This window comes from Nocardia niwae NBRC 108934 = DSM 45340 (genome assembly GCF_001613465.1).
Taxonomy (GTDB): Bacteria; Actinomycetota; Actinomycetes; order Mycobacteriales; family Mycobacteriaceae; genus Nocardia; species Nocardia niwae.
Genome location: NZ_BDCK01000018.1, coordinates 168,424 through 255,507 on the forward strand (window position 1 = coordinate 168,424; position 87,084 = coordinate 255,507).

An 87,084-nucleotide genomic window follows, 5' to 3' on the forward strand; every position below is an offset into this window, starting at 1 on the left:
GGTCCGGTTCGGTGTCGAGCATCAGCACCGACACGATCGTCGAGCGCAGGACCGGGTCGCGCTCCATGTTCCAGGAGAACAGGTCCGACTGCGACATGTGGGATTCGCGGGCGTCCATCACCTGCTGCCCCCGTCCACTCCGGACGACGTGCCCTGGCCCGCGCCGACTCGGTTGTGCGAATCAGCTGATGTGTGGTGCGCCCTCGACCGGCGCGCGGACCGGACGACATTCATACCGTTCAGTCTTCTTCAGTGGCGTCCGGCGGTGACCGATGACGAAGACCCTTGTTCGAAGGCCCTTCGTCCTCTCTTGTCCGGGACGCAGCCGGAATGCTTTCTGAGCGGCGGGCACGCGGTGATCGACGGTCCGTACCGGAGGAGTCGGGGACATTCGGCCCCGAACTTCGTGCCGATGTCCTCCTCCAGCGCCGCCCGGGACAACCACACGCTGATAGTGCCCGCCGACGAGCAGCGAGTGAACGGAGCAGCCGTGCTGATAAACGAGGACATCCGAATAGCGGACCGGATCACCCGCCTGGTCAATCGCCGGCCAGTTGTCGGCGCGGCGGTGGCGGTCGTGCGCGCGGGCCGGATGGAATTCGCTGGGCATGGCCTGGCCGATCTGGACGCACAGCGACCGGTCACCGAGGACACGGTCTTCCGGGTGGCGTCCATTACCAAAACCTTCACCGCGATCGCGGTGATGCAGCTGTGGGAGCGCGGCTTGATCGATCTGGACGCGCCGGCGAGCGCGTACCTGCGTTCCTATCGCCTGGTTCCCGACGATGCGCGATTCGGACCGGTGACGGTGCGCCACTTGCTGACCCATACCTCCGGGGTAGGCGAGACAGCGCACCCTCGCCGGGTGCTGAAGCCCGATTTCGGGGAAAGCGTCGCGCCGGGTGAGCCCGTGCCGACATTGGCCGACTACTACCGACGTGGATTGCGCGTCCAGGCGGATCCGGGCACGAGATGGACCTACACCAACCATGGTTTCGCCACGCTCGGGCAGATCGTCGCCGACGTCACCGGCCTCGCCTTCGCCGACTATACGCGCGAGCGGCTCTTCCGGCCGCTGGGGATGTTCGATACCGGCCTTACCGCGCGCATGTTCACGCCGGCGCGCAGGGCGGTCGGATACACACTCCGCGCGCACGGGCCGGAGGAGGTCGCGCATCGCGAGATGATCACCGAGGCGGCGGCCTCGGTCTACTCCACAGCTCGGGACATGAGCAGGTACGTCACCGCGCTGCTGAACGGCGGCGGGAACGAGTACGGGTCTGTGGTCGAATCCTCGACGCTGGCGATGATGTTCGCGCCGCATTACCAACCCGATCCTCGTGTCCCGGGAATGGGTCTGGGATTCTTCCGCGGCCGGGCCGGGAATCATTCCGTGATCGAGCACCAAGGCATCCTGCCCGGGTTCAACTCGCAGATGTGGCTGGCCCCCGACGACGGGCTCGGGCTCATGGTCTGCGTCACCGGCGGGCATCGCGCGACGCTCTGGCTTCCGGCCGAGACCTCGGCGCTGCTGCACGAGCTACTCGGTGCCGCACAGCCGGTGATCCGCGACGACGTCGCGCACCATCCGGAGATCTGGTCGGAGATCTGTGGGTTCTATCCGCTACCGGGAGCAGTCACCGATGTCCGGGCCCGATCGATGGTGGGCGCCGGCGCCGAGGTTCGGATCAGCGGCGGCCGGCCGGTATTGCGGGTGCTCACTCCGATTCCCGCGCTGCTGCGCGGGCTGCCCCTGCATCCTGATGATCCGGACGACCCTTTCGGTTTCCGCATCGACATGACCCGCTGGGGCATCGGCACCGGCAGGATTCTGTTCAGTCGCGACCCCGTCGACGAGACGATGCGAATGCACTTCGATCTGCATCCGCTCACGCTGCGGAAATCGAGAAATTCGTTGACACCTCGTATGAGAAGGATGCTCTTATGAGCGAACCAGCGATCTCGATCGTCGGCCTGAGGAAGTCCTTCGGCCCGGCGCGAGCGCTCGACGGTTTGGACTTGACCGTGCGAACCGGCGAGGTCCACGGGTTCCTGGGTCCGAACGGCTCGGGCAAGACGACGACGATCCGCGTTCTGCTGGGCCTGTTCCGGTCCGACGCGGGGACGGTACGCATGCTCGGCGGCGATCCGTGGTCGGACGCGGTCGCCCTGCACGCTCGATTGGCATACGTGCCGGGTGAGGTCACCCTGTGGCCCGGGATCACCGGGGGTGAGGTCATCGACCTGATGGGGCGGCTGCGCGGTGGGATCGACCGGCGCCGCCGCGCCGAGCTGCTGGAGCGATTCGATCTCGACCCGCGTCAGAAGGCGCGCGCGTACTCCAAGGGCAACCGCCAGAAAGTAGCGCTCGTGGCGGCGTTGGCCTCGAACGCCGAACTGCTGTTGCTCGACGAGCCGACTGTCGGCCTCGATCCGCTGAAGGAGGCCGAATTCCAACGGTGCATTGCGGAATCGAAACACGAGGGCCGGACCGTGCTGCTGTCCAGTCATATCCTTGCCGAGGTCGAGGCGCTGTGCGATCGGGTGAGCATCATCCGGCACGGCCGCACGGTGGAAAGCGGCAGCCTGTCGCAGCTGCGGCATCTGACCCGCACCACGATCGCCGTCGAAACCATCCGGACCCCGACGGAACTGGATGCGATGGCGGGTGTGCACGACCTCGCGCGTAACGGCACCCGGGCCAGGTTCGACGTGGACACCGCGCACTTGGAGGACGTGATGCGCGTACTGGCCGATCTCGGTGTGCGCAGCCTCACCAGCACACCGCCCACGCTCGAGGACATCTTCCTGCGCCACTACGGCAGCGTTTCGGCGCCCGCGGGAAAGGCACCACGATGAGCGCCCCCGCGCGGGCTCGGCCGCGGCTGCGGGAGAACCTTTCCGGAGCCGGGACGCTGCTGCGCTTCTCGCTCCTGCGCGAGCGGTTCGCCGTGCCGTGCTGGCTGCTCGGCTCCGGCGCGCTGTTGGCCTTCCAATCCCTCGGCAGTCAGCGCTTCTACGACTCCCCGCAGAAGCTCGCGCAGATCCGCGAGACGATGAGTGCCAGCGCGGCCACCGTCGCCATGGGCGGTCCGACCCAATTGCTGACCAGCATCGGTGGCGAGATCGTCTTCGAGATCTTCGCCTACCTCGCGGTGGTCGTCGCGTTGATGAACATGTTCCTGGTCGGCCGGCATACCCGCTCGGACGAGGAGACCGGCCGGGCCGAATTGCTGCGCTCGGCACGGGTGGGCCGTCGGGCGCCCGCCGTCGCCGCTCTCGCGCTGGCAGGTCTGGCCGATGTCGCCGTAGCACTGGTTGTTTTCGCCGCCGCCGTCGCAACCGGTCTCCCCGCGAGTGGATCTCTCCTGCTGGGAGTCGCGATCGGGGGCGTGGGCATCACGTTCGCCGCCGTCACGGCGGTCGCGGCGCAGGTGTTCGAGAATCCGCACAGCGTGTACGGGGCGGTCGGACTTGCCCTGGCGGCCGCTTACGTGGCACGCGCGATCGGTGATGTGGGTACCGGAGCCGCCTCGTGGACATCGCCTATCGGATGGGGTCAGCGCAGCTATCCGTACGCGGGCGACCGCTGGTGGACAGTACTGCTGTTCGCCGGCGCGGCACTGGCGCTGACCGCCGTGGCGTTCGCTCTGCTGGACCGGCGCGACTTCGGTGCCGGGCTTCTGCCGTACGGAACCGGACGCGCGACGGCGACTCGGTGGCTGGGATCGCCGCTGGGCCTGGCCTGGCGGTTGCAGCGTGGTTCCCTGGCCGGTTGGACTGTAGGGGTTTTCGCGCTCGGGGCAGCGTACGGCTCGTTCGCCGAGAGTATCGAGGACTACCTCGCAGACAATCCCGAGATCGCCGCCTATCTTCCCGGCGGCGCCGCCGACGCGGTGAACTCGTATCTGTCGCTCACTGTTTCGATCGTCGCGTTGCTCACTGCGGCTTTCGGCGTCGCGAGTCCGCTGCGCGCCCGCGGCGAGGAGACCGCGGGCCGGGTGGAGCCGCTACTGGCCGCACCCGTCAGCCGGAATCACTGGCTGGCGAGTCACCTCAGTGTCGCACTGGCCGGCGGTGCTGTGGTGCTGGCCGTCGGCGGATTCGGTCTCGGGCTGACCTATGGCTTGACGATCGGCGACGCCGTCCAGCCGCTGCGAATGACCGGCGCGGCGCTGGTGTATCTCCCGGCCGTCTGGTCGGTGACGGCGGTCGCGGCACTCGCCTTCGGCTGGGTGCCGAGGGCGGCTGCCGCCGTGGCATGGGCCGTCTTCGCCTACTGCGCCGTGGCCTTGCTTTTCGCGGATGCCTTCGATTGGCCCGATTGGTTCGACGCCGCGTCTCCGTTCACGCACACTCCGGACGTGCCGCTGCGGACCGTCACCGCGGCACCGATACTCGCGATAGTGTCGAGCGCCCTGGTCTGCCTGGCGCTCGGTTTCGCCGGTTTCCGCCGCCGCGACGCCGGCTACTGAGCGAGGTGTCGTCCACCCGCACGTCGGGTCAGCGGAACCAGATGCGGCGAGGGCCTCGTACTGGATCCCGCTGGAGGGTGTCGTCGTGACCGCGGCACCACTGGTCCGGCGGGGTGGCGGCGCGGACCGCGTCGAGGTGCGCACCGCAGCCGGCCCAGGTGGTCTTGCCGCAGACGCGGCAGGTGACGGGGGAGCACATCAGGGCTGTTCCTCGATGCCGACGAAGGTGGGCGGGCCTTGGTAGGGGCGCTGCAGCGCGGCGAATCCCGGAGTGGTGGCCGCGGTGACGATGGCATCCAGCAGTGCGGGGGCATGTCGAGCAGGGGGAGGCTCGGTCAAGACGGGGCCACCGAAGGCGTGGCCATCGATGCTGATGATCGGGCTGCCGCCACTCCCGCCGAGCGCGGTCTGGCTGGCGTGATGGGCGCGGGCGACTGCGGCGTCGTAGCGAGCGTCATCGAGCGATTCGAGCAGCGGGTGATCGAGTCCGGTCGCGTCCAGAGCTGCGGTTATCGCGTCGTCGACGGGCTGTGCGCGCACATGCAATCGCAGGCCCAGCGCCAGGTAGAGCGGTGCGAAGGTGGCCTGGCCGTCATGCTCGACCGCGGCGGCGAACACACGGCCGATCCGGAGTGATCGGGTCATCATCGGCGCGTGGTGGGCATCGACGTCGCGACCCCCGTTGAGTACCGCCAGACTCATCTGGCGCAAGGTCACCACGTGGTCGGTGCCGGCGCTGTCGAGCAGCCACTGCGCGGCCACCCAGGCGAATGGGCACACCGGATCCACATACAGGTCGATATCGGCCATGGAAATCCTCCTGTCGTCGGCATACGGAGACATATGGGCCGGGGTATAGTCGGAACCAGTATACCCCCAGGGGTATATCGGCTTAAGTAGGCAGACTATACCCGTAGGGGTATTATGGGTAGCTGACGGAGCAGGAAGGCGCAATCATGGTCGGCGACGAAACCGCCCTCACCGAAACGCTCAACAGACTGCGGCGCGCGCATGGTCAGCTCGCCGGCGTTATCGCCATGATCGAGCAGGGCCGGGACTGCAAAGATGTGGTCACCCAGCTCGCCGCGGTTTCCCGCGCACTCGACCGCGCCGGGTTCAAGATCGTCGCGACCGGACTGCGCGAATGCCTCACCGGCCAAGCCGTCGACGGACGGAATCCGATGACCGTCGAGGAGTTGGAGAAGTTGTTCTTAGCTCTCGCCTGACCAGCAACCGCCCGCTACGGAAGGACCGCACCATGGATCTGGGACTGTCCACCACTGTGCACACCAGTTTCGACGACGCCGTCGCCCGGACCCGGACCGCCCTGAGCGAGCAGGGGTTCGGCGTCCTCACCGAGATCGACCTCCGAGCCACCCTGAAAGCCAAACTCGACAAGAACATGGAGGATTACCTGATCCTCGGGGCCTGCAATCCGTCCTTGGCCCACGAGGCGGTCGGCATCGACCGGCAGATCGGGCTCCTGCTGCCCTGCAACGTCGCGGTGCGCCGGAACCCCGACTCGGACGCCGAGGTCATCGTGGAAGCGATGAATCCGCAACTGTTGGTCGAGGTCACGAATGAACCGGCTCTGCAATCCGTAGCCAGGAGAGCGGCCGTCAAGCTACAGGCTGCCATCGACTCCTTGAGCACCCTGCGCAGCAGCCGATGACGTGCCCCGCGCGGGCGTCTCCGGTTGCGTGGGCGCTTCCGATGTTTCGGATGGCCGGTGCCGGCGTCCGAGCCGCTCGGCTCGCTGTGCGATACCGCGCAGCATCTTCCGTTCCATCACCAGGCTGCCCGGTTCCATCACGAGCACGGTGAACAGCCGCGCGAACGCGGACGCCCCCGTCAGCGCGATGCGGTTGCGGCTCACGAGCCGGGTCGCCGCACCACCCATCGGATAGAGGCCGAAGGCCCACACCCAGCGGCCGTCCTCGGACGCGAAGACGATATGGTGCTCGCTTTCGAGAATCGCGACACGCATACGCGGACCGGACTTGCCGAGCGGAAAGCTGTCCCCGACCGCGAGGTTCTGGAACTGCGGCAGGATTTCCTCGGCGCTGTGCATATCGAGGCCGAGCAGATTCTCGATCCAATCGTAGGTATACGCGCCGCCGCGGCCGGGTCCCAGCTGAACCAGCCACGGCCAGATCGCGTCGGCGCCCGCGCAGATCGTGATCGCCCGAGTCGAGACGATATCGGCGTCTATCAACAAATCGTCGCCCGGCATCACCCGCGCGATCTCTTCCCCGCAGGCTCCCCAGGTCAACCACTTGGCCCGCAACCGATTTCCGGTCAGCCGTCCGATAGCCGATTCAACGGTCGCGGTGAGCATCGTCGTGTCCATGACGTCCGGCTTCTCCTTCGATGCGCCGCGTGAGCACGCGGCAGTGTGACGCCCGCCCGAGGCATCCGGCTCCGGTGCCGGCTGAGCGGTCTGTGGGATCGACTCAGGGCACATCGCCTGTTCGATCGTCTGGAATGATCCGGTTGGAGGGAGCGCGGCGGTCAGCTTCACGACCTGGCGATGATCACGGGCACCGTGGCCCCGTGCAGCACCGCCTGACTCACCGAACCGAGGGTCATTCCGGCGAAACCGCCGCGCCCATGACTGCCCACGACGATGAGCCGCGCGTTCTCGCCGACCTCGAGCAGTCGCTTGGCCGGGCGGTCTTCCACCACGATGCACCGCACCGGCACTTCCGGATACCGCTCCCTGTACCCGGCAAGGCTCCGGGCGAGCAATTCCGCACCCTCCTGCTGCATTTCGGCGCGCGAGTCGTAGCGCAAGAACTCCGACCAGGTGTGCACCGCGACCAGTTCGGCACCCCGGTATGCGGCTTCGTCGAAGGCGATCTCGGTGGCGCGGACACTCTGCGGCGAGCCGTCCACTCCCACGACGACGGGGCCGTCCGCGCGCTCGGCATCGACGGGAACCACGGCGACCGGGCACGCGGCGTGCCGGGCCAGTGCCGTGCTCACCGAACCCAGGATGGTGCGGCTGAAGGCGCCCAGACCGTGGGTGCCGACCACGAGCAGTCGCGCGCCCTTGGAGCGGTCGCGTAAGACCGGGATCGGAGGCGCTTCGGCCGATTCGGTGGCGATCTCGAGTGCGCCGATCGGTGCGGACGCGGTCGCGGCGGCTTCTCGCGCGGCCTCGAGTGCCGCGGTTGCCCGACTGCGGTAGATGTCGTAGTCGATTTGCTCCAGTGCGACGCCCGGCCCGAAATCGGTCGGCGCCGGAATCGAGTCGACGATGTGCAGCGGTGCGTGACGATGGGCTGCGGCGGCCGCTGCGAAGCGCACGGCCGCGAGCGCGGACTCCGACCCGTCGACACCGACGAGGACGGGCGGATTGATGTCGGAAGGCATGGCTTCGCTTCCTCTATGCCTCGTGGACGACCATGACCGGGCAATGGGCGTGCTGGACAAGGAAATTGCCGACAGAACCGAGCAGCAGGCCGCGGAACCCGCCGCGGCCCCGGCTGCCGACCACGAGGAGTTGCGCGGATTTCGACCATGCGGTGAGCAGGGTGCGTGGCCTGGCGACGGCGACCTTGCGAGTGACCTCGACCTCGGGATACTTCTCCTGCCAACCGGCGAGTTGCTCGGCGAGCACGAGTTGGGCGGCGGTTTCGAGTTCCCGGACCGGAAGGAGTTCGGAGGCACCGGGATGGAAGTCGAAGTCGCCGGCGACATGGACTGCAACGAGCGAAGCCCCGCGAATTTCGGCTTCGGCGAACGCCGCGCCGACCGCGGCTTCCGCTTCAGAGCTGCCGTCCACGCCGACGACGACGGGTCCGTCGCCGCGGGTGCGTTGCTCACTGCCGGTGTCGTGCACGACCACGATGTGGCCGTGGCCGTGGGCGGTCACCGCGAGCAGTGTCGAGCCGATATGCGCGAGCTCGCCGCCCTGTCCAGCGCCCAGCACCACGAGGTGGGCGGCGGCGGAGCGTTCGATCAGCAGGGTGGCCGGGTGGGCGGGCGACAATTCGGTGTCGACTCGCAGTCCCGGATCGACGCGGCGGGCCAACCGTGCGGCGCAGGCCAATCGGGCTGCGCCTTGCTCTCGTGCGCGCTGGGCGACCGCGGGCACCACCAGGTCGTACATGCCGAAAACAGCCTGGGTCGCTGCCAGATCCAGGCCGTGCACGATCAGTAGCCTGCGTCTGCGCCGGGCGGCCGTCTCGGCAGCCCACTGCGCAGCCAGATCGGAGTTTTCGGAACCGTCGATACCGACGACCACGGCAGCGGACGCCAGCTGGTGCGGGTTGTCCGGGAGTGAGGCGGACATAGGGAGTGTCCCTTCGGAGGGCGATGCTTGTGTACTCGAAGAGTAGGGATCGGCGAGGTCGCATAACGCCTGGCGTTGGTCCCGAATACCGAGGTCCTTCGGCAGCATGGCCGGGTGGCTCCCGCGGACCCGAATGCGCCGGAACCTCCGGGTTCGTGGCACACCCTTGGGCGGCAGCGGTAGACGCGGGCAACGAGATCCACGTCCGCCGTCAGGCGTGGTGCATGATGCGGTCGAGTTCGGTATAGGCGATCCGGCGCGCCCACACTCGGGCACGGTCCAATTCGCCCGGCGCGAGTGGGCCGGTCGTGTCGGCGACCAGGAAGTCCACCGGCTGATCGGCGAGGGAATAGCCCAATCGACACAGTCGTTTCCCGATGCCGCGCGCGGCCGAGCCGGCCAACCAGGGTGGTTTGGCGACCTTGGTGCCGAACGCCAACGCGCGTCGCCCCGCAGGCACCGGCAACGTGGCCGCGAGCCATTCCCTTACCCCGATGCCGGTCGCGATCGGAATATCGGTCAGCTTGGCGGCGTCGCGGCGCGTCTGCGGGCGGCTGAGCCCGAACGCGTGGGTGGGGCCGCCGACCACGAGCAGGTTCAGCGTCGGCCCGCACACTTCCGCGGCCGCGGACACATGCACGACTTCCACCTCGGCGTGTTCGCCCAGTCCCTGCGCGATGGCGTCGGCCACCGCCGCAGTGTTGCCGAACATCGATTCGTAGATTATCCGCGCGCGCATGACGAGTCGCTCCTCTGCGCTGTACTTGGGCTACTCCGACGCTAGGACGGACGGGAGCGGACGGAACAGAGTCGAACCGACCAACGCCACGGGACCTTCGCCCTGTGCTGGAGGTGCCGCTCCTCGTGGCCCGAGGGGCGTTCGCCATGTGGTCTTTTGGCCCACCTTTCGAGGACGATCAGCCGCATCCGCGGGTGCGGCCCCGCTCATACCGTTGGGGGCGGCGCTCGGTCGGGCGCCCACAATCACACAGGCTCGGGAGGTCCCCATGACGGAGCAGCGATTCGACGACCCGCATCATCTCGCGACGGCGAAGGTCGTCGTCGGCGTGGACGGTTCGGAGGGGTCGTGGACCGCGCTGCGGTGGGCCGCGCAGTTCGCGGCCGGGCGCGGACGGGAACTCGAGATCCTGCACGGTATGGATCTGGTGGGTACCAGTTGGGTGCTGGGTGACTACGAGGTCCTCGTTCCCTCGGTCCTCGATGCGGCGCGCGAACAGGGCGAAGACATGGTCGCCCGGGCAGAACGCCTGGCCCGCTCGATGGCGCCCGGGTTGCGTATCTCGGCTCGCGTGTCCACCGACACCGGTCGGGAACTGCTGCTCGAACACAGCGCCGAGGCGTATGCGGTCGTGCTCGGTGCGACCGGTGCAGCCGGAACATTCACCCATCTGGGCTCCACGCTGCTGGCCGTGACCGCCCACGCGCGTGGCACCGTGATCGTCGTGCGCACCGATCCCGACGCCGGCCCCACGGTGCACGCCTCGGGCCCGGTGGTCGTCGGCGTCGACGGCAGCCCGGTCGGTGAAGCGGCCATCGCCGCGGCGTTCACCGAAGCCGCCGAGCGCGGGGCCGAACTCGTGGCCGTGCATGTCTGGAGCGACTGGGACCTCGGCCGGTTCGCCGGGCACACCAGCTTGGGTGAACTCGACCTGGACAATCTGGAACAGGCGATTCTCGCCGAGCGTCTCGCGGGTTGGCAGGAGAAGTTCCCGGAAGTCCGGGTCGCCCGGAAGGTCGAGGTGTCCGCGCCCGCACCGCATCTGCTGGACTGGTCGAAGGTGGCGCAGCTGCTCGTCGTGGGCAGCCGCGGGCGCGGTGGGTTCGCGGGGATGCTGCTCGGTTCGACAGCCAACACCCTGGTGCAGCACGCGGCGTGCCCGGTGATGGTGGTCCACCCGCGCGACGACCTCCGCAGTTAGCGGAGCACAGACCGGCACTGGCAACCGCTCACGCCCGGCGGTCTCACGACGGACGCCGGTCGGCGATTCCGGTCACGGCAGCGGCGCTGTCCAGTGCAGCACGGTGCCACCTGCGGGCCGGTTGACGATGCTGAAGCGGCCACCGGCGTGCTCGGCCCGTGCGGCCAGGTTCGCCAGCCCACTGCGTCGGGCGATGTCCTCCGGAACGCCCGCGCCGTCGTCGGTCACCTCGATCGTGACATCGTCGTCGACTCGAAGTTCCACCACCACCGTGCTCGCGGCCGCATGCCGGACCACATTGCTCACCGCTTCCCGCAGCACCGCCTCGACGTCGTCGGACAGCGGTGGCGCGAGGACGGTGACCGGTCCGGCGAGCCGGACGCTGGTCCGCAGGCCGGTGTCGGCGGTCATATCCACCACGATGCCGTGCAGATGTTTCCGATACTTCGACGAGTCGGCTGTCGTGTTGCTCTGCAGGTCGAAGATCGAGTGGCGAATGTCCTGAACGATGCTCTGCACGTCGTCGATGGTGTCCATCAGCCGAGATTTGATCTCGGGCGCCCGCGCCCGTTGCGCCGTGCCCTGCAGCGCGAGGCCCACCGCGAACAGCCGCTGGATCACGTGGTCGTGCAGGCCGCGGGCGATGCGGTCGCGGTCGGAGAGCACGTCGAGTTCGCGCATCCGGCGCTGGGTGTCGGCCAATTGCAGGGCCAGGGCAGCCTGATCGGCGAAAGCCGCCATCATGGCCTGGGTGGCGGTATCGAGCGGGGGCGCTCCCGCCCTCCGCAGCGATGCGAGAACGCCGACGACCGAGCCGCGCGCCCGCAGGGGAAGGATCACGGTAGGGCCTGTCTCGGGCGCCGTTTCGGCAAGAGCATCGGCGAGCCGCTCCTCGACCACGACCGGTCGTCCGGTCCGGAATGCTCTGCCCGCGTGCGATCGGTCCACCCGCACAGGTCGCCCGTTCATCGCTTCGGAACCCGGGCCTGCGGCCGCGACGATCACGAGTTCGGTCACTTCGTCGTGGGGGATATCGGGGTCCTCGGGCAGCGCGAGGAAGGTGATCGCCGAGGCGGTCAGCGTGAGGGCGCGTTCGGCGACGAGCTGCAGGACCTCCTCGGGTTCGCCGCCGGCCAATAGTTCGGTGGCTACGTCGCGAATGGCTTCGAGCCATTGTTGCCGGATCCTGGATTGTTCGTACAGGCGGGCGTTTTCGATGGCGATGCCCGCAGCGGCGGCCAAGGCCTGGACGACGACCTCGTCGTCTTCGGTGAACTCCTGACCGTCTGCCTTCTCGGTCAGGTAGAGGTTGCCGAATACTTCGTCGCGCACTTTGACCGGAACACCGAGGAAGGTGTGCATGGGCGGGTGGTGTGCGGGAAACCCGACCGAGGCGGGGTGGTCGGCGATTCTGCTCAATCGCAGGGGTTTGGGTTCCTCGATGAGCAGACCCAGTACGCCGTGCCCGCGCGGGAGGTCGCCGATCATGACGCGGGTGCGGTCATCGATACCCTCGTAGACGAATTCGGCTAGGTGGTTGCTGTGCTCGTCGGTCTCGCGGACACCGAGTGCGCCGTAACCCGCGTCGACGAGTTCGATGGCGGTGTGCACGATGGTGCGCAGCGTGTGGTCGAGGTCGAGGCCCGCGGTGATCACGAGCATGGCTTCGATGAGCCGGTCCATGCGGTCGCGGACGTCGACGATCTGCGCAATCCGGTCCTGGACCTCGATGAGCAGCTCACGTAATCGCAACTGGGACAAGGTCTCCGTGACCGAGGTCCGGCCGTTCCATCCGGACGTGTACCGCGGGCCCTCCATGGACCGCATTCTGTCACGATCGAGCCTTCGGCCCCCGTGTGGTCGATCGCCGAGGCCGAGCGGTCCTATCGAGACGGGAGTTCCCGCCGTTTCAGCTCGGTGGCGAGTACCGCCGCTTGGGTGCGGCGTTCGACACCGAGCTTGGTCAGCAGTCGCGACACGTAGTTCTTGACCGTCTTCTCCGCGAGGAACATTCGGCCGGCGATCTGCCGATTGGTCAGGCCTTCGCCGAGCAGCGCGAGCAGAGTGCGTTCCTGGTCGGTGAGAGCCGCGAGCGGACCGGTCTTGGCCTCCGCTTCCGACCGGAGCTTGGCCATGAGCGCGGCGGCCGCTCGGTTGTCCAGCAGCGAGTTGCCTGCGCCGACCACGCGGATGGCGTGGACGAGTTCCAGACTCTTGATGTCTTTGACCACGTAACCGCTGGCTCCGGCGAGGATGGCGTCGAGCATGGCCTGCTCGTCGGTGAAGGACGTGAGGATCAAACAGCGCAGGTGTGGATCGGCCGAGAGCAATTCGCGGCACAGCTCGATGCCGTTGCCGTCGGGCAGCCGCATGTCCAGCACGGCGACATCGGGGCGGAGCGCGGGTATGCGGGCCAGTGCTTGGGAGTAGCTGCCCGCTTCCCCGACGACATCCAGGTCCGGCTCGAGGTCGACGAGGTCGGCCACGCCGCGGCGGACGATCTCGTGGTCGTCCACCAGGAACACCTTGACCATGGAAAACCCCTTTCGCGCTGTCACTTCAGACTACGGAGCCTGCGGTCGGCTCGGCTCGGAGTTGGACCTCGGATCGGTGACCGAGGTCCCTTGACGGCAACCCTCGCTCAGCCGCCCGGCCCACACTTCCGCCCACTCGGTGAGCGGCTGGAGATGATCGATGAGCTGCCGTCCCGATTCGGTCAGTGTGTATCCGGTCGCGGCTCGTTCGACGATGTGCGTCGCGCCGAGTTCGTGGAGCCGGCGGGTCAGCAGACTGGAGGACATGTCGTCGCAGTGGTTGCGCAGTTCACGGAAGGTGAGGGGGCGTTGAGCCCGGTGGAGTTCCCAGAGGACGCGCAGCGCCCAGCGTCGCCCGACGAGATCCAGCAAAGCCATGATCGGGCGTCCGGAGGCCGATCCCCGGACCGGCTTGCCCGGTTCTGGAACGGACTTCACGAGTCCCTCACCCGGCCGGTGCGGGCAGTGGTGACTGCTCGAGCAACCGGCCCATCGCACCGATCGCTGTTCGGAGCGCGGCAAACGGCCGCAGAAACAAGGTGATGCGCAGCAGCTGTCCCGCCTCGTTGCGCTCCTCGTGCAGCACTCCCTCCAGTTGCCGGCCCGCGACCAGGGCGGTGAAGCGATACACCGTGCCGCGCTCGCCGCTGTACGGCTGTGCCTGATCCACCTCTCCGAGGACCTGGGATATCAGCTCGAACATGTGCAACACGTTCGCGCGACCGTGGTAGTCGGCGACCGGGCTCGAAAACGTCGCGTCCTCGGCCACCATCGCCGCCAGCGACGCCGTATCACCCGCTCGCCACGCCGAGAGTATCTGCGATTGCTTCATGCCTCTAAAATAGAGGCACAAGGGGCTGGCCGCCACCGGAATCGAAGGACTCTCGCCGCTGTGCCGTCGCCTACGGGCCGCGCTCCTCATCCCATCCGCGAACCGACGCGGCGGTGACCATGCGAGCTGCGGATATGGGTGTAGAAGTGGGTGACTCTACGCATGCCGGAGCCGGACGGGTCTGTGATGCTCGAGCCATCGGTTGCGAGTGGGAGATCGAGGTCGACTGCCGGTCGTCCAGCTGCGGTCACCGCGTGCCGCCGAGGATCCGATCAGGCATGAGCTAGGCGTATGGCAAGGGTGATCGAAGATGGTTGATGTGCGTCGAATCGAAGTGGACGGGCTGCGCGTGTCGTGGTCGTTGTCTTCGAACCACTTGATCTCGATCGTCGCGGTGCACAGCGCGGCTGAGGCCGCGCCGGTCATATCGTTCGGTCCCGACGCCTATCCGGATCTCGCCCAGGCGCGAGAACTTCTCCCGGGGCTCGCGAAGCTCTGGGACGCCGTGCGGCACGAATTCTGGAGTGAGCTCATTCCGATGCGTCGCGCATACTGACGACGGCGGACCGCCCTTCGCCGGGCAGCCTCGACGTCGCCCGGCCACCGGTAACGGCACCGCGCCCGGCACATCTATCGGAACTGGTCTCGCGGGTCCTTTCCGCGCGGCTAGATTTATCTCATGCCGCGGCGGAAGCCCGCTCGGGTGATCGGCAACCTGCCCTTCCCGATCACCAGCTTTGTCGGACGGCAACGGGAGATCCGTGGCGTCCGGGAACTGCTCGCGACCGCCCGGCTGGTGACGCTCACCGGAGTGGGCGGGGTCGGGAAGACGCGGCTGGCCACCGAGGTCGCGGCCGCGTCCGGCCAGTTGTTCCCGGACGGGACGTGGCTGGTGGATCTGGCCGCCGTGAGCGACGCCGATCTACTGGGGCGCGCGGTGCTGACCAGTCTCGGCGTCGTCGACTTGTCCAACCGCGGCGTCGACGAGCAACTCCTCGACCATCTCGCCGACCTGCGCGCTTTGCTCGTCCTGGACAACTGCGAACACCTCGTGGAAGCGTGTGGCGACTTGTGCGACCGGCTGCTCAGGTCCTGCGCCGAACTGCGGATATTGACCACCAGCCGGGAGGCGCTCGGCATCGTCGGCGAGCATGTCTACCCGGTCCTGCCGTTGTCGATGCCCGTGCCGGACACGCCCGTCACCCCGACGGCGCTGACGGCGTTCGAAGCGCCGACCCTGCTGCTGGAACGCGCACGAGCAGTGCGTCCGGGACTCACCGAAGCCGAATGCGACACCGACGCCGTAATCCGGGTCTGTGACCGGCTGGACGGGATACCGCTCGCCATCGAACTGGCCGCGTCCCGGCTACGGTCGCTGTCGCTGCGGGGACTGCTGGCCCGACTCGAGGACCGCTTCGCGCTGCTGGCGGTGGACACCCGCGCCACGGCGCCGAGACAGCGGACACTGCGAGCGTTGATCGACTGGAGTTATGGGCTGTGCCGGCCCGCGGAACGATTGCTGTGGGCGCGACTGTCGGTCTTCGCCGGGGGGTTCGGTCTGGCCGCCGCCGAGGGCGCCTGTAGCGGCCCCGACCTGCCGCGCGATCAGATCCTGGATCTGATCGACCAATTGGTCGCGCAATCGATCGTGGTCCTCGTCCCGACCGACGACCTGCCGCGGTATCGGATGCTGGAGGTGATCCGGGAGTACGGATGGCACCGGTTGACCGAACTGGGGGAGACCGACGTCTTGCGCAAACGGCACTGCGACTACTACCTCGCTCTCGCCGAGCGCAGCGCCGAAGCGTGGGACGGACCCGGACAGGCGGCCGGTCTGGCCGAGCTGCGCGCCGAGCACGCGAATCTGCAAGCGGCACTCGAGTGGGCGACCAGGGAGCCGACCGCCACCCACGAGGCTCTGGCTCTGGTGACCGCATTGCGCTACCACTGGTGCGCGGACGGATTCCTCGGCGAGGGACGCCGGTGGATGGATCGAGCGCTACACGGCGCGGACCAGAACAACACCGAACGAATACCGGCGCTGTGGGCCGTGGCATGGGTGATGCTGCTGCAAGGCAGCCCTGACGACGCCGACCAGGCACTCGATGAGTGCGTCGCCCGCGCCGCCGCGGTCGGCGACCAGGGGGCCATCGCCTGGGCCACCAGCCTCCGTGGCTCGTCAGCGCTGTTCCGCGGCAACCTCGCGGAGGCCATCACGATGTTCGAACGCGTCGTCGCCGATTTTCCCGAGGAAGAGAATGCCGTCCGACTGACTCTGTTCCAGCTCGCCATGGCGCAAGTGCACGCCGGTGACGACAGGGCATCGAAGACGGCCCGGCGGGGGATCGAGCTCGCCGACAAGCGCGGCGAGCAATGGAGCAAGTCCTGCGCCCTGTGGGCCCTGGCCTTCGACCAGTACACCCACGGCGAGCACGGCAAGGCGGCGGCCACGACCTGCGCCGCACTGGAGATCCAGCGCCGGTTCAACGATCGCGTGGCCACGGCTCTGATGATCGAGCTGATGGCCTGGATCGCCGCCGCGCGCGGCGATCACCGGCGTGCGGCGCGGCTGCTGGGCGCGATCGGAGCGGAATGGCGGCGCATCGGCAGCTCGATCACGGCGTTCGGACCGTATATCGCGCAGTGGCACGACGCTTGCGAGCGCACTACTGCGGCGAGCCTGCCCGAAGCGGCGCTGCGCGCGGAACGCGCCCGCGGCGAAGGGCTCGATCACGATCAGGCGATCGCCTACGCACTCGACCGCCGCGAGTGCGCCGTCGCAGCCGCGGAACGGGACGACAACGTGGTGCTCACCGCACGCGAGCGCCAGGTGGCCGAACTCGTCGCGCAGGGCCTCAGCAATCGCCAGATCGCCGAACGGCTCGTGGTATCGCCGCGTACCGTCGACCGGCATCTCGAGAACATCCTCGGCAAACTCGGCTTCGCGTCGCGGGCTCAGGTCGCCGCGTGGACGGCGCGAGAACACCGAGCACGCTGAGTTACGCGTATAGCTACCAATGTTCGATCGGGCCGGTCGCCGTTTCGGGAACCAGCCACGGCCAGGCCGGGGCGGGCAGGTCGGTGGCACCGCAACTTCGCGCCCGCGAATGTCCGGCTCGGCGAGCGCAGCTCGCTTCTCGTCACGCTCAGGAACTGACGCATGGCCTTGCCTCTACTTGTGTCGCACCCTCAGGGGCATCCGCCCCGATTCGTGAGGTGTCCAGACCCGTCGAACCGAGAAAGTGCGCCGCCTTCTCCGGCTTTAGCGTTGGCGGAACTTGTGAGTCGGTTGGGATCAGTGCCGGTAGACGAACGTGACAGTTGAAGGAAAGCAAGCGATGAAACGAAGTGCCGACGTCGGTGCTGTATGTGCGGCTTCAGCCGTTACCGATTCGGGCAACGCACGCGCGAGAATCGAAACGGCCTGCCGCTCGATGGCATACGTGCTCGTCGTGCTGGCGACGGTATCCGCCCTGGCCGCAGGGGTGGTCGCGGCGTCGCCCAGCGCGACTGCCGACGCGGCGTCGATTACCGGGTCCTGGGCGGAGGACGATCGGACCGTCCAGGTGCGGGTGCATTCCGCGGCGATGGGGCAGGACATCATGGTGAAGGTGTTGCGCCCGGCCGACCGCTCGGTGCCACGGCCGACGCTGTATCTGCTGAACGGCGGCGGCGGCGGGCAGGACAGCGCGACCTGGCAGAAGAACACCGATGTGCTGCGTTTCCTCGCCGACAAGGACGTGAATGTCGTGCAGCCGGTGGGCGGGCGCTGGAGTTACTACACCGATTGGCGCGCACCCGATCCCAAACTCGGTGTGTACAAGTGGAAGACGTTTCTCACCGAGGAACTGCCGCCGCTGATCGATGCGGAGTTCGGTACCACGGGCGTGAACGCCATCGCGGGCCTGTCCACCTCGGGTACTTCGGTGCTGCAGTTGCCGATCGCCGAACCCGGCTTGTATCAGGCGGTCGCGGCCTACAGCGGTTGCGCGCAGGTCAGCGATCCGATCGGGCGCGAGTTCGTGAAACTCGCCGTGGAGAGCTGGGGCGGCGGTGACACCGAGAACATGTACGGCCCACCCGAGGATCCGATGTGGGCCGCCAACGACCCCTACCTGCACGCCGACCAGTTACGCGGCATACGCCTGTTCCTGTCCACCGGAACAGGCGTACCGGGCATGTATGACACTTACAACGGCGAGTATGCCCAGCCCGGACCGCGTGGCTATCTGAACCAGCTGGTGTTGGGCGGGTTGATCGAGGCCGCGGTGAACTGGTGCACGCACAACATGCGGGACCGCTTGAACGCGCTCGGGATCCCGGCCACCTACGACTTCCAGCCCACCGGCACTCATTCCTGGGGCTATTGGCAGGAGGCGCTGAAGGATTCGTGGCCGGTGCTGGCCGACGGGCTGGGCCTGCCACACTGAATCGCGGGGCGGTCGGATAGGCCGGTTGCCGGCGCCATCACACGCGAAGCCCTTCTCGAAGAAAACGTGCGTGTTCGATAGCGACCTCATCACTGCCTCGCGACACGGTGGCGTGCCGAAGTCCGGCAGATCGAGGAACAACCCGGGGCCGACTCGGCGGATACTGGCCTGTATGACCGACGCCCTGGTCGAGCCCCGCTCCCTTCCGGCCGAGCTGCGTCCGTACCTGGACGGTCTCGTGCGCCGCGCCCGCGCGGTCTGCGGACCTCACCTGGTCAGTGTCTTCGCCGTGGGGTCGATCGCGCTCGGGGACTATAGGCACGGGCGAAGCGACGTCGACGTGGCGATTGTCGCCGACCCGCTGCTTCCCGCGCAGGCGCTGCGTGAACTGGCCGAGTCGCTCGCGCACCCCGCGCTGCCCTGCCCCGCGGCCGGGCTGGAACTGGTGGTCTATGGTGCGGATTTCATCGCCGGACCCTCCGGCGCGGCCGGTTACGTGATGGACCTCAACACCGGTCCGATGTTGCCGAATCGGGTCAGCTTCGATCCGTCGGAATCACCGGCTTTCTGGTACGTCATCGATCGTTCCATCGCGCACCAGGCCGGGCGTCTCCTGTACGGAACGCCCGTGCGGCAAGTCATCGCAGCACCGTCGCCGCGCGACTTGTACGCCGCGATACTGGCTTCGGTCCGCGAACACGCCGGGGGAGAAGGGCATCTCGGGGACAACCGAGTACTGAACGGCTGCCGGACGGTCACGTTCTGCCAGACCGGCCGCTGGTCGGCCAAACGCTCGGCAGCACAACTGATCGCGACGCAGGAGCCAGATTTCCGCCCCCTCATAGAAACGGCGCTGCGCAGCTTCCAGCGCCCCCGCTCGGCGTCACTTCCCCTGCCCAGCGAGGACGTTCGAGCCTTCCTGGCCTGGGTGGGGGAGCGAGTCGTCGATGCGGCGAACCAGTCGGCGGCCGGTCACCGAGCGGACATGGAATCCTGCTGACGAAGAGGGCGGTCTCCGCGGCGCTTCGCGTGGGAGGCGCGGAGGCTCGAGTCCGATGGGAACGCGACTGGGAACATGTCGATACTTGGATATGCGCATTCAAACATAAATCTACCCGAGTCGGGTGCCAGTCCGTGGGGCCGGACGGCGCTACTCCCGCTCTCCCGCGCTGTGGTGCACGCGCACCGGCACGTCGTCGGCCCACGGTTGGCGGGTGACCATGTCGGCGACGTGTACTTCTCCTCGTTCGAACTCGCCGGTGGCCGCGTCGACGAGGCGGTATTGCTGGGTCTGGCGGTGGATCGGCTGGGCGTCGAGGAGGACGACGCGTACTTCGCCGGGTTCGAAGTGGCAGCGTCGGTGCATGGCCGCGATGAGTTGTTCGTTGTGCAGGTGGCCGTCGCCGAAGTTCCAGCCGAGGGCGGTGCTGCAGATACGCTCGCCGTCGGTGAGGGTGTACTCGTCTTCGCGGCCGGGCGGCATGGCGCGGTGGACGAGCGTGAACAGTGCGCGGCCGTGGGTGTTCATGGCCCGGAAGGCGTATCCGAGATACAGCGGGATCTGCGCGCGATCCTTGCCGTAGAACCGCTCCAGCTGAGCCTGCGGCATGCTCGCTACGGCGACGATGTGCTTGCCGATCTTCTCCGCGGCCGAGGGTTTGACACACCACATCGTGGTGTCCCAGTTCCCCGCGTAGTAGCGCATCCCGGGCAGGAAGGAAATTTTGCGGGGGAACAGGTTTCCCGCGATCACGACGCCCGCGATCACGAAGAACAGCGCCGCCACCGGTAGCGGGTTTCCCACGCTGCCCAGACCGAGGTCGGCATGGGCGACGAACAGCGTGGCGATTCCGAAGATCATGAAGACGTTCCACTCCAACGGCACGCCCATGGGAATGGCGGTCAGGATCGCGAGATGGAAGCACACCATCACGAGTGCCGCGATCGCCGTCGGCCACCCGCCGTAGGAGAAGAACAGCACGAGCGGAACGCACAGCTCGATGGCGGTGCCGCCGTGGGCGAAGACGCGCGACAACCGCCCCGGCCGCAGATCGTCGGGAAAGCGTTCGAAGAACGCGCGCTTGAGTGGTTTCGGCCGGAACACCGGACTGTTGGACATCATCGTGGAGACCACGAAAGGGAAGTGCTTGTTGAGTTTCGAGGTAGCCGCGCCCATCCAGATGACGACGAAGACGATCTTCGCGGCGACCACGGAATCGGCTCCCGGGAGCAGGAACGCGACTGTGAGCGTGGCATAGACCTCGCCCCGGGCGGCGAGGAAGATGACTTTGTCGCGAAGACCGAGGACCGTCAGCAGGCCGAGAATCGTGGCGATCTGCCAGTGCGGCAACAATCCCACGCTGGTGTCCAGTTCGGAGATGGGACCGGTGCCGTCGGACAGCAAGGCGACCGTCGTCATCGCCAGCAGTGCCGCGTACAGGGCGACGTCCACCGGCGTGCGGTTGTCGCCCTCGGTGAACGGTATCCGGCCGGGCCATGGCGGCAGCCGAATGGTGTTGGGGCGCAACCAATACAGGATCGAGCCGAACGGCGGGAAGTACCGATTGTTCAGCGGTCCGAACCCGCAGCCCAGCCCCACCACTTCGAACAGCAGCGTGTACAGCACGATCTTCTGGAAGACGATCGGCTCCGACCACCAGACTCCGACGTCGGTGAATCCGTCGATGCCCGCGGTGGTCAGCACGACGAGCCAGCCGCCGAGCGCATAGAGGCAGATCTTGCCGACGTAGAACAGGTGCAGCGCCACGGGCGTCCCGAAGCCCACCTCGGCCCAGTGCCTGGCCATGGGGCGGATGCGTTCGCCACGCGTGCCTTTGCTCCATTCGGCCATGTCGACCACCGGTAGGTCGGGCTCGAGAAACCCCATCAAGCACGCTCCGATCGAGAACGCCAGGGGCGCGGTCCGAGCCCGAGGTTCCCGATACGGTGACAGGTACGACAGTCGCTGTCAACGACTTACCAGGCGCACGTGCTCGGTGGCGGTCGGGCAAGATCGAAGCCATGGACCCCGCCCCGAGAGTGCCGCTGCCCACGAGCATCGAGGAGTTCCGCGTGCTCGCGCACTCTCGCCTGTGCGGATTTCCTCGCGTCGCAGTGGCCGACGCGCCCGGCATGCGCCGCGCGGCGGTCGTGCTGTGCGTGGTGGAGGAGCCCGAGGGGCCGCTGTCGGTGATCGTCATCAAGCGGGCCTACCGGGGCCGCAACGCCGGACAGTGGGGCCTGCCCGGCGGACGCCTGGACGAAGGCGAGACCGCCGAGCAAGCCGCGTTGCGCGAGCTGCACGAAGAACTGGGCCTGCACGCGCGGCCCGAAGATCTGCTCGGCGCGCTCGACGACTTTCCGGCCGCGTCCGGTTTCGCGATCACGCCTCTGGTCCTGGCGCTGACCGACGCCACGCGGCTGCGGCCGAACCCGGACGAGGTCTATTCCGTCCATTTCGTCGATCTCGCCCGGCTCGCCGCCGAGGACACGCCTCGTTGGGTCCGGCCCGAGGACGCGGTGCGGCAAGCGGAGTTGCGCGACGATGCGGCCCCGGCCGATGCGGCCGGCCTGTTGCAGATGCGGCTGGGCCCGAAGATGACCATTCACGCACCGACCGGTGCGCTGCTGTGGCAATTCCGCGAAGTCGTCCTGCTCGGCACGAGTCCCTCGGCTGCCCGCGTCGCGCACTTCACTCAACCCGACTGGACCCATCACTAGGTCGCCCGCGGGGGGCGGCAAGGTCTCCCACCTTTGCGCGGGCGCGGTCCCAGGCGAGCCATCTCGCGCGTCACCGCACCCGGGCTGCTACCTTGAACGTCGTTCAAGTTCGATGCGGAGGGTTGTCGTGGAAGGTGTCGAGAACTCTCGGGAGCCGAGGGTCGGGATTTCGGCGCGGGACATGGCGCAGATCGCGGTCTTCGCCGCGCTGATCGCGGCGCTGGGTCTGCCCGGCGCCATCACGGTCGGGTTCAGCGGGGTGCCGATCACGGTGCAGACCCTCGGCGTGATCCTGGCCGGTGCCGTGCTCGGAGCACGCAAGGGGACGGCCGCGGTCCTGGTCTTCCTGGCACTGACGATGATCGGCCTGCCGCTGCTGTCCGGCGGCCGCACCGGCCTGACGGCGCTGGCGGGTCCGAGCGCTGGATATCTGCTGGGCTGGATCCCCGCGGCGCTGTTCATCGGCCTGTGCACCGCCCGCATCCTGCCGAAATACCCGATCGCGCTGGGCCTGCTGATCAACACCGTCGGAGGACTGGTGATCATCTATCTCTTCGGCACCGTGGGCCTGCTGCTGCGCACCGATCTCGGCCTCGGGGCCGCGGTCAGCACGAACTGGGCGTTCATTCCCGGCGACCTGCTCAAAGTCGTCGTCGCGAGCGTGGTGGCCAAGGGAGTGCACCGCGCGTATCCCGGTCTGGTCCGTGCCTAGTCCCGAACTCGGCGGCGCGGGCGACGCGCCTGCCATCGACATCGGCGGCCGCCGCTACACCTACCGCGACCTCGACCGCGCGATCGAGCAGTGGATCGACCACGATCCCGGCGCGGCGGTCTACGACGCGTCGGACCTCCCGGTTCCGGAGGCGCTGATCTGTGTCTGCGCCGCCGCACGGCGCGGCATCCCGGTCCGCGTCGAGAACCCCGCTGCCCGGCCGCAGCGTACGGGCATTCCGCCCGAGGCGTTTCTGCTGGTGGCGACCTCAGGCTCCACCGGCCGTCCCCGGCCGCTCGCGCGGACGGCCGCCTCCTGGTACGACAGCTTTCCCGCGTTCACCGCGATCAGCGGTGTCGCACCGGCCGACCGCGTGCTGATCACCGGTCCACTGCACGCGACCATGCACCTGTTCGGCGCGCTGCACGCGCTGTGGCGCGGCGCGTGCGTCACCGACGACCCGGCGCACGCCACCGTCGTGCACGCGGTTCCCGCGATACTGCGGGAGGTGGTGCGGACCTGTCCGCGCCTGCGCACCGCGATCGTCGCGGGTATCGCACTCGACGACGGTGCGCTGGCGGCGGCCGCGGACATCGACGTCGTCGAGTACTACGGCTCCTCGGAGGTATCGCTGGTGGCGGCGCGGCGCGTGCCCGAGCCGATGCGGCTGCTCGACGGCGTCGAGGCCGAAGTCCGGGACGGACTGCTCTACGTCCGATCGCCCTACCGTGTGCTGGGCGCGCCCGACTGGTTCGGCGTCGGCGACCTCGCGGAACTGGGCGACGACCGTGAACTTACCGTCCTCGGCAGGGGTGACTGCGCGATCAACGTCGGCGGCACCGTGGTGGTCGCCGAGGAAGTGGAACGTGTGCTGGAATCGCTCGACGGCATCGCCGCGGTGGCCGTGATCGGCTCGCCGCATGCGGTGTTCGGCGAAACGGTCACGGCCGCTGTGCAATTGGAGCACGGCGCCGGACTCGACGAGATTCGGTCGCGAGCCCGTCGCATGCTCGCCAAGGAGGCTGTGCCGCGCCGCTGGGTGCCACTGCCCGCCCTGCCGCGGACCGCGGCCGGAAAGGTGGCCAGGGGCAGGCTGAAAGACTTGCTGACATGAGCCCGGTCCCTGTTCTGGTAGCGCCGCGCCGCACGCCGATCGGTAACGCGGGACACGGATTCGCGGATCTGACCACCACCGACTTGGCCGCTCCCGTGCTGCGCGCGGTGCTGTCCTCGCTGCGCGGCGCGGGCATCGACGCCGAGGTGGACGACGTGGTGCTCGGCAACTGCCTGGGACCGGGCGGCGATCCCGCCCGGGTCGCCGCGTTGCGGGCGGGACTGGGTGTGCACGTTCCGGGGGTCACCGTGGATCGGCAGTGCGGGTCGGGCCTCGACGCGGTGATGCAGGCGGCGTTGCGCGTGCGCAGCGGCGCGGACGACCTCGTCCTCGCCGGAGGGGTCGAGTCGGCGAGCACCGCCCCATGGCGCTTCTGGCCGCCGGTGGGGGATGCCGGGCCGGTGCGCTACACCCGAGCTCCCTTCGCGCCACCGGGGTTTCCCGATCCGGATATGGGCGCGGCCGCCGACGATCTCGCGCGAGCGCGCGGTATCGCCCGGGAGCGGCAGGACGCCTACGCGGCCCGCTCGCACACCCTCGCCGCGGCCGCCGACTTCTCCGCGGAGATCGTGCCGATCGGCGACGTGCACCGGGACGAGCGCATCCGGGCGGGCATGACCGCGGCCCGGCTCGCACGCCTGCGCCCCAGCTTCGGCGCCGACGGCACGGCCACCGCGGGCAATTCCTGCGGTATCTCCGATGGAGCCGCGGCCATGGCGGTCACCACGGAGGCGATGGCCGCCGGTCTGCCCGCGTTGCGTATCCTCGGCTGCGCGGTCGCCGGATCCGACCCGGCGTACCCCGGCCTGGGGCCCGTACCCGCGATCCGTAAAGTGCTGCGCCGAACCGGCTTCGGCGTGTCGGACCTCGGCGTCGTCGAGATCACCGAGGCGTTCGCTTCGGTGGTGCTGGCGGTGGCGGACGAGCTGGGCCTCGACGAGTCGTCGATCTGCCCGCAGGGCGGCGCCATCGCGATGGGGCACCCCTGGGGCGCGTCCGGAGCCATCCTGCTGGTGCGGCTGGCGAGCCAGATGCTGCGCGCGGACGGCCCGGCGCTCGGTCTCGCGGCCTGCGCCATCGGCGGCGGCCAGGGGATCGCCGTGCTCGTGGAGCGTGTGTCGTGAGTGCGCGGGCGAGCCGTGGACACAGCGCGCCGTCGCGCACGGCCCGACCATCGTCAGCGGGGCGCCGTCGTGAGTGAGATCGTCTTCGACTCGGTGAGCCACCGTTTCGGCGAACGAAAAGTGTTGCGCGACATCAGCCTGCGGATCACCGAACGCCGCGTCGGCATCATCGGCTCCAACGGTTCCGGCAAATCGACGTTGGCGCGCATGATCAACGGCTTGCTGACGCCGAGTTCCGGTACGGTCACCGTCGACGGCGTGGACGCCGCCCGCAAGGGCGCGCAGGTACGGCGGAAGGTGGGGTTCGTCTTCACCGATCCCGATACGCAGATCGTGATGCCGACGGTTGCCGAGGATCTCGCGTTCTCGCTGCGGCGCAGCGGGTTGCGCAAGCCGGAGATCGCGGCGCGCGTGGAGGAGATCCTGGAACGATTCGGGCTCGCGGGCCACGCCGAACACCCTTCGCATCTGCTGTCCGGTGGTCAGAAACAGTTGCTCGCCCTCGGCGCGGTCCTGATCCGGCGGCCGGAGGTGATCGTCGCCGACGAGCCGACCACGCTGCTGGACCTGCGCAACGCCAAGGTCGTCGCGAGTGCGCTGGATGCCGTGGACCAGCAGGTGATCGTCGTGACGCATCAGCTGTCTCTGCTGGAGAGCTTCGAGCGCGTCATCGTGATCGACGACGGAGCGGTGGCGTTCGACGGAACGCCCGGCGATGCCGTCGCGGCCTACCGGGCGGCGGTCGAGTGATCGGCCTGTACCGACCCGGCGATTCCCCGCTGCACCGGCTACCGGCCGGGGTGAAACTGGTGCTGCTGCTGGCGTCGATCGTGGCCTGCTCTGTGTTCGTTCGGACTCCGCCGCAGGTGCTGGCCGCCGCCGGGCTGGTGGCGGGACTGTTCGCGGTGGCCGGGATTCCGTGGCGAGTCGCGCTGGCCCAGCTGCGCCCGCTGTTGTGGATGCTGCTGCTCATCGCCGTGTTCCAAGTGCTGATCACTTCGCCCGCACGGGCCGCGGTGGTGTGCGGGGTGCTGGTGCTCTCGGTCGCGCTCGCGGCGCTGTTCACCCTCACCACGCGGGTGACCGACATGCTGGACGCCGTGACCCGGTGGCTGGGGCCGCTGCGCCGGGTGGGTGTCGATCCCGAGCGAGCCGGATTACTACTGGCACTGGCCATCCGGTGTGTGCCGTTGCTGGCCGGGATCGTGCACGACGTCGCCGAGGCGCGGCGCGCTCGTGGTCTGCAGTGGTCGATGACGGCGCTGGTCACGCCGGTGCTGGTGCGGGCGCTGCGGACGGCCGACGCCATGGGTGACGCCCTCGCCGCGCGAGGAGTGGACGATGCCTGACCTGCTCGCCGCGCGGATCGCGCGGCAGGCCGCGGCGCATCCGGCGGCGACCGCCGTGATCGCGAGAGGCGAGCGGGTCGACTACGAGCGGTTCTGGTCGAAGGTCGTTCGCGTCGCCGCTGGGCTCGACGGCATGCGGCGGGTGGCCGTGCTGCCCACCTCCGATGTCGAATCGCTGGTCGCGGTGGCGGCGGCGATGCACGCCGGGGTGAGTGTCGTGCTGCTGCATCGTCATCTCTTGCCCGCGCAGTTGCGCCGGGTGCTGGCGCTCACCGAGCCGGGAGCCGTCGTGGCCGCGCCGCCCCAGCATCGGCGGTTGCGGCGCCTGGGGTTCGACGGAACCGTGCGGACGGTTGCCACACTGGAATCCGCGGGCTCGGTGGGGCCGGTGGACCCGAGCGCCGAACTCCTGGTCGGGATCACCTCCGGCACCACCGGCGAGCCGAAACTCTTCGTGCGCGACCACCGGTCGTGGGCCACCACGCTGGATCGCTCCGACCGCACCTTCGACATCGGCGCGGGCGACCGGGTGTCGGTACCGGGCGTACTGGACCACACGCATTTCTTGTACGGCGGGTTGCACGCCCTGACCCGGGGCGCGACGGTGGATCTGCGCCCGGTGGCCGATGCGCTGAACGATGGTGCGACGCAGCTGTATTCGGTGCCGACGATCGCGTGGGACGTGGTGCGGGCCGGGATCGGTCCGGTCGGCGGCGTCCGGGAAGTGCTGTCCTCGGCTGCCCGGTGGCCTCGCACGGGACGGCAAGCGTTGCAGGAGGCACTGCCGAATGCCTCGCTCGTGCACTTCTACGGTGCGTCCGAATTGAGCTTCGTGTCCTTCGACCGGGGGCTGGGCAGCACCGACGAGAAGTCGGCGGGCGAACTCTTCGACGGTGTCGAGGCCCGCGTTCGCGACGGCCTCGTCTACGTGCGCAGTGACATGCTGTTCGACGGCTACCTCACCGCCGACGGCGTGGCCGGCGGTCCGGTCGACGGCTGGATGACCGTCGGCGACCGGGGCGAGGTGACCGGTAGGCGCCTTCGCTTGTTCGGCCGGGAGAGCGACATGCTGATCCGGGCGGGTCTCAATGTGGAACCCGCCGCGGTCGAAGCGGCGCTCACGGCGATTCCGGGTGTTGCCGAGGCCGCGTGCATCGGCGTGCCGGACGCACGGATGGGGGAGGCGCCCGCGGCGGCGATCGTGGTGGACCCGGCAGCACCGGGCCCGGAGGAGATCTGGCGGCGGCTGCGCGCGAGTCTGCCGAGCCCGAGTATGCCGGTGCAGGTTCTGATCGTGGACAGCCTGCCGCGCACACCGCGTGGCAAGCTCGATCGCTCAGCGCTGGCCGCGACGCTGGCCGCGCATCGCTGGCGCGGCTGACCGCTGACGACCGAAGGCCAGTGGTCGCCGCACCTTTGTCAGCGGTATCGACGGCCGCCCGGTGAAGTCATCGCGGCGTGTGTCGGCCGACTCGGCGCTCCGGCACAGCGCAGGACGCCGTGGTGCCCGCCCGCATGACTGTGGCCCCCGTCGCAGCCGGAGCCGACAGGGACTCCGGCTGGGCGTCACCTGCTTCGCGCTGGGCCGATGCGGCTGCACTCGCCGCTGCCGGCGCCACCGACGACGAGCCGAACCACGTGGTGTAGAACATGATCGCCAGCGCGCCGAGCGCGCCGAGGATCACGATGCCGAACGCGAGCGGGTGCGCGGCCATCTGCAGGGCGAAGAAGCGAATGGCCAGCAGGACCCCGGCGCAGACGGCTACACCCGTCGCCACGAGGCGGATGCGCTGGCGATCCCAGCCCCGGTCCGGATCGCGCAGCGCGGATTCGACGGTCAGGCACAACGCCGCGCCCACGACCAGGTCGACGCCGTAGTGGGCGCCGAGTCCGAGCGTCGCGAGCAGCGTGCACACCAGCCAGAACGCGCCGCCCCAGCGCAGCCACAGCGGGCCGCGCCGAGAGTGGATGAACAGCGACAGCGCCCAGGCGGTGTGCAGGGAAGGCATGCAGTTGCGCGGGGTGATGCCGTCGAAGCGCAGCGCTTCGATCGAGGAGGGCAGCGCCGGAACGGTATTCGGCCAGACATCGGCGATCTCGAAGCCCAGCCCTTGCGGTCCGTACGCGAGCACCGGCCCCACCACCGGGAAGGCCACGTACCAGATCGGCCCCACCACGCCGAGGGTGAGGAACGTCCGTACCAGGTAGTGCCGTGGCCACGCGCCGGTCGTCACGCCGCGCAACTGCCAGGCCGCGACCAGGACGGCCGCCAGCGGAAGCTCGAAGTAGACCCAGCGCACCACGCCCGTGGCCACCGGTCCCGCCGCGTCCAGCGCGTGCCCGACCAGCCAGGACGGGTTGCCGAGGACGCGATCGGCGACTTGGACGTACGGGTCGAGCACCATCGGGCAGGCCCACGCGGTGATATCCAGCCAGATCTCGCTGATCTTCGTCGCGCAGATCAGCAGGGCGCCGAAAGCGATGGTGCGCAACGCCGTGCGGCGGCGCTGTTCGTCCCATCGCACGACCGCGAGCACCGCCAGTGCGGTGAGCACGATGGTCGGACCGTTGCCGACGGTGAACGGCCGTCCCTCGACTGTCCTGATCACCACGAACACCAGGTCGATGGCGATCGCCGCGGCGACGGCGCCGACGCGGGCGCGCGTCGTGATCCCTACCAGGGCCAGTAGGAATCCCGCCCACGGTGTGGTCGCCGACTTCGGCGTTCCGGCGTAGTCCCGCAACAGGCTGGTCAACGGGCCCAGCGCGCCGATGTGCGCGGCCATGAGTTCGCCGCCGGCCAGCGCGAGCACGATGCCCGCGATGCCGCACCATACGGTCACCGGCCGGAACCGACGCTCCCGAAGCTCTCCGATACCCACTCGCTCGCCCGGTGGGGTCAAGCTTCCTCGCACGTCGTTCACAAGCACCGAGACATCGTAAACAGGACATTAACGGCGCATGTACGGGGCGATGTGCGCGCGCTTTCGTCGACGCGTCGATGCGGCCGAGGACTGTTCTCCGGTAACGGTCCGTTACCGGAGAGCGGCGTCGTCGAGGGGAGCGTGCCGTCGCCACGGACGGATCCGCTCCAGTTGCGCGGCGACCGCGAGCAGCGTGGTCTCGCCGCCGGGCGCCGCGCCGAGCTGTACGCCTAGGGGCAGGCCGGTGTCGGAATGCCCGGCGGGAACGGAGATCGCCGGATAGCGGACGGTGTTGAACGGCGGGGTGAACGGGATGAAGCGCGGCACGTCGAGCAAGGTTCGCAGAAACCCTTGCCCGGCGAACGCTCCGACCGGCACCGGCGGTGCCGCCAGGGTGGGCGTGAGCAGCAGATCGTGCTCGGTGAACCAGGCGGCGAAGCGCTCGGCCTGCCGTGCGGGCGGAGCGTCGGGTACCCGGCGAATCCCGGTGATCACCCGTCCGGCCCTGGCCACCTTGCGGGTCAGCGGTTCCAGCAGCTCCGTGCTCAGGTTCGTGGTGTCCTCGGCGACGCCGGCGAAGTAGCGCGCCAGAAAGCCGAGCGCGTCCTGGGGCCGCCACGGCGGCGGCGTCTCGGTGACGGTATGGCCCGCTTCGCGCAGCGCTTCGGCCGCGGCCAGCATCGCCGCGCGCACCTGAGGGTCGACGGACGCACCGAGCACCGGTGGCCGGGCGGTCATGCCGATCCGCAGCGGCCGCTCGGGCGGGGCCGCTGCGCGGTAGCGGTCGTCGGCCGCGAGCACGGCGAGGAGCAGGGCGGCGTCGGACACCGTGGTCGCCAGGGGGCCGAAGGTCGAGATGCCCAGCCAGTTCGAGCCGAGTTCGGCCGGGCGCGGGAGCACACCGTCACCCGGTTTCAGGCCGACGAGACCGCAGCAGGACGACGGGATGCGGATCGACCCTCCACCGTCGGAACCGATTGCCAGCGCGGCCATTCCGGAGGCCACCGCCGCGGCGCCGCCGCCGGTGGATCCGCCGGGAGTGTGCGCGAGCTGCCACGGATTGCGGGTGACGCCGTGCGCGGCGCTCTCGGTGACCGGCCACTGACACAGCTCCGGCACATTCGTCTTGCCGATCAGCAGCGCGCCCGCGGCGCGCAACCGGCCGACGAGCTCGCTGTCGGAGTCGGCGGCGGTCTGCCGCGCCGCGCGCGATCCGTTGCCGGTCACGCACCCGGCGAGGTCGAGATTGTCCTTCACCGCCACCGGAACTCCGGCGAGCGGGAGGTCGCGGAGATCGCCGCGGCTGGCCAGCGCGCGGGCTTCGTGGCGGACCTGCTCGTGACGCACGATGCGGAAGGCGTTGATCCGCGGGTCGAGTGCCGCGATGCGGGCCAGGTGTTCGTCGGCCACCTCGAGCGGGGATACCGTCCGGCTCTGGACTCCCGCCGCGATCTCGGCCGCCGACGCGCCCGCCCATGTCATCGCTGTCTCCTCGGGTACCTCTGGTCGCGACGACCGGCACTGGACCGCTACCGGACTTCGAGACTCGCCGCTCACGGTAATCGTCGGCGCGGGAGGCCACAATGACCAGCTCCGCCGTTCCCGCGCATGGGAACGAGCGGCACGCGGTCGCGCCGCCAACGGGCGCGGTATCGTCCAGGGCGGGTGAGGAATTCGCGACCGTGTCGGCGCGCGCTCAGGTCGTGCGATACGTGCGGGCCACCAGTGCCGAGCGCAGGTACCACAGGCCCGACGGCTGGGACGGGTCGAATCCGGTGAGCTGCCCGATCCGCTTGAGCCGGTAGTCCACGGTGTTGGTGTGCACATGCAGCACGCGTGCGGTGCGCTGCCGGTTGAGATTGTTGGCGATGTGCCGCTGCAGTGTCTCCAGCAGTTCGGGGTGCGCGTCCAGTGGGTCCAGCAGCGAGCCGAGGTACTCGCGGCCGGGCCCGGGTCTGGTGAGCTGGTATTCCAGCGCCAGCTCGTCGAAGCGGTAGAGCCCCGCCACGGCCTGCAATCGCTGCACCATGTCGAGCAGTTCGTGGGCCTGGTCGGCGGCGGTGGGGATCTTCTCGGGAGTCGCCTCGACCATGGTCGCGGTGACGCCCACCTGCGCGGCGTGCGACAGCTGGGTGACCAGTACGTCCAGCTGCTCGCTGTCCAGGTGACCGGACGGGATGAGTACCGTGCCGCCGTCCACGCTCAGCAACGACAGCGCGGCCTCGCCGCAGCGCGTGGCGAGTTCGGCCTGGACCCGCCGTAGTTTCCTGCGGGCGACCACCTTGCCGTCCACCATCGGGTTGTGTTCGTCGCGGTGCGGCGGAATCGCCACGGCCAGAACGGCATACGAAGAGGCGATGGCGATGCCGCATTCGCGGGCCATGGTGGAGGTGCTGTGCCCGCCCAGCAGTGCGGAGGTCAGCGTGTGCACGGCGGTGTGGTGCTCGCTGACCACCGCGCGCAGCTCCCGGACGTAGGCCATGGAGACCGCCGAGTTGATCATGTCGAGCATCTCGACGACCATCTTGGCGCCGTCGACGAGGTCGTCGTAGTCCTTCATCGTCGCGCCGGAGACCACCAGCTCCAGGCCCATCTTGAAGCCTTCGTGGATCGAGTGGTGGATGGTGTCGATCGGCACTCCCTCCCGCGCCCATCCCGCGGCGGCGTCGCCGAGCCGCTGGAGTTTCTCCGGGAGATCCTTGCCGTCGAGCATGCTCACCGCCAGCTCGAGGCAGACCCGGGTGATGGTGGTGACGTCGCCGGCGATCGCGTCACCGGGTAGGGTGCCGCACGGGATGACGTTTTCGACGAAGTGCCCGACCATCTGACGCGATAGCCCGCGAACATCCTTCAGCGGTGACGACATCGGCTTTCCCGACAGGGTCAGGCTCGGCCGGGCCGAACTGTCGACGGACATTGGCGACTCCCTTCCGCCCACGATTGCTGTGCAGCGCATTCACACTAATCTCTCGATCTCGTTCGCGGACCGGATCGACGGGTTCTGTGAGAGCGGGTGAGGCCGGTCGAAGCGCGCTTGTGAGCGCTCACAGCAGCTGGACATATGACCGGTTTCGGCGACGGTCGACACGCGCCGATGGCCGGCTCACCGGGCGGGCGTCCCGGATCCGGCGCCCGCGCCGGTTCCGTCGTTGCCGCGAGGCGCGGCCGACATGCCGGTAGGATCACCCGCGCCGGCCATGGCCATGTAACCAGGGTCTTGTCCGGCACGTGTCGTGTCCCGGATGGTGTGCAGTGCCCGTCCGCCGCGCACGCCACGGCGGAAGGGCAGTGATGGCGCGACGATAGGGGCAGGCGATGGCACCGGCTCTGAGATGTCTTGTCTGGGAACTGGACAACACCTTGTGGGACGGCGCCGTGTGCGACGCGACCGTCGGCGCCGTGCGCCCGGCCGCGCTGCGTACCCTGCGCGTGCTCAGCGAGCGAGGGATCTGGCATGCCGTGGCGAGCCGCGGCGAACGCGAGTGGACGCTGGACAAGTTGTACCGGCACGGCGTCTACGAGATGTTCTCGGCCGTCGAGATCGGTTGGGGACCCAAGTCTTCGGCTATCGTGCGGATCGCGCGCACGCTCGGACTCGGCCTCGACGCCATCGGCTTCATCGACCATGAGCCGGTGGAGCGCGCCGAGGTGGCCCGCGCGCTGCCCACCGTGCGCTGTTACGCCGCACGCAATGCCGACGTCCTGCCGGTGCTGCCCGATTTCCGTCCCGTGTTGCGCACCGGGCCGGCTCCCACACCGCCGCTCGGGTTCGCCCGCGTGCCCGCGCGCTGATCTGCCGGACGAGCGCGTAACGCGCGTCGTGCCGGCGGAATCCGGCGGCCGAACCGGCTTCGCGGCCCAGGCTTCCCAGCGCCGCGAGTAGTCCGCCGCAGCCGTATCGTCTTGGTGGACAATACGGTGTCGGTGAAATCGGGCGGCGATAGGTTGTCACCATGCAGTGCTACGGCGTGACCGCCAACGATGCGGCTTCGTGGACCGCGATCGCCAACAGCTTCGTTCCGATGGACTACCGCTACGGCGATCCCGAACGGTGGTACTCGGGTCTCACGGTGCAGGAATCGGCGTCCTACCGGTTGTTGCGCTGGGAGCAGCGCGGGACGAGTACCTCCTACCGCACCCGGACGAATATCCGCCATGGTCCGTGCGACGACTTCTACTGGGTGGTCGTCCCCGAGCGGGGCGTGTACTCGGTGCGTTATCGCGGCGTGGATACGCGCGCGCAAGCCCATCAGGCGGCGGTGACCGCCCTGGATGACTTGTGCCAGATCCACATCCCGCTGTTGTCGGCCTACGCGATGCAGCTGCCCCGGGCCGAACTCGACCATCGCGCGGGCCCGCTCGCCGCGCGCGGCATGACGATCGACCTGAACTCCGGACTCGGCCGGATCGCCCAGGCCATGATCCGCAGCACGCACGCCGAGCAGGCGAATCTGTCGGATCGGGAGTTCAACGCGGTTTGTGACCGGATCTCGGAATTGCTGAGCTTGATCTCGCTCGGCGAGACCGATCCGCAACGCCCCGACCACGCCCACGTCGTCGCGCAGATCCGGCAGTACGTGCGGGCCAACGTCGGCCGGGGCGACGTTCGGCTGCCCGCGGTGGCGCACGCGCTGGGCTGGTCGCCCCGGCAGTTGCGCGCGGTATTGCAGCAGGCCGGCACCACCTACCGCGATGTGCGCCGGGAGGAGGCGCTGCGCGCCGCGCGCGATCTGCTCGACGACCCCGCGCGGGAGGACGATCTCATCCGTGAGCTGGCGGTCCGGGCCGGATTCACCCCGGCGTGGTTCTCCGCGGCGTTCAAGGCGCGCTTCGGCGAGACGCCGCGGGAATTCCGGCGGCGCCGATCGGCCGAACGCGCCGCCCCGGGCGAGGTGCGGGAGCAGGTGGCGTCGCCCTGACGAATCGGGGCGAAATCAGTTGGACAGCAAGCTGATCGAGAGATCGGTCAGCCGGTGCGGGTCGGCGATCACCCGATATCCCGTCACCCGGTCGTCGCGCACAGTGACGGTCAGCGCCAGCAGCAATCTGCCGTGCGGGGCGACCACGATGCCCGGGTGACCGTCCACCAGCGCGAGCGCCGCCACCTGTGCCCGCCGGCGCAGCAGCACGGTTTCCGCGGCCACCGAGCCCGCGCCGCGCACGGTCGTGGCCATCCCGGCGGGAAGGGCGGCGGCGTCGGCCGTGCGGACCACGCCGGGCGCGAGGACCGCCAGCAACCCATCGAGGTCGCCGCTGCGCGCCGCGCCGAGGAAGGCATCGACGACATGCCGCTGCACGGTGAGTGCCGGGGCGGCCGCGGCATCGACGTCCCGCACCCGTTGGCGGGCGCGGCTGGCCAGCTTCTTGGTCGTCGGCGTCGTGCGGCCGACGATCGGCCCGATCTCGTCGAACGGCACCGCGAACAGGTCGTGCAGGACGAACGCCACCCGCTCGTCGGGACCGAGCCGGTCCAGCACCACCAGTAGCGCCCGGCCGACCGACTCGATCAGGACCGCCTCGTGTTCCGGTTCGTTCTCCTCGGCGCCGTCGTCGAGCCGGTGCGGGTGGCCGAGCGGTTCCTCGCGCCGCGCCGCTCTGCCGCGCAACATGTCCAGGCAGATGCGGGACACGACGGTGGTGAGCCAGCCCCGGAGGTTGCGCACGTCCTCGACATCGTGGCGGGCCAGTCGCAGCCAGGTCTCCTGCACCGCGTCGTCGGCCTCGCTCGGTGAGCCGAGCATGCGGTAGGCGACCGCGTGCAGGTGCCCGCGCTGGGACTCGAATTCCCGGGCCAAGCCGTCTTCGGTGGGCATCGGTCACCTTTCCGCTCCGGGGTCCGTCACCGAGATGACGGATTCGACAGCTCACAGGTGACCGGCGTCCGCAGCGGGGCGCGGCACCTCACGAAAGGGTATTGCCATGGACATCGCCTATCTCGTCGCCACAGTGCTGGCAGCCGCCGCCGCTTTGCTCGCGGCGGGCATCGATGTGGTCCGCGCCGAATGGGTGCGGGAGAACATGCGCGCCTACGGGGTTCCGGTGTCATGGTTGACGCCGCTGGCCGTCGTCAAGGCGCTCGGCGGGGCCGGACTGCTCGCCGGTCTGGCGTTTCCGCCGATCGGCGTCGCCGCGGCGGCGGGGTTGGTGCTCTACTTCCTCGGCGCGGTGGTGACCGTCATCCGGGCGCGGTACTACGCGCATATCGGCTATCCGCTGCCGTATCTCGCGTTGGCAGCGGCCTCGCTGGGACTGTTCGTCGCATCGTAGGCACGCATGGATGCCGCGATGATGCGTTGGGAGGACCGGTTGCCATGCCGGAGCGTTCTCCGGTGCGTCGCACGCCGCACAGGAGGGACGGACCGTCCTTATCCGGCCAGGATGAACTTGGCCGCCTGCTCGCCGATGAACACCGCCGGTGCGTGCGTGTGCCCGCGGATGATGAGCGGCATCACCGAGGCGTCGGCCACCCGAAGCCCCTGTACGCCACGCACTTCCAGCCGGGGTGTGACGACGCTGGCGGGGTCGGTGCCCATGCGGCAGGTGCCGACCGGGTGGTAGAGCGTGTGCGCGTAGGAGTTGAGCGTCAGCTCGAGCACGGCTTCCGATTCCGCGGGCGCCTGCGGCGGATAGATCAGCGGCCCGAGCACCGCCTTCATCGAGGGCTCCGCGGCGATGGCGGCGCACACGCGCAGCCCGGCCATGATGGCGGCGCGGTCGGCGCCCGCGCTGTCGGACAGGTAGCGCGGATCGATGACGGGTTTGGCGGACGGATCCGGGCCGGACAGCGTGATCCGTCCCCGGCTCTGCGGGCGCAGCAGCACCGTCGCCAGGATCACGCCGTGCTCGGTCGGGTCCTGAAGTCCTTCGTAGTAGAACGGCGCGGGCGCGAAGACCAGCTCCAGGTCGGGGAATTCCAAATCCGCCCTGCTGCGGATGAACCCGTACGCTTCGCCGACGTTCGAGGTGAGCATGCCGCGATGACGGATCAGGTAGGCCAGCAGCTGACGCGGCTTCTCGGCGCCGAACAGCGAATCGCCGGCGACGCCGTAGCCGAGCCCGGCGACCAGGTGGTCCTGCAGATTCCCGCCCACCTCCGGCGCGTGATGGCGCACCTCGATGCCGTGGCCGGCCAGTTCGTCCCGGTCGCCGATGCCGGAGAGCATCAGCAGTTGCGGGCTGTTGATCGCGCCGCCGCACAGCACGACCTCGCGCCGCGCGGTCACCGTGTGCGTGACACCGCCCCGGCGATACTCCACGCCGACGGCGCGCGTGCCGTCGAACAGCACCCGGGTGGCCAGCGCCTCGCTGCGCACCGTGAGGTTCGGACGGCGCAGCGCGGGCCGCAGGTAGGCGTCGGCGGTGCTCCAGCGGCGGCCTCCACGCTGGGTGACCATGGTCTCGCTGAACCCGTCCGGCTGCGGACGGTTCGGTGGCTCGACCCGGTAGCCCGCCTCCTGGACCGCGGCCAGGTAGGCGGCGGTGAGGCCGCGCGGGCTGCGCTGGCGGGAGACGTGCAGCGGACCCTCGGTGCCCTCGTCGGGATACTGGGCGTTCTCCACGCGTTCGATGCGCCGGAACTGCTCGACGGCCGCGGCGAAGCCCCACTCCGCACCCGCCAGCAGCGCCCACTCGTCGTAGTCCGCGCGGAAGCCGCGCACCCACATCATGGCGTTCATCGAGGACGAGCCGCCGAACATCTTGCCGCGCGGCCAGTAGATCTCGCGGTTCTTCAGTTCCGGCTGCGGCTGCGTGAGGTAGTCCCAATCCACCTCGGAGCGGAACAGTTTCGCGAATCCGGCGGGAATGTGCGCGAACTTGTTCTTGTCCGGCGGGCCCGCTTCCAGCAGCGCCACCGTGGTGCCCGGATCGGCGCTGAGCCGATTGGCCACCACCGCGCCCGCCGATCCCGAGCCGACGACGACGTAGTCCGCGGAAAGCTCCCCAGGTTGCACGTTTCCCACTCCGATCTGCACCGACTACGGCAAAGATACGAGCAAGCATGCGCCGTGCGGCCCGGTTTCGGGTAACCGGCCCGAAGTCGTCCGGCGATGTCCGCGCTAGCGCAGGATCAGCAGCGCCGAGGCCTCGATGCGGTCGGCGATCTCGGAGTAGGACCCGTAGCCCATGCCCGCGCGCACCAGCGCGCCCGCGTAGAGCAATTCCAGCGATTCGACGACGTCCGGGTCGGGCTCCGGGCCGAGGGCGCGGATGATGCGCTTGCGGATCTCGGCGCCGATGCGTCCGCGCAGATGCTCCACATCGGGGTCGCGGCCGAGCAATGCGCTGGTGACCGCGCCGGAGAGCTCCTGCTCGTCGGCCACCAGCATCGCGATGTTCCGCAGTTCGGCGACCACCCGCACGGTCGGGTCCCGGTCCTCGCTGACCGGCGACGGCGAGGCGACCAGCCGCCGCCAGAAGATCTCCGCGACCAGGTGCTCCTTCGACGAGAAGTAGGTGTAGGCCGTGGCCGTCCCGACCCCCGCCGCGGCGGCGACCATCCGGATGGTCATCCCCGCGAACCCTTCGCGCGCAAGCACTTCCACCGCCGCGCGGGTCAGCTTGTCGACGGTGTCGGCTTGCTTGCCGGAGAGCCTGCGGCGGGTCGCCTCGAGAATGACGGAATCGGGTTCGGACATGTGTCTGGATCCTACTAGGCGGACTGGAACGGTTCAGTTCCCGGCCGCCGCGATACCGGCCCTGCGCCCGTAGAAGCTGCCGTCGCCCAGCGACGCGCCGCTGACGTACCCGCCCGCGCACAGGCCGGAGGTGCACCGGCCCGCCGCGAACAGTCCCGGGATCGGCTCGCCGGAGACGTGCAGCACCCGCGAGTCGAGGTCGGTACGCAGTCCGCCCAGCGTGAAACCGGCCGTGAAGCCGCGCATGTCGAACGCGGCCACCGGTCCGCGCAGCGGGCGCACCCATTCCGGCTTCTTGCCCAGCAACGGGTCCTCGCGGCTGGCGGCGTGCAGGTTGTAGCACTCCACTGTGGCCTGCAGCGCCTGGCCGGGCAGACCCATCTCGGCTTCCAGTTCGGCGATGGTCTCCGCCACCCAGGTGGGCGGCTGGCGGAAGAACGGCGTCGAGGTCTCGGTCGTCAGCGCCTCCTCGTAGGACCCCTCGTCGATCACCAGGTACGCCTGATTGTCCTGCTGGATCAGCGTGGCCTGGCCGATCCGGCCGGGGTAGGTGTCTTCGGTGATGTAGCGCTGCCCGCGCCCGTTGACCAGGATGCCGCGCGCCATCAACTGCGGGTCCCCGAAGAACGCGACCTCGGTAGCGTCCATGTGCGCCAGTTCCGCGCCGAGCGCCTGCGCCAGCCGGATACCGATGCCGTCGTGTTCCTCGATCGCCGCGGCGGGCCTGCCGATCAGCCGCGGCGCGTATCCCTCGATCATCTCCTTGTGATAGGCGAAGCTGCCGGTGGCCAGCACGACGCCGCGCTCGGCGCGGATGGCGACCGGCTTGCCGTAGCGGCGGGCGAGGACGCCGACCACCCGATCGTCGTCGTCGACGATCAGTCGCGCGATCCGGATGTCGTACTCCGTGCGCACACCCAGCGCTTGCGCGGTGTCGGCCAGCGGCTTCATCAGCATGTAGCCGCCGCCCTTCTCGCCGGTGCGCTTGTCGGCCATCTGCGGAACATGGCCGCGCGGAGCGGGTGTCGCGATCGTGTTGAAGGGCGCGGCGTTCTCGCCGCCGGAGTACATCAGCCCTTCGTCGTGCGGCGGCTCCCACCCCGGCTCGCCCCAGAACGCCTCGCGGAAGGGCACGCCACAGGACACCAGCCAGTGGAAGTGCTCGACGCTGCCGCGGCAGTAGTCGGCGATCTTCGCCTTGTCCACGCCGGGACCGAGTGCCGCGAGCAGGAAGGTCTCCATGTTCTCCGGGGTGTCCTCGAAGCCGAGGGCCTGTTGCAGCGGAGTGCCGCCGCCCAGATAGATGAAGCCGCCCGCCAAGGCTGCGGCGCCGCCCCAGCCGCCGGTGCGCTCCAGGACCAGCACGTCCGCTCCGGCGCGGGCGGCCTCGATCGCGGCGCAGACCCCGGCGATGCCGTATCCGGCGACGACGACGTCGGCTCGGTGGTCCCAGGTCTCGACCAGGCACGCGCGCAGGGGACGAATGGTGGTGGCGTCGGACATGGTCAACGAATCCTTCACTGCTCGGCGGACGCGGATTTCGCGCGGGCGGCCTTCTTCTGCTGTGCCACAATCGTGCCCACCAGGAGGTCGAGTTTGGTGCCGTTCGGCCAACCCACGTAGTGGCACAGGAACACCGCGATCTCGTGCAGCTGGTCTTCGGTGAGTTCGCCGTTGCGCAGCGCGGCCCCGATCTGGATGCCCGCGGTGTCGATCGCGCCCTGTGCGGCCAGCGCGCCGAGCAACAGCAGCCTGCGATCGCGGACGGTGAGTCCGGGTCGCGACCAGATGTCGGCGAACAGGTGGTCGGCGGTGACGGCGAAGTGGGCGCCGGGGTACTCCTGGAATTCCGTGCCGTAGACCTCGGCCATCCTGGCCAGACCGCGTTGCCGCACAGTGTCGCCGGATCCGTTGTCGCTCATGACGATTGCCTTTCCGATGCGAAGGTGCCCGTTCCGACGCCGAGGCCGGGGCCGAGCCGGTCGAGGGCGAGAGCGGCCAGCGGCAGCGCGGTGCCGAGCCGCTCGCCCAGTTCCAGGGCGAGACCGAGATCCTTTTCCCCGAGGTCGCGCACGTGCCGCAGGATCGGCAACCAGAAGTCGCCGTCCTCGACAGGGGCGCTGGTGTCGCGCAGCATGATGGCGCCGGGACCACCGGTGACCGCGTCGGAGTGGCGCACCACCTTGCCGAGCGCGGCGAGGTCGAGACCGGCCGCCTCGGCCAGCCGTTGCGCCTCGGTGGCCGCGGTGAAGGAGACGAAGTGCAGCAGGTTGCGCGCCAATTTCATGCGCGTGCCCGCGCCGACCGGCCCGGCGTGCACGATGAGATCGGCGAAGCAGCCGAACGGTTCGCGCACCTGCTCGAACGCCGCAGCGCTGCCGCCGACCATGACCGCGAGTGCGCCGCGGGTCGCGCCGGATGCGCCGCCGCTGATCGGCGCGTCCACCAGTTCGACGCCGCGGTCGCCGCAGACCGCCGCGAGTTCTTCGGCGGTGCGATCGCTGATCGTTGAGTGCACGGCGATCACGGTGCCCGGCGCGGCGGTCCGCAGCACACCCTCCGGGCCCGTGATCACGTCGCGGACCTGGGCGTCGTTCACCACGGTGATCGAGATGATCGTGGCCTGCGCGGCCAGTTCGGCGGCGGAGGCGACCGCGTCGGCCCCGGCCGCGAGGAACGGCTCCACCGCTTCGGGCCGCATGTCGCACACCGCGAGCCCGCCCGGCCATGCCAGCAGGCGCTCGGCCATCGGCGCGCCCATGTTGCCCAAGCCGAGGAATCCGATGCGGGCGCTCATGACCGCACGATCTGTCCGCCGTCGACGTTGAAGATCTGCCCGGTGACCCAGCTCGCCTCGTCCGACAGCAGGTAGAGGCAGGCGCCGACCAGGTCCTGCGGGGTGCCCATCCGCTTGAGCGGCAGGCGCTTGACGATGTCGTCGACGATCACGTCGGGGGTGACGGCCTTGGTGGCGTCGGTGTCGATCGGACCCGGCGCGATGGCGTTGACGCGGATGTTCGATCCGCCGAGTTCGAAGGCCAGTTGCTGGGTCAGCCCGTTGACGCCGACTTTCGCCAGGCCGTAGAAGCTGGAATACAGCCATGCGGCGGTGGAGGACTGGTTGACGATCGACCCGCTGCCCCGCTTGGACATGTGCGGCCAGACGGCGCGGGTCATGATCAGCGCGCCGTCCATGTTCACACTCATGAACTTCTTGTAGTAGTCCCACGGCACGGTCAGCAGCAGGTTCAGCTTCATCTCGCCGTAGATGGCGGCGTTGTTCACCAGGTGGTCGATGCCGCCGAACTCGGTGACGGCGAGATCGGCCAGGGCGGTGGCGGATTCGGGATCGGACACGTCGACCTGGCCGAACACCGCCGTGCCGCCGTCGGCGACGATCTTCTCGACCACCGCCGCGCCGCCTTCGGCGTTCTTGTCGGCGACCACGACGTTCGCGCCTTCGGTGGCCAGTGCCTGCGCGTAGGCCGCGCCGATGCCCTGGGCGGCGCCGGTGACGATGGCGGATCTTCCCGTGAAACGGGCCATGGAGTTCAGCTCCTCTGTGTTGTCCCGCGGCGGTCAGGCCGCGGTGGCGATGACTTTGGTCTCGAGGTATTCCTCGAAACCGGCGATGCCCATCTCACGGCCGAGGCCGGACTGCTTGTAGCCGCCGAACGGGACGTCGGCGGAGTACCAAACACCGCCGTTGACGCTCAGCGTCCCGGTGCGCACACCTTCGGTGACGCGCCGGATGCGTTCGGGATCGGTGCCCCATACCGAGCCGGACAGGCCGTAGGGTGAGTCGTTGGCGATGCGGACGGCGTCCTCGTCGCCGTCGTGCGGAATGATCACCAGCACCGGCCCGAAGATCTCCTCCCTGGCGACGGTCGAGCTGTTGGGGATGTCCGCGATGAGCGTCGGTTCGACGAAGAATCCGCGCTCGCGCCGAGGCCGCCCGCCGCCGGTCACGATGCGCCCGCCCTCGGCCCGTGCGATGTCGATGTAGCGTTCGACCCGGGCGCGCTGACGTTCGGAGATCAGCGGCCCGCACACCGTGCGCGGGTCGGCCGGGTCACCCGGTCGGATCCCGCCGAGCGTGGCCGCGGCCGCCTGGACCGCTTGGTCGTAGGCGGCGCGGGGCACCAGCAGCCGGGTGGACAGCGCGCACCCCTGCCCGGCGTGCACGCATACCGAGAACGCCGCCACCGAGCAGGCCGCCGCGATGTCCGCATCGTCGAGCACGATGAACGCCGACTTGCCGCCCAGTTCCAGGAAAGCCCTCTTCAGCGTGGCGGCTGCGCCGGTCATGACGGCGCGGCCGGTGGCCGTGGACCCGGTGAAACTGATCATGTCGACGCGTGGGTCCGCGGTGAGCCGGGCGCCGAGCGCGTGGTCGGCGGAGGTCACGATGTTCACCACGCCCGCCGGGATATCGGTCTCCTCGGCGATGATGGCGCCGACCGCCGCCGCGCACCAGGGCGTGTCGGGGGCGGGTTTGAGCACGAGGGTGTTTCCCGCGGCCAGCGCGGGTCCCAGCTTGGCGAAGTTGATCTGGTGCGGGAAATTCCACGGCGTGATCGCCCCGACCACGCCGATCGGCTCCCGGCGCAGAACCCGGCGGGTCTTGATGCCCATCGGCTCGGCCACGCCCAGATCCGTTTCCCAGGCGTAGGTTCCGGCGAGTCCGGCCGCGTAAGCGAGATCGGCGACCGGGCCTTCCAGCTGCGGGCCGCCGGTGAGCATCCGCGGGGCGCCGGCCTCGGCGATCGTGATCTCGCGCAGGTCTTCGACGTGGGCTTGCAGCGCGGTGCGCAATTGCTCGAGACAGCGGGCGCGGAAGGCGTGGTCGCGCGACCAGTCCGTCTCGTCGAACGCGGTGCGCGCGGCGTCGACGGCCGCGTCGAGATCGGCCGCGTTCGCGTCCGCGGCGAGGCCGAGGACCTCCTCGGTCGCGGGGTTCACCGTCGCGAAGACACCGTCGGCGCCCTCGACCAGCTTGCCGGCGATCAGCAGGCGGGAACCGTCGGCGGGCAGGAGGCTGCTCATGGATTACTCCGATACTGTCTGGACACGTGTACGGAATATAGTCCGGGCCATTGATCTGTGGCAATAACAGGTTCTAACTCTGCCATTCTTCCCGACGTCGGCGCCCGGTGTGGCGTGACCGGTGCCAACACGCCCGATATGGCGGCGCGGAAGTGGATCGGCCCGGCTTATTGCCGGGGACAACCGAACAATGGTAGTGTCCAGACACATGTCCAGCTATCTGTCTTCGCTTGGATGGCGCCGCCGTGGCGCCCGGCGGAACTCGTTCTCGGTTTCGCGTGGTTTTCTCTGCCTGTCCAGCGCTGTGGAGACCCGATAATGCCCAGATTCGCACCCCATCCGGAGCGCAGGCCCGCGCTCGTCTCCGGCGCCTCCTCGGGGATCGGCGCGGCCACCGCCGTGGCCTTGGCCGAACTCGGTCACCCGGTCGCGCTCGGCGCGCGCCGCGTAGAGCAGTGCGCCGCACTGGCGGACAAGATCCGAGCCGACGGCGGCGAGGCGTTCGCCCACCGTCTCGACGTCACCGAGCCGGACTCGGTCGACGACTTCGTGCGCGCGGCCGAGGAAGCGCTCGGCCCCACCGAGATCCTGGTCTCCAGCGCGGGTGACATCGAGTTCGGTCAGGCGCACGCGATGGATCCGGAACGGTTCGTGCGCCAGGTTCAGGTCCATCTCGTCGGCGCGCAGCGGCTCGCGCACCGAGTGCTGCCCGGCATGCTGCGCAGGCAACGCGGCGACATCGTGCTGATCAGCTCCGACTGCGCGCCCGACCCGCGGCCGCGCACCGGCGCCTACAGTGCTGCCAAAGCGGGGCTGGAAGCGATGGCCGCGCAGATGCGCATGGAACTCGAGGGCAGCGGCGTCCGCTTGTCGCTGGTCCGCCCCGGCCCGACCCTGACCGGTATGGGCATGGACTCCACGCCCGAGGTCGTCGGCCCGGTTCTGGAGGACTGGAAAGCCTGGGGATTCGCCAGGCACCCGTACATGCTGCGGGCGAGCGACCTGGCCGCGGCGGTGGTGGCGGTGGTGGCCACGCCGCGGGGTTCGCACCTGGTGCTGGTCGAGGTGCAACCCGAGGCGCCGATCCGCCCCCTCGCGGACGACGTGGAATCGAACGAACAGTAAGGAGCGACGATGCGAGTGCTGGCCGATCTGGATCTGTGCCAAGGGCATGCCGTGTGCCAGGACGAGGCGCCCGAGGCGTTCCGCGTCGCCAAGCGCGGCAAAGTGGAGATACTCGACGCCGTCGCGGATCCCGATGCGCAGGCCGACGTCCAGCGCGCTGTCCGCTACTGCCCGACCCAGGCGTTGTCCATCGCCGCCGACGCGTAAGCGGAAATCGCCCGTGCGGTTGGGTAGGCAGGGCGAGCCGCGGCGAATACGATGAATCCAAAACCGGAACGTGTTCTAATTCAGTCGCACGGTACGGCCCGGCACCTGCGGGGATGCCCGACGTCATGGAGAAGATCCGATGAGCACAGCACATACCGAGAAGGCGGAGGGCACGCTGCCCGCCAGGATCACCGGAGAGCTGATCACCCGGCTGACCGGCTCGGTCGCCGCCGACGGTAGCGCGGCGCCGTTCGAGATGATCGAGGTCTACACCGGCGCGCCGGTCGGTGCGCTTCCGCAATCGACCCCCCAGGACGTGCTGACCGCGTGCGCCACCGCCCGGGCGGCGCAGACGGAGTGGGCCGCGCTGCCGCTGCGCCAGCGGATGCGGGTGTTCGAGCGGCTGCACGAGCTGATCCTCGGCGAAGTGGAGACCATCGCCGACCTCATCCAGATCGGGTGCGGCAAGACCCGCCGGATGGCCGTCGAGGAATCCTGCGACGTGCCCATGGTGATCAGCCACTATCTCAAGACCGCGCGCCGGGTGCTGCGCCCGAAGCGGCGGGGCGGGCCGATGCCGTTGCTGACCACGTCGATCGAACAGCACCGCCCCAAAGGGCTCGTGGCCGTGATCGCCCCGTGGAACTTCCCCTTCGCCATCGCCCTGTCCGACGCCATGCCCGCGCTGATGGCAGGCAACGGCGTGGTGCTCAAGCCCGACAACAAGACCGCGCTGTGCGTGCTGTTCGGCGTCGAGTTGCTGCACCGGGCCGGGCTGCCCCGCGGTCTGGTCCAGGTGGTGTGCGGTGAGGGACCCGATATCGGGCCCGCCCTGATCGACAACGTCGATTTCGTCATGTTCACCGGCTCGACCGCCACCGGCCGCATCGTCGGCGAGCAGGCCGGTCGCAACCTCATCGGGTGCAGCCTGGAACTGGGCGGCAAGAATCCGATGATCGTGCTCGCCGACGCGAACCTGGACGAGGTGGTCCCCGGCGCGGTGTTCGCGACGTTCGCCAACTCGGGGCAGGCGTGCATGCACATCGAACGGATCTACGTGCACCGTTCCCTGCACGACGAATTCCTGCGCCGATTGGTCGCCGCGGCCGCGGAGCTGAACGGGAAGATCGGCGGCTCCTACGACTACACACCCGAATTCGGGTCCCTCGTCTCTGCGCAGCAGCTGGAACGGGTCGCCGCGCATGTCGAGGACGCGCGGTCCAAGGGAGCCACCGTGCACGTGGGCGGGCAGGCGCGCCCGGATGTCGGTCCGGCGTTCTACGAGGCCACCGTGCTCACCGGCGTGACCCCCGAGATGACCCACGCGACGCTGGAGACCTTCGGTCCGGTCGTCACCGTGTACCCGTTCGACGACGAGCACGAGGCGGTGCGCCTGGCCAACGCCACCGACTACGGCTTGAACGCCAGCGTGTGGACTCGCGACCTGGCGCACGGCGAACGCGTCGCCGCCCAGCTGCAGGCGGGCAACATCAACATCAACGACGGTTTCGTCGCGACCTACGCCGCCAAGGGCACGCCCTCCGGTGGCGTGAAGCAGTCCGGCGTCGGCACTCGGCACGGCGACCAGGGCCTGCTGAAGTACACCGACACGGTGAACGTCGGCGTGCTCAAGAAGCAGGTACTCGCCGCACGCGCGGGCCAGCCCTACGACAAGCAGCTGAAGATGACCTTGACGTCGCTGCGGATGATGCGCCGAACCAGGTTGCGCTGAGCGTCGCTCTGCCGTAGGCCGACGACGGTCACGGACCCGCCGATCCGGTAGCGTGGCCGCCGGGGTGGATTCACGGAATCGAGAACGGATACCAATGAGCCTTCGAGAAGTTCCGCTACGCACGCTGTCCGGCGAGCCGACGACCTTGGCCGACTTGGTCGGCGACCGCGCCGTCCTGCTGGTCAACGTGGCCTCGAAATGCGGACTGACCCCGCAGTACTCCGGCTTGGTCGAACTGCACAAGTCCTTCGGTCCGCGCGGTTTCAGCGTGGTCGGCGTGCCGTGCAACCAGTTCATGGGCCAGGAACCGGGCACCGCGGAGGAAATCCAGCAATTCTGTTCCACCACCTACGGCGTCGATTTCCCCTTGCTGGAGAAGACCGACGTCAACGGCGACCAGCGCCACGCCCTCTACCAGCACCTGGTGGACACTCCCGACGCCGAAGGTGACACCGGCGACATCCAATGGAACTTCGAGAAGTTTCTCATCGACCGCGACGGCAAGGTAGCGGGCCGCTTCCGCCCGCGCACCACACCTCAAGCCCCGGAACTCGTCGCCGCCATCGAATCCGTGCTCTGAATAGTCACGACAATGCCGGAGCCGTCGTCCATCCGGGACGGCGGCTCCCGTCGTTGCGCCGCCTCCGCTAGTGGCACATCGCTGCGGCGAATCGCGAGTAGGCCTCTCGATGGTGTGCCACTCGACGATTCGGGGTCAGGCCCGGCGGGTGAGGGGCTCGCGTAGGCCGAGGTGGGCGCGCAGGGTGTCGCCGATGTATTCGGTGCGGTAGACGCCACGCTCCTGGAGTTCGGGAACGAGCCGGTCCACGATTTCGTCCAGACCGGTCGGGACCAGGTAGGGGGAGATGTTGAAACCGTCGCTCGCGCCGTGGCGGACCCAGCGGGCCAGTTCGTCGGCGACCTGGGCGGGGGTGCCGGCGAAGCCGGAGCGTTCGGTGGAGGCGATCACTACCTCCCGCAGGGACAGATTCTCGGCCTCGGCCCTGGACCGCCATTCGCGGGCGATGGCTGCCGGGTCTTGGCCGGAACGGGGTGCGCCTCGGGTTTCCGAGATCGGGCGGGGCCGGGGGTCGTCCGCGGGCAGGGGGCCGTCCGGGTCGAGATCGGACAGATCGCGGCCCCAGATCTGGCCGGCCAGCGACAGGGCGGTCTGGCCGGTGTACTGGCCGTTCTTCACCCAGCGCACCTTCTCCTCGACCTCGGATTCCTTCTCCGCGAGGATGATCTGCGTGCCCGGCAGGATCCGGATGTCGTCCTCAGGGCGGCCCGCCGCGCGCAGGCGTGCGCGGATGTCGCCGGCGAAGGCGAGCGCGTCGTCGAAATGCGTTCCGTGCCTGGAGAAAATGACATCGGCGTGCGCCGCGGCGAAATCGCGACCTGCCGGTGAATCGCCCGCCTGGAAGATCACCGGATGTCCTTGGGCGCTGCGCGGCAGCGTGGGAGCGACCGTGACGTCGAAGTGCGGCCCGGTGCGCACGACCGGGTGGATCGCTTCGGCGCCGGCCCACGCCGGGCTCCGCTGCGACGTCGCGATGGCGCCGTCGTCCCAGCCGTCCCAGATCGCCCGCGCCGTCGCGACGAACTCCGCGGCCCGCTCGTAGCGCAGCGCGTGATCGAGGAATCCGCCGCGCCGGAAGTTCGCGCCGGTCCAGGCGTTGTCGGTGGTGACCGCGTTCCAGCCCGCGCGACCGCCGGACAGCAGGTCCAGGCTGGCGAGCTTGCGCGCCAGGTCGGCGGGCTCGTTGTAAGTGGTGTTCTGGGTTGCGACCAGGCCGATATGCCGGGTGACGCCCGCGAGGGCGGCCAGCTGCGTGATCGCGTCGGGGCGGCCCGCGATGTCCAGTTCCAGGATCGAGCCGTCCTGCTCGCGCAGCCGCAGGCCCTCGCCGAGGAAGAACGCGTCGAACAGCCCGCGCTCGGCGGTCTGCGCCACCCGGCGAAAGGTCTCGAAGTCGATCTGCGAGCCGCTGGAGGGGTCGGACCAGATCGTGGTGTGGTTGACGCCCTGGAAGAAGACGCCGAAGTGGACCTGAGCGTCTGGACGCGGGAACTCGGTCACGGAAACGAACTCCTGACGATCAGCGCGTGGTCGCGTAGCGGTTGGCGGGACGGGGCAGACCGAGGTTGGCGCGCAGTATCGAACCGGGAACGGGACGGTGCGCTACTCCGGTGCGAAACAAGGCGGGCAAAACCTCTCGGGCGAGCACGGGAAGGTCCTCGTCGATCACCGCGAGGTGCAGCCGCACCCCGTCGAGGTGGGCGCTGAGTTCGCTCAGCAGAGCGGTCAAGTCCCGCGCCGTACCGGAGAACGCGAGTCGCCCGGGGGAAGCGGCGGTTCCGCCGAATCGCTGTGCGGCAGGAACACCGGCGACGTCCAAGGTGACCTCGATCTCGGCGAAGGCCAGCGCAGCGCCGGACGAGCGCGCCGCCGTCCCGGCCGCCGCCACCGCCGCGACGGAGTCTGCGGCGACGAACCGGACGTCGACCTCCCCCTCCGTGCCGAACACCACCGGTTGGCCCTGGGGCGGGCGCGGCACGATGGCCGGCCCCTTCACCGAGAAGGTCTCGCCCTCGAAGTCGATGTAGTGCAGCTTGGTCCGGTCCAGGAAGCGGCCGCTGGTGTACTCACGGATGACCGCGTCGTCCTCCCAGGAATCCCAGAGGCGCCGGGCCACCTCGATCGAATCCCGGTGCTCGCGAGCCAGTTCGGCAGTGTCAGCGATCGGCGCACGCCCCCAGGTGGCGGCGGCGAGCGGGTCCTCGACGCGCTCGGCGATCCAGCCGGCGCGTCCGCGTGAGGCGTAGTCCAGCGACGCCACCTGCGAGGCCGTGTGGAACGGTTCGGCGTAGGTGGTGGCGACGGTGGGAACCAGCCCGATCGTGCTGGTCGTGGCCGCCACGAACGACGCCCGGGTCACCGCGTCGATGCGGCCGGGTATCTCGTGTCCCGGCAGGATCGAGTCGGCGAAGGTGGCCAGGGTGAATCCGGCGTTCTCGGCGGCGGCCACCCGCCTGCGCACGGTGTCGCCGGTGAGCAGGCGGTCCGGTGCGTGCGCCGCCCGCCGCCACGCCTCGGGGCCGAACCCCTCCCCGTCGAGCTCTACGCCGAGCGCGAAAACGCCCATCCCGCACCTTCTTTCCTCCACGAACCACGACGCGACGAACAGTGGCCCGAGCCGGGCACGATCCGGCTCGGGCCACCGGCGGCGCACCCTGTGCGAGCATGCGCGGCGGGGCGGCGATGCGCGATGGTTTGCGTCGCGATGATTCGAAGGTGGTCGAACGGCCCGGGCCTACCGCGCGGCGCGGGCCGCGAATGCCGCCGCCAGCAGGACCGTGACGCCCTCGGCGATCGCCGTGCCGCCGAGAGCGTGCGCGGCGCTGGTCACCGTGCTGCCCGCCAGGCCGAGGAACAGCGACCCGAAGGTGGCGATCCCGACGACGATGCCGAGTTGCACGTTGGTCACCAGGATGCCGCTGGCGTCGGCCGCCAGGGTCATCGGGACCTTCGCCAGCGTGCGGGTCATCAGCGGACTGAAGGCGATGCCGTTGCCCGCGCCGCACAGGCCGAGCAATGTCAGGGCGAGCGGTCCGAGCTCGGCGCCGTCGCGCAGCAGTGCGCCGAGGGCGACCATGCTCGCCGCGCCGAGCACCAGCCCGAGCGGGATCATCGCCGCGTGGAACCGAGCCGGGACGCGCTCCCAGTTCAGGCTGGCGACGGCGAAGGTCACCCCGAGCGGGACGAACAGCAGGCCCGCGTGCAAAGCGCTGTACCCGAGCGTGCTCTGCAGGTGGATCGCCATGACGAACATCCAGCCGCCGAAGGTGGCCATGATCACGAACAGCGCGACCGCGGCGGGGACCAGGCCGGGCGCGGTGAGCACCGGCCGGGCGAAGAGGGGTTCGCCGCCCCGGGAGGCGACGATCCGTTCGATCGCCACGAACGATGCGAAGCCGAGTACACCGGCCGCCAACGCGATCCACGACCACAACGGCCAATCCAGCTCCCGCCCCAGCACCAGCGGCAGCACCAGCAGCAACACCGATGCGGTGAGGGTGGCCAAGCCGGGCAGGTCGAGCTTGCGCTCGAGCCGCTGGGCCGAGGACGGAAGAATGCGCGGCGCCGCGACGAGCAGTGCGAGCCCGATCGGCACGTTCACCAGGAACACGCCGCGCCAGCCGCTGGCGAACAGGTCGGCGTTGACGATCAGCCCGCCCAGCACCTGGCCGGCGACCATGCCGCCGGAGATGATGGCCGAGTAGATGCTCAACGCTCGCGCGCGGGCGTGACCGGTGAAGGTGCGCTGGATGAGCGTCATGATCTGCGGCACCATCGCCGCCGCGCCGACGCCCTGGGCGAACCGGAAGACGATCAGCGCGGTCTCGTTCCAGGCCAGACCGCAGGCCAGCGAGGCCACGGTGAACAGCGCCAGCCCGGCGATGAACGCCCGGCGCTGGGTGAACCGGTCACCGAGCCGTGCGCCGGTGACCAGCAGGACGGCGTACGCGATGACGTACCCGGCGACGATCAGCTGCAGCGCCGCGCCACTGGTGTGCAGCGAGCTCCGGATCGAGGGAATCGCGACGTTGACGATGGAGGAGTCGAGCACCGCCATGAACTGGCCGGTGAGGATGACGGTGAGGACGGCGAGCGAACGCCGCGCTCCCAGCGCGGCGGCCGGAGCGGCTGCGGGCGTCGTTGCCGCTGCCGGACCCGGCGATATGGTCTGTGTCATGCACCGAGAATGCGTTGCGCCGGGCACCGGTAACAGGAGCCCGATGACACTGGTACCGGCAGCACCAGGCTGAGTGTGCGCCACAACGGATCTCCGGGCACTTTTGGGACATTTCCGGCACTGTGTCCAGTGTCACAGACGCCCACGACGGCTATCGCCTGACCAAAATCCTTAGGCGGGCTAACGTGTTCAGGGGAGGCGCGTTCCCGGACCGAAGGAGGTCGTCGTGGCATCTGAGGCACGCAGGGAGCGGCTCATGCGCCGCGTCACCCGGCTGTACGCCGAGTACGACGACATCCGCAACGCCACACCGCGTGCGGAGGTCACCGAGAAGGTTCGCGAACCCGGCGCGGGGCTCGCGCGGATCGTCGAGACGGTCATGACCGGCTACGCCGACCGGCCCGCCCTCGGTCAGCGCGCGACGGAACTGCGGACCGGCGAGACCGGCCGCACGACGCTGTCGCTGCTGCCCGAGTTCGACACCATCACCTACGGCGAGCTGTGGGAGCGCGTGCGCGCGGTGGCCGCCGCATGGCACGGTGACGCGCTCGATCCGCTCGAGGCCGGTGACTTCGTGGCCATCCTCGGCTTCACCAGCAGCGACTACACCACGCTCGATCTGGCGTGCATCCACCTGGGCCTGGTCGCGGTTCCGCTGCAATCCAGCGCGCCCGTCGCTCAGCTGACCGCGATCGTGGGGGAGACCGCCCCCCGCGTGCTCGCCGCGACACCGGCATTGCTCGACGCCGCCGTGACCTGTGCCCTGGCGGAGTCCGGAACGCGGCGGCTGGTCGTCTTCGACTACCACCCTGGAGACGACGACCAGCGCGCGGCGTTCGACGCGGCCCGCGCACGGCTGGCCGATGCCGGTAGCTCGGTGCTCCTCGAGACCTTCGGCGAGGTGCTCGCCCGCGGCAGATCGCTGCCGCAGGCGCCGCTGTTCACCGCCGAACCGGGCGAGGACCCGCTGGCGCTGCTGATCTACACCTCGGGAAGCACCGGAACGCCCAAGGGGGCGATGTACAGCCAGCGGCTGGTCGCCCGCGGGTGGGTGAATCGTCCCGACGTCGCCGCGATCAACCTCAACTACATGCCGATGAGCCACGTCGCCGGTCGCGGATCGCTGACCGGCGTGCTGGCGCGCGGCGGCACCGCGTACTTCGCGGCCGAGAGCGATATGTCGACCCTCTTCGACGACATCGCGCTCGCGCGGCCGACCGAGGTGTTCTTCGTTCCGCGCGTGTGCGACATGATCTTCCAGCGTTTCCGGAGCGAGGTGGATCGGCGCGACGCGCCGGGCGTCGACCGGGCCGCGCTGGACGCGGAGGTGAAGACCGAACTGCGCGAAGACTTCCTGGGTGGGCGCATCGTCGTGGCGATCTGCGGAAGCGCTCCGGTGTCGGCGGAGATGAAATCGTTCATCGAGTCGGTGCTCGATCTGGAACTGCACGACGGCTACGGGTCCACCGAGGCGGGCGGCGTCGTCGTCATCGATGGACTGGTGCAGCGTCCCCCGGTGCTCGAGTACAAGCTCGCCGACGTCCCCGAGCTGGGTTACTTCCGCACCGACAAACCTCATCCGCGCGGCGAGCTGCTGCTGAAGAGCACCACCCTGATCTCGGGCTACTACAAGCGGCCCGACATCACGGCCGAGATCTTCGACGCCGAAGGCTTCTACAAGACGGGCGATATCGTCGCCGAGCTCGCCCCCGATCACCTGGTCTACGTCGATCGCCGCAACAACGTGCTGAAACTGTCCCAGGGCGAATTCGTCGCCATTTCGCATCTGGAGGCGGTCTACGCGACAAGCCCGCTGATCCGGCAGATCTTCGTGTACGGCAGCAGCGAGCGCGCCTACCTCCTCGCCGTGATCGTGCCCACCGAGGACGTGCTCGGCTGGGGTGACACCGAGAAGATGAAGACCGCGTTGAGCGAATCGCTGCGCCGGCTCGCCAAGGACGCCGAACTGCAGCCCTACGAGATCCCCCGGGACTTCCTGATCGAACCCGAGCCGTTCAGCACCGTCGACGGATTGCTCTCGGGCATCGGTAAGTTGTTGCGGCCCAAGCTGAAAGAGCGTTACGAGCCGCGATTGCAGGAACTGTACGCCGAGCTGGCGGCCGGGCAGGCGAACGAACTGCTCGACCTGCGCCGTACCGCGCTGGAACTGCCCGTGCTGGAGACGGTGAGCCGCGCGGCGAAGGCCGTCCTCGGCTGCGCGGACGCCGACCTGCGCCCGGACGCGCACTTCACCGATCTCGGCGGCGACTCGCTCTCGGCGCTGTCGCTGTCGAACCTGCTGCAGGAGATCTTCGCGGTCGAGGTGCCGGTGTCGGTGGTGATCAGCCCCGCCAACGGCCTGCGTGAGGTGGCGGACTACGTCGCGGCCGAGCGCGCTTCGGGCGGGCGGGGCGTCACCTACACCGCGGTGCACGGGGACGGTGCGCAGGTCCGCGCCGCCGATTTGACGCTCCACAAATTCCTCGACGCCCGCACGATCGCCGAGGCGCCTACCCTGCCGCGCCCGTCCGCGACCGCGCGCACCGTGCTGCTCACCGGTGCGAACGGCTACCTCGGGCGCTTCCTGTGCCTGGAGTGGTTGCGGCGGATGCACGACGGCGGAGGCACGTTGGTCTGCCTGGTCCGCGGTTCGGACGCGGCCGCGGCGCGCAAGCGCCTCGACAGCGCATTCGACTCCGGAGATCCCGCGCTGATCAGCGATTTCCAGACTTTGGCCGCCGAGCATCTCGAGGTGATCCCCGGTGACATCGGGGAGCCGAACCTCGGCCTGGACGATCGGATGTGGCAGCGGCTGGCCGAACGCGTCGATGTGATCGTGCATCCCGCCGCGCTGGTCAACCATGTGCTGCCCTACCGGCACCTGTTCGGGCCCAACGTGGTCGGCACCGCGGAGCTGATCCGGCTCGCCCTCACCACGCGGCTCAAGCCGTTCACGTATCTGTCCACGGTCGCCGTGGCCGCGCAGATCGATCCGGCCGTCTTCGCCGAGGACGGCGACATCCGCCGGATCAGCCCGGTGCGGGCGGTGGACGACAGTTACGCCAATGGCTACGGCAACAGCAAGTGGGCGGGCGAAGTGCTACTGCGCGAGGCCAACGACCTGTGCGGGCTGCCGGTCGCGGTGTTCCGGTCGGACATGATCCTCGCCGACCGGCGCTACGCGGGTCAGCTCAACGTGCCGGACATCTTCACCCGGCTGCTGCTGAGCCTGATCGTCACGGGTATCGCACCGTTCTCCTTCTACCGCACCGACGCGGGCGGCAACCGCTCGCGCGCCCACTACGACGGTCTGCCCGTCGACTTCACCGCGGAGGCGATCACCGCACTGGGCGCCTCGGCAACCGCCGGTTTCGAGAGTTTCGATGTGCTCAACCCGCACGACGACGGCCGCTCGCTCGACGAGTTCGTCGACTGGCTGATCGAGGCGGGCCATCGCATCGAGCGTATCCCCGACTACGACGAATGGGTCACCCGATTCGAGACCGCCCTGCGGGCGCTTCCCGAACGGCAACGCCACGCGTCGGTGCTGCCCTTGCTGCACGCCTATCGGCGACCGGCCCCGGCCGTTCGCGGCTCGGCCCTGCCCGCGGAGAAATTCCGCTCCGCCGTGCGAGCCGCGAAAATCGGCGCCGATCACGATATTCCGCAGATCTCCCGGGAACTCATCGAGAAATACGCCACGGATCTGACGGTGCGCGGCCTGGTGTAGCAGCTAGGACGGCCGTGGCACGGCATCCAGCAGGGCATTGCCGATCCGTTCGGCTTGGACCAGGATGTTCGTCTGCGCGGAGATGTAGTCGCCGATCCCTTGCTCCTGGGCTGCCTGCAGATACGGCGGCAGCGGCTGCTGGATCTCGGTGCGGATGACATTGTCCAGCAGCGCCGCCATCTCGCCCCCCAGCGGATTCCCGGTCGCGGCCTGATTGTCGAGTTCGAGCCGGCCACCGTCGGTGCTGTAGTCGTAGAGCTCGAATTCCTGCTGGCGCGCCGAATCGATCTGGATTCGGCCGTGCACCCAATGGGAGTACGAGGCGAACTTCGCGTCGGCGGTGCGCACCATGGCGACATGACCGGGCGCGTCCTGGTTGAACAGGATCGCGGCTTCTTCGATCGAAGCCTCGTCGGTCGTGTGGGCGACCCACGGCCTGCCCGCGGCTGCCGGATTGCGGCACAGCGCGGCGATGTCCAGCCGTCCGCTCAGATGTTCGTACCGTCCGTCGCTGCGCCATCCGTCGCCGCCGGTGCCGATGGTGAGCAGCAGGGGAGTGAAGTCGACGCTGGAGGTGAGCTGGTCTCTGGTGCTGGTCCCGTCCACCGGGCTCAGGTAACCGCGCGGGTCGTGGACGTAGAGCGGGACGCGCAGCGCCTCGTCGTAGGCGGCGCCGCCTTTACCGTGCAGGCCGTGCGAACCGGCGTAGTCGCCGTGGTCGGAGGTGAAGACGACGACGGTGTTGGCGGCGACCTCGGGACGGGATTGCAAGGTGTCGAGCACCCGGCCGATCTGGATGTCGACCTGTTGCTGCGCCCACAGATACAGGTTGCGCATCTCGATCCAAGCCTGCATGGCCTCCGGTGTGCCGTAGGGCGCCGCGCCGAACGCGACCGCCGACACCTCCACCAGCGCCATCTGCAGCCGGGGCTTGCGTGAGAGTTGTTCGAGGGACTCGAAATTGGGCGGCAGCTCGTTCATCCACCGCGGGATGTCGGCGTTGAACTGGTCGCGGCGGGTCCAGCGCGGCCACCACTGGATGTCGTGCGGGTTGACCAGCGACACCGTCGTACACCATGGCGCGTTGCCCGAATCGTTGTGGAACCAATCGGCGAACTGGTCGACGATCTTCGGATCCGCTTGCAGCCCTTGCCCCGGCGCACCGTTCGGGGAGGGGTAGGTGCCACCGTGGAAACCGTAGGCTTCCAGAGCCCCGGGTGTGCGATCGGAATAGCTACCGAGATGCCACTTGCCCCAGTACGTGGTGCCGTAGCCGTGGTCGCGCAGCATGGAACCCCACGTGGGAAACAGCGGAGACAACGTCGACTCCGACACGACCATGACCCCGGTCTGCTGCGCGTAGAGACCGGTCAGCAGGCAGCCGCGGGCGGGCGTGCAATCGTTGGCCGCGGTGTAGTGGTTCTCGAACGACACACTGCCCCGGCGAATCCGGGCGATGTTCGGCAGAACGCCGTCCAGCGTCTGCTGATCGGGGAACCAGACCGGTGTCCGCATCTCATCCACGATGATCACCAGGATGTTCGGCTTGTCCGGATCGGTGTCCGCTCGCGCCCTGCCCGGAGCGGCTCCGGTGGACACGGCGGCCGCGGCCGTCGCCGAGGTGGCCGCACTGGTCAGAAATCCCCTGCGAGTGAACGAGCTCGGCAATGTTCCTCCACGAATGAGTGATGTTCGTCGGGCGAATGGAACGCGGAGAATCTCGGTGCTGTCACCGTAGCGCCGCCGGGAGCGCGGTAGCCGCACTGCGGTGCGGACACGCCGCCACGTCGTCGCCGTGCAGAGCCGACCGGCCGTGCTCGCCTGGGCATGCTCGTCGCGGTGGTGTCCCCGCGGGGACAGGGGATGGCCGGAGTCGGTTTACGGCAGGCCGACCAGGTCGGCCATGACGTTCATATGGTGGCCGAAGTAGTCGGCGCGGGCATCGACGAGGCCGTGCAGGCGGCCGAAGACCTCGAAGTTGATCAGGCCGAACAGTTGAGTCCAGCCGACGAAGACGCGGTCGAGCACGTCTTCGGGCAGGTCGGAGGACTGCTGCTCGATGAGCCGGCGCAGATCGGCCTGGACGGGCGCCGGGAGCGGGGCCGAAAGCGGCAGCGGTTCCAGGTCTTTCACGCCTGCCTGTGCGATCGCGGCGAGGCGGAGGACCACGGCCGCTGCGGGGGCGACGGTGTCCTCCGGCGCGGCGTAGCCGGGCACCGGACTGCCGTAGAGCAAACCGTATTCGGCCGGATGCGACAGCGCCCAGTCCCGTACCGACGAGCACACCGCCATCCACCGGCCGCGCAGATCGGTGGCGGGTGGCTGCGCGTCGGCGGCTTCGGCGTCGGCGGCGAGCGCCTGATACGCCTCCAGGATCAAGGCGGTCAGCAGGTCGTCCCGGCTCGGGAAGTACCGGTAGAGCGCGGACGCGGCGATGCCCATATCGCGGGCGACCCCGCGCAGGGACAGGTTCGCGCCGTCCACCGTCAGCCGTTCGCGGGCGGCGGCCTTGATCTCCTCGATCATCTCGGCGCGGACACGGGCGCGCAATGACTGGGCGGACATTCCACTGAGTGTAGGAAACCAGGAGCGAATGCAAGAACGTAAGTTCGATATGTGAACACTGTTCTTGACTAGGAACACTGTTCTGACCTATGGTTCGATAGCCAATGAGAGAGCGGTGTTCTCTAGGGAGCATCCGAGAGAATGGACTCGCCATGGTTCGACACGTCGTCATCGGAGCCGGTCCGGTAGGCGCGACCACCGCCCGGTTGCTCGCAGCCCGTGGCGCCGAGGTGCGCGTCATCACCCGGCGCGGCTCCGGCCCGGATCACCCGCTGATCGAGCGTGTCTCCGCCGACGCCACCGATTCCGAAACCTTGATCCGGCAGTGCGCCGGCGCGGAGGTGGTCTTCCAGTGTGCTCAGCCGCCGTATCACCGCTGGGCGACGGACTTCCCGCCGCTGGCCGCCGCCGCTCTGCTGGCCGCCGAGGCGACCGGCGCCGCGCTGCTCAGCGTCGGAAACCTGTACGGCTACGGGCTGGTCGACGGCCCGATCGGTGAGCAGCATCCGCTGCGTCCCAACAGCGTGAAAGGGCGGGTGCGTGCGCGACTGTGGAACGAGGCGCTGGCCGCGCACGAGGCGGGCCGCGTCCGCACCGCCGAAGTACGCGGATCGGATTACCTCGGCGCTGGCGCGAAATCGGCGTTCACCATTGCGGCGCTGCCCGCCGTGCTCACGGGCCGCCGCGTGCTGTTCCCCGCCGATCCGGACGCCCCGCACAGCTGGACCGACGTCACCGACACCGCCCGCACCCTCGTTGCGGTCGCCGCCGACGAAAACGCTTGGGGCCGAGCATGGCACACGCCGACCGCGCCGCCGGTGTCCGTTCGCGACCTGGCCGCCCTCGCGGCGACGGTCGCGGACGCGCCGCCCGCGCGGGTGAGCCGGATGCCCGCCGCGGTGCTGTGGGCCGCGGGCCTCGTCGATCCCGGCGCCCGCGAGATGCGCGAAATGCGGTATCAGTTCGATCGTCCGTTCGTCCTCGACTCCGCCGCCGCGACCGCGGCTTTCGGCCTCGAGCCGACACCCACCGCGGAGTCCCTGCGCGCCACGATCGCCGCGCTGCGTTCGGAAGCAGGTGCGTCCATCGGCTGACTCCGGGAGGACCGGTCGGCAGTGCGCACGTGGCGGCTGAGGTCTCGTGAATGCATCGGCCGTCCCTCCCGTCTGGAAGGGGGTGTGGCCGGGTGGACTCGGTACCGCGCAGGAAGAGAACGAACGCCGGTCACTGCTCCATGTGCTGTACTGGCGGGGTGATCGAATCCGGTGAGGTGGCCGAGGCGGTCGACGCTGTGGTCGAACAGTCATTACTCGGAGGCCCACGGCGGTATACCCGCGCCCAGGTGGCCGAGCTTTCCGGAGTGTCCGTCGAACGCGCGAGCAAGCTGTGGGTGGCCCTGGGCTTCGCGGCTACGGCGAGCGACGACGAGGTGGCGTTCACCGACGCCGACATCGCCGCGGTGCGCAATTTCACCACGATGGACCCGGTCGCGGGGGCGAGCGAGCAGAGCCAGATCGCGGCCGCCCGCACTGTCGGTCAGGCGATGGCGCGGCTGGCCGAGTGGCAGGCGGATCTGATCGCCCGTGAGATCGGCAGCCGCGTCGCCGCCGAGGGCGGGCAGTCGATGTCCGAACCGAATCGAGATGCCACCGCCCGGTCCGTCGCGGTCCTCACCGACTTGCAAGAGTATGCCTGGCGGCGACATCTGGCGGCGGCGCTGAGCCGCTCACTCGAATCCGATGGCGCGACACGGCATTTGCTCGTCGGCTTCGCCGACATGGTCGGCTACACCCGCCTCTCCCGTCACCTCGACCTCGACGAGCTGACCGATCTGCTGGAGGCATTCGAGACCACCACCACCGAGGTGATCACCGCTCACGGGGGCTGGGTGATCAAGAACGTCGGCGACGAGGTGATGTTCGCCGCCGAGAACGCGCGCGACGGCGCACGAATCGCCACGGCCATGAACGCGGCGATCGCCCGGGCGGCGCAGACGATCCCGGAGATGCCCCAGATCCGGGTGGGTCTGGCATACGGGCCGGTCCTGACCCGCTTCGGCGACCTCTACGGCACGGTGGTCAACGTCGCCGCCCGGCTGACGGGCGTGGCCCGGCCGGGAACCGTCCTCCTCGACGACGGCGCCGCCGCGGCCCTGGATGACGACGACGATTTCCTCCTCCGTCATCTGCGCAGTGTGCGGGTCAAGGGGTTCCCACGGTTGCGGTCTCACGTGTTGCGCGAGCGGAAGCGCAGGCAAGGCTGACCGGTTCCGGTCGGTGTCCACGGCGCAGAGAACAAAGAGCGCGGGGTCGAAGATCACCGACCTGGGCACCGAGCATTCGGTGCCGACCACAAAGAAATGAACGCCGACGGCCGTCCGGGGTTTCTCGCCGGATGGACCAGGTGATATCTCGCGCGGCGCCTGTGAGTACTGCCCCATCGGTTGCCCGGGTGAGGCGGTGCGGAGGGCTATCCGATGGTCGCGCCGGCCCGAGTCGTGGAAGCGACTGCCGGCGCGCCGGCTCCTGGTGCAGAGGGAATCCGCGCGCGGAGCGCGAATACTATTTCCTTTGCAGATAAACGTATCGTTAGGTCCATCCGCCGTGGCTACTCCGACACGGCGAATGAACAAGTTATCCCGGCAAATTCGCTGCAATAGCGAGCAATCGCTACGGAGCAGCGGCGCAGAAGAAATCCGTTCCCGAGGGTGGGGGGCGGACGAAGCGCTGATCTCCCGAGGCTGGATCAGGCGGCGGGCTGGGGCTGGTTCAGGTCCCGGACGCCGGTGATCGCATCGATGATGTTGACGATGGCGGAGGTGCCTCCGTCGAGGGCCGAGCTGCCGGAGTCGAGCATGGCGGAGCCGGAGGACGAGCCGGCCGAACCTGTCGAGGAGCCGCCGTCGGCCGAACCCGAGGCCGAACCCGAGGCCAGGCCCGCGGAGCCGGTGGCGGGGGAGTGGGCGGCGGAGGCCACCGCGACCGGGCCGAAGAACAGGGCGGCGGCGGAGATGGTGCCTGCGGCGGCAAGGGCCTTGCGAGAGAACATATGCGGGGATTCCTTTCACGGATGGATAACGACGCCATCGTGGCGGCACCAGCAACGTTAGGAAAAAGAAATCAGCAAATCCACTTCTCTTCTTGTGTGAATTATCACCGTTAATAATGAGCTAACAAAATATTGTCGGCAAGTAACGCAATTTGATCTTCACTCGGTCCGCGAATCCGTGCGATCGCCCTCGGATCGGGCCGGGCGGCCCGGTGGGAGACGCTTTCGCCCACTACACGGACGGGCGAAGACATCTGTGATCAGGGCTCGATGAACCGCCGGTCAGTCGGCCGGCACGGCGTCCGGCGCAGTCGTGGGGGATCGCAGCGCTGCCACTTCGGCGCGTAACGCTTTGATCTCCGCGACCAGTTCGGTGATCTCCCGATCAGTACTCTCCACATTCGCCTCGACGCTCTCGAGCTGATCCATCACCCAGCTGGTGGTGGTGCCGATCGCGAAACTGATCAGGCCGATGCCCAAGGTCATCAGGATCAACGAGATCAAACGGCCTTCGGTCGTCACCGGGTACACATCGCCGTAGCCGACGGTGGTCACCGACACCATCGACCACCACAGCGCGTCACCGAAATTGTGGATCTTGCTGTCGGTCGCCCCGTACTCGGCGTCGAAGAACGCCAGGCTGCACAGCACAAGCAGGAGCAGTGAACTCGTCCCGACGAACACCGCGAGCCGCGCTCGGGTCGTCGTATTCCGGTTCAAGGTGCCGATCACGAGCATGGCCGCCCGCACCAGCCGCAGGGGGCGAAGCGGCGGCAACACCACGATCAACAGGTCGACCGGGTGGGTACGCAGGAACAGCAACCGGTTCCCCGACAGCCACAACCGCACCGCGAAATCCAGCGCGAACGCCGCCCAGATCACCACGTCGATCCGAGTGAGCCAGGCGTCGAGACGAGGCGAGGCCCCGGTATCGAGGACCTGCCAGGCGTAGACGCCGAGGAACGTGACGGCCAGCACCATCAAGGGGATGCCGGTAGTCCGCTCCCAGGACTGCCTGCGGGTGATCTCGGAATGTGTCCCGGCCATCGAACCACCTGTGTCGCTCGGCTGCGGCGTCGGCGACACCGCAGGTCCGGCCGCTGAGCCTCCCGAAAGAGACCGGCCGTTCTCCGGCCGATTCTCACACGGAACCCAGGCCACCGGGTCGACCCCGGCCCGCTTCCCGCAGACCTTGCCGCCGAACTCCTCGGGGAGCGCTTCGCCGAGATTCGGCACCGCGGCCTTCGCCGCTGATCGGACAACCAACCGCAGCCCGGCTCCTTGTCCGGCGAGGAGGTTGCTCGCTGATCGAACTCTCCCACGCCGCCCGACCCGGATTCCTCGAGCCGCCGGTTGTGCACCGCCGGCCGCGCGAGGAGATCCGCTGTTCAGCTCAGCCGGCCGTCCAGAGCCGCAGTTTCTCGGGATTCCGGATCGCCCAGATGCGAGTGATCCGGCCGTCGGCGATGTCGAAGGCGTAGACCGAGACGATGGTGTCGTCGAGACGCGCGACCAGGCCGGGCTGGCCGTTCACCGTGCGTTCCAGCAGGGTTATCGCGGGGCCGTGGGCGGCGATCTCCATCCACGCGCGGGCGATCTGCTCGCCGCCGTCGATCGGGTCGAGGAAGGCCAGTGCCAGGCCGCCGCCGTCGGCCGTCGCAGTCGCCCGTGGATCGAGCAGGCCGATCAGCGCCTCGATGTCCTTCGTCTCCCAGGCCCGTTTGAAGTCCCGGACCACCTCGGCGCGCTGGGCTGCCGACGGGCCCTGTGAAGTGTGGATGCGGCGGCGGGCGGAGGAGGCGAGCTGACGGCAGGCCGCGGGGGTACGCCCGACGACCTCGGCGACCTCGGCGAAGGAGTACCGGAACACGTCGTGCAGGACGAAGGCCACCCGCTCGGCGGGCGTCATGGAATCCAGCACGACGAGAAAGGCCATGCTGATCGACTCGTCGAGCGTGACCCGGTCGGCGGGATCGACGGGGCTGGGACCGTCGAGCCATTGGGACCGGCCGGGTACCGGCTCGGGAATCCATTCCCCCACATATTGTTCCCGTCGGGCGCGCGCCGAGCCGAGCAGATCGAGGCAGATCCGGCTCGCGACCGTCGTCAACCACGCGCCGGGCGCCGCCACCTCCCGCCGCTGCCGCTCGGACAGCGAGTACCAGCGCGCGTAGGTCTCCTGCACCACATCCTCGGCTTCGGCCAGGGAGCCGAGCAGCCGGTAGGCGAGATTGATCAGCTGACGCCGCTCACTGATCACCGCGGGCAGGTGCGGGTCGGTCATGCTCGGCTCCTTCGGTCTGGGGACGCTCACCGGAATCGACGAATCAGCGACGCGATTTGTGAGGCGGCCTGACATTCCGGACGGCTGTGTCGTCGGTAGGTCGTGACACCGTCAGCAAAGCAGGAGTTCGGAAAATGATCAGAATCGGCATCATCCTCGGCAGCACCCGGCCCAACCGCAAAGGCTCGCAGGTCGCACAGTGGGTTCTGGACACGGCATCGCGACGCGGCGACGCCGAGTTCGAACTGGTCGATCTGCGTGACCACCCACTGCCGCATCTGGACGAGCCCGCGCCGCCGATGTTCGGTCCGTCGATCCACGACCACACCCACGCCTGGGCCGAGCGGATCGCCCCTTTCGACGGCTTCGTACTGGTCACCCCGGAATACAACGGCGGCGCCCCCGGAGTGCTGAAGAACGCCATCGACCACTTGTTCGCGGAATGGACCGACAAGGCGGTCGGATTCGTCTCCTACGGCGTGCACGGCGGCGCCCGCGCGGTAGTGCAGCTGCGGACGGTCTGCGGCACCCTGGGCATGGCCGACGTGGGCTATCAGGTCGCGATCTCGGTGCTCACCGATTTCGAGAATCACACGACCTTCGCGCCGCGCGACCACCACGTCGACGCCTTGACCAAGACGCTGGATCAGCTCCTCGCTTGGAGCGCTGCGCTCGCGCCGCTGCGGGCCGGCGCCGAAACCGCTCTCGTCGAACCCTGAGGAGGCGACCATGACCGAACCGGACGACTTCGAGTCACCCGCCGACCGCATCGAGGCGGAGGAAGCCGAGCTCCGCAGGCACATCGACAAGGTGGTCGAAGCACTGCGAGCGAAGGATCTCGAGAGCCTGAGGCAGTTCTACACTGCCGACGTCGTGTCCTTCGATGTCGAGCCGCCGCTCCAGCATGCCGGGATAGCGGCGAAACTGGAGAACTGGGCGAGAGTGTTCGTGTTCTTCGAGAGTCTGACCTATGAGGTTCGCGACCTGACCTTCACCGTGGGCGATGAGGTGGCATTCGGGCATGCCTTCGCTCGTCTGAGCGGCACGCTGCGGAACGGGGCGGCGACGAACGGGATGTGGGTCCGGGTCACCTACGGCATGCGGAAGATCGACGGCATCTGGTTGATCGCCCACGACCAGGTCTCGGTGCCGCTCGACATCCCGAGCGGCAAGGGCGTGGTCGATCTCGAGCCCTGACGGGTCGCGGTACCGCTGCCGAGAGCAGCAAAAGCGGCTTGTCCATCGCCGTCCACCGAGGTACAGCGTCATGTCCGCGGGGTGTTCCGAGCGGCCACGGCCATCCGGCACACCCTGGCGGATCGACGGTCGGCCACGCTCGACGCCGACGTCCCGCCGTTTACGCACTCGCCCAGCTGGGTGCCGCGGCGGGCATCCGAAAAAATAGGTATGTCGTAGGTAATTCGACCGTCGCCGTAACGCGCCGACCGGACCACCCTGGAGGAAACCCACCGGCACCCGTTTGCGGAGGATCGCAATGTACGCACACGACACGAAGGACGCCGCGACTGCCGTCGACGACGGCATCGCCGAGCGCGCGAATGACATGTTGATGATCCGTCGCTGCGCGAGATGCGACAAGCTGCTCGCACCGATCACGGCAGGGTGTTCGTCGTGCGGATCGGATGATCTCGTACGCGTACCGTCGTCCGGCGGCGGTTCCATCGTGTCGTGGCGGGTAGTGGATCGGGCCCCGTCGGACCGGCCCGGCGAACTGGTGCCGTTGACGATCGCCATCGTCGAACTCGACGAGGGCCCGTGGGTATACACCTGCATCGAAGGGGACATCCCTGCGATCCAGGGAGAAACTGTGCGCGTCCACTTCCAGCCGCATCCCCGGGAAGCCAGGTTCCCGGTGTTCACCGTCTGCGCCGATCCACGCGAGACCGAACATCGGTGTTCGTCTTCTCGATGAGGGACGGACGTCGGCGCGGATTCCGACGGCAGGCCCCGCCGGTCGTTCACAGCGGATTGCGGAATATCCGGAACGTTGCCTATGCGGTCAACGGTGAGTTGATCGCGCCGGGCCTGCCCGAGGAAGTCCCGGCCCGGCTGCTCGGTTCCCTGGCCGACTACGCTCGCACTCCCGGTCCCACCACCGACACCGTTGCAGAGACCTGCTCGGCCGCCCCGCCCTCGGCTTCGCCACCTGAGCCGCCGACCACGCCACCGCCTTCTCCCGCTGAAAGGCGGACCATACCGATCGGCACCCTGGATGGCCTGCGGCCGATCCGCTCCATAAGTGTGTCCTAATCGGCGGATCGAACCGCACGACGCCGCGTTTGCGAGCCGGTGACACTGTCGTCCGGAGCCGATCAGCCGCCCGATCTCTACTCCGTGCTGTCGAGTGAACCGAGCGATGTCCTCGGCAACGCGCTCTGGTGCTTCGAAGGGGAACGCGTGACCGAGCCCGGGATAGATCAGCAATTGCGAACCGTTGATGTAGCGATGTAGCACGATGGAGTTGGCAGCGGGTTGGCTCGGGCACGCCTTCACCGAATTACGGATTACGGGGCGTGTCACGCCGCCGCTGCTGAAGCGCATCGCACCGCGACGATCTGGTGGGGCAGATCCGCCGGAAGATCGAATTCATCTGCTGGAGCAGGGAACGCCGACATCCGAAAACCTTCCGGCAGAAGATCTTTCCAATGTGGGCCGTGGTCGCCCGCCGACGGCATCGCCCCGCTACGCGACTCGCTGGTGCTCACCGCGATGACCGGGCGGCGCGGCATCGACCCACTGTTGGACGAGCCGACGATCACCAACCTCTACCTCGACGACAATCCGGCGACGTGGCTGCGCCCGGGGGTCCCGCGCGACAGCTATCTCGGGGAATACCTGATGCGCGCCAAGGGGATGATTCGTTCGGCCGGACCGGTCGCGCCGGTCGGCTAGTCCGCAGCGGGTTCCGCGGGCGGCACCCGACGGTGCAGGGTCAGCAGAAGATGATCGAAGCGGGTGCGTTGCTGGACCAGCGCGCCGTTCATCGTGACGATGTCGGCGACGAGCTGCTCGGCCAGCGCGCGGATCTTGATGTTGGTTTCCTGCGAGCGCCAGCGCAGCACCCGGAATGCCTGGTCGGCGGTGACGCCGTAGACGAACATCACGACGCCCTTGGCCTGTTCGATCACCGCGCGGGCATCGATCACGTCGGGGAGCAGGTCGTCGAGGGCTTCCTGCCGGTTGTCCTCGAGTGTCGCGGTGACATCGATGAGGTAACCGGAAGAGCCCACCACCGTGCCCTCTTCGTCGAACAGCTGGTCGCCGAGCACGATCACGTCGTGCGTCTCACCCTCGGTGTCGATGATCCGGTGGCGGGTGCAGAACGGCGTAGCGGTCTCGACGGCGTGGGCGAGTGCCTCGGCGACTCGGCTGCGGTCGTCGGGGTGCAGATGCTTCTGCAAGAGTTCGGTGGACGGGTCGACCTCGCCCGGTGCGTACCCGTAGATCGCGGCGGCGTCGTCGGACCATTCCCACCGCTGGTCGGCGAAGCGAAAGCGAAAGCTGCCGATATCGGGGCAACCGCCGAGCATCTCGCGTGCAGTCTCCTGCTCGCGTTGTCCCATTTCAGTCACCGGTCCAGTATGGCGCGGACGCAAGCGCAGGTCAGGAGGAGGATGGCGTTGTGTGGCCCGCACCTCGCCTGCCGGTCACGCTGCGCATGGCCGAGCCTGCGGAAAAGTGAAACAGAAATATTCGCGAACCCGAGGTCAGCGGGTGTGGGCGACAGGACTCGATGGCCGAAGCCGACCGGCCGGGTTCTGGACGACGGAGGCGACACACGATGGCGAAGATCCTTTTCGTGATGACCGGAGCCGATCACTGGACTCTGGCCGACGGCACCGAACACCCCACCGGATTCTGGGCCGAGGAGTTCGTGGTGCCCTTCGAGAAACTGAAGGGCGCGGGCCACGAGATCGTGGTGGCCACGCCTGGCGGCGTCGTGCCGAGCGTGGACGAGAGCAGCCTCGCACCCGACGTCAACGGCGGTCAGGAGACCGCCGACCATCGGGCTCAGGTGATCGGCACGAGCGCCGAGCTGAACAACCCGGTCGAGCTGGCGAAGGTCGACGTCGCCGACTACGCGGCGGTGTTCTATCCGGGCGGGCACGGGCCGATGGAAGACCTCGCGGTCGACGCCGATTCCGGTCGGCTGCTCGCCACCGTCTCGGCCTCGGGCAAGCCGTTGGCTGTGGTGTGCCATGCGCCCGCGGCTCTGCTCGCCGCACGCGGCGGCGACGGGACGAACATTTTCGCGGGCTATGCCATGACCGGGTTCACCAACGCCGAAGAGACGCAGGCGGGCTTCGCGGACAAGGCGAAATGGCTGTTGCAGGATCGGCTCGTCGAGATAGGGGCGGATTTCCGCGAGGCCGAACCCTGGACCTCGAACGTGGTGGTGGACCGCACCCTGATCACCGGCCAGAACCCGGCGTCCTCCGCCGCGGTGGCCGATGAGTTGCTGAAGATCCTCGCTTGACCCGGGGCCGCCCCTGCGGCGACGGGCCGACCGCGACGGCCGGGTGCCACGCCGCTCCTCAGGGGCGGGGGTAGGCCGGTGGCAGGCGGTCGCCGCGGTCGGACAGCAGAGCGCGCAACACGTCAGGGCGATCGGTGATGAGGCCGTCTACGCCCATATCGAGCAGCGCGTTCATGGTGGGCCGGTCATCGACGGTCCATGGCACCACCCGCATGCCGCGACGGTGCGCGGCGCGAACGAGTTCTTTCGTGGTGAAGGGCTCATAGCCCGGATCGGTGACGGCGGCGTTCTGCGGCGAGCCGTGTACCGGCGAGACCGCCGCCGCGCCGATGGAGGCCGCGGCCGCGACGAATTTCTCCTGCGCAGATCCCGGGAAGTCGTCGATGTCCAGTCCGCCCAACCACGGCGAACCGCCTGCTTCTCCGGCTCGCAACTTCGGCTGACCATCGGTCAAGGCGACGATCGGAAGGTCGGGCGCCACCGCACGCAGCCGCCTCAGTGCGCCGAAATCGAAACTCTGGATGGTGACCTGCGCCGCGATGTCCGCGCGGCGGATCTCCGCCACCACGAGGTCGGCGAACTGCTCACGCGACGCGGTCTGGTCCGGGGCGTCGGCCTCGACCTTGATCTCGATGTTCAGCATCACCTGATCGGCGTGATACGCGCGCACCAAGTCGAAAACCTCCGACAGCAGCGGCATTCGCGCACCCGGGGCTCTGCGCTGTCCGGGCTGCGCGGTGGACGGCACCGAACCGCAATCGATCGTCCGCACTCGAGCCAGCGTCAGCTCGCGAATGAACGTATTCCCCGGCACATAGGGGAACTTCGGGTCGCCGGGGGCGGCGGGCGCGGTGTCCACGCACTTCGCCGGACTCGGATCGCGGTCGTGGGTGACCACCACGTACCCGTCCGCGGTGATCTGCACGTCGAGCTCCAGCGTGCTCACCCCCAGTTCCAGCGCGTTCGCGAAGGCGGGCAGCGTGTTCTCCGCCACCAGCCCCAACCCGCCGCGATGGGCTTGGATATCGAACGCGGCGGGACCATCGGCCGCCACCGGCGGCGCGCCGGCTGTCAGAACACCGGCTGCCAGCATCCCCGCCACCGCGCTCGCCGCGCACATTCGCCGCATCGTGTCATCCTGCCGCCGGGTGGTCACGCTCGGGTGAAGAAGTGGTGAACGGCGATCCGCCGCGCCCGCGCCTTCCGACGCCATCGGCACGCGACCGTGCGTGCCGCACTCAGTGGCCGACCGCGAGCGAGACGGCGAGAACGAGACCGGTCGCGGCCTCGGCCAGGCGCTCGCGGGGGACCTCGAGCCGTCCGTCCACCCAGTCGAGGTAGAGGGCCACCAGCGCGCCGCTGAGCGCGGTACCGGCGAGCGTGATCGAGGATTCGTCGGCCGGTAGCAGGGCGGTGGTCTCGGGGCCGAGCGCCACGGCGAGGGTCCGCGTCATCGCCGAGGCGCGACGGAGGCTGTGCCTGCGGAGAGTGTCGTCGGCGAGCGGCTCGCGCAACAGGACTCGGGCGCGGCGCGGATCGGCCTCGAAGTAGCTCGCGCAGGCTTCCAGGGCGGTGCGCACGGCCGTAGGGAGATCGGCGCCGCCGGGGAGTTCGTCGAGCCGTTCGCGGAGCCCGTCCTCGACCCGGTCGTAGACGGCGGTGAGCAGTTCCTCCCGGCTGTCGAAGCTCTCGTAGAAATAGCGGGGGCTCAGGTTGGCCAGACGGGTCACCGCCCGCATGGTGACCGCGGCCGATCCTGCGGTGCCGAGGAGGTCGAAAGCCACGTCGAGCAACTGCTCACGGCGGTCGCCGGACCGATCCTGCAGCGTCTGGCCACGCCACAGCTTGGGGGTACTCACCGGTCCATCCTCGCATCGGGGCGTTGTTCCGGGGCGGGGAACGCCACCCGGCGGCCGACGTCGCCGGGTCAGGTCATCCGGCCGACCAGCCGGCGTCGACGGGCACGATGGCGCCGTTGACGAACGAGGCGGCGTCGGAGGCGAGGAACACCGCGACCGCGGCCATTTGTTCGGGTGTGGCGAGGCGTTGCTGGTTGAGTTCGATGATCGGTCGCAACCGGGCGACGCCTGCGGGATCGAAGTCGGGGGCGATGCCGGTCATGGTGGGCCCGGGCAGGATGGCGTTGCAGCGGATGCCGTCGCCCGCATGCGCCCACGCGACGTTGCGGGTGATGCCGATGACGCCGTGTTTGGAAGCGGTGTAGGCGATTCCGGCCGCACCGCCGCGTATTCCGGCTTCGGACGCGGTGTTGACGATCGCGCCCTTCCCGCGTTCGAGCATGTGGGGCAGTACCGCTTTGGTGAGCAGGAAGGTACCGGTGAGGTTGATATCGATGACCCGGTTCCACTGCTCGACGGAGGTGTCGGCGGGCAGCGCCATGCTGTCCATGATCCCGGCGTTGTTGCACAGCACGTCGATGCGGCCGTAGGCGTGGAGGGTGAGTTCGACGAGCCGGTCCACGGCCTCGGCGTCGGAGATGTCGGCCGCGACAGCCAGGGCGTGCTCGCCGATCTCGGTGGCGATCCGATGCGCTCGGTCGGCGTCGATGTCGGCGACCACGACTCGATGTCCGGCCCGCGCGAAGCCCTCGGCCATGGCGCGGCCGATGCCCGAGCCCGCGCCGGTGACGACGGCGACCGGCTGCTCGCTGGTGTCGGTCATGGACGATCCTTTCGGTCGGTGGAGGTGGGCGGCCGCGGCGGCGCCGGTCGGTGTTCGTCGAGCAGCAATGTGGCGAGTTCCTCGAGCAATGCCGCGGCACGCCGCGCGGAAGTGACGTCGCCGATGGCATCGGCGAGGGTGTCGTCGATGGGGCGCTGGCGACGGTCGATATCGCGGGTGAGCTGCTCAGCCGGATGGACCAATGTGCGGCGACGATCGGCGGGATCGGTGTCGGCGACGAGCAGGCCCCGCTCGACGAGCCCGGCCACGATCGTGGAGACGTGACTCTGGACGAACCCCGTGCGCTCACACAGTTGGCGGATGGAGCAACCCGGATACTCGACGACCTCCCCGAGGATCGCCATCTCGCCCGGGGACGGAAGGCGGTCGCCGGGAGCGATGTTCGCCTGACGAGCCAGCTCGGTCAGTCGCCGAGCCAGGCGATAGAGCTGCCTGCCGTTCACGTGCCCCACCCTACCGAAATAATCTGTAACAGATACATCTGATGCAGATGAATTGATGGGGGATGCTTCCCGTGCGGAGACGCTGGGCGCATCCGGCTCCGCTCGCGGGTCATTCGAATGCCCTCCCGGGATTGCGATATGTGACTGCCTGTTATTGCCACTTGTATGATCCGCGACGAGTGGCCCCCCGCTTGTCCGCTAGGCTCAGCGATCCTTGAGTCGCGATGTTCGATTCAAGTCAAAATACTTGGTTGCGACATGGTTTCAAGACGAACGGGCAGCGGCATCGGGAGTCTGTCCAGCGGACCGGAAGCGGTGGTACCAGGAGGCTACGGTCTGCTATGTTAATAATGATTCTGCACTATGGAACTATCGCGGTACCTGTGGTCAGTGTCCGGGCTCAATGAGGAGTGGCGCAGATATGGACGAACTCAGCCTGCGTGGGGCATGGAAGAAGATGGCCGCCGCTTGCCTGGCCGCAGCGGTGACCACCAGTCTCCACCTCGGTGTCGAATCCGTTGCCGAAGCCGCACCGGCGCATTGCCCGGAGTTGTATGCGGTAGCGATTCCCGGAACGTGGGAGACCTCCAGCACCGGTGCGGGCAAAGGAATGCTCGCGGTCGCCCTGAACGATCTGCCCGGTGATGTCGAGGTGGACTATGTCGCTTACGCCGCGACGGCCTTCCCCTGGGAAAGCGAAGTGTACGGCCGCTCCAAACAGGAGGCGATCGACAAAGCGCGTGTCTCGGTCTCGGCCATGGCGCAAGCATGTGCGGCCACCCGGATCGCGGTGCTCGGCTACAGCCAAGGCGCGGACGCGGCAGGTGATCTCGCGGCCGAAATCGGCACCGGGCGCGGCGTGGTGCCGCCGCATCGGGTGGTCCTGGTGGGGCTGATCTCCGATCCGCGTCGCGCACCGAGCGACACGCTGATCGGCCCGCCCGTTCCCGGCGCAGGCGCGGCCGGGCCCCGGATCGGCGGTTTCGGGTGGCTCGCCTCGCGGACCTTCACCTTCTGCGTCGCGGGTGACCTGTATTGCGCGATGCCGGATAGTGACTTCGCCGGACGCATCGCGGGCTTTTTCGTCCAGCTGTCGAACCCGAATCCTGCGCAGCTCGGCAGCTACCAGCAGCAGGCGGCCGAGATCATCGGCGACGCCCTGGCGGCGGGAGGCTTCGATCTCTTGTCCGATCAGCTCAACGTCTCCGCGTATGAACAACGGAAGCGGCAGATCGACGACTTCCTGAGCTCCGGAATCCACCAGAGCTACCCCACCTACGCCATCGGCCCCGGCGCCGTGACGCCCTTGACCTGGCTGCGGCAACGCCTCATCGAGGTAACCGGTCCCTGACCGGCCCCGGCGACGAGGCGCTGTGTTCGCCGCCGGATCTCCGTCCGGACATCAGATGTCGGCCTGCTCCAGGGTCCGGCGCACCAGCTTGCCGGTGGCGTTGCGCGGCAGTTCGTCGAGGAACACCACGTCACGGGGCACCTTGTGGCGGGCCAGGTTCGCTTTGACGTAGTCCTTGATCTCCTGTGCGTCGCGCTCGGCGCCCGGCGCGAGAACGACGAAGGCGCGCAACCGCTTGCCGAAGTCGTGGTCCTCCACGCCGACGACGGCGGCCTCGAGCACGTCGGGACGGTCGACCAGGAGGTTCTCCACCTCGAGCGGATAGACGTTCTCGCCGCCGGAGACGATCATGTCGTCGTCGCGGCCGTCGATGAACAACCGTCCGTCGGCGTCGAAATGGCCGACGTCGCCGCTGGACAGCAGTCCGTCGACCGTTTCCTTGTTCCGGCCGTCGGTGTAGCCGGAGAAGCTGAGTCCGCTGGAGACGAAGATCGTGCCGACCCGGCCGGGTGTGGTGATCTTCTTGCGTTGCGCGTCGTAGATCGCGACGCGGCATCCGACCGGCGGTTTGCCGACGGTGCCCGGCGCCACTCGCATGTCGTGCGGGGTGGCCACGGCGGCGACCGCGACTTCCGTCGAGGCGTAGAGGTTGTACAGCACCTCACCGAAGGTGTCGCCAGTGCGTCTGCTCAGGTCGGGCGAGACGGGCGCTCCCGCGGTGAATATCACGCGCAGTGACCTGGTGTCGTACTGCTCGAGCACGCTGGGGCCGAGGTCGAGGATGCGCTGCAGCATGGTCGGTACCACGACCAGGGTGGCGGCGCGGTGCTGCGCGACGTTGGCGAGGGTGCGCCGCGGATCGAATCTCCGCTGCTGGAAGACGATCTTGTTGCCCAGTGCCCAGCCGAGAGTGAACTGCGACAGCCCGGTGCCGTGGAAGATGGGCGCCGCCATCACGACCGTGTCGTTGCGCGGCAACGGCACCCGATGCAGAAACTGCGCCGATTGCAGGGGCGAGACCTTGTCCCGGGGAGCGCCTTTCGGGGTGCCGGTGGTTCCGCTGGTCAGGATGACGACGCCGCCGGGACGCTCGGGAGCCGGCAGTGCCGCGGTCGAGTTCGCGGCGATGAGCAGGTCGATCGTCGGTGTGTCCGCCCCGACGGCGTCGGTGTCGTCGACCCAGGTCAGCACGCGCGGAACGGTTTCGGGAACCGCGCCGAGCAACGCGAGGAATTCGCTGTCGAGCAGGATCGCTGCGACGTTCTCCCGCTCGGCGACCTCGGCGAGCTGCGGTTTGGCGAACCCGGTGTTCATCAGCACCACACGGGCGCCCAGCTTCCCTGCCGCCAGGAGCGTCAGCACCATTCCGCGATGGTCCCTGCACAGCGCGGCGAGCACGGTGCCGGGGCCGATGCCTGCGGCGGTGAGCCCGCGGCCGAGCGCGTTCGACTGCTTGTCGAGTTGATCGAAGGTGAGGGTGCCGCGTTCGTCGACGATCGCCGGCGCCGACCCGTGGCGTCGGGTGGCATGCGCCAGCACGGTGACGAACGGGCCGAACACCGACGCGTCGCGCATCACCCTGATCGTCTCGGTGGGCCGCGCCGGATCGAACATGCCCCGTTTGGCCAGAACCGCCGCCGCCGACGCCAGGTCGGCCAGCGACCGGACGGCGGCGAGCGGCGACCGCAACGTCATCGTCATCGAACACCTCCAGGTGAGGCGGTCGGCGAGCGAAACCCGGACGATGCCTCCGATGCGAATCGGAATTCATGTTCACATAAGTGACAGTGAGAGGTCCGTGAGCTTGCCGACCGTGTCGGTTGTTGAGAGAATATGGTGTCACTTATATCAATATCTCGCTGGAGTTCGGCATGTCTCGTCCTGAACCGTCCGCACCGCTGCGGACCGCTCCCGATCCGGATCTCGGACGCCGGCGCCGCTACATGGCGGGGCCCGCGGCGCTGCTGGGTGGCCCGGCCAACGTGATCATGCAGCTGAGCCTGCCCGGGGTCGGCCGCGGTGTGGTCGAGAGCACGGTCGACAGCGGCCGCTACACGTTGCATCCGCGCAAGCGCGGTCGCACGACCTTGACCTATCTGGCGGTGGCGATGCTTGGCACCGAGGAAGACCGCGCGGCCTATCGCGCGGCCGTCAATACATCGCACCGGCATGTGCGATCCGGTCCCGACAGTCCGGTGAAGTACAACGCCTTCGATCCGGAACTCCAATTGTGGGTCGCCGCATGCCTGTACCGCGGCACCGTCGATTCCCTGCGCTTCCTGTACGGTCCGATGGACGAGGATCTGGCCGACGAGGTGTATCGCGAGTCGAGCCGATTCGGGACGACGCTGCAGATGCGCCCGGAACTGTGGCCAGCCGACCGCGCGGCATTCGCCGAGTACTGGGACTCGAAGCTGCCGGATCTCACGCTGGACGACGAGGTGCGGGCCTATCTGCTCGATGAAGTCGTCGATCTCGGACCTTACCGGCGCATCGAGCGGCTGGCGTTCGGCCGGGCGAATCGGTTCTTCACCACGGGCTTTCTCCCGCAACGGTTCCGCGACCAACTGGGACTGGAGTGGAGCCCGCGCCGGCAGCGCGTCTTCGAGCTGACGATGCGCACGATCGGACTGGCTCTGCGGGTGTTTCCCGAACGGTGGCGGCTGTACCCGTTCGAAACCTACCTGCACGACATGCGCAAGCGGCGCGCACTCGGGAAGCCGCTGGTGTGACGGCCGACGCCGATCGGGGGAACGTGCTGTGCGTGCGCCCGCGCCCTTGCTGCGGAAGTACCTCGGCGATCGGCGATTCGCGTTGGCGCTTCCCAGGGCGGTGGCGCTGCAGATCCTGCATCCAGCGGTCGCGACGGCGCTCACCGAGCACGTGACCTACCGGCTGTGGCTGCACAAGCGCTCGAAGGGCCCGGTGGACGACCGACGCCCGACACGAGGCCGCTCAGGGCTCACCTTCAGCCGCGGATCAGGTCGGCTGCCTTCTCGCCGATCAGCACGCTCGGGGCGTGGGTGTGTCCGCGGATAATGCTGGGCATCACCGATGCGTCCGCGATCCGCAGCCCTTCGACACCTCGAACCAGCAAAGCCGGTGTCACGACGCTGGTTGCGTCGCTGCCCATCCGGCAGGTGCCCACCGGGTGATACAGGGTGTGTGAACAGGTGGTGAGCGCCTTCTCGAGCGTGTCGGGGCCGGTATCCGGCGCGCCAACGGGACGAGCGACTCTGCCGAGCAGCTTTTTCAACGCGGGTGCTTCGGCGATCTCCGCGCACATGCGAAGGCCTGCCAGGATGGCCGCGCGGTCGACGCCGTCGCTGTCGGACAGGTAGCGGGGATCGATGACCGGCTTCGCCAGTGGGTCGGCCGAGCGCAACGAGATGCGGCCTCTGCTCTCCGGCTTGAGCAGGATAGAGCCCATTACCACCGCGTGGCCGTACGGTTCTCCGATGCCCTCGTCGAAAAACGGTGCGGGTCCGAAGATCAGCTCTAGGTCGGGCAGATCCAGTTCCGGGCGGCTACGCACGAATCCGTAGGCCTCACCGACATTGGAGGTCAGCATGCCGCGGTGTCTGGCAAGGTAATTGATGAGCTCCAGCGGCTTTTCCGCGGCGAACAAGCTGTCGCCTTCGACGTCGAAGCCGAGCATCGCGACCAGATGGTCCATCAGGTTCTGCCCGACCTCCGGTGCGTGGTACACCGTGGCGATGCCGTGCTCCGCGAGATGTTCACGATCGCCGATGCCGGAGAGCATCAGTAGTTGTGGGCTGTTGATCGCACCGCCGCACAGCACCACTTCCCGGCGGGCATACACGACCTCGCGCTTGCCGTTGGACTCGAATTCGACGGCCACAGCACGAGTTCCATCGAAAATAATGCATGTCGCGACGGCCTCGGTGCGCAATGTCAGGTTCTTTCTGCCGAGCGCGGGTCGGAGGTAGGCGTCGGCCGTGCTCCAGCGTGCCCCACCCTTCTGTGTCACGACGGTCTCGGAGAAACCATTCGGCTCGGGCAGGTTCGGGCGCTCCACGGTGTGCCCGGACTCGACCGCGGCCGCCAGCCAGGCCGCCGTGAACGCGCGCGGGCTGCGCTGCCGCGACACATGCAGCGGACCGGCGACGCCCTCATCGGGTTCGCGTGCCCCCTCGACTGCTTCGATCTTGCGGAAGTACCGCACGACCTCGGTGAAGGACCAGTCGCTTCCGGCTCGCTCGGCCCAATCGTCGTAGTCCGCGGCGAATCCGCGCACCCACATCATCGCGTTGAGCGACGAGGATCCGCCAAGAGTTTTACCTCTGGGCCAGTAGATTTCACGTCCGCCCAGATTGGGCTGTGGTTCGGTGCGGTAATCCCAGTCCACGGCGCTGCGGAACAGCTTCGAGAATGCGGCGGGGATATGGATGAATTTGTCTTTGTCCCGGGGACCAGCCTCCAGCACGACGACGCTGGCCGCGGGGTCGGTACTGAGTCGGTTGGCGACGACCGCGCCCGCCGATCCGGTACCGATGACGACGTAATCGGCGTGGGTATCCACGTGTGCTCCTGCTCGGTCAGCCGCGCAACGCGGATGCGAAGATTGCGGGCAGTTTTCCCCAACCGGGTGCTCCGGCGAACGCGGCGAGTCGCCGTCCGGTCGTAGCCGCGGTCGTATTGTTCACAAACCATGGCGGCTTCGGCGTGAGCGACCACTCGCCATGCAGCACCGAGCGTGGCGCGGGACGGAACGGGCCGCGCACAACCGTGCGTTCGGGCCGGTCGATCAGGAATGCGTTGTGCACCACGCCGATTCCGCTCTGCACGTCGTCGATCGTGTGGCCGGGATATGCACCCCAGGTGGCCGCGGCGGTGAGGAACCCGGCGCCGGTCCACGCATTGATCGCGATCGTGCCGTAGTGCAGCTGCTCGATCAGGTCGTCGAATGCCGCTCCCATCGCGCGGATGGTCGCCGGGTGCGCGATGACATTGACCCCGAGCGTGCCGACGAACTCGTCGTTCGCCACTGCCGCCGCTGCCCGCGTGAAATCCCGTCCGAGACCTGACAATTCGACCACTCCGAGTACCGGCGCGAAGTATTCGGTCTGCAGCAGTGTCTCGGTTCGGTCGCCGCGCAGGCCCGGCATCAGAACTCGGCCGCCGAAGTGCTCGGCGCTCGGATAGGTCGATTCGGCTGCCGCGACCCGATCGTCGCTGCCCGGGTAATACGCGACCCGACTCGGTGCGGCCTGGTAGGCGGCGCGCAGCTCGCGCAGGAAGTCGTCCTTCTGATCCCAGTCGGCGGAAATCACGACGGCCTGCGCCGCGACACAGTTGTATCCGCCGTTGTGCAGGCGCTGGGTGACAATGTGGTCGGCCTGGAACCGCAGATCGGCCTTGCTCCACCGACCCGGCAGCACGATGGTCGGGGAGACGCCGCCGAGTTCGCTGGTGATCGGCTTGTCGAGTCGAGGCCGACCGGCGGCCTTGCGTGTCGCGGCATCTTCGCCGTGCCCCCAGACGATCGCGTCGTGTGTCGCGGCGCTGCCGGTCATATGCACGTGTGCGACGTCTGGATGCTGCACCAGATATTCGCCGACGTCGGCTGCGCCGGTCAGGATCCGGACGGCCCCGATCGCAATGAACGGCTCCAGCACATCGGTCAGCGGCTCCAGCATCGGGTCCGTGATCGGATTCAGCTTCAAAGCGACGACGCGGTTGTGCGCGATCAGTTCGTACAGCACGTCCAACGGGGCGATCGAGGTGATGTTGCCCGCGCCGAGCACCACCCCGATGCCGTGGGTGTGAATCGGGTCGAGCTGCGCCAGCCCCGCGGCTCGAATGGCTTCGGCGGGGCCGATCCCCGGCTGTAGCCACACCTCGGCGCTGAATCCGCTCAGCAGCAAAGTGTCGAAGACCGAGGTGGGCAGCACGCGGACCGTGGTGCGTCCACCGGCGGTGCCGAAATGCGCCTTCTCGAGTGGGCTGCGCCCGGCGGCGAGTGCGAGCAGGCTTCGCTCTAGTGCTCCAGCTCCCGATGCCATCGCATAGGGGCCGGATATCCATTCCTCGCCGACCAGCGCCGTGCCTGGATCCAGCCGCTTATAGCGGACCGCCGCATCGACCCACTTTCCGGCGAATTGCGCGGTGCGCTCGCGGACGCGCCCGAGCAGCTCGGCGCGTGCGGCCAAGGAGATCGTGGCCCATATTTTTTCACCCTCGGCAAGTGCCGACAGTGCGGCGTCGACGGCGCCCCGCAGGTCGGTCGGCGAGTCGTTGATGGTCATAGTCGGAATTGTCCGCATCAGTGCACTCGCGCACCATGGGCGGCGGTCGCGGGAGTAGGTGATCGATTTTGTGCGACGGCACAATGATGGTGTGGCGTGGCCCACATAGCTGGTGATATGCTGCCGTGGTGGCCAGGCCGTTGCACTCGATCGCGGCCACCGAACTCGCGAGGCAGTTGCTGGACTCGGTGGGCTCGATGGCCGACGAACTCGCGGACCGGATCGTCGCATCCGAGCGGGCATACCTGGACTCCCAATTGCTGACCCGCGAGCAACTGCGCGGAGCCTGCCTGGACAACTTGAGCGCAATGCTCGGCTACCTTGCGGGCCGCGATCCGGTGCGGCTGGAGTCCGCGCGTGCGGCGGGCAGATTGAAGGCCGAACAGGGGTTGCCGATAGCGGCGATGCTGCACGCCTACCGGCTCGGTGGTCAGTTGATCTGGGAAGAGTTGATGGTTCGTGCCGGTGGTGTCGCCCATGGTGAGCTGTTGAAGATTCCTGGCGCATTGTGGGCGATGGTCGATCGGTACTCCGATGCCGCGGCCGAGGCGTACCGCGAGACCGAAACTCTGGTCGCCCTGGCCGATATCGAGTCGCGGGCCCGGGTGATCCGGACCTTGTTCGACGACCATGCGGAGAATCCCGCTGTGGTTCTGGACGCCGCGCGCACTCTGGGCCTACCCGAGTCCGGGGTATTCGTAGTGGTCGCCGCCGAGGCTGATTCGGACCGGAACACGATGGCCGCGGCGATCGCCAAGCTGAACGACCGTGGCATCGTTTCGATCTGGGATTTCTACGCCGATACCCGGACCGGTCTGATCTGCGCACCCACGTCCACCGAAATCGACGGTGCCATCAGCTTACTCGGTGCGGCGGTCGAAGCTCGTGCGGGCGTCAGTCGCGTCTTCGGCGGTCCGCAGGGCATTGCCGCTGCGCGCGACGAAGCCCGGCTCGCGCTCAAGTGCATCCCGCGCGGTGCCGTTGCGATGACCCGTTACGAATCGGAGCCGGTCGCGCTACTGGTGGTGCGGCTACCCGATGCGGCGCGCAGTGCGGCCGCACAAATCCTCGGCCCGCTCATGCAGCTGCCGGAGGCGGAGCGAACGGCTCTGTTGCACACCCTCGAAGTGTGGTTCGACTGCAAAGGCTCGACCGTGGCCGCGGCGCAGCAGATGCACTATCACCGCAACACCGTGCTCTACCGGCTGCGCAAGATTCGCGACCTCACCGGCCGCGACTGCGACCAACCCGCACAGGCGGCCGAGCTCTACGTCGCGCTGCAGGCGACCCGACTGCTGCGCCCGCTGTAGTTTGGTCAACAGCATGGCCAGGCAATGCCTTTAGAACACGATCGCGGTAGGGGGGAGCCTCGATTATCGCTGCGACTCGGTGAGAGTGTTTCGGCGAGTGGTTTCCCGACGAGCCTAGTGGCTATACCGCAGCGTGGCCGCGGCACCTGGGACGGGACAGACGTGTCGCCCATGGCAGTGCTTTCCGGCCCAGTGTCGACGTGCCCGGCCGCGATTTCGGTGATGCCCTCTCCACCTGGGATTCCTGCGGCAGTCAGCCGACGTAGAAGTCCTTGTGGACGGCGACGAACTCCTGGACGGCCAGGGACCGCTTCCCGGTGATGCGCTCGACGTCGACGGTCGCTCTGTCGTAACGGTTCGCGCGGTGCAGCTGCGCCATGGTCGCGATGTGCTGCTCGGTGTGCTGTGGCAGGCCCGCGTTCGCGAGTACCTCTGTGCGCCACCATTGCCCGCTCCGTGGTCCGCTCGCTGCTCGCCCGGACCGCTATCGAGCTGGTCGCCGCCAAGGGCTACGACAACACGACCCTCGAAGAGGTCGCCGCCGCCGCGGGCGTCTCCCGGCGGACCCTGTTCAACTACTTCCGCAACAAGGAAGACCTTGCGCTCAGCAGCCTGGCCGAACAGGGCGAACTGATCGCCGCGCGCCTCGCGCAGCGCCCGGCCGACGAGGATGCCTGGGCGGCGCTGCGCGCGGCGTTCCAGGTGCTCGAGGAGATCGACATGACAGCCGAAGGCCGCTTGGAGTTCATCACGCTGCTGTTCGGCAACGATTCCCTACGTGCCGGACACGCGGAGAAGCAAGCCCGCTGGCAAGACCTGTTCGCACCGCTGATCGAGCCGCGACTGCCCGACTCCGACCGCCGCACCCTGCAAGCGCGTGCGATCGCGGCCGCAGCGATCATCTGCCTGCAGGCAGCCAACGAGGAACGGGTACGGCTGGGCGGGCAGGTCGACCTGTTCGACCTCTACGCCGCCGCCGTACAGGCCATCCGCCGCCCCACGTGAAACCGGGCTCCACCACGCCCGTCGGCGTGGGGACCAGGGGCCGAACCGGGCGGCTGGGTCATGTCATGTCCCGGCGCGTCCCTCTCTGCCACGCCCGTAGATTTCGCGGCGACCCAACCGCACGGCAACCCATCAGGCGCGACCGCCTCGCACTCGATGGGTTGCCCGCCAGTACGGGCGCACGTTCACCAGCATTCGATACCCGGCAGTTCGCCGGCGATGCTCAGCGACCCGGCGATTTCGGCATGGGCTTGTCTGGCGAACGGCCGAACGCGCCTATGCGGCCCTTCCGCGCGCAGAGTGAGCCCGCGACTTGGCGCGCGACTGACCTCGCGCCGCACTGCCGTTGCGACGGCCGCTTCCCTCGCGCGGTCCGCCACTGCTCCCGCGCGGTCCGCCACTGCTTCGGCGGTCGTCTTCACGTGCCGCCCGCTCGCTGTAGGAGGGCGCGACGAAGGGGGCGATCGTGCCGACGAGCTCGGCCACCACGGGCGAATCGGCGGTGACCCGTTGCGGGGTCACAGTGATCTTGGCCTTGCGCATGAGGTCGGCCAGGTCGCGTCGTTCGCCGGGCAGCACCAGGGTGATCACTTCACCGGAGTTGCCTGCCCGCGCGGTACGCCCCGAACGGTGCAGGTACGCCTTGTGTTCGGCGGGCGGATCAACGTGCACGACCAGCTCGACACCGTCGACGTGCACGCCGCGCGCGGCCACATCGGTCGCCACCAGCACGAGGGCATCACCGGCGGCGAAGACCGCGAGGTTGCGGTCGCGGGCGGCCTGCGAGAGGTTGCCGTGCAGATCGACGGCCGGAATTCCGGCCAGGGTCAGCTGCTTGGCCAGTTTGCGAGCCTGATGTTTGGTGCGCATGAACAGGATTCGCCGCCCCGAGCCCGAGGCGAGCCGGTGTACGACCTCGCGCTTGGCTTCGACGCTCGCGGTTTCGAAAACGTGATGGGTCATGGCGGCGACCGGGGAGTTCGCCCCATCGACGGAATGCAGCTTGGCATCCGGCAGGAAACGGCTGACCAGCTTGTTGACGCCGTTATCCAGAGTGGCCGAGAAGAGCAGGCGCTGACCAGTGTTCGGGGTGGCCGCGAGAATGCGGGTCACGCCTGGCAGGAACCCGAGGTCGGCCATGTGGTCGGCCTCGTCGATAACGGTGACCTCGACGGCATCCAGGGAGATCAGACGTTGGTTCATGAGATCCTCGAGCCTGCCGGGGCAGGCGACGACAATGTCGACACCGGCGCGCAGCGCCCGGACTTGCCGGTTCTGCGGTACCCCACCGAAAATCGTGGTGACGGTCATGCGATAGGCCGCGGCGAGGGGTTCCAGCGCGGCCGTGATCTGGGTGGCCAATTCCCGAGTCGGCGCCAGCACCAGGCCGGTCGGGCGGCTCGGTGCGCGCCTACCGGCGAGACCGCCGCCGAGACGGTTGACCATGGGTATGGCGAAGGCGAGGGTCTTGCCGCTGCCGGTCCGGCCACGGCCCAGCACGTCACGTCCGGCCAGGGAATCGGGCAGGGTGTCGGTCTGGATCGGAAAAGGTTCGGTGATCCCGGCGCGAGTCAACGCCTTCACCAGCGGCGCGCTCACGCCGAGCGCGGCAAAAGAGATGTCAGCAGAACTCATAGGTGTTGCGGTGCCTTTCGGACATCAGGTGGTGCCCGAGCCGTCTGTGGACCTTCCGGGTCCGCGCCGGGGGCACGAAATGGCGAGATTGCCGATGGGCAAAATCGATCGCCGTAAGAAGAGCGGATGCGGCAAGCGCTGGTTGCGAAGCGAATGCGATCTACGACGCTTGGCGTGACATGTCACGCACTCGATCAAGCATAGCCTGCGATCGGCGGTTCGTCCGCATCGGGTGAGGTATCTCGCCTCTGGCCAGGGCTGGGCCGACAGGCGCTGCTCGTCAGGACGAGGTGTGGGGCCGGTGGCGGGCTGGTGAGTCATTTGCCCGGGTCGCCGCCGCCGCGAAAGCGGTCACATGTCCGGAGGCCCGGGGGCGTCCGTGGGTGGAGCATCGGTGCCGACACGCGCTGCCGGTGTCGTACCGGTCGTGCTGTTGCGGTGGCCCGTGCTGTCGGTTCCTCATCGAGATCCATCTGGTGGCTCGCCGAACGGGCTGTGCCGCTGAGATCACGAACGCCACGCCGAATCCGTTGACGGTCGCTGCGCTCGTTTGCCCACTCCGCGCGGCATAATCCATCGACACGTTGTGGGAGAAAAACCGACCGACCGACTGTTACCCAGTGCGGCTGGCGCTGCGGTTTACCGCCCGTTGATACACGTTTCGACGACCGAGAAACCGAACAGCTTGCTGCCGACCGAGGCATGACAGGCAGATCCACCGAATGACAACTCGAACCGTGCCGATCGATGATTCGGAAAGGAGTGATTTTGGGTTTCACGGGAGTCGACAGCGAGGACGCTGTCGCCGAAGCTGTCGTGAGCGTGCTCGAACGCGAGAATGCCCGTGATTTCTCGCTGTGGCCGAAACTCGCCGAATCCGGCTTGCTCTCGGTAGCACTACCCGAGCGCTGCGGCGAGGATACGGGCCTGCTCGAGGTATCGATGATGCTCACCGAGCTCGCCACCGACGCTGTGCAGTCGCCGGCCTTGGCAACACTCGGTTTCGGAGTTCTACCACTGGCACAAGCGGCTCCGGAAAGTTTGAAGCAGAGAATTTTTCCCGCTGTAGCGCAGGGCGCGATAGTTACCGCCGCGCTCAATGAGCCCGGTGCACCGTTCGTCGCGACCCCGAGGACAGTGGCGGTGATCGAGGGCGGGTCGGTGCGAATCACCGGTCATAAGGTGTGTGTCCCGTATGCCGAGTCCGCACGGTGGATTCTGGTGCCGACGGATTGCGGTGTGGCCGTGGTCGAGTCCCGCGCAGCTGGTGTCAGGTGTGTCCGAAGTCCCGGTGTGAGTAGTGCTCCGGAGTATTCGGTGTACTTCGAGCAGGCCGAGATCCCGGTAGAACAGTTGTTGATCGACGGCGCCGCGTCACTGCGGCAGCTGGCGGTGGCGACAATCGGGTCCGTCGCCGACGGGCTGCTCAAAGGCTTGCTGAGGGTGCTCGCCGAACACATCCGTATCCATCGCCGGTTCGGGCTGGCACCCGCCGAGGTCCACGCGGCCAGGCGAGAGTTCGAAGAGGTCCACGACGTGTCGCGGCTGCTGCAGACAGCATCGCGGTCGGCGAATCGGTTGCTGTCCCAGCGAAACGACCACCCCGACTACGACGAACGGGTCCGCGACGAACTCGGCACGCTCGCTCACTGGATCAAGGCACAGTTGCCCGCGGCTATGGACAGATGTCACCGGCTGCACGGCGGCACCGTTACCGCAGAGCCGTTCCGCCGCTACCACGCACAAGTCGAGGACCTGGTGCGATGGCTCGGTGATGACTCGTTACGGATCTTCTCTGCCCTGGAGAAGGCCGAGCCCTCCCGGGCTTGAACCAGCCCGGAAAACGGGAGACCCCATGGCCTGCGTAGCGGTGGCGGGGACCGGGCCACCGGCAACGACTTGCCGGCGGCCCAGCGGCGTCACCTGTCAGATGTAGGTATAGCTGACGGCGTTACTGGTTCCACCCGCAGTGATGACGGTGATATCCACCGTCCCCGTTCCTGGAACAGCGATCGCGGTGATCTGCGTATCGGAGTCCACGGTGAAGTCGGATGCCACGATGCCGAACCTGACCGATGCGCCGGTAGCGAGACCCGACCCGGTGAGGACAACCGTGTTCCCGCCCGCTTCGGGCCCCGAAGTCGGGTTGACCGATGTCAGAGCGGGAACCGGAACATAGGTGTAGGCCACGCCGTTGCTGGTGCCATTCGGGCCGGTGGCGGTAACCTGCACGGTACCCGTTCCGGCAGGGGTGAAAACGGCGATTTCGGTATCGGAGTTGACGGTGAACGATGTCGCCGGCGTACCACCGAATGTGACCGCGGTGGCTCCGGTCAGGCCGGTCCCGTTGAGGAAGACGAGGTGTCCGCCTGCTTCGGGCCCCTGGAACTGGAAGATCGACGCCAGTGCCGGAATATAGGCGTAGGAGACGCCGTTGCTGGTACCAGCCACAGTGGTGACGGTGACCTGAACGGTGCCCGTCCCCGCAGGGGAGACGGCCGTGATCTGCGTATCGGAATCGACAGTGAACGATGTCGCCGCCGTACTTCCGAACGAGACCGTACTGGCAGTGGACAGATTCGTGCCGGTGAGGGTAACAGTGGTCCCGCCTGCGGCCGAGCCCGCACTCGGACTGATCGCGTTCAGAGTGGGAGCCGGGGCGCAGGTGCAGGGAATACAGTTACCCGTTTTCGTAATGGTGAACTGCAGTGTCCCGGTCACGGTGATGGTCGTGGTACTCACGCAAGGTGCATACGTGTAGGAGACACCATTACTGCTTCCACCCGGACCGGTGACGGTGACCTGCACGGTGCCCGTTCCCGCGGGAGCGGTCGCGGTGATCTGTGTGGTGGAGTCGATGGTGAAGACGGCTGAGGTGGTACCGAATTGGACGGTTGTGGTATCGGCGAAGCCGGTACCGGTGATCGTGACGCTCGTACCCCCCGTCGTGGGGCCGGACGTCGGGGCGAGGGAAGTGATGGTAGGCATGGCGCTGACCCTTTATTGCTGAATGGTTCCTCGGCACCGTGTGGTGCTCGGTGTGTCGGCGGCCCGCCTTTTCCATTAACGCCCCCGCGGCGGTTGTCGAGCAATGTATCTGCAATCCGGTTTATTCCGTTTTTCATTCGCCTTTCACGCGGCAGCCGCTGTCTTGTCGAGCGCTTCGTTTCCGAATGGTGCAGGGCACGGATACAAGACTGGGCCGCCGGCGCAATGCCGGCGGCCCAGCCGAATCACCTGTCAGATGAAGGTGTAGGCGATGCCGTTGCTGGTCCCACCTCCTGTGGTGGCGGTGACTTGTATGGTGCCGGTTCCGGCGGGAGAGATTGCCGTGATCTGAGTGGCGGAGTCGACCGTGAACGAAGCCGCCGGTGTCGCACCGAAATCGACTGCGGTGGTTCCGGTCAGATCGGTTCCGGTGAGAACGACCGTCGTGCCGCCTGCTGCCGCGCCCGAATTCGGGGTGGCTGTACTCAGGGTGGGCGCCGGGACATACGTGTACGTGACACCATTGCTGGTTCCACCCGCCGTGATCACAGTGATCTGCACAGTCCCCGTCCCCGGAACGGCGGTCGCGGTGATCTGCGTATCGGAGACGACGGTGAAGTCGGACGCGGAGATACCGAACAGAACCGCGCCCGTAGTGGACAGGCCGGTTCCGGTCAGGGTGACGGTGTTACCGCCTGCTTCGGGCCCTGCGGTGGGGCTGTCCGAGGTCAGTGTGGGAACCGGGATATAGGTGTAGGACACACCGTTGCTGGTGCCATTCGGGCCGGTGACGGTGACCTGCACGGCGCCCGTCCCCGCAGGTGCGAAGGCCGTGATCAGCGTGTCGGAGTCGACCGTGAACGACGCTGCCGGTGTCGCGCCGAAGCTGACCGCGGTGACGCCGGTCAGGCCATTGCCGGTGAGGAAGACCTGATTTCCACCTGCTTCCGGCCCTTGGAAGGGGAACGCCGAATTCAGGGCCGGGACATACGCGTAGGAGACGCCGCTACTGGTACCACCCGCAGTGGTGACGGTGACCTGCGCCGTTCCCGTTCCGGCGGGAGTGACTGCCGTGATCTGTGTGGGGGAGTCGATGGTGAATGATGTCGCCGGTGTCCCGTCGAAACTGACGTCAGTCGCTCCGGTCAGATCCGTTCCGGTGAGAACGACCGCCGTTCCGCCCGCTGCCGTTCCCGAACTGGGCACCACCGTGGTCACTGTCGGAACCGGTGCGAAGGTGAAGGCCACGCCATTGCTGGTACCTCCCGCAGTCGTGGCGGTAACCTGCACCGTCCCCGATCCGGCCGGAGAGACCGCCGTGATCTGCGTCGGGGAGTCGACCGTGAACGAAGCCGCCGGTGTCGCACCGAAATCGACCGCGGTCGTTCCCGTCAGATCCGATCCGGTGAGGACGACCGTCGTGCCGCCCGCCACCGGTCCCGAGTTGGGAACCGCATTGGTGAGAGCGGGAGCCGGAATGTAGGTGTAGGCGACGCCGTTGCTGGTGCCGCCCGCGGTGGTGGCGGTGACCTGTACCGTCCCGGTTCCAGCGGGAGTGACGGCCGTGATCTGTGTGGGGGAATCCACGGTGAACGAGATTGCCGGTGTCGCACCGAAGCTGACCGCGGTGGTTCCGGTGAGATCGGTTCCGGTGAGGACGACAGTCGTTCCACCCGCTGCGGTTCCCGAGTTCGGTGCCACCGTGGTCAGAGCGGGAGCTGAAACGTAGGTGAAGGCCACTCCGTTGCTGGTCCCACCCACGGTAGTGGCGGTAACCTGCACCGTCCCTGCTCCGGGCGGAGAGACTGCCGTGATCTGTGTCGCGGAGTCGACCGTGAACGACGTTGCCGGTGTCGGACCGAAAGCGACGGCTGTCGTGCCGGTGAGGTCGGCCCCGGTGAGGACGACTGTCGTGTTCCCGGTGACCGGACCGGAACTCGGTACCATCGTGGTCAGTGCGGGAGCTGGAACGTAGGTGTAGGCGACGCCGTTGGTGGTTCCGCCCGCGGTGGTGGCGGTGACCTGCACGGTCCCGGTTCCGGGGGGAGCGAGGGCGGTGATCTGGGTCGCGGAGTCGACGGTGAAGGAGGCTGCTGGTGTGGCACCGAAGGTGACCGCTGTGGTCCCGGTCAGATTCGTTCCGGTCAGGACGACCGTCGTCTCACCGGTGACCGGCCCCGCGCTCGGCACTACCACGCTCAGCGTGGGAACGGCGACGTAGGTGTACGTGACGCCGTTACTGGTTCCACCTACGGTCGTGGCGGTGACCGTAACGGAACCCGTCCCCGCTGGGGTGACCGC

General features: G+C 68.4%; 80 protein-coding genes and 1 pseudogene (1 of these 81 only partly in view). 37 read left to right on the top strand and 44 right to left on the bottom strand.

Features of this window, described 5'->3' with window-relative positions; translation table 11 throughout:
• On the bottom strand, positions 1–97 hold the beginning of the coding sequence (locus NNI01S_RS11480; protein ID WP_084488729.1) for a wax ester/triacylglycerol synthase domain-containing protein. It extends 1,301 nt beyond the left edge of the window; the window shows 97 of its 1,398 coding nt (coding positions 1–97); the start codon lies at positions 95–97; the stop codon falls past the left edge of the window.
• Positions 98–412: 315 nt separating this feature from the next.
• On the opposite strand from NNI01S_RS11480, the gene NNI01S_RS11485 reads away from it, so the two are divergent.
• The 3 genes from NNI01S_RS11485 to NNI01S_RS11495 are packed head-to-tail and all read left to right on the top strand — an operon-like array spanning position 413 to position 4,475.
• Entirely contained in the window at positions 413–1,948 is a 1,536-nt protein-coding gene (locus NNI01S_RS11485; RefSeq protein WP_084488730.1) for a serine hydrolase domain-containing protein, read from the top strand.
• Positions 1,945–2,859, top strand: coding sequence for an ABC transporter ATP-binding protein (locus NNI01S_RS11490; RefSeq protein ID WP_063020026.1), 915 nt, complete (start codon positions 1,945–1,947; stop codon positions 2,857–2,859). Before NNI01S_RS11485 ends, NNI01S_RS11490 begins: the two co-directional genes overlap by 4 nt.
• The gene (locus NNI01S_RS11495) at positions 2,856–4,475 is read left to right on the top strand and encodes an ABC transporter permease (RefSeq protein ID WP_063020027.1); all 1,620 of its coding nucleotides are present in this window, start codon (positions 2,856–2,858) and stop codon (positions 4,473–4,475) included. Before NNI01S_RS11490 ends, NNI01S_RS11495 begins: the two co-directional genes overlap by 4 nt.
• A gap of 28 nt (positions 4,476–4,503) precedes the next feature.
• Here NNI01S_RS11495 and NNI01S_RS36725 read toward each other — a convergent pair whose 3' ends face one another.
• Positions 4,504–4,674, bottom strand: a complete 171-nt coding sequence (locus NNI01S_RS36725) for a DUF8730 family Cys-rich protein (protein WP_501193588.1) — start codon at positions 4,672–4,674, stop codon at positions 4,504–4,506.
• Complete coding sequence (locus NNI01S_RS11500; RefSeq protein WP_063020028.1) at positions 4,674–5,285, bottom strand: mycothiol-dependent nitroreductase Rv2466c family protein; 612 nt, start codon at positions 5,283–5,285, stop codon at positions 4,674–4,676. Before NNI01S_RS11500 ends, NNI01S_RS36725 begins: the two co-directional genes overlap by 1 nt.
• A gap of 146 nt (positions 5,286–5,431) precedes the next feature.
• On the opposite strand from NNI01S_RS11500, the gene NNI01S_RS11505 reads away from it, so the two are divergent.
• Positions 5,432–5,701, top strand: coding sequence for a metal-sensitive transcriptional regulator (locus NNI01S_RS11505; protein ID WP_062969963.1), 270 nt, complete (start codon positions 5,432–5,434; stop codon positions 5,699–5,701).
• Positions 5,702–5,733: 32 nt separating this feature from the next.
• Positions 5,734–6,147 (top strand): DUF302 domain-containing protein, encoded by a 414-nt coding sequence (locus NNI01S_RS11510; RefSeq protein ID WP_063020029.1) that lies wholly within the window; start codon positions 5,734–5,736, stop codon positions 6,145–6,147.
• On the opposite strand, the gene NNI01S_RS35590 is transcribed toward NNI01S_RS11510, so the two are convergent.
• The 4 genes from NNI01S_RS35590 to NNI01S_RS11530 all read right to left on the bottom strand — a co-directional run bounded on the left by NNI01S_RS35590 (position 6,100) and on the right by NNI01S_RS11530 (position 9,511).
• A complete protein-coding gene (locus NNI01S_RS35590; RefSeq protein ID WP_174554390.1) occupies positions 6,100–6,996 on the bottom strand; it encodes an SRPBCC family protein in 897 nt (298 codons plus the stop codon). The genes NNI01S_RS11510 and NNI01S_RS35590 overlap by 48 nt on opposite strands.
• The gene (locus tag NNI01S_RS11520; RefSeq protein ID WP_063020030.1) at positions 6,993–7,850 is read right to left on the bottom strand and encodes a universal stress protein; all 858 of its coding nucleotides are present in this window, start codon (positions 7,848–7,850) and stop codon (positions 6,993–6,995) included. Before NNI01S_RS11520 ends, NNI01S_RS35590 begins: the two co-directional genes overlap by 4 nt.
• 13 nt (positions 7,851–7,863) lie before the next feature.
• Positions 7,864–8,772, bottom strand: a complete 909-nt coding sequence (locus NNI01S_RS11525) for a universal stress protein (protein WP_063020031.1) — start codon at positions 8,770–8,772, stop codon at positions 7,864–7,866.
• 211 nt (positions 8,773–8,983) lie between these two features.
• Entirely contained in the window at positions 8,984–9,511 is a 528-nt protein-coding gene (locus NNI01S_RS11530) for a flavodoxin family protein (protein ID WP_063020032.1), read from the bottom strand.
• 268 nt (positions 9,512–9,779) lie between these two features.
• Here NNI01S_RS11530 and NNI01S_RS11535 point away from each other — a divergent pair, with 268 nt between their 5' ends.
• Positions 9,780–10,712: a universal stress protein gene (locus NNI01S_RS11535; protein WP_063020033.1), complete on the top strand. Its 933-nt coding sequence runs from the start codon at positions 9,780–9,782 to the stop codon at positions 10,710–10,712.
• Between the two features lie 72 nt (positions 10,713–10,784).
• Here the strand turns inward: NNI01S_RS11535 and NNI01S_RS11540 are convergent, their stop codons facing one another.
• The 4 genes from NNI01S_RS11540 to NNI01S_RS11555 form a co-directional block, all read right to left on the bottom strand.
• Positions 10,785–12,530: a sensor histidine kinase gene (locus NNI01S_RS11540; RefSeq protein ID WP_063020119.1), complete on the bottom strand. Its 1,746-nt coding sequence runs from the start codon at positions 12,528–12,530 to the stop codon at positions 10,785–10,787.
• A 65-nt stretch (positions 12,531–12,595) separates the two neighbouring features.
• Positions 12,596–13,246 carry a response regulator gene (locus tag NNI01S_RS11545; protein ID WP_063020034.1) on the bottom strand — a complete coding sequence of 217 codons (651 nt, stop codon included), beginning with the start codon at positions 13,244–13,246 and terminating at the stop codon, positions 12,596–12,598.
• Positions 13,247–13,276: 30 nt separating this feature from the next.
• Positions 13,277–13,684, bottom strand: a complete 408-nt coding sequence (locus tag NNI01S_RS11550) for a winged helix-turn-helix transcriptional regulator (RefSeq protein WP_245676076.1) — start codon at positions 13,682–13,684, stop codon at positions 13,277–13,279.
• Between the two features lie 7 nt (positions 13,685–13,691).
• The gene (locus tag NNI01S_RS11555; RefSeq protein WP_063020035.1) at positions 13,692–14,078 is read right to left on the bottom strand and encodes a nuclear transport factor 2 family protein; all 387 of its coding nucleotides are present in this window, start codon (positions 14,076–14,078) and stop codon (positions 13,692–13,694) included.
• Between the two features lie 310 nt (positions 14,079–14,388).
• Between NNI01S_RS11555 and NNI01S_RS11560 the strand changes: the two genes are divergently transcribed.
• From NNI01S_RS11560 to NNI01S_RS11575, 4 genes are all read left to right on the top strand, one after another.
• Positions 14,389–14,634 carry a hypothetical protein gene (locus NNI01S_RS11560; RefSeq protein ID WP_157114704.1) on the top strand — a complete coding sequence of 82 codons (246 nt, stop codon included), beginning with the start codon at positions 14,389–14,391 and terminating at the stop codon, positions 14,632–14,634.
• A 123-nt stretch (positions 14,635–14,757) separates the two neighbouring features.
• On the top strand, positions 14,758–17,076 hold the full coding sequence (locus NNI01S_RS11565) for an ATP-binding protein (RefSeq protein WP_063020037.1): 2,319 nt from the start codon (positions 14,758–14,760) through the stop codon (positions 17,074–17,076).
• 436 nt (positions 17,077–17,512) lie between these two features.
• The gene (locus NNI01S_RS11570) at positions 17,513–18,508 is read left to right on the top strand and encodes an alpha/beta hydrolase (RefSeq protein WP_063020038.1); all 996 of its coding nucleotides are present in this window, start codon (positions 17,513–17,515) and stop codon (positions 18,506–18,508) included.
• 172 nt (positions 18,509–18,680) lie between these two features.
• Complete coding sequence (locus tag NNI01S_RS11575) at positions 18,681–19,508, top strand: nucleotidyltransferase domain-containing protein (RefSeq protein WP_063020039.1); 828 nt, start codon at positions 18,681–18,683, stop codon at positions 19,506–19,508.
• A gap of 150 nt (positions 19,509–19,658) precedes the next feature.
• Here NNI01S_RS11575 and NNI01S_RS11580 read toward each other — a convergent pair whose 3' ends face one another.
• Positions 19,659–21,395: a DUF3556 domain-containing protein gene (locus NNI01S_RS11580; protein WP_063020040.1), complete on the bottom strand. Its 1,737-nt coding sequence runs from the start codon at positions 21,393–21,395 to the stop codon at positions 19,659–19,661.
• A 134-nt stretch (positions 21,396–21,529) separates the two neighbouring features.
• On the opposite strand from NNI01S_RS11580, the gene NNI01S_RS11585 reads away from it, so the two are divergent.
• From NNI01S_RS11585 to NNI01S_RS11615, 7 genes are all read left to right on the top strand, one after another.
• On the top strand, positions 21,530–22,228 hold the full coding sequence (locus tag NNI01S_RS11585; RefSeq protein ID WP_063020041.1) for an NUDIX hydrolase: 699 nt from the start codon (positions 21,530–21,532) through the stop codon (positions 22,226–22,228).
• Between the two features lie 127 nt (positions 22,229–22,355).
• Positions 22,356–22,940 (top strand): biotin transporter BioY, encoded by a 585-nt coding sequence (locus NNI01S_RS11590; protein ID WP_174554391.1) that lies wholly within the window; start codon positions 22,356–22,358, stop codon positions 22,938–22,940.
• On the top strand, positions 22,933–24,054 hold the full coding sequence (locus NNI01S_RS11595; protein WP_063020042.1) for an AMP-binding enzyme: 1,122 nt from the start codon (positions 22,933–22,935) through the stop codon (positions 24,052–24,054). Before NNI01S_RS11590 ends, NNI01S_RS11595 begins: the two co-directional genes overlap by 8 nt.
• Positions 24,051–25,178, top strand: a complete 1,128-nt coding sequence (locus NNI01S_RS11600; protein ID WP_063020043.1) for a thiolase family protein — start codon at positions 24,051–24,053, stop codon at positions 25,176–25,178. Before NNI01S_RS11595 ends, NNI01S_RS11600 begins: the two co-directional genes overlap by 4 nt.
• 69 nt (positions 25,179–25,247) lie before the next feature.
• Positions 25,248–25,928 carry an energy-coupling factor ABC transporter ATP-binding protein gene (locus NNI01S_RS11605; RefSeq protein ID WP_063020044.1) on the top strand — a complete coding sequence of 227 codons (681 nt, stop codon included), beginning with the start codon at positions 25,248–25,250 and terminating at the stop codon, positions 25,926–25,928.
• A complete protein-coding gene (locus tag NNI01S_RS11610; RefSeq protein ID WP_063020045.1) occupies positions 25,925–26,527 on the top strand; it encodes an energy-coupling factor transporter transmembrane component T family protein in 603 nt (200 codons plus the stop codon). Before NNI01S_RS11605 ends, NNI01S_RS11610 begins: the two co-directional genes overlap by 4 nt.
• On the top strand, positions 26,520–27,908 hold the full coding sequence (locus NNI01S_RS11615) for an AMP-binding protein (RefSeq protein WP_063020121.1): 1,389 nt from the start codon (positions 26,520–26,522) through the stop codon (positions 27,906–27,908). Before NNI01S_RS11610 ends, NNI01S_RS11615 begins: the two co-directional genes overlap by 8 nt.
• A gap of 67 nt (positions 27,909–27,975) precedes the next feature.
• Here NNI01S_RS11615 and NNI01S_RS11620 read toward each other — a convergent pair whose 3' ends face one another.
• The 3 genes from NNI01S_RS11620 to NNI01S_RS11630 all read right to left on the bottom strand — a co-directional run bounded on the left by NNI01S_RS11620 (position 27,976) and on the right by NNI01S_RS11630 (position 32,368).
• Positions 27,976–29,370: a DUF5933 domain-containing protein gene (locus tag NNI01S_RS11620; protein WP_063917415.1), complete on the bottom strand. Its 1,395-nt coding sequence runs from the start codon at positions 29,368–29,370 to the stop codon at positions 27,976–27,978.
• Positions 29,371–29,562: 192 nt separating this feature from the next.
• On the bottom strand, positions 29,563–30,933 hold the full coding sequence (locus tag NNI01S_RS11625) for an amidase (protein ID WP_063020046.1): 1,371 nt from the start codon (positions 30,931–30,933) through the stop codon (positions 29,563–29,565).
• A gap of 214 nt (positions 30,934–31,147) precedes the next feature.
• Positions 31,148–32,368, bottom strand: a complete 1,221-nt coding sequence (locus tag NNI01S_RS11630; RefSeq protein ID WP_063020047.1) for a PucR family transcriptional regulator — start codon at positions 32,366–32,368, stop codon at positions 31,148–31,150.
• A 398-nt stretch (positions 32,369–32,766) separates the two neighbouring features.
• Here NNI01S_RS11630 and NNI01S_RS11635 point away from each other — a divergent pair, with 398 nt between their 5' ends.
• Together NNI01S_RS11635 and NNI01S_RS11640 are read left to right on the top strand one after the other, a co-directional pair.
• On the top strand, positions 32,767–33,243 hold the full coding sequence (locus tag NNI01S_RS11635) for an HAD-IIIC family phosphatase (protein WP_063020048.1): 477 nt from the start codon (positions 32,767–32,769) through the stop codon (positions 33,241–33,243).
• A gap of 161 nt (positions 33,244–33,404) precedes the next feature.
• Entirely contained in the window at positions 33,405–34,370 is a 966-nt protein-coding gene (locus NNI01S_RS11640; RefSeq protein ID WP_063020049.1) for a helix-turn-helix domain-containing protein, read from the top strand.
• 15 nt (positions 34,371–34,385) lie between these two features.
• Here the strand turns inward: NNI01S_RS11640 and NNI01S_RS11645 are convergent, their stop codons facing one another.
• Positions 34,386–35,264, bottom strand: a complete 879-nt coding sequence (locus NNI01S_RS11645) for a sigma-70 family RNA polymerase sigma factor (RefSeq protein WP_063020050.1) — start codon at positions 35,262–35,264, stop codon at positions 34,386–34,388.
• Between the two features lie 106 nt (positions 35,265–35,370).
• On the opposite strand from NNI01S_RS11645, the gene NNI01S_RS11650 reads away from it, so the two are divergent.
• Positions 35,371–35,718, top strand: a complete 348-nt coding sequence (locus tag NNI01S_RS11650; protein WP_063020051.1) for a DoxX family protein — start codon at positions 35,371–35,373, stop codon at positions 35,716–35,718.
• Positions 35,719–35,816: 98 nt separating this feature from the next.
• On the opposite strand, the gene NNI01S_RS11655 is transcribed toward NNI01S_RS11650, so the two are convergent.
• From NNI01S_RS11655 to NNI01S_RS11685, 7 genes are all read right to left on the bottom strand, one after another.
• Positions 35,817–37,403: a GMC family oxidoreductase gene (locus NNI01S_RS11655; RefSeq protein WP_063020122.1), complete on the bottom strand. Its 1,587-nt coding sequence runs from the start codon at positions 37,401–37,403 to the stop codon at positions 35,817–35,819.
• A gap of 105 nt (positions 37,404–37,508) precedes the next feature.
• Positions 37,509–38,087: a TetR/AcrR family transcriptional regulator gene (locus NNI01S_RS11660; protein ID WP_063020052.1), complete on the bottom strand. Its 579-nt coding sequence runs from the start codon at positions 38,085–38,087 to the stop codon at positions 37,509–37,511.
• 33 nt (positions 38,088–38,120) lie between these two features.
• Positions 38,121–39,590, bottom strand: coding sequence for an FAD-dependent oxidoreductase (locus NNI01S_RS11665; protein WP_063020053.1), 1,470 nt, complete (start codon positions 39,588–39,590; stop codon positions 38,121–38,123).
• Between the two features lie 14 nt (positions 39,591–39,604).
• Positions 39,605–40,009, bottom strand: a complete 405-nt coding sequence (locus NNI01S_RS11670; RefSeq protein WP_063020054.1) for a carboxymuconolactone decarboxylase family protein — start codon at positions 40,007–40,009, stop codon at positions 39,605–39,607.
• Entirely contained in the window at positions 40,006–40,884 is an 879-nt protein-coding gene (locus tag NNI01S_RS11675; RefSeq protein WP_063020055.1) for an NAD(P)-dependent oxidoreductase, read from the bottom strand. The genes NNI01S_RS11670 and NNI01S_RS11675 overlap by 4 nt, the downstream gene beginning before the upstream one ends.
• Positions 40,881–41,633: an SDR family oxidoreductase gene (locus tag NNI01S_RS11680; RefSeq protein WP_063020056.1), complete on the bottom strand. Its 753-nt coding sequence runs from the start codon at positions 41,631–41,633 to the stop codon at positions 40,881–40,883. Before NNI01S_RS11680 ends, NNI01S_RS11675 begins: the two co-directional genes overlap by 4 nt.
• Positions 41,634–41,666: 33 nt before the next feature.
• Positions 41,667–43,133 carry an aldehyde dehydrogenase gene (locus NNI01S_RS11685; RefSeq protein ID WP_063020057.1) on the bottom strand — a complete coding sequence of 489 codons (1,467 nt, stop codon included), beginning with the start codon at positions 43,131–43,133 and terminating at the stop codon, positions 41,667–41,669.
• 318 nt (positions 43,134–43,451) lie between these two features.
• Between NNI01S_RS11685 and NNI01S_RS11690 the strand changes: the two genes are divergently transcribed.
• From NNI01S_RS11690 to NNI01S_RS11705, 4 genes are all read left to right on the top strand, one after another.
• Complete coding sequence (locus tag NNI01S_RS11690; RefSeq protein WP_063020058.1) at positions 43,452–44,258, top strand: SDR family oxidoreductase; 807 nt, start codon at positions 43,452–43,454, stop codon at positions 44,256–44,258.
• Positions 44,259–44,267: 9 nt separating this feature from the next.
• On the top strand, positions 44,268–44,465 hold the full coding sequence (locus NNI01S_RS11695) for a ferredoxin (protein WP_063020059.1): 198 nt from the start codon (positions 44,268–44,270) through the stop codon (positions 44,463–44,465).
• Between the two features lie 139 nt (positions 44,466–44,604).
• On the top strand, positions 44,605–46,197 hold the full coding sequence (locus tag NNI01S_RS11700) for a succinic semialdehyde dehydrogenase (RefSeq protein ID WP_063020060.1): 1,593 nt from the start codon (positions 44,605–44,607) through the stop codon (positions 46,195–46,197).
• Positions 46,198–46,291: 94 nt separating this feature from the next.
• Positions 46,292–46,777 carry a glutathione peroxidase gene (locus NNI01S_RS11705; RefSeq protein WP_063020061.1) on the top strand — a complete coding sequence of 162 codons (486 nt, stop codon included), beginning with the start codon at positions 46,292–46,294 and terminating at the stop codon, positions 46,775–46,777.
• A 135-nt stretch (positions 46,778–46,912) separates the two neighbouring features.
• Here NNI01S_RS11705 and NNI01S_RS11710 read toward each other — a convergent pair whose 3' ends face one another.
• From NNI01S_RS11710 to NNI01S_RS11720, 3 genes are all read right to left on the bottom strand, one after another.
• The gene (locus NNI01S_RS11710) at positions 46,913–48,277 is read right to left on the bottom strand and encodes an NtaA/DmoA family FMN-dependent monooxygenase (protein WP_063020062.1); all 1,365 of its coding nucleotides are present in this window, start codon (positions 48,275–48,277) and stop codon (positions 46,913–46,915) included.
• A 19-nt stretch (positions 48,278–48,296) separates the two neighbouring features.
• Positions 48,297–49,343, bottom strand: a complete 1,047-nt coding sequence (locus NNI01S_RS11715; protein WP_063020063.1) for an LLM class flavin-dependent oxidoreductase — start codon at positions 49,341–49,343, stop codon at positions 48,297–48,299.
• A 168-nt stretch (positions 49,344–49,511) separates the two neighbouring features.
• Entirely contained in the window at positions 49,512–50,954 is a 1,443-nt protein-coding gene (locus NNI01S_RS11720) for an MFS transporter (protein ID WP_084488716.1), read from the bottom strand.
• Positions 50,955–51,210: 256 nt separating this feature from the next.
• Between NNI01S_RS11720 and car the strand changes: the two genes are divergently transcribed.
• Complete coding sequence (car, locus tag NNI01S_RS11725) at positions 51,211–54,684, top strand: carboxylic acid reductase (protein ID WP_063020064.1); 3,474 nt, start codon at positions 51,211–51,213, stop codon at positions 54,682–54,684.
• 3 nt (positions 54,685–54,687) lie between these two features.
• Here car and NNI01S_RS11730 read toward each other — a convergent pair whose 3' ends face one another.
• Together NNI01S_RS11730 and NNI01S_RS11735 are read right to left on the bottom strand one after the other, a co-directional pair.
• The gene (locus NNI01S_RS11730; protein WP_063020065.1) at positions 54,688–56,352 is read right to left on the bottom strand and encodes a sulfatase-like hydrolase/transferase; all 1,665 of its coding nucleotides are present in this window, start codon (positions 56,350–56,352) and stop codon (positions 54,688–54,690) included.
• A 210-nt stretch (positions 56,353–56,562) separates the two neighbouring features.
• A complete protein-coding gene (locus NNI01S_RS11735) occupies positions 56,563–57,249 on the bottom strand; it encodes a TetR/AcrR family transcriptional regulator (protein WP_063020066.1) in 687 nt (228 codons plus the stop codon).
• A 152-nt stretch (positions 57,250–57,401) separates the two neighbouring features.
• Between NNI01S_RS11735 and NNI01S_RS11740 the strand changes: the two genes are divergently transcribed.
• Together NNI01S_RS11740 and NNI01S_RS11745 are read left to right on the top strand one after the other, a co-directional pair.
• A complete protein-coding gene (locus tag NNI01S_RS11740) occupies positions 57,402–58,343 on the top strand; it encodes an NAD-dependent epimerase/dehydratase family protein (protein WP_063020067.1) in 942 nt (313 codons plus the stop codon).
• 158 nt (positions 58,344–58,501) lie between these two features.
• Complete coding sequence (locus NNI01S_RS11745; protein ID WP_063020068.1) at positions 58,502–59,512, top strand: adenylate/guanylate cyclase domain-containing protein; 1,011 nt, start codon at positions 58,502–58,504, stop codon at positions 59,510–59,512.
• Positions 59,513–59,994: 482 nt separating this feature from the next.
• Here the strand turns inward: NNI01S_RS11745 and NNI01S_RS11750 are convergent, their stop codons facing one another.
• The 3 genes from NNI01S_RS11750 to sigJ all read right to left on the bottom strand — a co-directional run bounded on the left by NNI01S_RS11750 (position 59,995) and on the right by sigJ (position 62,581).
• Positions 59,995–60,297, bottom strand: a complete 303-nt coding sequence (locus tag NNI01S_RS11750) for a hypothetical protein (RefSeq protein WP_063020069.1) — start codon at positions 60,295–60,297, stop codon at positions 59,995–59,997.
• Between the two features lie 282 nt (positions 60,298–60,579).
• Positions 60,580–61,344: a potassium channel family protein gene (locus tag NNI01S_RS11755; RefSeq protein WP_063020124.1), complete on the bottom strand. Its 765-nt coding sequence runs from the start codon at positions 61,342–61,344 to the stop codon at positions 60,580–60,582.
• A 346-nt stretch (positions 61,345–61,690) separates the two neighbouring features.
• Positions 61,691–62,581, bottom strand: a complete 891-nt coding sequence (gene sigJ, locus NNI01S_RS11760) for an RNA polymerase sigma factor SigJ (RefSeq protein WP_063020070.1) — start codon at positions 62,579–62,581, stop codon at positions 61,691–61,693.
• A 134-nt stretch (positions 62,582–62,715) separates the two neighbouring features.
• Here sigJ and NNI01S_RS11765 point away from each other — a divergent pair, with 134 nt between their 5' ends.
• The 4 genes from NNI01S_RS11765 (at position 62,716) to NNI01S_RS11780 (ending at position 65,494) form a co-directional block, all read left to right on the top strand.
• Positions 62,716–63,300, top strand: a complete 585-nt coding sequence (locus NNI01S_RS11765; protein WP_063020071.1) for an NADPH-dependent FMN reductase — start codon at positions 62,716–62,718, stop codon at positions 63,298–63,300.
• 10 nt (positions 63,301–63,310) lie between these two features.
• Positions 63,311–63,778, top strand: coding sequence for a YybH family protein (locus NNI01S_RS11770; RefSeq protein WP_063020072.1), 468 nt, complete (start codon positions 63,311–63,313; stop codon positions 63,776–63,778).
• A gap of 298 nt (positions 63,779–64,076) precedes the next feature.
• The gene (locus NNI01S_RS11775; protein WP_063020073.1) at positions 64,077–64,514 is read left to right on the top strand and encodes a Zn-ribbon domain-containing OB-fold protein; all 438 of its coding nucleotides are present in this window, start codon (positions 64,077–64,079) and stop codon (positions 64,512–64,514) included.
• 785 nt (positions 64,515–65,299) lie between these two features.
• Positions 65,300–65,494, top strand: a complete 195-nt coding sequence (locus NNI01S_RS11780; RefSeq protein WP_063020074.1) for a hypothetical protein — start codon at positions 65,300–65,302, stop codon at positions 65,492–65,494.
• Here the strand turns inward: NNI01S_RS11780 and NNI01S_RS11785 are convergent.
• Positions 65,491–66,165 carry a PAS and ANTAR domain-containing protein gene (locus tag NNI01S_RS11785; RefSeq protein WP_063020075.1) on the bottom strand — a complete coding sequence of 225 codons (675 nt, stop codon included), beginning with the start codon at positions 66,163–66,165 and terminating at the stop codon, positions 65,491–65,493. The two genes, NNI01S_RS11780 and NNI01S_RS11785, sit on opposite strands and share 4 nt — an antisense overlap.
• A 218-nt stretch (positions 66,166–66,383) precedes the next feature.
• On the opposite strand from NNI01S_RS11785, the gene NNI01S_RS11790 reads away from it, so the two are divergent.
• Positions 66,384–67,079, top strand: a complete 696-nt coding sequence (locus NNI01S_RS11790) for a type 1 glutamine amidotransferase domain-containing protein (protein WP_063020076.1) — start codon at positions 66,384–66,386, stop codon at positions 67,077–67,079.
• A 58-nt stretch (positions 67,080–67,137) separates the two neighbouring features.
• Here the strand turns inward: NNI01S_RS11790 and NNI01S_RS11795 are convergent, their stop codons facing one another.
• The 4 genes from NNI01S_RS11795 to NNI01S_RS11810 all read right to left on the bottom strand — a co-directional run bounded on the left by NNI01S_RS11795 (position 67,138) and on the right by NNI01S_RS11810 (position 70,225).
• On the bottom strand, positions 67,138–68,208 hold the full coding sequence (locus NNI01S_RS11795; protein ID WP_063020125.1) for a glycerophosphodiester phosphodiesterase family protein: 1,071 nt from the start codon (positions 68,206–68,208) through the stop codon (positions 67,138–67,140).
• Between the two features lie 109 nt (positions 68,209–68,317).
• Complete coding sequence (locus NNI01S_RS11800) at positions 68,318–68,938, bottom strand: TetR/AcrR family transcriptional regulator (protein ID WP_063020077.1); 621 nt, start codon at positions 68,936–68,938, stop codon at positions 68,318–68,320.
• 73 nt (positions 68,939–69,011) lie between these two features.
• A complete protein-coding gene (locus NNI01S_RS11805; RefSeq protein ID WP_063020078.1) occupies positions 69,012–69,761 on the bottom strand; it encodes an SDR family NAD(P)-dependent oxidoreductase in 750 nt (249 codons plus the stop codon).
• Entirely contained in the window at positions 69,758–70,225 is a 468-nt protein-coding gene (locus NNI01S_RS11810; RefSeq protein WP_063020079.1) for a MarR family winged helix-turn-helix transcriptional regulator, read from the bottom strand. Before NNI01S_RS11810 ends, NNI01S_RS11805 begins: the two co-directional genes overlap by 4 nt.
• 421 nt (positions 70,226–70,646) lie before the next feature.
• Here NNI01S_RS11810 and NNI01S_RS11815 point away from each other — a divergent pair, with 421 nt between their 5' ends.
• A complete protein-coding gene (locus NNI01S_RS11815; protein ID WP_245676077.1) occupies positions 70,647–71,576 on the top strand; it encodes a cutinase family protein in 930 nt (309 codons plus the stop codon).
• A 51-nt stretch (positions 71,577–71,627) separates the two neighbouring features.
• Here NNI01S_RS11815 and NNI01S_RS11820 read toward each other — a convergent pair whose 3' ends face one another.
• Complete coding sequence (locus NNI01S_RS11820) at positions 71,628–73,277, bottom strand: acyl-CoA synthetase (RefSeq protein WP_084488717.1); 1,650 nt, start codon at positions 73,275–73,277, stop codon at positions 71,628–71,630.
• Positions 73,278–73,423: 146 nt separating this feature from the next.
• On the opposite strand from NNI01S_RS11820, the gene NNI01S_RS11825 reads away from it, so the two are divergent.
• A complete protein-coding gene (locus NNI01S_RS11825) occupies positions 73,424–74,308 on the top strand; it encodes an oxygenase MpaB family protein (RefSeq protein ID WP_439956122.1) in 885 nt (294 codons plus the stop codon).
• Between the two features lie 236 nt (positions 74,309–74,544).
• Here the strand turns inward: NNI01S_RS11825 and NNI01S_RS11830 are convergent, their stop codons facing one another.
• Together NNI01S_RS11830 and NNI01S_RS11835 are read right to left on the bottom strand one after the other, a co-directional pair.
• Positions 74,545–76,119, bottom strand: coding sequence for a GMC family oxidoreductase (locus tag NNI01S_RS11830; protein WP_063020082.1), 1,575 nt, complete (start codon positions 76,117–76,119; stop codon positions 74,545–74,547).
• A gap of 16 nt (positions 76,120–76,135) precedes the next feature.
• Positions 76,136–77,863 (bottom strand): aldehyde dehydrogenase family protein, encoded by a 1,728-nt coding sequence (locus NNI01S_RS11835; RefSeq protein WP_063020083.1) that lies wholly within the window; start codon positions 77,861–77,863, stop codon positions 76,136–76,138.
• A 110-nt stretch (positions 77,864–77,973) separates the two neighbouring features.
• Here NNI01S_RS11835 and NNI01S_RS11840 point away from each other — a divergent pair, with 110 nt between their 5' ends.
• Positions 77,974–79,155, top strand: a complete 1,182-nt coding sequence (locus tag NNI01S_RS11840) for a PucR family transcriptional regulator (protein WP_245676078.1) — start codon at positions 77,974–77,976, stop codon at positions 79,153–79,155.
• A gap of 253 nt (positions 79,156–79,408) precedes the next feature.
• Here the strand turns inward: NNI01S_RS11840 and NNI01S_RS36335 are convergent, their stop codons facing one another.
• Positions 79,409–79,534, bottom strand: coding sequence for a hypothetical protein (locus NNI01S_RS36335; protein ID WP_281180618.1), 126 nt, complete (start codon positions 79,532–79,534; stop codon positions 79,409–79,411).
• A gap of 77 nt (positions 79,535–79,611) precedes the next feature.
• Between NNI01S_RS36335 and NNI01S_RS11845 the strand changes: the two genes are divergently transcribed.
• A complete protein-coding gene (locus NNI01S_RS11845) occupies positions 79,612–80,160 on the top strand; it encodes a TetR/AcrR family transcriptional regulator (RefSeq protein WP_063020085.1) in 549 nt (182 codons plus the stop codon).
• A 276-nt stretch (positions 80,161–80,436) separates the two neighbouring features.
• Here the strand turns inward: NNI01S_RS11845 and NNI01S_RS11850 are convergent, their stop codons facing one another.
• On the bottom strand, positions 80,437–81,795 hold the full coding sequence (locus NNI01S_RS11850) for a DEAD/DEAH box helicase (RefSeq protein ID WP_063020086.1): 1,359 nt from the start codon (positions 81,793–81,795) through the stop codon (positions 80,437–80,439).
• Between the two features lie 768 nt (positions 81,796–82,563).
• Between NNI01S_RS11850 and NNI01S_RS11855 the strand changes: the two genes are divergently transcribed.
• On the top strand, positions 82,564–83,625 hold the full coding sequence (locus NNI01S_RS11855) for an acyl-CoA dehydrogenase family protein (protein WP_063020127.1): 1,062 nt from the start codon (positions 82,564–82,566) through the stop codon (positions 83,623–83,625).
• A 96-nt stretch (positions 83,626–83,721) separates the two neighbouring features.
• Here the strand turns inward: NNI01S_RS11855 and NNI01S_RS11860 are convergent, their stop codons facing one another.
• From NNI01S_RS11860 to NNI01S_RS11865, 3 genes and pseudogenes are all read right to left on the bottom strand, one after another.
• Complete coding sequence (locus NNI01S_RS11860) at positions 83,722–84,537, bottom strand: IPT/TIG domain-containing protein (RefSeq protein ID WP_245676079.1); 816 nt, start codon at positions 84,535–84,537, stop codon at positions 83,722–83,724.
• A 21-nt stretch (positions 84,538–84,558) separates the two neighbouring features.
• Positions 84,559–84,783 (bottom strand): annotated as a pseudogene (locus NNI01S_RS36495) (IPT/TIG domain-containing protein); the annotation flags it as partial.
• A 252-nt stretch (positions 84,784–85,035) separates the two neighbouring features.
• Positions 85,036–87,084 (bottom strand): beta strand repeat-containing protein (locus NNI01S_RS11865; protein ID WP_174554392.1); only part of this gene is annotated, 2,049 nt, incomplete at its 5' end.

Bases quoted from the DNA above. Each gene is read 5' to 3' on its own strand.
- NNI01S_RS11505 (WP_062969963.1), top strand. From the start codon at position 5,432: ATGGTCGGCGACGAAACCGCCCTCACCGAAACGCTCAACAGACTGCGG.
- NNI01S_RS11645 (WP_063020050.1), bottom strand. From the start codon at position 35,264: ATGCCCACCGAAGACGGCTTGGCCCGGGAATTCGAGTCCCAGCGCGGG.
- NNI01S_RS36335 (WP_281180618.1), bottom strand. From the start codon at position 79,534: ATGGCGCAGCTGCACCGCGCGAACCGTTACGACAGAGCGACCGTCGAC.
- NNI01S_RS11580 (WP_063020040.1), bottom strand. From the start codon at position 21,395: ATGGGGTTTCTCGAGCCCGACCTACCGGTGGTCGACATGGCCGAATGG.
- NNI01S_RS11490 (WP_063020026.1), top strand. From the start codon at position 1,945: ATGAGCGAACCAGCGATCTCGATCGTCGGCCTGAGGAAGTCCTTCGGC.
- NNI01S_RS11650 (WP_063020051.1), top strand. From the start codon at position 35,371: ATGGACATCGCCTATCTCGTCGCCACAGTGCTGGCAGCCGCCGCCGCT.
- NNI01S_RS11575 (WP_063020039.1), top strand. From the start codon at position 18,681: ATGACCGACGCCCTGGTCGAGCCCCGCTCCCTTCCGGCCGAGCTGCGT.
- NNI01S_RS11740 (WP_063020067.1), top strand. From the start codon at position 57,402: ATGGTTCGACACGTCGTCATCGGAGCCGGTCCGGTAGGCGCGACCACC.
- NNI01S_RS11820 (WP_084488717.1), bottom strand. From the start codon at position 73,277: ATGACGATGACGTTGCGGTCGCCGCTCGCCGCCGTCCGGTCGCTGGCC.
- NNI01S_RS11665 (WP_063020053.1), bottom strand. From the start codon at position 39,590: ATGTCCGACGCCACCACCATTCGTCCCCTGCGCGCGTGCCTGGTCGAG.
- NNI01S_RS11510 (WP_063020029.1), top strand. From the start codon at position 5,734: ATGGATCTGGGACTGTCCACCACTGTGCACACCAGTTTCGACGACGCC.
- NNI01S_RS11485 (WP_084488730.1), top strand. From the start codon at position 413: ATGTCCTCCTCCAGCGCCGCCCGGGACAACCACACGCTGATAGTGCCC.
- NNI01S_RS11770 (WP_063020072.1), top strand. From the start codon at position 63,311: ATGACCGAACCGGACGACTTCGAGTCACCCGCCGACCGCATCGAGGCG.
- NNI01S_RS11775 (WP_063020073.1), top strand. From the start codon at position 64,077: ATGTACGCACACGACACGAAGGACGCCGCGACTGCCGTCGACGACGGC.
- NNI01S_RS11790 (WP_063020076.1), top strand. From the start codon at position 66,384: ATGGCGAAGATCCTTTTCGTGATGACCGGAGCCGATCACTGGACTCTG.
- NNI01S_RS11815 (WP_245676077.1), top strand. From the start codon at position 70,647: ATGGACGAACTCAGCCTGCGTGGGGCATGGAAGAAGATGGCCGCCGCT.
- NNI01S_RS11640 (WP_063020049.1), top strand. From the start codon at position 33,405: ATGCAGTGCTACGGCGTGACCGCCAACGATGCGGCTTCGTGGACCGCG.
- NNI01S_RS11685 (WP_063020057.1), bottom strand. From the start codon at position 43,133: ATGAGCAGCCTCCTGCCCGCCGACGGTTCCCGCCTGCTGATCGCCGGC.
- NNI01S_RS11735 (WP_063020066.1), bottom strand. From the start codon at position 57,249: ATGTCCGCCCAGTCATTGCGCGCCCGTGTCCGCGCCGAGATGATCGAG.
- NNI01S_RS11565 (WP_063020037.1), top strand. From the start codon at position 14,758: ATGCCGCGGCGGAAGCCCGCTCGGGTGATCGGCAACCTGCCCTTCCCG.
- NNI01S_RS11850 (WP_063020086.1), bottom strand. From the start codon at position 81,795: ATGAGTTCTGCTGACATCTCTTTTGCCGCGCTCGGCGTGAGCGCGCCG.
- sigJ (WP_063020070.1), bottom strand. From the start codon at position 62,581: ATGACCGACCCGCACCTGCCCGCGGTGATCAGTGAGCGGCGTCAGCTG.
- NNI01S_RS11535 (WP_063020033.1), top strand. From the start codon at position 9,780: ATGACGGAGCAGCGATTCGACGACCCGCATCATCTCGCGACGGCGAAG.
- NNI01S_RS11705 (WP_063020061.1), top strand. From the start codon at position 46,292: ATGAGCCTTCGAGAAGTTCCGCTACGCACGCTGTCCGGCGAGCCGACG.
- NNI01S_RS11675 (WP_063020055.1), bottom strand. From the start codon at position 40,884: ATGAGCGCCCGCATCGGATTCCTCGGCTTGGGCAACATGGGCGCGCCG.
- NNI01S_RS11690 (WP_063020058.1), top strand. From the start codon at position 43,452: ATGCCCAGATTCGCACCCCATCCGGAGCGCAGGCCCGCGCTCGTCTCC.
- NNI01S_RS11635 (WP_063020048.1), top strand. From the start codon at position 32,767: ATGGCACCGGCTCTGAGATGTCTTGTCTGGGAACTGGACAACACCTTG.
- NNI01S_RS11545 (WP_063020034.1), bottom strand. From the start codon at position 13,246: ATGGTCAAGGTGTTCCTGGTGGACGACCACGAGATCGTCCGCCGCGGC.
- NNI01S_RS36725 (WP_501193588.1), bottom strand. From the start codon at position 4,674: ATGTGCTCCCCCGTCACCTGCCGCGTCTGCGGCAAGACCACCTGGGCC.
- NNI01S_RS11495 (WP_063020027.1), top strand. From the start codon at position 2,856: ATGAGCGCCCCCGCGCGGGCTCGGCCGCGGCTGCGGGAGAACCTTTCC.
- NNI01S_RS11670 (WP_063020054.1), bottom strand. From the start codon at position 40,009: ATGAGCGACAACGGATCCGGCGACACTGTGCGGCAACGCGGTCTGGCC.
- NNI01S_RS11555 (WP_063020035.1), bottom strand. From the start codon at position 14,078: ATGAAGCAATCGCAGATACTCTCGGCGTGGCGAGCGGGTGATACGGCG.
- NNI01S_RS11625 (WP_063020046.1), bottom strand. From the start codon at position 30,933: ATGACATGGGCGGGCGCGTCGGCGGCCGAGATCGCGGCGGGAGTCCAG.
- NNI01S_RS11805 (WP_063020078.1), bottom strand. From the start codon at position 69,761: ATGACCGACACCAGCGAGCAGCCGGTCGCCGTCGTCACCGGCGCGGGC.
- NNI01S_RS11715 (WP_063020063.1), bottom strand. From the start codon at position 49,343: ATGGGCGTTTTCGCGCTCGGCGTAGAGCTCGACGGGGAGGGGTTCGGC.
- car (WP_063020064.1), top strand. From the start codon at position 51,211: ATGCGCCGCGTCACCCGGCTGTACGCCGAGTACGACGACATCCGCAAC.
- NNI01S_RS11525 (WP_063020031.1), bottom strand. From the start codon at position 8,772: ATGTCCGCCTCACTCCCGGACAACCCGCACCAGCTGGCGTCCGCTGCC.
- NNI01S_RS11520 (WP_063020030.1), bottom strand. From the start codon at position 7,850: ATGCCTTCCGACATCAATCCGCCCGTCCTCGTCGGTGTCGACGGGTCG.
- NNI01S_RS11785 (WP_063020075.1), bottom strand. From the start codon at position 66,165: ATGGGACAACGCGAGCAGGAGACTGCACGCGAGATGCTCGGCGGTTGC.
- NNI01S_RS11615 (WP_063020121.1), top strand. From the start codon at position 26,520: ATGCCTGACCTGCTCGCCGCGCGGATCGCGCGGCAGGCCGCGGCGCAT.
- NNI01S_RS11585 (WP_063020041.1), top strand. From the start codon at position 21,530: ATGGACCCCGCCCCGAGAGTGCCGCTGCCCACGAGCATCGAGGAGTTC.
- NNI01S_RS11630 (WP_063020047.1), bottom strand. From the start codon at position 32,368: ATGTCCGTCGACAGTTCGGCCCGGCCGAGCCTGACCCTGTCGGGAAAG.
- NNI01S_RS11500 (WP_063020028.1), bottom strand. From the start codon at position 5,285: ATGGCCGATATCGACCTGTATGTGGATCCGGTGTGCCCATTCGCCTGG.
- NNI01S_RS11700 (WP_063020060.1), top strand. From the start codon at position 44,605: ATGAGCACAGCACATACCGAGAAGGCGGAGGGCACGCTGCCCGCCAGG.
- NNI01S_RS11570 (WP_063020038.1), top strand. From the start codon at position 17,513: ATGGCATACGTGCTCGTCGTGCTGGCGACGGTATCCGCCCTGGCCGCA.
- NNI01S_RS11560 (WP_157114704.1), top strand. From the start codon at position 14,389: ATGGTTGATGTGCGTCGAATCGAAGTGGACGGGCTGCGCGTGTCGTGG.
- NNI01S_RS11755 (WP_063020124.1), bottom strand. From the start codon at position 61,344: ATGGCCGGGACACATTCCGAGATCACCCGCAGGCAGTCCTGGGAGCGG.
- NNI01S_RS11750 (WP_063020069.1), bottom strand. From the start codon at position 60,297: ATGTTCTCTCGCAAGGCCCTTGCCGCCGCAGGCACCATCTCCGCCGCC.
- NNI01S_RS11530 (WP_063020032.1), bottom strand. From the start codon at position 9,511: ATGCGCGCGCGGATAATCTACGAATCGATGTTCGGCAACACTGCGGCG.
- NNI01S_RS11600 (WP_063020043.1), top strand. From the start codon at position 24,051: ATGAGCCCGGTCCCTGTTCTGGTAGCGCCGCGCCGCACGCCGATCGGT.
- NNI01S_RS11765 (WP_063020071.1), top strand. From the start codon at position 62,716: ATGATCAGAATCGGCATCATCCTCGGCAGCACCCGGCCCAACCGCAAA.
- NNI01S_RS11835 (WP_063020083.1), bottom strand. From the start codon at position 77,863: ATGCGGACAATTCCGACTATGACCATCAACGACTCGCCGACCGACCTG.
- NNI01S_RS11660 (WP_063020052.1), bottom strand. From the start codon at position 38,087: ATGTCCGAACCCGATTCCGTCATTCTCGAGGCGACCCGCCGCAGGCTC.
- NNI01S_RS11540 (WP_063020119.1), bottom strand. From the start codon at position 12,530: ATGGAGGGCCCGCGGTACACGTCCGGATGGAACGGCCGGACCTCGGTC.
- NNI01S_RS11695 (WP_063020059.1), top strand. From the start codon at position 44,268: ATGCGAGTGCTGGCCGATCTGGATCTGTGCCAAGGGCATGCCGTGTGC.
- NNI01S_RS11795 (WP_063020125.1), bottom strand. From the start codon at position 68,208: ATGCGGCGAATGTGCGCGGCGAGCGCGGTGGCGGGGATGCTGGCAGCC.
- NNI01S_RS11680 (WP_063020056.1), bottom strand. From the start codon at position 41,633: ATGGCCCGTTTCACGGGAAGATCCGCCATCGTCACCGGCGCCGCCCAG.
- NNI01S_RS11720 (WP_084488716.1), bottom strand. From the start codon at position 50,954: ATGACACAGACCATATCGCCGGGTCCGGCAGCGGCAACGACGCCCGCA.